This is a genomic window from Lentzea albidocapillata subsp. violacea (assembly GCF_900100275.1).
Lineage (GTDB): Bacteria > Actinomycetota > Actinomycetes > Mycobacteriales > Pseudonocardiaceae > Lentzea > Lentzea violacea.
The window spans coordinates 56,117-148,521 of sequence record NZ_FNET01000018.1; the positions used below are offsets into that span (position 1 = coordinate 56,117).

The 92,405-nt window shown below is 69.5% G+C and carries 85 protein-coding genes (1 of these 85 cut by a window edge); 45 read left to right on the plus strand and 40 right to left on the minus strand.

Translation table 11 applies throughout. The features are described 5' to 3' along the window. Positions 1-2,469 carry the 3' portion of a bifunctional RecB family nuclease/DEAD/DEAH box helicase gene (locus BLR21_RS31145; RefSeq protein ID WP_090011613.1) on the plus strand. Its footprint begins 402 nt before the window's first position, so 2,469 of the gene's 2,871 nt are visible here — the last part of the coding sequence; its start codon lies beyond the left edge, outside the window; the stop codon is at positions 2,467-2,469. Between the two features lie 22 nt (positions 2,470-2,491). Here the strand turns inward: BLR21_RS31145 and BLR21_RS31150 are convergent, their stop codons facing one another. Then, positions 2,492-3,241: a PIG-L family deacetylase gene (locus tag BLR21_RS31150; RefSeq protein ID WP_090011616.1), complete on the minus strand. Its 750-nt coding sequence runs from the start codon at positions 3,239-3,241 to the stop codon at positions 2,492-2,494. A 96-nt stretch (positions 3,242-3,337) separates the two neighbouring features. Further along, positions 3,338-5,131, minus strand: coding sequence for a S8 family peptidase (locus tag BLR21_RS31155; RefSeq protein WP_218131013.1), 1,794 nt, complete (start codon positions 5,129-5,131; stop codon positions 3,338-3,340). A 183-nt stretch (positions 5,132-5,314) separates the two neighbouring features. On the opposite strand from BLR21_RS31155, the gene BLR21_RS31160 reads away from it, so the two are divergent. After that, a complete protein-coding gene (locus tag BLR21_RS31160; RefSeq protein ID WP_176929879.1) occupies positions 5,315-6,241 on the plus strand; it encodes a LuxR C-terminal-related transcriptional regulator in 927 nt (308 codons plus the stop codon). 71 nt (positions 6,242-6,312) lie between these two features. Here the strand turns inward: BLR21_RS31160 and BLR21_RS31165 are convergent, their stop codons facing one another. Then, positions 6,313-8,190 (minus strand): S41 family peptidase, encoded by a 1,878-nt coding sequence (locus tag BLR21_RS31165; protein ID WP_090011620.1) that lies wholly within the window; start codon positions 8,188-8,190, stop codon positions 6,313-6,315. A 120-nt stretch (positions 8,191-8,310) separates the two neighbouring features. Here BLR21_RS31165 and BLR21_RS31170 point away from each other — a divergent pair, with 120 nt between their 5' ends. Next, positions 8,311-10,701 carry a hypothetical protein gene (locus BLR21_RS31170; RefSeq protein WP_090011622.1) on the plus strand — a complete coding sequence of 797 codons (2,391 nt, stop codon included), beginning with the start codon at positions 8,311-8,313 and terminating at the stop codon, positions 10,699-10,701. Positions 10,702-10,714: 13 nt separating this feature from the next. After that, the gene (locus tag BLR21_RS31175; protein ID WP_090011624.1) at positions 10,715-11,293 is read left to right on the plus strand and encodes a superoxide dismutase family protein; all 579 of its coding nucleotides are present in this window, start codon (positions 10,715-10,717) and stop codon (positions 11,291-11,293) included. Positions 11,294-11,355: 62 nt separating this feature from the next. Here the strand turns inward: BLR21_RS31175 and BLR21_RS31180 are convergent, their stop codons facing one another. Continuing rightward, the gene (locus BLR21_RS31180) at positions 11,356-12,429 is read right to left on the minus strand and encodes a helix-turn-helix domain-containing protein (protein ID WP_090011626.1); all 1,074 of its coding nucleotides are present in this window, start codon (positions 12,427-12,429) and stop codon (positions 11,356-11,358) included. Between the two features lie 141 nt (positions 12,430-12,570). Between BLR21_RS31180 and BLR21_RS31185 the strand changes: the two genes are divergently transcribed. The 6 genes from BLR21_RS31185 (at position 12,571) to BLR21_RS31210 (ending at position 21,474) form a co-directional block, all read left to right on the plus strand. Continuing rightward, positions 12,571-15,183, plus strand: coding sequence for a type 2 lanthipeptide synthetase LanM family protein (locus tag BLR21_RS31185; RefSeq protein WP_176929880.1), 2,613 nt, complete (start codon positions 12,571-12,573; stop codon positions 15,181-15,183). Beyond that, positions 15,180-15,386: a hypothetical protein gene (locus BLR21_RS31190; protein ID WP_090011630.1), complete on the plus strand. Its 207-nt coding sequence runs from the start codon at positions 15,180-15,182 to the stop codon at positions 15,384-15,386. The genes BLR21_RS31185 and BLR21_RS31190 overlap by 4 nt, the downstream gene beginning before the upstream one ends. 69 nt (positions 15,387-15,455) lie before the next feature. Continuing rightward, positions 15,456-18,332 (plus strand): LuxR family transcriptional regulator, encoded by a 2,877-nt coding sequence (locus BLR21_RS31195; RefSeq protein WP_090011632.1) that lies wholly within the window; start codon positions 15,456-15,458, stop codon positions 18,330-18,332. A gap of 114 nt (positions 18,333-18,446) precedes the next feature. Then, a complete protein-coding gene (locus tag BLR21_RS31200) occupies positions 18,447-19,436 on the plus strand; it encodes an efflux RND transporter periplasmic adaptor subunit (protein WP_090011636.1) in 990 nt (329 codons plus the stop codon). After that, on the plus strand, positions 19,436-20,146 hold the full coding sequence (locus BLR21_RS31205; protein ID WP_090011637.1) for an ABC transporter ATP-binding protein: 711 nt from the start codon (positions 19,436-19,438) through the stop codon (positions 20,144-20,146). The genes BLR21_RS31200 and BLR21_RS31205 overlap by 1 nt, the downstream gene beginning before the upstream one ends. Next, positions 20,146-21,474, plus strand: a complete 1,329-nt coding sequence (locus BLR21_RS31210) for an ABC transporter permease (protein ID WP_176929881.1) — start codon at positions 20,146-20,148, stop codon at positions 21,472-21,474. Before BLR21_RS31205 ends, BLR21_RS31210 begins: the two co-directional genes overlap by 1 nt. A 66-nt stretch (positions 21,475-21,540) precedes the next feature. Here BLR21_RS31210 and BLR21_RS31215 read toward each other — a convergent pair whose 3' ends face one another. After that, entirely contained in the window at positions 21,541-22,326 is a 786-nt protein-coding gene (locus tag BLR21_RS31215) for an aldo/keto reductase (protein WP_090011766.1), read from the minus strand. A 52-nt stretch (positions 22,327-22,378) separates the two neighbouring features. Beyond that, entirely contained in the window at positions 22,379-23,143 is a 765-nt protein-coding gene (locus tag BLR21_RS31220) for an SDR family NAD(P)-dependent oxidoreductase (protein WP_090011641.1), read from the minus strand. An 83-nt stretch (positions 23,144-23,226) separates the two neighbouring features. Between BLR21_RS31220 and BLR21_RS31225 the strand changes: the two genes are divergently transcribed. From BLR21_RS31225 to BLR21_RS31240, 4 genes are read left to right on the plus strand one after another with little or no spacing between them, the layout of a single operon-like run. Next, positions 23,227-23,664, plus strand: a complete 438-nt coding sequence (locus BLR21_RS31225) for a MarR family winged helix-turn-helix transcriptional regulator (RefSeq protein ID WP_090011642.1) — start codon at positions 23,227-23,229, stop codon at positions 23,662-23,664. A 22-nt stretch (positions 23,665-23,686) separates the two neighbouring features. Beyond that, complete coding sequence (locus BLR21_RS31230) at positions 23,687-24,778, plus strand: acyl-CoA dehydrogenase family protein (RefSeq protein ID WP_090011645.1); 1,092 nt, start codon at positions 23,687-23,689, stop codon at positions 24,776-24,778. A gap of 23 nt (positions 24,779-24,801) precedes the next feature. After that, the gene (locus tag BLR21_RS31235; protein WP_090011647.1) at positions 24,802-25,599 is read left to right on the plus strand and encodes a thymidylate synthase; all 798 of its coding nucleotides are present in this window, start codon (positions 24,802-24,804) and stop codon (positions 25,597-25,599) included. After that, on the plus strand, positions 25,596-26,051 hold the full coding sequence (locus BLR21_RS31240) for a dihydrofolate reductase (protein WP_090011649.1): 456 nt from the start codon (positions 25,596-25,598) through the stop codon (positions 26,049-26,051). Before BLR21_RS31235 ends, BLR21_RS31240 begins: the two co-directional genes overlap by 4 nt. Before the next feature lie 6 nt (positions 26,052-26,057). Here the strand turns inward: BLR21_RS31240 and BLR21_RS31245 are convergent, their stop codons facing one another. Further along, on the minus strand, positions 26,058-26,417 hold the full coding sequence (locus BLR21_RS31245) for an MmcQ/YjbR family DNA-binding protein (RefSeq protein WP_090011650.1): 360 nt from the start codon (positions 26,415-26,417) through the stop codon (positions 26,058-26,060). 9 nt (positions 26,418-26,426) lie between these two features. After that, positions 26,427-27,314 (minus strand): proteasome assembly chaperone family protein, encoded by an 888-nt coding sequence (locus tag BLR21_RS31250; RefSeq protein ID WP_036013892.1) that lies wholly within the window; start codon positions 27,312-27,314, stop codon positions 26,427-26,429. Positions 27,315-27,443: 129 nt separating this feature from the next. On the opposite strand from BLR21_RS31250, the gene BLR21_RS31255 reads away from it, so the two are divergent. From BLR21_RS31255 to BLR21_RS31265, 3 genes are all read left to right on the plus strand, one after another. Beyond that, complete coding sequence (locus tag BLR21_RS31255) at positions 27,444-28,055, plus strand: DUF4230 domain-containing protein (RefSeq protein ID WP_256335051.1); 612 nt, start codon at positions 27,444-27,446, stop codon at positions 28,053-28,055. 70 nt (positions 28,056-28,125) lie between these two features. Continuing rightward, complete coding sequence (locus BLR21_RS31260) at positions 28,126-29,730, plus strand: serine/threonine-protein kinase (RefSeq protein WP_090011652.1); 1,605 nt, start codon at positions 28,126-28,128, stop codon at positions 29,728-29,730. 109 nt (positions 29,731-29,839) lie between these two features. Then, complete coding sequence (locus BLR21_RS31265) at positions 29,840-30,439, plus strand: hypothetical protein (protein ID WP_143027940.1); 600 nt, start codon at positions 29,840-29,842, stop codon at positions 30,437-30,439. Positions 30,440-30,443: 4 nt separating this feature from the next. Here BLR21_RS31265 and BLR21_RS31270 read toward each other — a convergent pair whose 3' ends face one another. The 4 genes from BLR21_RS31270 to BLR21_RS31285 are packed head-to-tail and all read right to left on the minus strand — an operon-like array spanning position 30,444 to position 36,659. Further along, the gene (locus tag BLR21_RS31270; protein WP_143027941.1) at positions 30,444-32,456 is read right to left on the minus strand and encodes a transglutaminase TgpA family protein; all 2,013 of its coding nucleotides are present in this window, start codon (positions 32,454-32,456) and stop codon (positions 30,444-30,446) included. Further along, a complete protein-coding gene (locus tag BLR21_RS31275) occupies positions 32,453-33,547 on the minus strand; it encodes a DUF58 domain-containing protein (protein ID WP_256335052.1) in 1,095 nt (364 codons plus the stop codon). The genes BLR21_RS31270 and BLR21_RS31275 overlap by 4 nt, the downstream gene beginning before the upstream one ends. An 8-nt stretch (positions 33,548-33,555) precedes the next feature. Further along, positions 33,556-34,521 carry an AAA family ATPase gene (locus BLR21_RS31280; RefSeq protein ID WP_090011658.1) on the minus strand — a complete coding sequence of 322 codons (966 nt, stop codon included), beginning with the start codon at positions 34,519-34,521 and terminating at the stop codon, positions 33,556-33,558. Then, a complete protein-coding gene (locus BLR21_RS31285) occupies positions 34,518-36,659 on the minus strand; it encodes an NHL repeat-containing protein (protein WP_090011660.1) in 2,142 nt (713 codons plus the stop codon). The genes BLR21_RS31280 and BLR21_RS31285 overlap by 4 nt, the downstream gene beginning before the upstream one ends. Positions 36,660-36,846: 187 nt before the next feature. Between BLR21_RS31285 and BLR21_RS31290 the strand changes: the two genes are divergently transcribed. Then, a complete protein-coding gene (locus tag BLR21_RS31290; protein ID WP_090011662.1) occupies positions 36,847-37,491 on the plus strand; it encodes a hypothetical protein in 645 nt (214 codons plus the stop codon). 178 nt (positions 37,492-37,669) lie between these two features. Here BLR21_RS31290 and BLR21_RS31295 read toward each other — a convergent pair whose 3' ends face one another. Beyond that, positions 37,670-38,323: a fibronectin type III domain-containing protein gene (locus tag BLR21_RS31295; RefSeq protein ID WP_256335056.1), complete on the minus strand. Its 654-nt coding sequence runs from the start codon at positions 38,321-38,323 to the stop codon at positions 37,670-37,672. Between the two features lie 14 nt (positions 38,324-38,337). Next, positions 38,338-38,940, minus strand: a complete 603-nt coding sequence (locus tag BLR21_RS31300) for a hypothetical protein (RefSeq protein WP_090011665.1) — start codon at positions 38,938-38,940, stop codon at positions 38,338-38,340. Between the two features lie 80 nt (positions 38,941-39,020). On the opposite strand from BLR21_RS31300, the gene BLR21_RS31305 reads away from it, so the two are divergent. Further along, positions 39,021-39,908 carry a LysR family transcriptional regulator gene (locus BLR21_RS31305; protein WP_090011667.1) on the plus strand — a complete coding sequence of 296 codons (888 nt, stop codon included), beginning with the start codon at positions 39,021-39,023 and terminating at the stop codon, positions 39,906-39,908. On the opposite strand, the gene BLR21_RS31310 is transcribed toward BLR21_RS31305, so the two are convergent. Then, the gene (locus BLR21_RS31310; RefSeq protein WP_090011669.1) at positions 39,811-40,674 is read right to left on the minus strand and encodes an EamA family transporter; all 864 of its coding nucleotides are present in this window, start codon (positions 40,672-40,674) and stop codon (positions 39,811-39,813) included. The genes BLR21_RS31305 and BLR21_RS31310 overlap by 98 nt on opposite strands. Positions 40,675-40,767: 93 nt before the next feature. On the opposite strand from BLR21_RS31310, the gene BLR21_RS31315 reads away from it, so the two are divergent. Continuing rightward, entirely contained in the window at positions 40,768-41,676 is a 909-nt protein-coding gene (locus BLR21_RS31315; RefSeq protein WP_090011670.1) for an RluA family pseudouridine synthase, read from the plus strand. Here the strand turns inward: BLR21_RS31315 and BLR21_RS31320 are convergent. Then, positions 41,671-42,564 carry a phosphotransferase family protein gene (locus BLR21_RS31320; protein WP_090011672.1) on the minus strand — a complete coding sequence of 298 codons (894 nt, stop codon included), beginning with the start codon at positions 42,562-42,564 and terminating at the stop codon, positions 41,671-41,673. The two genes, BLR21_RS31315 and BLR21_RS31320, sit on opposite strands and share 6 nt — an antisense overlap. A 115-nt stretch (positions 42,565-42,679) precedes the next feature. Here BLR21_RS31320 and BLR21_RS31325 point away from each other — a divergent pair, with 115 nt between their 5' ends. Further along, positions 42,680-43,699, plus strand: coding sequence for an acyltransferase family protein (locus BLR21_RS31325; RefSeq protein ID WP_176929882.1), 1,020 nt, complete (start codon positions 42,680-42,682; stop codon positions 43,697-43,699). Here BLR21_RS31325 and BLR21_RS31330 read toward each other — a convergent pair. Together BLR21_RS31330 and BLR21_RS31335 are read right to left on the minus strand one after the other, a co-directional pair. Beyond that, positions 43,647-46,850: a GH92 family glycosyl hydrolase gene (locus BLR21_RS31330; RefSeq protein WP_256335057.1), complete on the minus strand. Its 3,204-nt coding sequence runs from the start codon at positions 46,848-46,850 to the stop codon at positions 43,647-43,649. The two genes, BLR21_RS31325 and BLR21_RS31330, sit on opposite strands and share 53 nt — an antisense overlap. Before the next feature lie 172 nt (positions 46,851-47,022). Next, positions 47,023-47,457 carry a hypothetical protein gene (locus tag BLR21_RS31335; protein ID WP_143027942.1) on the minus strand — a complete coding sequence of 145 codons (435 nt, stop codon included), beginning with the start codon at positions 47,455-47,457 and terminating at the stop codon, positions 47,023-47,025. Between the two features lie 58 nt (positions 47,458-47,515). Here BLR21_RS31335 and BLR21_RS31340 point away from each other — a divergent pair, with 58 nt between their 5' ends. The 3 genes from BLR21_RS31340 to BLR21_RS31350 all read left to right on the plus strand — a co-directional run bounded on the left by BLR21_RS31340 (position 47,516) and on the right by BLR21_RS31350 (position 49,696). Further along, a complete protein-coding gene (locus tag BLR21_RS31340) occupies positions 47,516-47,899 on the plus strand; it encodes a VOC family protein (protein WP_090011679.1) in 384 nt (127 codons plus the stop codon). 181 nt (positions 47,900-48,080) lie between these two features. Next, positions 48,081-49,154, plus strand: a complete 1,074-nt coding sequence (locus BLR21_RS31345) for a glycoside hydrolase family 19 protein (protein WP_420843925.1) — start codon at positions 48,081-48,083, stop codon at positions 49,152-49,154. 53 nt (positions 49,155-49,207) lie between these two features. Beyond that, the gene (locus BLR21_RS31350; RefSeq protein WP_090011681.1) at positions 49,208-49,696 is read left to right on the plus strand and encodes a DinB family protein; all 489 of its coding nucleotides are present in this window, start codon (positions 49,208-49,210) and stop codon (positions 49,694-49,696) included. Positions 49,697-49,699: 3 nt separating this feature from the next. Here BLR21_RS31350 and BLR21_RS31355 read toward each other — a convergent pair whose 3' ends face one another. Continuing rightward, entirely contained in the window at positions 49,700-49,945 is a 246-nt protein-coding gene (locus BLR21_RS31355) for a mycoredoxin (RefSeq protein ID WP_030472806.1), read from the minus strand. A 326-nt stretch (positions 49,946-50,271) separates the two neighbouring features. Between BLR21_RS31355 and BLR21_RS31360 the strand changes: the two genes are divergently transcribed. Together BLR21_RS31360 and BLR21_RS31365 are read left to right on the plus strand one after the other, a co-directional pair. Further along, positions 50,272-50,895, plus strand: a complete 624-nt coding sequence (locus BLR21_RS31360; RefSeq protein WP_090011683.1) for a DUF4360 domain-containing protein — start codon at positions 50,272-50,274, stop codon at positions 50,893-50,895. A gap of 60 nt (positions 50,896-50,955) precedes the next feature. After that, positions 50,956-51,597 (plus strand): DUF4360 domain-containing protein, encoded by a 642-nt coding sequence (locus BLR21_RS31365; protein WP_090011685.1) that lies wholly within the window; start codon positions 50,956-50,958, stop codon positions 51,595-51,597. A gap of 64 nt (positions 51,598-51,661) precedes the next feature. Here BLR21_RS31365 and ilvA read toward each other — a convergent pair whose 3' ends face one another. Beyond that, positions 51,662-52,897: a threonine ammonia-lyase IlvA gene (gene ilvA, locus BLR21_RS31370; protein ID WP_090011687.1), complete on the minus strand. Its 1,236-nt coding sequence runs from the start codon at positions 52,895-52,897 to the stop codon at positions 51,662-51,664. 68 nt (positions 52,898-52,965) lie between these two features. On the opposite strand from ilvA, the gene BLR21_RS31375 reads away from it, so the two are divergent. Then, positions 52,966-53,805: a lytic polysaccharide monooxygenase auxiliary activity family 9 protein gene (locus BLR21_RS31375; protein WP_143027943.1), complete on the plus strand. Its 840-nt coding sequence runs from the start codon at positions 52,966-52,968 to the stop codon at positions 53,803-53,805. 29 nt (positions 53,806-53,834) lie between these two features. Here BLR21_RS31375 and BLR21_RS31380 read toward each other — a convergent pair whose 3' ends face one another. Further along, positions 53,835-54,221 carry a hypothetical protein gene (locus BLR21_RS31380; RefSeq protein WP_090011692.1) on the minus strand — a complete coding sequence of 129 codons (387 nt, stop codon included), beginning with the start codon at positions 54,219-54,221 and terminating at the stop codon, positions 53,835-53,837. A gap of 142 nt (positions 54,222-54,363) precedes the next feature. Here BLR21_RS31380 and BLR21_RS31385 point away from each other — a divergent pair, with 142 nt between their 5' ends. From BLR21_RS31385 to BLR21_RS31405, 5 genes are read left to right on the plus strand one after another with little or no spacing between them, the layout of a single operon-like run. After that, positions 54,364-54,801 (plus strand): helix-turn-helix domain-containing protein, encoded by a 438-nt coding sequence (locus BLR21_RS31385; RefSeq protein ID WP_090011774.1) that lies wholly within the window; start codon positions 54,364-54,366, stop codon positions 54,799-54,801. A gap of 3 nt (positions 54,802-54,804) precedes the next feature. Continuing rightward, a complete protein-coding gene (locus tag BLR21_RS31390) occupies positions 54,805-55,317 on the plus strand; it encodes an ImmA/IrrE family metallo-endopeptidase (RefSeq protein WP_090011694.1) in 513 nt (170 codons plus the stop codon). Beyond that, on the plus strand, positions 55,318-56,421 hold the full coding sequence (locus tag BLR21_RS31395) for an MAB_1171c family putative transporter (RefSeq protein WP_090011696.1): 1,104 nt from the start codon (positions 55,318-55,320) through the stop codon (positions 56,419-56,421). A gap of 15 nt (positions 56,422-56,436) precedes the next feature. Next, positions 56,437-57,504: an ATP-dependent DNA ligase gene (locus tag BLR21_RS31400; RefSeq protein ID WP_090011698.1), complete on the plus strand. Its 1,068-nt coding sequence runs from the start codon at positions 56,437-56,439 to the stop codon at positions 57,502-57,504. Next, on the plus strand, positions 57,501-58,100 hold the full coding sequence (locus BLR21_RS31405) for a YigZ family protein (RefSeq protein ID WP_090011700.1): 600 nt from the start codon (positions 57,501-57,503) through the stop codon (positions 58,098-58,100). The genes BLR21_RS31400 and BLR21_RS31405 overlap by 4 nt, the downstream gene beginning before the upstream one ends. A 67-nt stretch (positions 58,101-58,167) precedes the next feature. Here BLR21_RS31405 and BLR21_RS31410 read toward each other — a convergent pair whose 3' ends face one another. Both BLR21_RS31410 and BLR21_RS31415 read right to left on the minus strand, forming a co-directional pair. Beyond that, positions 58,168-60,771 carry a glycoside hydrolase family 3 protein gene (locus BLR21_RS31410; protein WP_090011703.1) on the minus strand — a complete coding sequence of 868 codons (2,604 nt, stop codon included), beginning with the start codon at positions 60,769-60,771 and terminating at the stop codon, positions 58,168-58,170. A gap of 239 nt (positions 60,772-61,010) precedes the next feature. Then, complete coding sequence (locus BLR21_RS31415) at positions 61,011-62,657, minus strand: glutamate--tRNA ligase (RefSeq protein WP_090011705.1); 1,647 nt, start codon at positions 62,655-62,657, stop codon at positions 61,011-61,013. Positions 62,658-62,757: 100 nt separating this feature from the next. Here BLR21_RS31415 and BLR21_RS31420 point away from each other — a divergent pair, with 100 nt between their 5' ends. Next, a complete protein-coding gene (locus tag BLR21_RS31420; protein WP_090011707.1) occupies positions 62,758-63,378 on the plus strand; it encodes an L-threonylcarbamoyladenylate synthase in 621 nt (206 codons plus the stop codon). A gap of 3 nt (positions 63,379-63,381) precedes the next feature. On the opposite strand, the gene BLR21_RS31425 is transcribed toward BLR21_RS31420, so the two are convergent. Beyond that, positions 63,382-65,205, minus strand: a complete 1,824-nt coding sequence (locus BLR21_RS31425; protein ID WP_256335054.1) for a S8 family serine peptidase — start codon at positions 65,203-65,205, stop codon at positions 63,382-63,384. Positions 65,206-65,444: 239 nt separating this feature from the next. Here BLR21_RS31425 and BLR21_RS31430 point away from each other — a divergent pair, with 239 nt between their 5' ends. Then, on the plus strand, positions 65,445-66,401 hold the full coding sequence (locus tag BLR21_RS31430) for a hypothetical protein (RefSeq protein WP_143027944.1): 957 nt from the start codon (positions 65,445-65,447) through the stop codon (positions 66,399-66,401). Between the two features lie 329 nt (positions 66,402-66,730). Here BLR21_RS31430 and BLR21_RS31435 read toward each other — a convergent pair whose 3' ends face one another. After that, complete coding sequence (locus tag BLR21_RS31435; RefSeq protein WP_245816568.1) at positions 66,731-67,312, minus strand: NUDIX domain-containing protein; 582 nt, start codon at positions 67,310-67,312, stop codon at positions 66,731-66,733. Between the two features lie 121 nt (positions 67,313-67,433). Here BLR21_RS31435 and BLR21_RS31440 point away from each other — a divergent pair, with 121 nt between their 5' ends. Further along, entirely contained in the window at positions 67,434-68,537 is a 1,104-nt protein-coding gene (locus BLR21_RS31440; RefSeq protein WP_090011711.1) for a helix-turn-helix domain-containing protein, read from the plus strand. A gap of 7 nt (positions 68,538-68,544) precedes the next feature. Here the strand turns inward: BLR21_RS31440 and BLR21_RS31445 are convergent, their stop codons facing one another. The 3 genes from BLR21_RS31445 to BLR21_RS31455 form a co-directional block, all read right to left on the minus strand. Then, positions 68,545-69,534 (minus strand): DUF6346 domain-containing protein, encoded by a 990-nt coding sequence (locus BLR21_RS31445; protein ID WP_090011712.1) that lies wholly within the window; start codon positions 69,532-69,534, stop codon positions 68,545-68,547. Between the two features lie 49 nt (positions 69,535-69,583). After that, a complete protein-coding gene (locus BLR21_RS31450) occupies positions 69,584-70,480 on the minus strand; it encodes a ParB/RepB/Spo0J family partition protein (protein WP_090011714.1) in 897 nt (298 codons plus the stop codon). Between the two features lie 80 nt (positions 70,481-70,560). Continuing rightward, on the minus strand, positions 70,561-70,953 hold the full coding sequence (locus BLR21_RS31455) for a CoA-binding protein (RefSeq protein ID WP_090011717.1): 393 nt from the start codon (positions 70,951-70,953) through the stop codon (positions 70,561-70,563). Positions 70,954-71,069: 116 nt separating this feature from the next. On the opposite strand from BLR21_RS31455, the gene BLR21_RS31460 reads away from it, so the two are divergent. Then, the gene (locus tag BLR21_RS31460; RefSeq protein WP_090011718.1) at positions 71,070-71,492 is read left to right on the plus strand and encodes a YciI family protein; all 423 of its coding nucleotides are present in this window, start codon (positions 71,070-71,072) and stop codon (positions 71,490-71,492) included. A 51-nt stretch (positions 71,493-71,543) separates the two neighbouring features. On the opposite strand, the gene BLR21_RS31465 is transcribed toward BLR21_RS31460, so the two are convergent. After that, positions 71,544-72,257: a substrate-binding domain-containing protein gene (locus BLR21_RS31465; RefSeq protein WP_090011720.1), complete on the minus strand. Its 714-nt coding sequence runs from the start codon at positions 72,255-72,257 to the stop codon at positions 71,544-71,546. 56 nt (positions 72,258-72,313) lie between these two features. On the opposite strand from BLR21_RS31465, the gene BLR21_RS31470 reads away from it, so the two are divergent. The 3 genes from BLR21_RS31470 (at position 72,314) to BLR21_RS31480 (ending at position 74,609) form a co-directional block, all read left to right on the plus strand. Next, entirely contained in the window at positions 72,314-72,679 is a 366-nt protein-coding gene (locus BLR21_RS31470; protein ID WP_218131018.1) for a DUF5997 family protein, read from the plus strand. Between the two features lie 63 nt (positions 72,680-72,742). After that, positions 72,743-73,687 (plus strand): non-homologous end-joining DNA ligase, encoded by a 945-nt coding sequence (ligD, locus tag BLR21_RS31475; protein ID WP_090011723.1) that lies wholly within the window; start codon positions 72,743-72,745, stop codon positions 73,685-73,687. After that, the gene (locus tag BLR21_RS31480) at positions 73,677-74,609 is read left to right on the plus strand and encodes a DNA polymerase domain-containing protein (protein WP_090011725.1); all 933 of its coding nucleotides are present in this window, start codon (positions 73,677-73,679) and stop codon (positions 74,607-74,609) included. Before ligD ends, BLR21_RS31480 begins: the two co-directional genes overlap by 11 nt. Here BLR21_RS31480 and BLR21_RS44460 read toward each other — a convergent pair. From BLR21_RS44460 to BLR21_RS31515, 7 genes are all read right to left on the minus strand, one after another. Continuing rightward, a complete protein-coding gene (locus tag BLR21_RS44460) occupies positions 74,588-76,906 on the minus strand; it encodes an effector-associated constant component EACC1 (RefSeq protein WP_090011727.1) in 2,319 nt (772 codons plus the stop codon). The genes BLR21_RS31480 and BLR21_RS44460 overlap by 22 nt on opposite strands. A gap of 43 nt (positions 76,907-76,949) precedes the next feature. Next, positions 76,950-77,825: a hypothetical protein gene (locus BLR21_RS31490; protein WP_143027945.1), complete on the minus strand. Its 876-nt coding sequence runs from the start codon at positions 77,823-77,825 to the stop codon at positions 76,950-76,952. 73 nt (positions 77,826-77,898) lie between these two features. Beyond that, positions 77,899-79,593, minus strand: coding sequence for an ABC transporter family substrate-binding protein (locus BLR21_RS31495; RefSeq protein WP_256335055.1), 1,695 nt, complete (start codon positions 79,591-79,593; stop codon positions 77,899-77,901). Positions 79,594-79,679: 86 nt separating this feature from the next. Beyond that, a complete protein-coding gene (locus BLR21_RS31500; RefSeq protein WP_090011733.1) occupies positions 79,680-81,803 on the minus strand; it encodes an ABC transporter ATP-binding protein in 2,124 nt (707 codons plus the stop codon). Beyond that, positions 81,803-82,780 (minus strand): ABC transporter permease, encoded by a 978-nt coding sequence (locus BLR21_RS31505; RefSeq protein ID WP_218131014.1) that lies wholly within the window; start codon positions 82,778-82,780, stop codon positions 81,803-81,805. Before BLR21_RS31505 ends, BLR21_RS31500 begins: the two co-directional genes overlap by 1 nt. Before the next feature lie 16 nt (positions 82,781-82,796). Then, positions 82,797-83,774, minus strand: a complete 978-nt coding sequence (locus tag BLR21_RS31510; RefSeq protein WP_090011735.1) for an ABC transporter permease — start codon at positions 83,772-83,774, stop codon at positions 82,797-82,799. 488 nt (positions 83,775-84,262) lie between these two features. Further along, the gene (locus tag BLR21_RS31515; protein WP_143027946.1) at positions 84,263-85,285 is read right to left on the minus strand and encodes a hypothetical protein; all 1,023 of its coding nucleotides are present in this window, start codon (positions 85,283-85,285) and stop codon (positions 84,263-84,265) included. 99 nt (positions 85,286-85,384) lie between these two features. On the opposite strand from BLR21_RS31515, the gene BLR21_RS31520 reads away from it, so the two are divergent. After that, the gene (locus BLR21_RS31520; protein ID WP_090011739.1) at positions 85,385-86,035 is read left to right on the plus strand and encodes a response regulator transcription factor; all 651 of its coding nucleotides are present in this window, start codon (positions 85,385-85,387) and stop codon (positions 86,033-86,035) included. Then, a complete protein-coding gene (locus tag BLR21_RS31525; protein ID WP_090011741.1) occupies positions 86,032-87,300 on the plus strand; it encodes a sensor histidine kinase in 1,269 nt (422 codons plus the stop codon). The genes BLR21_RS31520 and BLR21_RS31525 overlap by 4 nt, the downstream gene beginning before the upstream one ends. Here the strand turns inward: BLR21_RS31525 and BLR21_RS31530 are convergent. Next, the gene (locus tag BLR21_RS31530) at positions 87,257-87,745 is read right to left on the minus strand and encodes an SgcJ/EcaC family oxidoreductase (RefSeq protein ID WP_090011781.1); all 489 of its coding nucleotides are present in this window, start codon (positions 87,743-87,745) and stop codon (positions 87,257-87,259) included. The two genes, BLR21_RS31525 and BLR21_RS31530, sit on opposite strands and share 44 nt — an antisense overlap. 122 nt (positions 87,746-87,867) lie before the next feature. Between BLR21_RS31530 and BLR21_RS31535 the strand changes: the two genes are divergently transcribed. Then, positions 87,868-88,245, plus strand: a complete 378-nt coding sequence (locus tag BLR21_RS31535) for a PH domain-containing protein (protein WP_090011743.1) — start codon at positions 87,868-87,870, stop codon at positions 88,243-88,245. Between the two features lie 312 nt (positions 88,246-88,557). Here the strand turns inward: BLR21_RS31535 and BLR21_RS31540 are convergent, their stop codons facing one another. After that, positions 88,558-88,995 carry a DoxX family membrane protein gene (locus BLR21_RS31540; protein WP_051769131.1) on the minus strand — a complete coding sequence of 146 codons (438 nt, stop codon included), beginning with the start codon at positions 88,993-88,995 and terminating at the stop codon, positions 88,558-88,560. Between the two features lie 107 nt (positions 88,996-89,102). Next, a complete protein-coding gene (locus tag BLR21_RS31545) occupies positions 89,103-89,762 on the minus strand; it encodes a winged helix-turn-helix transcriptional regulator (RefSeq protein WP_218131015.1) in 660 nt (219 codons plus the stop codon). A 94-nt stretch (positions 89,763-89,856) separates the two neighbouring features. Here BLR21_RS31545 and BLR21_RS31550 point away from each other — a divergent pair, with 94 nt between their 5' ends. From BLR21_RS31550 to BLR21_RS31560, 3 genes are all read left to right on the plus strand, one after another. Beyond that, entirely contained in the window at positions 89,857-91,002 is a 1,146-nt protein-coding gene (locus tag BLR21_RS31550; RefSeq protein WP_176929883.1) for an acyl-CoA dehydrogenase family protein, read from the plus strand. A 68-nt stretch (positions 91,003-91,070) separates the two neighbouring features. Next, a complete protein-coding gene (locus tag BLR21_RS31555; RefSeq protein WP_090011747.1) occupies positions 91,071-91,478 on the plus strand; it encodes a VOC family protein in 408 nt (135 codons plus the stop codon). Between the two features lie 62 nt (positions 91,479-91,540). Beyond that, positions 91,541-91,921 (plus strand): class I SAM-dependent methyltransferase, encoded by a 381-nt coding sequence (locus BLR21_RS31560; RefSeq protein WP_176929884.1) that lies wholly within the window; start codon positions 91,541-91,543, stop codon positions 91,919-91,921. A gap of 159 nt (positions 91,922-92,080) precedes the next feature. Here BLR21_RS31560 and BLR21_RS31565 read toward each other — a convergent pair. After that, a partial coding sequence (locus tag BLR21_RS31565; RefSeq protein ID WP_176929885.1) for a transposase occupies positions 92,081-92,405 on the minus strand: 325 nt, incomplete at its 5' end.

A 92,405-nucleotide genomic window follows, 5' to 3' on the forward strand; every position in this document is an offset into this window, starting at 1 on the left:
CCTGCACCGAAGCGGTCCTGGGGTGACGTGCGGGCGGCCTGCAACGGGTGCCGGTTCGCTCGTCACTGCGCTTCTGGTCGCGAGGAGGCCCGTGACCTGTCGCTCGTGGCCGGTCTTCGTGCTGACCAGCGGCGGAAGCTGGTTTCGGCCGGCATTGACACGATCGACGCGCTTGCCGCGACCGAAAACCGGCCCGCCACCCTCTCCCCCGCGTCGTTCACGGCGTTGACCGCGCAGGCCCGGCTGCAGGTGCAGCAGGAACGCACGGGGGTCATCACCTACGAGGTCGTGGCGCCGGAGGCGTTGGCGAACCTGCCGGAGCCGGCCGACGACGACGTGTTCCTGGAAGTGGACGGCGACACGTTCCGGACGCCGGGCTGGCACGGGACGTTCGAGGAGTTCGTCGACCGGACACCGGCCGGCACGGTGTACCACTTCATGCCGCACGACCTCGCTGGACGGGCCGCACGGACGGCGACCAAAGAGTCCGAAGTGGACGAACTGGTGCGGCGCTGTGTCGACCTGGGCGCGTTGACGCGGCGGGTGCTGCGAGTGTCCACACGGGAGTACACGCTGCCGGCGCTGAAGCCGTTGCTGGACGACGAGATTCCCACTCGCGGACTGCGGGATCTGTTGCACCGCGTCAAGGTCGAGCGGGAGATCGAGACCGCGCCGCCGCAGGAGCGCGACGAGACGGCGCTGGAGAAGGCGGCCGAGCGGGCGCGCCGGATGGCGGCGCTGACCGAGCCGTTGCTCGCCGAGGGGCACGCGTTGTTCGCGGCGACGGTCGGCTACCACCGGCGTGAGGCGAGTCCGGCGTGGGGCGACTACTTCCGGCAGGCCCTCGCGCCGATCTCCGACCTGGAGACGGATTCGAACTGCGCGGTGCCGATCACGCTCAAGGCCGAGGACTGGGTGCCTCCGGCCGGGCGGGTCCGGACGCACAAGCGGCAGGTGCACGCGCGGATCGACCCGGAACGTCCGCACCCGTTCGGTTCCGGCGAGCAGGTCCGGCTGCTCTACCCCGGCAACGTGACGCGCAACGCCGTGGTGGCGGACGACAATCCGTACGAGCTGGTGCTGACCGAGAGCAACTCGCAGGAACACTCCGACCTGCCGATCGCCGTGCTGCCGGGCAGTCCGGTGCCCGCGTCACCGAAGGACGAGGCCGTCGCGGAACTGGCCGAGCAGGCCGTCAGCCTGCTGCCGCTGCTCCCCCGCAACCCCGGCATCGACCTGTTGCTGCGCACGCCGCCCGCGCAACCGTTGCCACAGCACGACGACGTGGTGCAGGCCGTGATCAAGGCCGTCGACCAGCTCGACGGCGGGACGCTGGCGGTGCAGGGACCGCCCGGCGCCGGCAAGACGTACCTCGCGACCAAGCTCGTGCGGCACCTGATCGACCAGGGCAAGACGGTCGCGGTGACCTCGACGTCGCACAAGGCCGTGGAGAACGTGCTGTCGAGCGTCGACCCGGACATCCCGATGGCCAAGCGCCCCAAGGAGAAGAAGCCAGAAGAAGGCCTGCCCTGGGACCAGCCGAAGAGCAACGGCGCGCTGGCGCAGTGGCGCGAGGAACACCCGCAGGGGCACCTGGTCGGCGGCACGGCGTGGACGTTCTCCAACGCCGTGATCAAGGCGCGGCCGTTCGACGTGATGATCATCGACGAGGCCGGCCAGTTCGCCCTGGCCGACGCGGTGGCGGTGGCGACGGCGGCGCGCAACCTCGTGCTGCTGGGCGATCCGCAGCAACTGCCGCAGGTCGTGCAGGGCGTGCACCCGCCCGGTTCGGACGCTTCGGCGCTCGGCCACCTCCTCGGCGACGCGGACGTCATTCCCGCGCATCTGGGCTACTTCCTGGCCGAGACGCGGCGGATGCACCCGGCGGTCTGTCGTCCCGTGTCCGAACTTTCCTATGCCGGACTGCTCCATTCGCACGACACGGCCGCCCATCGGTCGATCTCCGGCATCGAGCCCGGGATCTACCTGCGCGAGGTCGACCACCGGCACAACATCACGTCGTCCGTGGAGGAAGCCGAGGCCGTGGTGGACACGGTGCGCGCGATCGTCGGTCGTACCTGGACGGACAACGGCACAACGCGCGAACTGACCGATGCGGACATTCTCGTGGTGGCGCCCTACAACCTGCAGGTACGGGTGATCCGGCGCCGGCTCGCCGACGCCGGGTTCACCGAGACCCGGGTGGGCACCGTGGACCGCTTCCAGGGCCAGGAAGCGCCGGCCGTCATCATGTCCATGACGTCCTCGTCCACCGTCGACCTCCCGCGTGGCCTGGACTTTCTTTTGTCACGCAACAGATTGAACGTGGCCCTGTCCCGTGCCCAGACGCTCGCCGTGATGATCTGCTCGCCACGGCTGCTGGACGCCGACGTGCGGGGCGTGGAGCAGATGCGGCTGGTAGCGGGCACGATCGGCCTGACCGAGAACATGCGGATCTATCCGTGGTGACACCACGGCGTTGTTCAGCCCCCTAGAGATCCAGCGCGGTCGCGGGTTCGTGGCCCTCGCGGATGAACCACTCGGTGCCGAACGCGTGCGCGAACGTGGGCTCGTCCAGCGACAGGAAGAACGACTGCTCGGGGATCTGCGAGGCGTGCGCGCGCATCGCCTGCCGCTTCACCTCCAGGTACTTCGAGACGTCGACGCCGACGTTGATCTCCGACTCCGGCACCGCGCCCTCACCGAGCGGCCCCGGATCCTCGATGCCGGCCATCCGGAACGCCTCGCGGAACTCCGACTCGCGCACCATCGCCTGGTAGACGGCCGGTGTGCCCGCGATCTCGGCGGCGCGCATGCCGACCCGGTGCGCCTGGATGTGGTCCGGGTGCCCGTAACCGCCGAAGCTGTCGTAGGTCAGGAACACCTTCGCGTCCTCCTCGACGAGGATCGCCGCGAGTTTCCGCGCCGCCTCCTCGACGTCCGCGGTCCAGAACGAACCGGGCTGGTCGTTGAGCTCGTCGCCCATCATCCCGGAGTCGCGGTACCCCAGGAACTCCACGCGCGCGACCCCCAGCAGGTCCGCCGCCGCGTGCGTCTCCACGACGCGGCGTTGCCAGAGTTCCTCGCCCTCCTCCAGGAAGTCCGGCACCTCCCCGGCCTCGCCGCGCGTCGCGACGACGAGCACGACCCGGTGGCCCTCCTCGAACGCTTTGCGCATCACGCCACCGGTCACGATGCACTCGTCGTCGGGATGGGCGTGGAAAGTCACCAGTGTGGCCATGTCCGCGACGTTACCCGTGAGGTGCCCGGCACGTGAAAGGGCGGCGCTCCCCCAGAGTCAGGCTGGGAGGCGCCGCCCCTCGGCGAACTCGTGGAGCTATCGCAGGGTCAGGTTCCAGGCGTTGATGTACCCGGTGTCACCGGAGTACACGTCCTGGACCCGCAGCTTCCACGTGCCCGCCGCGACCTCGGACGAGGCGTTGACCGTGTAGGTCGCCACCACGTTGTCGGCACTGTCCGAAGAGGACGAGTTCTTCAGCCGGTAGGCGGTGCCGTCCGGCGCGATCAGGTCGATCACCAGGTCACCGCGGTAGGTGTGGACGATGTCCACACCGACCTTGGTGGTGGAGGAGGCATTGCCCGTCACCGTGGAGGTGATGGACGAGGTCACCGTACTGCGGTCCGCGATGGCGACATCGGTCGTGTTCTCCAGGCCACCGGAGGGCGGCGGAGTCGTGTCGATGGCCGCCACGGTCTTGGCGGCGTCCGCGAGACCGGCGCCACAGCCACCCGAGCAGGTGCCGGGAAGCGGACGGGCGTTGGTCTTGATCAGGTCCTTGACCTGGGCCGGCGTGAGCGACGGCTTCTTCGCGACCAGCAGTGCCGCGAGGCCCGCGACGTGCGGGGCGGCCATCGACGTGCCCTGGTACGGCTTGTAGTTCTCGGCACCGGGAACGGTGGTGCCGGCGTTCAGCGTCGACCAGATGCCGTTCTGCGGCGTGGTGATGGTGCCAGGGGTGTCGGTGCCGCGACGGGTCTCGCCGCCGGGCGCCGCGATGTCGATGCGGGTGCCGTAGTTCGAGTAGAACGTCCGGTTGCCCTCACGGGACGACGCCGCGACGGTGACGACGCCGTTGCAGTTGGCCGGCGTGTAGTTCGCGACGTTGTCGTTCGAGTTGCCGGCCGCGACGACGACCGTGGTGCCGCGGTTGATGGCGCCGTTGATCGCGTTCTGGTACGTCGTGGAGCAGGAGGACTTGCCGCCCAGCGACATGTTGATGACCTTGGCGGGCGTCTGGTTCGCGGGCACGCCGGTCACCGTGCCGCCGGAAGCCCAGGTGATCGCGTCGGCGATGTCCGAGGTGGCGCCACCGCACTTGGCGAGCACGCGCAACGGCTGGATCTTGGCGTCGTAGGCGATGCCCGCGATGCCCTTGCCGTTGTTGGTGGACGCGGAGATCGTGCCGGCCACGTGCGTGCCGTGCCAGGACGAGCCCTGGTCCTGCGCGGGCACCGGGTTGCCGAACATGTCGGTGCCGCACTCGCCGCGCGCCACCCAGTCACCCTCGTCGGCCGGGTTGGAGTCGCGGCCGTTGTTGTCACGGGCACGCGCCGAGTCGGAGACGAAGTCGTACCCCGCGACGACCCGGTCCGCCAGGTCGCTGTGCGCGACGTAACCGGTGTCGATGACCGCGACGGTCACACCGGCGCCGGTGGTGCTGGACCACGCGCTGGGCACGTTCATGCCCGCGGTGGCCTCGAAGAGGTCCCACTGCCGGGAGTACTCGGTGTCGTTCGGGTCCGCGAACGGCTGCATCAGCAGGTCCGGCTCGACGAACGCGACGTCGGGGTCGTTCTTGAACGCCTGGATCGTGTTGTCGGCGTTCGTGGTCTTCGCGCCGAGGTCGACGACGACCGCGCCACTCGACATGCGGCGGTGCACGGACTTGCCCTTGCTACGGGCGTCGTCCGAGGCAGCGGAGTCGGACGAGGCTTCGGCGGTGCCGGGCTTGTAGCCGACGATCAGCCGCTCGAAGGGGCGGTTCACCTGGGTCGAGTCCGGCTGGGACTGGATCTGGGCGGGGGCTGCGGTCGCCGATGGGGCGACAACGCTGAGCACGGCGGCGGAAACTGCCGCGGCGCACACACTCGTGCGTCGCAATCCGTTCACGTGAGGTCCTTCCACGCAGGGCCTTCGCGTGCCGTTGAGGGCGTCAGTGTTCTGAACCGGCTGCGGAGGTGGGAGGACCGTAAGCCGGGTCACACCTGCGAAAACAGGTCTAGTCGAGGCTGTTTGACGACACTGGCGTGTTCACGACAGGGGTACTGCGCCGAATGGCGCACAATGGTGGCCGTGTTTGGACACCTGGGCGTCGCGCCGGAGCTAACGGCCGTTTACGAGCTGCTGGTAACGGGCGGAAGCCGCACCACAGCCGAGATCGGCGTCGCGGTCCCGGTGCTGGAGGAGATGCGGGAGCTGGGTCTGGTCCGGCACCTGCCCGGTGACGTGTGGCAGGCCGTGGCGCCGGACCTGGCCGTGGAAGCGCTGATCGCGGCCCGCGAGGAGGCCAACCGCCGGGCCCGCGCGGACATCGGCCCGTTGATGGAGCTGTACCTGCGCAACCGCGACGAGGAACTGGCGGACAACGCGTTCGTCGAGGTGGTGTCCGGTGTGGACGCTGTCCGCGAGCTGTGGCACGCCCTGCTGCGCGGCGCCCGCGGCGAGGTCTGCGTGCTCGACCAGCCGCCGTACGTGACGCCGCTGGGCCAGCACGTCGCGCTGGAGGACGAGACGCGGGAACGGGACGTGCAGTGGCGGGTCGTCTACGACCGTTCCGCCGTCGACATTCCCGGCCGGGTCACGGAGATCATCGACCAGGTCGCGGCCGGCGAACGCGCCCGCGTCACGCCGACGCTGCCGTTCAAGCTCGCGGTGATCGACCTGCACGCGGCGGTGCTCCCCGTCGTGAACGGCGACGTGGTCGACCAGGTGCTGCTGATCCGGCCGTCCGCGCTGCTGGACGTGCTGCGCTCGACGTTCGAGCTGTACTGGGAGAAGGGAATCCCGTTCAGCCCCGGCGGGATCTACGCGGCGGCCGCCGACGTGGACCCGAACCTGCTGGGGCTGCTCGCCGCCGGGCTGACCGACGAGTCGATCGCACGGCAGCTGGGGCTCGCGCCCCGCACGGTGCAGCGCCGGGTGCGGCAGCTGATGGACCGGTGCGGCGCGCAGACGCGGTTCCAGGCGGGCGTTCAGGCGATGCGGCGAGGCTGGTTGTAGCCCGTACACCCGCCGGCCAGAAGAGAGAACGGGCGCTTCCGGTCATGGAGTCACCGGAAGCGCCCGCTCGATCAACTGGCGACCTTGCGCGCGGCCACCAGTTGCCCGTCCGCGAAACCCTCGACGCGCACCTCACGCCCGGTCGCGGCCAGCGTCGCGGTGTGCGCGCCGTCGGTCACGTCCAGTGAGGTCGCCGGGCGGCCATCGACGTAGATGTCCACCCGGTCGAGGTTCACGGTGTCCAGTGAGACGGTCGTGCCCGCGACCGCCACTCCGAGCCGCCGCACCGGCTGCTCCTCCAACAGCTCTCCCGCCCGTGCGAGAAGATCCACGTTGCCCTGCAACAGGTCCGCGCGCGTGATCTTGTGCTGGTGCGTCGGGCGCACGCCCAGGTCCTCCACCGGCGTGCCGGCGAGCTTGCCGACGCGCAGCGTGCGGCGGATCGACACGCGCATGTTCGCCTTGTTGGGCAACGCCTTGTACGGCGACTCCGCGTCGACCGGCGCCGGGATCTTCAGCAGCGTCGACAGCAGCCCGTGCGTCCACACGTTCGCGCCGCCCGCGCCGGTGTTGTCGTCCACGCCGAGGATCGGGCCCAGCTCGTGGTCGGCCCAGCCCGCGGCGAAGATGTCGGTGGCCGAGTAGCAGCGCGCGTCGGTGATCAGCACGACCGGGCCGTGGTAGGTCTGGCCCACGGCGTTCGCGCCCTCGACCGGCGTGATCGTGTGCGAGCAGGAGAACGCCTGGCCCGTCTCGGTCGAGCTGTCGAGCGACGGGAACCACGGGCCGAGGTCGATCTGGCCGGTCGGGTTCTCGGCGTGGCGGCGGCAGATCCGCAGGTTCAGCGGCGTGCTCAGGAACTGCACGGGCTCCGGCGCGACGGGCCGCGGCGTCATCGTCTGCAGCAGGAACTCCGAGGCGAAGATGTGGCCGCCGCCGTTGTCGCGCACGTCGACGATGAGCCCGTTCTGCGGCAGCAGGGCCGCGAGCCGCACGAACTCGGTGAGGAACGCGTCCGGGTCGTCGACGCTGAACGTGAAGATCCGCAGGTGCCCGAACGTGCCGGACGGCGTGACGACGGGGCGGGCCCGGAACACGCCGGGCATCGTCGTCGGCACGTCCTGCGCACCCATCGCGACCGCCCCACCGGAGGCTTCGGCTTGCACGACTTTGGGCGCGTGCAACAGTTTCTTGGCGCGCGCCTTCTCGTCGGAGTCCAGGTCGACGCCCTGGGCGGCCGCCGCCGGCGACAGCGCGTCGACGTCCGTCATGGGCGGCAGATTCTCCGTGACCTGCCAGTCGACGCGGACCTCCCCAGCGGCACCGGTCTCGTCGCGGTAGCTCACGACCACCCAGTCCTCGTCGGGCGGGAGCTGGATCACCAAGGGGCGCAACGTGAGCGACTCGAGGCCGCGGGCGAGGTTCGCGGCGGTGTTGCTGCCGGCGAAGATCGCGCCGTTCAACGCGACCGCGCGGGCGATCGGCGTGCCGTTCCAGTGCGTCACCTCGGCGCCGGGCGTGAGGCCGGCGAAACCGGCGACCGTGCGGGCGACGAGGTACTGCTCGGTGCCGTCCTCGTCGAAGTAGCGCTCCAGCTGGAACGGCAGGAAGGCGATCTTGCCCGCGAACGGCGCCGGCAGCAGGTAGTTCGTGTGCAGGTCGCGCACCGAGTGGAAGGTGCTCGACAGCTCGCGGTGGAACTGCCACTCGGGCTCGGCCGTGGCGTCGGTCTGCCGTTCGAGTCTCGCTCTGAGCACCCTGAGTCTCTGCACGGGGTTCACCGCGTGCATCGCGACTTTGAGAGGCAGGTGCGCGTAGTTCTGCTCCAGCACGATCAGCGCCTGGTCGACGATGAGCTTGCGCTGCGCCAGGGTGAGCGTTCCCGCGGTCACGAGGAACTCGGCGAGTCCGACGGAATTTGCGACGTTCGGGTGAGCGGTTGTGGTCATGGTGAGGCCTCCTTGCTCAGTAGAGGCTTTCCAGGGCGACTGGATACACCTTTTTCACCCGTTCGGCCGCTAACTGGAGCAGTTTTCCTGACGACAACTGGAGTAAAGGGGAGGCCCGCGATGAGTCCACCCGTCCTGGAACTGCGCATCCACGGCGTCAACAACACACCCCCGGACGCGATGCTGGCACTTCCCGACCACGCCGTCGAACAGTTCCGCGGCGATCGGTTCGGCAGCTTCTGGCGCCCGCGACCGGACAAACTCGCCGAGCTGCCACCGGATCACCCCGGTCAGGTGCCCGCCGGGGTGCGGCGCGAGGCGTACTCGTGGGGCGGCATGGCGCGCAGCAGCCCCGGAGTGCCGGGCAGCGGGGTGCCGTCGGTGCTCGCGAACGCGCTGGGGCGCATCGGATGGGCGTTGCTGCTGCCGTTCGGGCTGGCGAACGTCGCGTACTGGTCCCGGAAACTGCCCGACGACTCGATCCCCTCGACGCGGCGGATGGTGTGGTGGAACGCCGGGCGCGGGGCGGCCTCCACGCGGCTGTTCGGGCTGGGACTGACAGTGTTGCTGGTGCTCGCGGTGTGCGAGGTGGCGATCGACGTCTACGCGATCCAGTGTTCGCTGCCGGGCACCACGTGCAGGCGGCTGCCGGACTTCCTGGACGTGCTGGGTGATCCCGCCCGCCACGTCCGGGTGCTGGCCGCGTCCGCCGTACCGGTGTTGCTGCTGCTCGGGTTGATGGCGCTGACCTCGTTGTCGCGCAGCAGATACGAGATGACGTCGATGCGTACGCCGCAACGGCGGGCGGGCGTGATGCTCAGCCGGGCGTCGATGTGGGAGGGCAGTCCGCGGATCCGCCGGCTCACCCGGCTGCACCTCTCGGCCGGGTGTTGCGTGGTGGTGCTGGCGACGAGCACGCAGTTGTGGCAGCACGTGTTCTTCCTCGTACTGACCGTGCTCGCCGCCGGAGTGCTGGCCGTGGTGATGGCGCGGGTGATGGTGACGGCCACCGACTGCCCGGACGTGCCGTCGACCGAGCAGGGCGGCCTGTGGTCGTGGCTGCTGATGATCTCGTCCGTGCTCGTGCTGGTGGTGCACGGGTTCGGGCTGTACGCGATCGCGCCGGTGTTCGACGGGCCGTTGTGGCTGACGTCGTGGGGGCCGCCGGTGGTGACCGTGGCGTTGCTCGGGTCCGTGATGGCGGCATGGTCGTGGCGGCGCAACGACGCCAAGGGGCCGTTGGTCCTGCTCGTGCTGTTCGTGGTGTGCATGGTCGGCACGTACTGGGTTTCGCTCGCCTGGGCCGGCGCCGTCGTGTTCGGCGGGGTGCTGGCGTGGCGGGCACGGCCGCGTGCCGGTGACGAGTGGCAGGCCTGGCGCGGCGCCGGACCCGGTGTGCTGCTGGGGTTGTCGCTCGTGTCGTCGGTGATGATGGCGGCCGTGCTGGTGCTGACGTTCCGGGGCTGGGTCGGCACCGGCCTGCGAGCACCGTCGTTCTACTCGTGGTTCAGCGCGGCCTTCGCCGTCGCACTGGTCCCGCTGGTGTTGCTGGTTCTGTCGCAGGCCTTCGTGCTGGTGTCCCGGTTGATCACGCCCGCGGTGCTGGACGGCGAGGGCGAGGTGCTCGTCGTGCGGGCGCGGCACGTGGTCGCGGTGACACACCGGGCCGAGAACGTGGCCGGGGTGCTGTCGGCGCTGGGCGTGCTCGCGTTGCTGCTGACCTGCTACCTGACGTTCGCCTCGCCGGGCTGGGGTCAGTCGTCCGCCGTCATGTGGATGGTGGGCAAGGGCGACTGGGTCACCGGGCTCGCCGGGGTCGCGGTGGTCGGGTCGTTCGTCGGCGCCGGGATGCTGACCAACCGGCGGCCGCTCGGGCTGCTGTGGGACCTGATGTGCTTCCTGCCGCGCACCGCCCACCCGTTCGCGCCGCCCTGCTACGCCGAGCGCGCGGTGCCGGAGATCGCCGACCGTTCGCGTGAGTTCCTGGACGAGTCGCCCGATCATCGCGTGGTGTTGTCCGCGCACAGTCTGGGTGCCGTGCTGGCCGTGGCGGCGTTGTACGCGTTGCCCGCCGGATACCTGCAACGCGTACAGCTGCTGACGTACGGCGTGCAGTTGCGGCCTTACTTCGGGCGGATCTTCCCGGAACTGCTGGGGCCTGCGGTGCTGGGCACGCCGCCCGTGCGCGCGGGCGCGTTGTTCTCGTGCGACCCGTGGCGCCGGAAGCCCGGCGAGGTGCCGGAACGCGGGCTGGCGTCGTTGCTGGGCCGCAACTGGATCAACCTGTGGCGCCGCACCGACTACCTGGGTTTCCCGGTGCACGGCTGGGAGGACAACGCCCTCGACCGGCGCGCGAACGAGACGAACGGGTCACCGGACACAGTGGAGACCCACGGCGACTACCACCTGTGCGTGGCCTACCGAGACGCGTTCACGGAGCTCGTCTCGCTCGATCTGAACCGGTCACCCGATCGTGGACGTGGAGGGGATGGGAACCTGGAACGCAGCTGACTCAGGGAGAAACATGCGCGCGACTGTGGCGACCCTCGCGGGTGCCGTACTGCTCATTGGAGGGCTGACCGCTTGCTCGAGCGAGGCTCCGCCCTCCGCACCGGCCGTCACGCCGGTGGCCGAGACCGAGGTGGCCGCCCCCGCGGCCTCCGGTGACCAGCCGAAGGGCATCACGTACGACGTCGCGCGGATCCCCGTGGGCGCCAAGCTCTCCACCGGCTCGTCCGTCGGGAATGGACAGACGACGGTGGAGCTGAAGGTCTCCGGGCTGCTGCCCGGCACCAAGTACGGCTCGCATGTGCACACCAAGCCGTGCGGCGCCAAGCCGGCCGACTCGGGCCCGCACTACCAGCACACGAAGGACCCGGTGTCGCCGAGCGTCGACCCGCAGTTCGCCAACGCGGAGAACGAGATCTGGCTGGACTTCACCACCGACGCGCAGGGCGGCGCGACCGCCAGGGCGACGGTGAGGTGGGAGTTCCGCAAGGGCGAGGCGAACTCGGTCGTCGTGCACGCCGCGCACACCAGTACCGAGCACGGCAAGGCGGGCACGGCCGGCGACCGCCTCGCGTGCCTGACCGCGGCTTTTTAGGCTCTGTCCTGTAGGTCCGTTCGATGAGAGTCACGGTCGAGAGACCCGGAGCCGGACAGGAGCTAGACCGGCCAGGTCAGGGCCACACCTCCGGCGAGGTGCGGCCCTGACACCGGTTCCAGCACCGCCGCGCGCACGAGGTTCAACACCTCGTATCGGGGTCCGGCGCGACGAACGAGCCCGCGCACGCACAGTTCCGTGACGTACGGGCTGTGCCCTGGGTCCTCGCCCTCGGCCATCCGCACCAGCAGCCCACGCCCGTCGTCGTCCAATGTGGACAGCGAGCGGCGCAGCGAGTCCCGCAGGTGTGCCGAGGTGGGGTCGAGCGGGTTGGACCGCAGCCGTTCCAGCAGGTGCTGCGGCGAGTAGACCATGAACCACCCGGCCGCGAACTCCAGCGCCGACGGCAGCCCGTCCAGTTCGTGGACGAGGCCCATCAGCGCGGCCTGGTTCGCCGGCTCCGGTTTGAACGCGGGCCGCACCCGGTGCACGTGTGTGAGCAGCAACCGCACCGCGTCGTCGTCGGCCAGCGGGCCCAGCGGGAACACGTGCTCGCCGGGCAGCCCGACCGGCGCCAGCGCCGTGACGACGACCCGCAGCCGCGGGTGCGCCTGCAGCAGGCGCGGGTCGGGGCGGCGGTCGGTGACGAGGACGGTGTCCTGGTCGTCGTTGATCGACGGGACAGTCTGGGACGGGTGCCACAGGACCGACCAGCCGTGCCGGAAGTGCAGAACGCCCGCGACCTCCAGGGCCAGCCGGGTCTTGCCGACGCCGCTGACCCCGGTCACGGTGACCAGCCTCGCGGGACCGGGTCCCTCCGACAACAACGCCGCCAGCGCCGCCGCTTCCGCCTCCCGCCCGACGATCAGCCCGGCGGGTCCGGCCGGCGCGGGCGGCGCCACCGCGGACCGGCCCGCGGCACGACCACCCGCCTGCTGCAGGTCCGCGCGGCTCTCCTCGTCGAGCCGCAGCCCGTCCGCGAGCAGGCGCACCGTCTCCGCCCGCGGTGAGCGGGTGCGGCCGCACTCCAGGTCGCGGATGGCCCGCACGCTCACCATCGCGAAGTCAGCCAGCTGTTGCTGGGTGAGGCCCGCGCCGATGCGGTGCGTGCGCAGCAGTTCTCCGAACTCCCTCATGCCCGTCCCCTCCTCGGACTCCGAGTGTCGGGGCGAACGGGCGGCGAAACATGGGTGACGGACCCCCATATTCACCTTCGCGCGTAAATCTGGGGGATTGCTCCCCATGTGCCGCCCGCCCGCGCGTGCGAGGTTGGCCGCGTGACCTCCGCGGCCGAGACCAGCACCGGTGAGAGCTGGACAGCGGCTTTCGCCCACGCCCTGCGCCCGCTGATCGACGCGTCCCGCACGGAGGTCGCGCCGCCGTTCGACGCGGCCTTCGCCGAGCAGCTGGGACGCCGGCTCGTGGCGATCGCGGCACGAACGCTCGTGCTGGAGCTGCACGAGGCGCGCGGCACGCTGACCAGCCCCACGAGCGCCGAGCGGTTCACCGAGTTCACGCGCACGCTGAACCTCTCGTCCGTCTTCAACCGCTACCCGGTGCTGGCCAGGTTGCTCGCGCAGGCCTGTGAGCAGGCGGTGTCCACGCACCACGAGCTGTCGTCGCGGTTCACCCGCGACCGGGCGAAGATCGTCCGGACGATCTTCGCGAACGAGGACCCCGGCGCGTTGATCTCGATCGAGATGGGGCAGGGCGACGCGCATCAGCAGGGCCGGACCGTCGCCGTCCTGACCTTCGAGTCGGGCCGGAGGCTCGTCTACCGGCCACGGCCGCTCGGGTTGCACGTGCGGTTCAGCGAGCAGCTCGCCTGGCTTTCCACCCGGACCGGAATCGAGTTCCGGGCGCCGAGGCTCCTCCCCCGCGACGGCTACGGGTGGATCGAGCACATCGCTCACGAACCGTGCGCGGACGTGGCCGGGGTCGCCGACTTCTACCAGCGGCTCGGCGCGTTGCTCGCGCTGCTCTACGCGGTCGACGGCACCGACATGCACTACGAGAACCTCATCGCGTGCGGCGACCAGCCGGTCCTGGTGGACGTCGAGACGCTGTTCCACCCCACGCTGACACCGCCCGACGCGGACCCGGCCACGCTCGCACTCGTGCGTTCCGTGCACCGCACGGCCCTGCTCCCCCACGTGCTGATGGGCGACAACGGGGTCGCGGACGTGTCCGGTGTCGGCGGCGACCACGGCGTGCTGTCGCCGTTGAACGCGGTCGACTGGGCCGACCCGGGCACCGACCGGATGCGGCTGGTCAGGCGTGCCAGGAAGTCGCCGGGGGCGGCGAACAGGCCGCTGCTCGGCGGCATCCCCGCCGAACCCGCCGACTACCAGGACTCGCTGCTGGCCGGGTTCCGCGCGGGCTACGACGCGATAGTGACGCATAGGAACGAGCTGCTGCAGCTCGTCCGCAAGTGCGTCAACGAGGAAGTGCGGTTCGTGGCGCGCGCGACGCGGCAGTACGCGCGGTTGCTGGACGAGTCGACGCACCCGTCCGTGCTGGCCGACGCGCTGGACCGCGACCTGGCGTTCGGTGTGCTCGTGGCGGACGATCCGCTGCTCGACCGGCTGGTGCCGTTCGAGGTGTCCGACCTGTGGCGCGGTGACGTGCCGCTGTTCACGTGCCGGCCAGGGTCGACCGACCTGTGGACCGCGTCCGGGCTCCGGCTGCCGGGGATGCTGCCGGAGCCCGGACTGCACGCCGTGACGCGCAAGATCCTGGGCATGAGCGAGGTCGACCGGCACGACCAGCAGTGGGTGATCACGGCGCTGCTGGCGTCGCGGCCCCGGCCGGTGTCGCACCACAGCGGCGTCGCCGTGCCCGGTCACGTCGCGCCGGTCGACCCGGATCCGGCCCGGCTGCTGGTCGCCGCGTGCGGCATCGCGGACCAGATCCTCGCGCACGCCGTCACCGGCGAGGACCGGGTCAACTGGCTCGGGCTCGAACTGATCGACGACCGGCACTGGTCGGTGCAGCCGCTCGGGGCCGGCCTGTCCAACGGCTACACGGGCGTCGCGCTGTTCCTCGCCGAACTGGGCGCGCTGACCGGTGCCGCGCGGTACGTCGACTTCGCGCGCGACGCGTTGCGGCCGTTGCCGGCGCTGCTGGAGATGTTCGCCGCGGAACCGGAGCTGGTCACGGCCGCCGGCGGCGGAATCCACGGTCTGGGCGGCATTTGTCACGGGCTCGCCCGCCTCACCCACCTGCTCGAACTCGACCCCGGGCTGCTCACCCAGGCCGTGCGGCTGATGCCCAGGGAAGATTCGTCGTTCACCGTCGTGGACGGCATGGCCGGCTCGCTGGCCGCGATGCTCTCCGTGGGCACGCCCGAAGCGCTCGCGCTCGCCGACCACTACGCCTCCACTCTGCGTGACGCCACCTGCCCCGCGAACGGGTTCGCTCGCGGCCGCGCGGGAATCGGATGGGCGCTGAGGCGTTACGCGGCAACGGTTCGTGACGAGTTATCCGATGTGACCGCACGGACGTTCCTGGACAGCGACATCGCCGACCCGGCCGACACCGGCTGGTGCACGGGTCTGGCCGGTGTCGCGCTCGCCCGTGACGACGAGCGGGCGGCCGGTCTGCTGGCGTCCGGAGAACCGTTGCGGGACATGAGTCTCTGCCACGGCGAACTGGGCGTCGTCGAGGCACTGGCCACTCACCACCCCGGCGCCGCGACCCGCCGCGTGGCGTTGTTGCTGGGAGCGCTGGAGGAACACGGCGCCCGGTGCGCCACGCCGGGCGGTGTTCCCTCCCCCGGGCTGCTCACGGGCCTGGCCGGCATCGGCCACGGCCTGCTGCGGCACGGGTTCGCCATCCCGTCAGTCCTGCTACTGCAAGCGTCACCCGACACAGAGGAGTCCACCCGATGAACGAGTCCCTGCACCGCACGGCCGACCAGCCCGAACCGGCCGAGCAGCCCGAACCGGCCGAGCACGCGATCGGGGAGATGGAGCTCGCGCCGAAGACCGCCGCGGGTGCACGCGCACGTGCCCTGATGGGCCTGACTCTGGCGACGAGCGCGTTCGTGGCGCTCACACCGGCCCTCTCGGACACCACGGTCAGCGTCGTGTAGGGACGCTTCTGCCACGAATAGGCCTGGCAGGCGATACGGAGAACTGCACGGGACCATTAGGGTCCAGACATGCAGACCCGAGCGCCCCACGTGGTCGGCCGTGATCGCGAGATCACGGCCGTCACGGGGGCACTCGCGCGCACCCGCGAGGCCCGCGGCGGCGCCGTCTTCGTCACCGGGGAGGCGGGGATCGGCAAGTCCAGGCTCGCCCGGTACGCGGCGGGCCAGGCGTACGACGAGGGCATGCGGGTGCTCAAAGGGCGCGGCACGACCATCGGCCCGATGGTGCCGTTTCGTCCGATCGCGGAAGCGCTCCTGGGCCTGTTCCGCGGCGAACCGCCGGACGACTCCGCGCTCGGGCCGTACAAGCCGGTGCTGGGCACGCTGATCCCCGAGTGGCACGACCACCGGTCGACGAAGGAGTCGGTCGTCGTGCTGGCCGAGGCGGTGCTGCGACTGCTCGCGTCCGTCGCGCGCAAGACCCCGTGCCTGCTCGTGCTCGAAGACCTGCACGAGGCGGACGCCGAGACACTCGCCGTCGTCGAGTACCTGGCGGACAACCTGGAGGACCAGCCGGTCCTGCTGCTGGCCACGATCCGCACCGAACCCGGCCACGCGCTGGAGCTCGTGCACCGGATGGTGCAACGCGGCTCCGGCAGGCTGGTGGAGCTGCACCGGCTCTCGCAGGACGAGGTCGGCCAGATGACGGCCGCCTGCCTGGACAGCGCGCTGGTCCCGGCGGAGCTCGTCGATCGCTTGTGGACGGACAGCGCCGGGAACCCGTTCGTCATCGAGGAACTGTTGCACGGCATGGTGAGCGGCGGTCTGCTCGTGGCCGGCGCGGAAGGCTGGCAGGTGCTGGGAGAGCTCAAACTTCCCGTGCCGGCGGCGTTCGTGCGCAGTGTCGCGCATCGCACGGACAGGCTGGGGCCGCAGGGCCGTGAGGTGCTGTCCATCGCGGCGGTGCTGGGCCACCGGTTCCCCCTTTCCGTGGTGCAGAAGGTCACCGGCATCGACGACCGGGAACTGCTCAGCCACCTGCACGCGGGAGTGGCCGCGCAACTCGTGACGCCGGACGAGCCCGCCCCGGACTGGTACGCGTTCCGCCACCCGCTCACGGCGGACGCGTTGCTGGCCCAGCTGACCCCGGCCGAACGCGTGGACCTGTCGTCGCGCACGGCCGACGCGGCCGAGGACCTGCATCCCGGCCTGCCCGGCGACTGGTGCCCGCTCGTCGCGAAACTGCGGTTCGACGCCGGATCCCGTACGCAGGCGGGACTTCTGTTCGCCGAGGCGGGCAGGCGGGCGTTGTCGGGCGGGGCGGCGGAGTCGGCGGTCACGCTGCTCGACCGCGCGCAAAGCCTGCTCACCGACGCCGCCGTGGCCCGTGCCGAGGTCCTCGACACGCTGCTGCCCGCACTGGCCGAGACGGGTGACTTCGAACGAGCCTTCGCCCTGGAGGTGAACGACCTCCACGGACTGGACTCCTCGCTGCGCGCGAAGCTCCACACGCGACTGTCCCGCGTCGCCTACCTCGCCGGCTGGTTCACCGAAGGCGTGGAACAGGTACGCATCGCGCGGACGTTGCTCGGCCCGGACGCACCGGACGAACTGGCCGCGCAGCTGGACGTCAACTCCGCGTACCTCACGCTGAACATCCCGAGCGCCGACCGGATCTCGTCCGCCGCGGGCCTCGCCCGGCAGGCGGCACTGGCGGCGGACCGGGCACGGCTGCCGGCGGTGGCGTGCGAGGCGTGGCAGCTGCTCGGGATCATCGCGCGCGAGCACGACATCGACGAGGCGAACGCCTGCTTCGGCAAGGCCCTCGCTCTCGCGGGCACACACCAGATGCCGATCCAGCACGTCTACGCGCTGGTCCGGCTGGCGGGCAACGAATGGCTGCAGCACGGCAGCACCGCGTCCCTGGGCCGCACACACGCCGAGGCGTGCCGGGCGGGCGCGATCACGGTGGCGCACAACGTGGACGCGATCCTGGCGCTGCAGTCGGTGCTGACCGGTGACCACGCCGCGGCCGCCGAGGAGATCGAGCGGTGCCTGCGCACCACGACGCGCCTGCGGTTCCACGCGCTCACCCGCTACCTGCTGATGACGAAGGCCGTGCTGGCCGGCCATCGGGGCAACCGCGCCGAGACCGAGAACGCCATCGGCGAGTTCGAGGCGGTCGCGAAGAACGGGGCGCAGGAGTACCCGCTGTGCTTCGGGCTCGCCCGCGCGTTCTGCGCGCTGCTGGAGGAGAACCACGCGCTGGCGATGACGGAGCTCGACCACGCGCTCGCCCTGGAATCGCAGAACCCCACGACGTTCCATCTCTCCGGCACGCACGGCATGCGAGTCCTGCTCGGCGTGCTCGACGGCCGGTTCGGCTGGCCCGACTACCGCGCGGTGACCGCGGTGTCCGCGTCGGGAATGCGGTGGAACCGGCAGTTCACCGAACTGGCGCACGCCGTTCTCCTCGGCCGCGACGACCGTTGCACCGAAGCCCTGGAAGCCTTCCAGCGCGCCCAGGAGGCCGCCGAACCGTATCCGCTGGCCCGTCACCTCGGCCGGCGGCTCGTCGCGCAGGAGGCGGCGGGGTGGGGCGATCCGGTGTCCTGGCTGCGTTCGGCCGAGGAGTACTTCCACCAGGCCACGATCCCGGCGGTGGCGTCGGCGTGCCGGGGGTTGCTGCGGCAGGCGGGGGCGCCGGTGCAGCAACGGCGCAGTGGCACCGACCAGGTGCCGCGGCAGCTGCGCGGGCACGGCGTGACGGTGCGTGAGTTCGAGGTGTTCGTGCTGCTGGCTGACCGGATGGGCAACAAAGCGATCGGCACGCGGCTGCACATCTCGCCGCGCACGGTGGAAAAGCACGTCGCCTCGCTCATCGCGAAGACCGGACAGCCCGACCGTGAAGCGCTTTCCGCCTACGCCGCGGCGCTCGGACGTTGACCTTTTGATCTGAGCCGAAACGTCGATGTGCATCGGCCGAAAGACTGATGCAACCTCAGGGGCCTATCAGGTGTCCTTATCGGTAGGTTGGTCGAAACGACATGGGGGACGTTCGTGCGCAAAATTGTTCTCGCGCCGTTGTGCGCGCTGATCACGGTAGCCGTGGCGGCGTGCAGTCCGTCAGGTCCGGAACAGACCAATCCGGAGCTGGCGCCGCGCGGCACACCGATGACCAAGGTCAAGCCCACCAGGCAGGACCTGACCACCAAGCTCAGCATCTCCGGCAAGGTCGAGATGAACCCGACGTTCGGGCTCGTCGCGCCGGTCGCGGGGCAGGTGCGGTACTTCGACGTCCCGGCGCCGAACGGCACGCCGACCAAGCCCATCCGGGTCGCGACGGTGTGGAAGGACCAGCAGCCGAACTACGTGGAGGCCCCGGCGGGCTCCACGTTCAGCGGCCGGCTCGTGGACGACAAGGCGTCGGTGACGGCGGGCATGCCGATCGCGTCCGCCAAGCACGTCGGCTACGCGATCGTCGGCGACATCGACGGCCAGCAGGCGTACAAGATCAACGGCGCGCTCACCGACGTCGTGGTGCAGATCAAGAACGGGCCCGGCCCGTTCCCGTGCGCCGTGCTCGGCACGATCGCCGCGCTGCCGCAGGGCACCGTCCCGGAGAAGCCGCCGGTCACGCCGGACACCAAGGACGAGAAGAAGGACCAGCCGCAGCAGCCGCAACAGCCCCAGCAGCAGCCGCAGCAGCCGAGTGCCTCCACCGGCCTGCGCATCGTGTGCACCGCGCCCGCGGACGTGCAGATGATCAACGGCGCCACCGCGTCGATCGAGGTCACCACGGGCAAGTCGGCGCAGGCGCTGGTCGTTCCGGTCGAGGCCGTGGCGGGTCAGCAGGGCAAGGGCAAGGTCGACGTCATCCAGCCCGACGGCTCGCGCCGCACCATCGACGTGGTGCTGGGCCTGACCGACGGCAAGGTCATCGAGGTCAAGTCCGGTCTCACCGGTGACGAGGAGCTCGCCGTGCCGGGCCCGAACCTGCCAGAGGGCCAGCAGCAGGGCGGCGACCAGACCAAGCCGACGGGACCGTGATGACGCAGTCCTTCGAACAACCCACGGTGCAGGTTCAGGCACCGCTGCTCCAGCTCAACGGCATCACGAAGGTCCTTAAGGGCCAGGGGGAACCGCGGACGATCCTGTCCGGTGTGGACTTCACCGTCCATCCTGGACAGAGCGTGGCGATCCTCGGCCGCTCCGGTTCCGGCAAGTCGACGCTGCTGTCGCTGATCGGCCTGTTCGACCGTGCCGACGAGGGCAAGTACTTCCTGCACGGCAACGACATCACGAAGCTCCCCGAACGCAGGGCGGCGGCGTTGCGCAGCGCGGAGTTCGGGTTCGTGTTCCAGCGCTTCTTCCTGCTCAAGCACCTCACCGCGGCGCAGAACGTGGCGATGGCGCTGGTGAACGGCCAGGGCTGGTCGGCGCGGCGCAAGCGCAAGCAGCAGGTGATGGAGGCGCTGGAGCAGGTCGGCATCGCGCACCTCGCGAAGTCCAAGCCCACCAGGCTTTCCGGCGGTGAGCAGCAGCGCGTGGCGATCGCCCGCGCACTCGTCCGCCAGCCGCGCATCATCCTCGCCGACGAGCCCACGGGCGCGCTCGACACCGAGACCGGCAACCTCGTCGTCGAGGTGCTGCTCAACACGACCAGGCAGGGCTGCGGCCTCGTGCTGGTCACGCACGACCATGATCACGCGAGCAAGATGGGCCGCGTGATGGAGCTGCGGGACGGGCGGTTCAACTGATGCTTTCCGGCAAGTTCCGGTCCGCCCTGGTCATCGGCGGACAGGGCATCCGCGCCCGCAAACTGCGCACGTTCCTCTCGATGGTCTCGCTGTTCCTCGGCGTCCTCGCCATCGTGGCCGTGCAGGCGGGGTCCGAGATCGCCGAACGCGCGATGCTCACCGACGTCGAGCTGCAGTCCGGCAAGGACGGCACGATCACGGGCTACGTCCCCGGCGAGAAGGGCGCGCCGGGCATCGTCGAGTCGACGCTGAAGGGGCGCACCGACGCGGTCGCGATGATCGGCTCCCGCGCGATCATCGGCGAGCCGGGCGTGCGGCCGATCAACGAGGGCGGCATGCCGTTCGAGTACGCGGGCAGGGGCGGCGACTACTCCGGTCCGATGGTGTACTGCGACGCCAACGGCACCTGCACCGAGCAGAAGAAGGAAGAGCGGAAGCCGGACGGCCAGGCGATCGAGGTCAACATGGTCGCGCTGACCGGCGACATCCGCCCGTTCAAGCCGTTCCGCCCGGTCTCCGGCAGCTGGCTTGACTTCGGCACCGCACCGTCGCTGGCGCCGCGCATCGTGCTGAACGAGGAGGCCGCCAAGGGCCTCAAGCAGTACCGCGTCCCCGGCGAGATGATGATCGACGGCGCCACCCACCACGTGTCACCGCAGATCATCGGCGTCGTGCAGGACGGCTCCATGCAACCGCGCGTCTACATGCGCCTCGACGAGCTGCGTACGTGGATGCCGGCGGCCGCCTCGACCACCGAGGTGGACAGGTTCCGTGGCGGCGGCACCCAGCTGGAGCTCTACCTGCAGCCGGGCACCGACGACCTGCAGCAGCTGCTCAAGGCCAAGCTCGTCGGCGCGGGCCTGTCGAAGGACCAGATGCACTTCCAGGCGGTGAACTCCAAGGAGCGCATGGAGTCCGAGTTGAAGATCATGCGGCTGATCTTCCTCGGCATGGCGTTCCTGGTGCTGCTGATCGGTGTCGCGGGCATCCTGAACGTCGGCCTCGCCACCGTCGGCGAGCGCGTCGAGGAGTTCGCGCTGCGCCGCGCGGTCGGCATGTCCCGGATGCTGCTCGCGGGCATCGTGCTCGCGGAGACGTTGCTGACCGGCCTGCTGACGGCCGCGCTGGCGATCGGCGCGGGTGCCGCCGGGTTGCAGGTGGCGCTGATGATGTTCGGCAGCAGGTTCCCGTCGTTGCAGGGCACCGCGTTCCCGTGGGAGGCGGGTGTCGCCGGCGTGATCGCGGGTCTTGTCGCCGGTGTGCTCGGCGGGCTGATCCCGGCCATCCGGGCGGCGCGGATCCCGATCGCCACAGTCATGCGAGCCTGAGGCGGCTCGTTGCCGACGAAGCCCCGGACCGCTGGATGCGGGCCGGGGCTTCGTATTTCCTGGGAACTAGTTGAGCTCGTCCGGGTTCGGGCCGATGCGGCCGCCGCGGTCCAGAGTGGACAGCAGCTCGATCTCGGCCTGCGGCAGCTCGAAGCCGAACACGTCGATGTTCTCCTGGATCCGGGACGGCGTCACGGACTTCGGGATCACGACGTTGCCGATCTGCAGGTGCCAGCGCAGCACGATCTGGGCTGCCGACTTGCCGTGCGCGAGTGCGATCTTCTGCACGACGGGGTACCTGAGCAGCTCGCCGCCCTGGCCGAGCGGGGACCAGGCCTCGGTCTGGATGCCGTGCTCGGCGTGGAACGCGCGCAGTTCGTCCTGCTGGAAGTACGGGTGCAGCTCGATCTGGTTGACCGCCGGCACGACGCCGGTCTCGTCGATCAGCCGCAACAGGTGCGCGGGCTGGAAGTTGGAGACGCCGATCGCGCGGACGCGGCCCTCCTTCTGCAGCTCGACGAACGCCTTCCACGTGTCGACGTAGTTGTCGCGGGCCGGGGTGGGCCAGTGGATCAGGTAGAGGTCGAGGACCTCGAGGCCGAGCTTGCGCAGCGACTCGTCGAACGCGCGCTTCGTCGCGTCGCGGCCGTGGTCGTCGTTCCAGAGCTTGGTGGTGACGAAGATGTCGGCACGGTCCACACCGGACTGGGCGATGGCCGCACCGGTGCCCGCCTCGTTGCCGTAGGCGGCGGCGGTGTCGATGCTGCGGTAGCCGGCCTTCAGCGCCTCCGCGACGGCCGGGGTGGCCTCCGCGTCGGGCACCTGCCAGACGCCGAAACCGAGCTGGGGCATGGTGACGCCGTTGCTGAGCTGCACGGTGTTCAAAGCAAAGTCCTTACTGTGATCAGGGAATCAACGTCGGAGCGGTGCCGCCGTCGACGCGCAACGCGGCCCCGGTCGTCGCGGACGACAGGTCCGACGCGACGTAGGTGATGAGGTTCGCGACCTCGTGGGGGCGGATCAGACGGCCCAGCAGCAACGTGGGGCGTTCGGTGCGGACGAACTCGGCCTCGCCGCCCTCGCCGACGCGCTCGCGGATGAACTCCTCGACGCCGGGCGTCAGTGTCGGGCCGGGCAGCACCGAGTTCACGGTGACGCCGGTGCCCTTGACCTCCTGGGCCATGCCGCGCGAGATCGCGAGCTGCGCGGTCTTCGTCATGCCGTAATGGACCATCTCGGTCGGCGTGAAGACGGACGACTCGCTGCTCACGAAGATCACCCGGCCCCAGCCGCGCTCGACCATGCGCGGCGTGTAGTGCCGGGCCAGCCGGACGCCGGACATGATGTTGGTGTCGAAGTAGCGCTGCCACTCGGCGTCGTCGATCTCGAAGACCGGCTTCGCGCCGTAGATCCCGAGGTTGTTGACCAGTACGTCCACGTCCGGCACCTGGCCGATCAGGTCGGCCGCGCCCTCGGCGGTCGCGAGGTCCGCCGAGACACCGCGCACGTCACCGTTGGCGCTGAGCCGGCCGGCCGCTTCGGCCACCCGCTCCTCGGTGCGGCCGGTGATGACGACGGTGGCACCCGCTTTGAGCAGGCCTTCCGCCGCGGCGAAGCCGATGCCCGCGGTGGAGCCCGTCACGAGTGCCGTGCGTCCCGACAGATCCATGTCTCTCCCCGGTAGACTTGCTGAAGACGATTACGAGCGTACGCAATAGTTGCACACGCTGTCTATTCGAGAAGGGTTGACCTATGTCACTGGACGACGACGCCGTCCAGGCGCGCGCGCAGGGCTGGCGCACGCTCGCGGCGCTGCACGCGCGCATCGAGGACCGTCTCGAGAGAGCACTGCAGAAGGCACACTCCCTCTCGGTCAGCGAGTACACCGTTCTGGACGTCCTCAACCGCCAGGACGGGTTCCACCTCCGGATGAACCAGCTCTCCAACGCCGTGGTGCTCAGCCAGTCGGCCACGACGCGCCTGGTCACGCGACTCGAGGACCGCGGCCTGCTCGCGCGCTACCTCTGCCCCACCGACCGGCGCGGCATCTACACCGAGGTCACCGAGAAGGGCCACGAGCTGCTCGCGCTCGCCCGCCCCACGCACGACGAGGTGCTCGCCAACTCTCTTGAGGAAGCTTCCGGCGCCCCCGAGCTCAAGCCACTCGTTGAGGCGCTCGCCAAGCTGTAGTCGCTGGAGCAAGATCGCGCGCATGGATCTCCACGCTCTGATCCGCGCCGAGGCGCCGTTGGCCGAGCAGCAGCGCGCCCTCACCGAACCGGTGCTGGCCGCGCTCGTCGACCACGGCGTGCACCGCCTGATCGCCCCGAAGCGCTACGGCGGCGCCGAACTCGGGCTGCCCGAGTGGAGCCGGGAGGTCCAGGAGCTGTCACGATCGGACGCCTCGACCGGCTGGACCGCGATGACGACCACGATCTCGTCCTCGCTGGCCTGGTACCTGCCGGTGGACGCCGCCGACGAGGTGTTCAGCGACCCGCGTGCGTTGATCGCGGGCACCGCGGCGCCGTTGGGCAAAGCCGTGGAGACCGACGGCGGTTACCGCGTCACCGGCCGTTGGGGCTGGGGCAGCGCCGTCACCCATGCGTCGTGGGTCATCGGCGGCACGCTCACGCCCGTGGGGCCGCGTCTGGCCGTGTACCCGCGTGAGGACGTGACGATCCACGACACGTGGCACGCCGCTGGCCTGCGTGCGTCCGGTTCGCACGAGTTCTCTCTCACGAACGCCTTCCTGCCGTACAGGCGTGCGGTGTGGCCGATCGGCATCAAGCCCGGCATCGAAGGCCCGATCACGGTGTTCCCGTACTTCAGCTTCCTGGCCGTGGGCGTCGCGTCCGTGTGCCTGGGCGTGGCCCGCCGCGCGATCGACGAGATCGAGGCGCTGGCCGTCGAGAAGACCCCGCAGTACGCGACGACCCGCCTCGCGGAGCAGACCGGCGTGCAGATCGAGCTCGCGCTGATGGAGGCCCGGCTGTCGTCCGCGACGGCGTTCCTGCACGACACGCTGAGCGTGGCCTGGGACCACGCGCTGAACGGTGAGCCCGCGCCGGATCCGGTGAAGGCACGGCTGCGGCTGGCCTGCTCGTTCGCGTCCGGCGAGGCCACCGACGTGACGCAGAAGGCGTTCGCGGCAGGCGGCGGCAGCTCGGTGTTCGAGTCGTCCGCCCTGCAACGCTGCCTGCGCGACGTGCACGTGGCCGCCCAGCACACGGTCGTGTCGCGGCGGATGCTGGAGACGTACTCGATGCTCAAGCTGGGGCTCGGCCCCGACATGACGAGGTTCTGACGGACGCGCGTTAGGGTGCTTCCATGCCCGACACGCAGTACGAAGACCTGCTCCGCCACGTCCTGAAAGAGGGCGTGCGCAAGGAGGACCGCACCGGCACCGGCACACGGTCCATCTTCGGCCACCAGCTGCGCTATCCGCTCACCGCGGGCTTTCCGCTGATCACGACCAAGCGCGTGCACTTCAAGTCCATCGCGTACGAGCTGCTGTGGTTCCTGCGCGGCGACAGCAACGTGAAGTGGCTGCAGGAGCACGGTGTGTCCATCTGGGACGAGTGGGCGTCTCCCGAAGGCGAGCTGGGCCCGGTCTACGGCGTGCAGTGGCGCTCGTGGCCCACCCCGGACGGCGGGCACATCGACCAGATCGCCGACGTTCTCCAGACGTTGAAGACGAACCCGGACTCGCGCCGGATCATCGTCTCCGCCTGGAACGTCGGCGAGATCGCGAACATGGCGCTGCCGCCGTGCCACGCGTTCTTCCAGTTCTACGTCGCGGACGGCAAGCTCTCCTGCCAGCTCTACCAGCGCAGCGCGGACCTGTTCCTCGGCGTGCCGTTCAACATCGCGTCCTACGCGCTGCTGACGCACATGATCGCGGCACAGACGGGCCTCGGCGTCGGCGACTTCGTCTGGACCGGCGGCGACTGCCACATCTACGACAACCACGTCGAGCAGGTCGAGCGGCAGCTCAGCCGCGAGGCACGCGAGTTCCCCACGCTGAAGATGGCGCCGGCGGCGTCCTTGTTCGACTACGCCTACGAGGACTTCACGATCGAGGGCTACGACCCGCATCCCGGCATCAAGGCTCCGGTGGCGGTGTGATCGGGCTGATCTGGGCGCAGTCCGCGAACGGCGTGATCGGCCGCGACAACGCCATCCCCTGGCGCATTCCCGAGGACATGAAGCACTTCCGCGAGATCACCGCGGGCTCGGCCGTCCTCATGGGACGCCGCACGTGGGAGTCGTTGCCGCCGCGCTTCCGCCCGCTCCCTGGCCGCCGCAACCTCGTGTTGTCGCGCACGCCCCAGGAGGGCGCGGAGACGTTCGGCAGCCTGGAGGAGGCCCTGGCGGACGTCGCCGGCGACCTGTGGGTGATGGGCGGGTCGGCGGTGTACGCGGCGACGCTGCCGTTCGCCGACCGGGTCGAGGTGACCGAGATCCGCGAGGAGTTCGAGGGCGACACGTTCGCCCCTGCCGTGGATCGTGAGCCGGTCAGCGTCGGCGAGTGGCTGGAGTCGAGCAGCGGCCTGCACTACCGGTTCGTCAGCTACTGAGGCCCGTCACCGGCGCCGCGCCCGAGCGTGCCACGCCTCGACGATCAACTCTTCCAGCTCCCCCACCTCGATGTGCTCCAGCCGCACCAGGATCGCCGGATACCCGTGGAAGTGCGGCGTCGTGAAGTAGACCGAGTGGTCCGAGGCCAGCAGCGCCTCCTTGGCCCCCAGGTCGGGCACGCGGGCCGCCAGGATGGGCCCGGACGGAGCCGCGGCACCCAGCGCCGACAGGTCGGTCCCCCGCAGCGGCCGTTCCCAGACGAACAGCTTGTCCTTGACCCTCCAGTCGACGACGCCCTCGCGCACCCGCTCCGTGACATCGGGCATGGAGGTGGCGATCCGGTGCACGTCGTCCCAGGTGGCCATCACAAGCTCCTACAGGTGGTCCGGCGGACGCTGCTGCTCGGCCAGGAACCGTTCGAACTCGGCGCCCAGTTCGTCCGCGCTGGGGAGGTCGGTGTTGCCGACAGTCTGGATGAACGCGTCGTACTGCCGCTCGAGCGCTTCCACGACCTGGGCCACCTCCTCGGACTCCGCGACCTGGCGGTGGATCTCGGCGTCGGCGGCCTGGGCTGCGTCGGCGAGGCCGCCGATGGGCAGTGCGAGGCCGGTGGCGCGGGCGAGGGCGTCGAGCAGGGTCACGGCGGCGGTCGGGTACTGCGACTGTGCCAGGTAGTGCGGCACCTGGGCGGCGAAGCCCATCGCGTCGTGGCCCGCCTGGCCGAGGCGGAACTCCAGCAGCCCGGAGACGTTGCCCGGCACCTGCACGCGGTTGAAGAACGGCTGGTACTCCGAGACCAGCTCGGGGCGCGTGGCGTGGCCGATGACGTTCAACGGCCGTGTGTGCGGCACGCCCATCGGGATGCCGTGGAAGCCCACGGTCAGACGCACGCCCCAGCGGTCGATGAGCGAGCGCACGGCCTGGATGAACGCCTCCCAGCTGCGGTCCGGTTCCGGGCCGGTGAGCAGCAGGAACGGGTGGCCCGCGCTGTCCCAGAGCAGGTGCACGACCAGTTCCGGGGCGGCGTAGTCCTCCCAGTGGTCGGTCGCGTAGGTCATCAGCGGGCGGCGCGAGCGGTAGTCGATCAGGCCGTCGACGTCGAAACGCGCGACGACGCGGCTCTCCAGCGTCTCCAGCAGGTGTTCGGAAAGCAGACGGCCCGCGGCGCCGGCGTCCATGAAGCCCTCGAAGTGGTGCAGCAGCACCGCACCTGTCAGGTCCGGCACCTCCGAGTCCACCTCGTACAGGTTCTCCGGGTCCACCGCACGCCTCCCGATCAATCGCTCTCGTCTCGTCCAAAGCCAACCATGTGGACACGGAACTGATTCCGCACGGGTCGATTAGCCCATACGGACCGTGTGCGCGCATCACCTCACGGGTACTCCAACGCGGTGGACAGGCGCTGGGTAACGCGTGGAACTCTGGTCGCGGCCGTCGTCATTCTCCTCGGTGCGGCGGTGTACGTCTTCGGCCAGTTCAGGCCCTTCGGTGACGAATCCATCGACCGCAGCCAGCCCGCCATGCTCGAATCGGTGCGGGACCTGAGCCAGTACCACGCCGCGGCCGGTGAGTTCCAGGTCGTGCTGGACATCGAGAACGACGTCAGGTGGGTACCCGCGGCGCTGGCGGGCGAACGCACGCTCTTCGTGGCGGCCGGGTCGGTCAACGCCTTCGTGGACCTGGGGACGCTGAAGGACGACGGCCTGGTGGTGTCGGCGGACGGGAAGACCGTCGAACTGAGGACACCGAAGGCGCAACTGGACAAACCGAACCTGCACCACGACCGTTCCTATGTCTTCAGCCAGGAACGCGGCCTGGTCAACGACCTGCAGGCGCTCGCGGGACCTCCTGACCTGCAACGGTTCTACGTCGCCGCCGAGGCCAAGCTGACGGAGGCCGCGAAACAGTCGGAGCTGCTCACCCGCGCCGAGGAGAACACGCGGGTGATGCTCACCGGAATGCTGCAGTCCTTGGGATTCCAGGTGAAAGTGATCACCGACTGAGTCGAACCCTCCGCGCCTTTCCCGGCGAACGTCCATCGGTGACCCCCTCGCTCCGGGATAGGATTCGTTGGTGGAAGACGATCTGATGGCCTGGGCGCCCGCGCAGAGCGCCGCGCAGGCGTCCGGGATCGCGTTGCCCGGTTTCAGCGCCTTCCGCGTGATCGCGCAGGGCGGCGAGGGCACGATCTACCGGGCCCGCCAGGACGGGCTGGGCAGGGACGTCGCGGTCAAGGTGCTGCAGGTGACGGACCCGGCCACGGTCGCGCGCTTCCGCCGCGAACTGGCGATCACCGTCGAACTGGGCCGCCAGCACCCGCACATCGTCACGGTGCTCGACACGGGCACGCTGCCGGACGGCCGCCCGTGCATCGTCATGGAGTTCTACGAACGAGGCTCGCTGCACGACCGTTTGCGCGCCATGGGCCCGCTGCCCGTGCCGGACGTGGTGGCGGCGGGCATCGCGGTGGCGGACGCGCTCGCGTTCGCGCACGGCCAGGGCATCCTGCACCGGGACGTGAAACCGCAGAACGTCCTGGTGCTCCCGACTTCGTACGTGCTGGCCGATTTCGGCATCGCGCGCGGCGCCGACGCGGGGCATTCCGCGTCACTGCAGATGGTCAGCTACCGGCATGCCGCCCCGCAGATGCTGGAGGGCGCCACGCCGTCGTTCGCCGACGACGTCTGGTCGCTCGGCTCGACGCTGTTCACGCTGCTGGAGGGCAAGCCGCCGTTCGCCTCGGACAACCCGGACGAGGACACGCTGCTGTCCTACGTCGGCCGTGTCAGCAACGGTGAACCCCGGCCGCTCACCCGGTTCGACGTGCCGGCGTGGCTGGCCGCCGTGATCGAACGCTGCCTGCGCAAGGACAGGGCGGAGCGTTTCGGTTCGGCCCTGGAGTTGCGCGACGCGCTGATGGCGGCGGACTCCGGCACCGTTCTGTCCACTGTGGACCCTGATGCGACGGCGATGCTGGGCGAACGCCCCGACTTCTACCCGGAGGGCCCGACCGAGGCGCCGGGTTTCGGCCCGCGCGGGTTCACGCCCGAACCGGAACCCGAACCGGAACCCGAGGCCGAGCGCGACGACTCGTGGCGGGGCAGGCTCGAAGACCTGACGTACCGGCAGCACGACCTCGTCCCGCCGCCGCCCCCGCGTCCTGTTCCGGTCGCGGTGCTACCGAGCGTGGAACTTCCTTCCGTCGAACCGATGACTGCGCCGGTCCGCAGGAGCAAACGGGGCGGCGTGCTCGCGGTGCTGGCCGTGGTCGCGGTGACGGGCGGGCTCGCCGCGGGCATCGTCCTCAACCGGGACGACGGCGGTCAGCAGGCCCAACCACCTGCGACGACAACAACACCGCCCGTGCCGACGTCGGACTCCGCCGACGCGGGACCGTCGCCGAACACCGACCCGAAGTTCGTCCCGGTCCTCAAGCGCGCCGAGTACCGGGGCAGGACGATCGAGCTGGAGTGGACCGATCCGAGCGCCGGCCAGGCCCAGTTCGTGGTGGTCGACGTGACCGGTGCCAAACCGTACGCGGTGATCACGGTGACCGGCGGCAGCACCAAGCACGTCATCGAGGACGGCGGTGGCGACCGGCGTTGCTTCCAGATCGCGGCGCTCGGCTACAACGGCGAACGCGGCAGCTCCGCAAAGGTCTGTGCCAACAAGAACTAGAGGTGCGGCCCGGAACGGTGCCGGGCGAATTCGCGGTCAGACGGGTGCATCGTGGTGTCGCCCCCACGTCCGCGTACTGGTTGCGACACCGCGAGGTGCGCTGCTGGGCGTGAACTCGCTCGCCAACGGGCCGGGTCGCACCACTACGTTGTTGTTGCGGGCACACGAACTGGCGTACGGTCCCCCGGTGCAGAGCGCTCGTTATGCCGGCCCACCGATGTTCGCTCGTGGACGAAAGCGCCGGACACTCGTGGTGTGGGCGGCCGTTCCGCTCGCCGTCGGCATCGGGATCGGGATGCTGATCGGCGGCAACCTGCGGTCCCAGTCCCAGCAGAACACCGGTGACACCACCCCCTCGCCCGCTGTGCCCGATCAGCTCGAGTACACGGACATGCCGTGCGACCCGGGCTCGTCCGTCCTCGTGCTGCACTCGCTGGAGGGCGCGATGCCGGACTCGGAGGTCAGGGTGTTGCTGGACTACGAGACGATGTGGGTGCGGCACCGTGAAAGCGCGAACCCCGCGCTGCGTGGCCAAACCGCGCTGCTGAGCAGACGCGACGACGTCTGCCCGGTCATCGTTCCCGAGGACTCGCGGTTCACGCAGTTCATCTGGCTCGGACCGTTCCCGTCGGACACCGCGCCCGCGCTGTGCGAGGCGCTGTTCAAGGTCACCGGGAAGAACTGCATCCCCGCACAGGTGGTCCGTTGATCCGTCAGCGCCGGAACAACGGCCGCGGGTCGATCGTCCAGACGACCTTGCGCCACCAGGAAGCCTTGCGCCGCACCGCTTTCTTCACCTGCCGGGCCAGCCGCCAGCTGTTCTCGTGCTGGACCGGCTCCGGTGCGAACGCGGCCTGGTCGACCAGGACCGCCAAGCGTGCGCCCGCCTCACCCCATTCGCCCGCGACGTCCGGCACGGTGCGGCTCGGCAACGGCTGCAAACCGGCGAGCTGCAACGAGTCGAGCACCTCGTGCCACGCTCCCACCGGGCCGGCCGCGCGCAGCCTGACGCGGCGCGAGGTCCGTGCCACGAACAGCCCGGCGAGCACCAGCACCGGTGTGAAAGCCCAGTACGGGAAGCCCTTCGGAGTCTGCGGCGCGGCGGCCCGGTCGTCGCGCACCGCGGTCGGCTGCACCAGCGGCGGCACCGACGCCAGCGTGGTCGGCGCCGGCTTCGCGGTGGTCGACGCGAGCCGGTTCAGCACCTCGCGTTTCGAGGCGGCGCTCGGCCCGCTTCCGTTGCCGGACACGGGATCGAACGCGACCCAGCCCCACCCGCTGAAGTACACCTCGGGCCACGCGGTGGCGTCCGCCGCCCGCACGATCCGCTCGCCGTTCTGCTCGGGCACCGGCTGGAACCCGACCACGACCCGCGTCGGCAACCCGACCGAACGCGCGAGCACCGCGTAGGCCGACGCGAACTGCTCCGCCGTCCCCGCTCCCGCACCGGACTCGCCCGCCGCGCCGAACAGGAACGTCTCCAGCCGCGCGTAGGACGAGCCGACCGGCGCCTCGGCGTCCGGCCTGCGGCCCAGCCGCACGACCTGTTCCAGCGCCACGGCCTTCTCGTACGGCGTGCGCGCGTTCTGCGTCGCCTGCCGCGCGTACTCGGCCAGCGTGAACGGCAACCACGGCAGGGCCGTGTACTTCGTTGCGGCGGCAGGGACCTGGGCCTCGGCGAGATCCGTGTCGGCGGGCGTCTCGACGACCCCGCGCACCGTGTAGCTCAGCCCGGCCTTCAGCCCGTCGGCCACGACCAGCGACCCGGTGTCGGGATCGACCATGGCGTCGCTCAGCGACACCGCCTGCGGCTTCCCGACGCCCGGCAGCCACTCCCCCTGCAGTCCGGTGATCCGCAGGTCGACGCTGGCGTCCTGGAACTTGCCGCCGATCGGCAGGTCCGGCGGTTCGACCACGCCGAGAGGCCCGTACGTCGAGGCCGCCTCCCACGACGCGCCCGAGTACCGGCTCAGCGTCACCAGCCGCACCGGCACCTCGGGCCCGCGCATCCGGAACAGCTCCGTCTCCCCCTGTGCCGCCCACGCGGCGAGCTGCGGCAACGGGTTCGAGATGGCGATGTTGGTGACCGGTGGCGTGACGAGCTTGCGCGGCTCGAAACCGTTGGCGGGCAACACGAAAGCGAGCAGGGTGAGTGCGGCCAGGGCCGTGGCGAGCACCGCGGGGGGCACCACGGGCCCGCGCCGGTCGATGATCAGCCAGCCCAGCGCCAGCACCACGACCAGCGTCAGCGCGACGAGGCCGTACCGATCCGCACGGCCGGTGGTGAGCAGCGCCGCCGACACGTACAGGGTGGCCGCACCGAGCGCCGGCACGAACAACGCCGTGCCGCGCTTGGTCACCGACAGCACCATGCCGGTGGACACGCCGATGATCAGCAGCAGGCCGGGCACGAGCAGTTCGGGTGTCGCAGGCGCGGGACGGGCCGCCGTGAGCAGCCTTGGCACGGTGTCGAGCAGCACCCACGTGGGGTCGCGGTCCGGGGACGCGCCGCGCGCCAGGAAGAAGCCTCCCGTCAACGCGAGCGTCATGACCGCGAGGGCGGCGAGTCCGGCCGGGACGATCCGCTTCAGCGGCAGGGCCGCGAATCCGGCGAGCGCGGCGAGTCCGAAGTAGAGGGTGGCGCCGTCCCAGGCCTGCGAGAGCTGGAGCGCGCCGACGAGGAGGACTGCGGTGACCCAGCCGTACTTGAGCAGGGAGTTGCTCATCGCGCCACCACCGCGTTCCACGAGTCGACCAGGTCCTCCGCCCGCGCCCCGCTGACCACCAGCACCGACCCGGCAGCCCCGACCGGCCGCTTCTCGTCCACCACCAGCACGACGCCGAACGCCGCCCGTCCCGCCTCCAGCACCAGCGCGGGCACCGAGGTCCCGCTGATCACGGCCACCACGTCGAGATCGCGCACCGGCACGGTCGGCCGGCCGTCGACCTCCCGCAGTGCGAGGTCGGCCAGCGCGGACAGGATCGGCGCCGAGTCCTGCTGCTCCTCGATGTCGGTGCCGCCCGACGACGTCAGCAGCCGCACCGGATGTCCTTGTTCCAGGGCCGACGTGATGAGCGACGCCGCCATCTCGACGGCCTCCTCGAAGCGTTGTTCCTCCGCGTACGAGGACGCGTTGTCGTCCAGCAGCACGGCCAGGTGCGGCCGGGCCGGGTCGGCGTCCTCGCGGATCATGAGCGTGCCGGTGCGCGCGGACGTCGCCCAGTGCAGGCGCCTCAGGTCGTCGCCGGGCACGTACTCCCGCAGCCCCACCAGGTCGGTGCCGCCGCGCTCGACGCGTTCGTCGGCGCCGACCTGGCCCCGGCGGGCACCGGAGGGCAGGCCCCGGACCGGCAGCACGCGCGGGATCACCCGCACCTGGACGACCTCGCCCAGCACGGTGCGCGCCTGCGCCAGACCGGCCAGACCCTTGCGCCGCAACGTCAACGGCCCGACGTCGAACACGCCTCGGCGTTCGGTCGGGATCGCGTAGTCGACGGCCTCGACCGCGCCGGGTGCCAGCAACGGCACGTCGACGTCCATCGGCAAGCCCGCCACCATGTCGACGGCGTCCAGCGCCACCGGCCAGCGACCGGTGGACGACAGCTCCAGCCTGCCGCCGCACCGCGCCAGCCGCGGCACCGTGCGCGGACGGACCGTGCGGGACACCGACAGCGGCGACGCGACCAGCACGGAGACGATCGAGGCGACGACCAGTGCGGTCAGCGCCAGGCCGAACGCCGCCATGCCCGCGTACCGCCACCACAGGCCGACACCGAGCATCAGCAGGCCCAGCACAGCGGTTCCGGTGCCGCGCACGGTGAGTCTCATTGTGTCGCGGGCTTGGGCACGGCCACGCGCGAGAGCACGTCGGCCAGCACCTCGGACGTCGTGACGCCCGACAGGACGCTCTCGCGCGTCAGCACCAGCCGGTGTGCGAGCACCGGGTCCGCGATGTCCTGAACGTCCTGCGGCACCACGAAATGCCGCCCCTTCGACGCCGCGTACACCTGTGCGCAGCGCACGAGCGTCCGCAGGCCACGCGTCGAGGTGCCGAGCCGCAGCCGTTCGTCCGTGCGGGTGCCCGTGCCCAGCGCCGAGATGTACTGCAGGATCGGGTCGGCGACGTGCAGCAGCTGCAGCCGTCCGCTGAACGCGCTGATCTCGCGCGGCGACGACACCGTGCGCACGTCGGCGATCCGGCCCGCACCACTGCCGGGACGCAACACGTCCAGCTCGTCCTCCACCGACGGGTAGCCGATGGAGGTGCGCAGCATGAAGCGGTCGAGCTGAGCCTCGGGCAGCCGGTACGTGCCGTCGAGGTCGATCGGGTTCTGCGTGGCCACCACGAGGAACGGGTCGGGCACCGTGTGCCCGACACCGTCGATCGTGACGGTCCGCTCCTCCATGACCTCCAGCAGGGCGGACTGCGTCTTGGCCGCCGCGCGGTTGATCTCGTCGGCCAGCACGATGTTCGCGAACACGGGACCGGGCCGGAACCGGATCTGGCCCGTCTGCGGGTCGTAGACCGAGGTACCCGTGACGTCGGACGGCAGCAGGTCCGGCGTGAACTGCACACGCCGCGACACCCCGCCCAGCGCGCCCGCGACGGCACGCGCCAGCGTCGTCTTCCCCGTGCCGGGCACGTCTTCGAGCAGCACGTGACCACCCGCGAACATGGCCACCAGCACGAGGTCGACCACGTCGCGCTTGCCGCGCACGGCGCTCTCGACCGCGTCCGCGAGCCGGGTGTGCAGGTCGCGGAAGGCCGAGACCTCACCGGTGTCGATCACTTTTCCTCTTCTCCACGACGAACACCGATGCGCAGCAGGAACGCGCACGCCAGCAGGCCCAGCCCACCCGCGCCCATCGGCGCGGTCTCCACTCCGGCCGGTGCCATCCGCGGGATGCAGCCCGGTTTGCCGCCGCACTCGTCGAACGTGTACAGCACGTTGCGGGCCGCCGAGTCGACCTGCCCGGCGCCGGTCGCGGCGTAGGCGCGGACGACGATCGAGTTGCTGCCCTCCTCCACGTCGATCTGCGTCGTGGTGGCGTTGCACGGAATCCCGACCGCGTAGCCCTGCGTCCGGTTCACGACCTCACAGCGGCCGTTGTGGCTCGCCCAGTCCGCCGGTGGCGACATGCTGACCGTGCGCCTCGGCATCGTCCGGCCGCCAGAGACCCCGGTGATCACCACGGCACCCGCGGTCGGCAGCGAAGGCGGCGGCGGAGGAGGCGGTGGCGGCGGGGTGGTGGTCGTGACCGGGGGCGGCGGCGGAGGCGGCGGGGTGGTCGTAGTCGGCGGCGGAGTGTTGGGCGGAGGGGTGTTCGGCGGCGGAGTGACCGTGAACGCGGCCATGCCCGCGGCACCGGCCGCCGACGCCGTCGACGCGCGCACCGTCACGTCGAGCCTGCCACTCGAGCAGAAGGTGGAACCCGCGCACGGCACCGACAGCTCAGCCGAGGTGGAGGCCGACTGCGCCGACACCGAGCCGCCGCTGAACGAACCGGAGCCGGCGACGGTGTAGCCCACGATCGGATCGGTCGACACGGCCGCGGTCCAGCTCACCGTCACGACGAGAGCCGACGCGGTGCGCGACTTCTGCCGCACCGTCACCCCGGCGGGCGCGGCCGGAGCCGTGCCGCCGGCGGAGGGCGGCGGGGAGGGAGTCGTCGGCGGTGGTGAGACCTCGGTCGTCGGCCCGTTGCCGTTGCCGTTGTTGCGCGGCGGCCGCTGTGGCTCGTTCGGGTTCGGCGGCGGGGGCGGCGGCACGGACGGCGGCGGCGAGCGGTCCGGGTCCTTCACCGGGAGCTCGGGGCTGCGGATCGTCAGCGAGCGCGTCGCACCGTCCGCGTCGACCAGCACACCCGTGGACGAGCCCGGCACGTTCACGAACAACCGGCCGTCGTCGAACACGAGCTCGGGGTCGGCGCCACCGGACGTGCGGACGTCGTCGCCACCGCGGCTGCCACCCCGGTCGAGGATGATGACCTTGCCGGATCCCTTGCAGGGCACGTAGACCTTGTCGCGGAACACGGCGGGGCGCCCCGGCTTCGGGCAGCCCATCGCGCCGACGTCGACGCGCAGGACGTCGCGGCCGACGACCAGCACGACGACCGAGGACGACGGCACCGACGCGGGCACCAGGTCGATCGGCGAGGACTGCGCGGCGATCACCTCGGCGTCGGAGCGGTCGGTCGACGAGGCGACGTCCTCCCCCGTGCCGTCGCGCACGACGACACCGCCGTCGAGACCGATGAGCGTGACGCCCTGGTCGTGCGGCACGAGAACGGTACGGGGCCCGGCACCGGTGACCTGGCGCTGCGAGCGCTCCTCGAACCGTTCCTCGTCGTCCGACCAGTCGAGTGACCGCAACGTGCCGCCGTGGTCGACCAGCCACAGCACGCCGCGCTCGTCCACGACGGCGTCGGCGAGCGGCTGGCCCGCCTGCCAGGTCTGCCCGACGTCGGCCAGGGTCAGCGGGTCGGCGGTGTGCACGGTGCCGGTCGCGCGGTCGACGACGAACACCATCCCGTTCGACACCAGCACCTTGCTCGTCGCACCGGGCGGCGCCTGGCGGCGGCCGGAGGCGAGCAGGGTGGCCAGGTCGATGACGGTGATCTCGCCGGTGCGCCGGTTCAGGACGATCAGCCGCCCGTCCTCCTGCGCGATCTCCAGCTGCGAGTCGGGACCGCTGATCTGCAACCTCGTCTGCGGCTTGCCCGAACCAGGGTTGATCTGCACGACCTCACCGCGCTGGTCGTCGCCGAGCCAGGTGAGCCCGTCCGACACCGCGACCGACGTGCGGGAGATGCCCTGCCCGAGCGCGGCGCCCGCGAGCACCAGAACACCCAGCAGCGCGGCGACGAAGCTCGCCGATTCCCGCCCTCCACCGGAGATAATGCGTCTGATCCGGTGCCACCAAGACATAACGCGCCCTCCCTCGCCCGCCGGGGATGCTAACCCCCGGCTCTGACAACTTCGGGCGGCGCATGGTTCCCGGTTCGCCCGGTCAGCCGGGTGGCAGACATCAGGAAGCGTAATGACGGGGTCTGACAGTTCTGAAAACCGAATGGCGCTCCCCCGAACCGACCAACGCGTAAGGCAGAGTGGACGCATGGAGATCCCCGGCATGGGACTTGCCAGGCAGGCGCTCGACACCGCCCTCGGCACGACGGTGGCCGTCGCGGCCGTTCCGGCCCGCGTGCTGAGCCTGCTCGGCGAGGTCGAACAGCTCGTCCGCAAGGTCAACGGCACGATCGACTCCGTCGACGGCATCGTCGCGCGGGCCGGCGAGCTGGTGGACCGCACGGCCGATGTCGTGGCGGACGCGGAGAAGGCCGTCGACGAGGTCCGCGCGATCACGGCGAGCGCGAGTGACGTCGCCGGACGGGCCGGGCTGGTCGTCACGACGGCCGGCCACACCGCGCACACGGTCAACGAGCTGATCGCCATGTACGAGCCGCTCGCCAAGCAGGCCCAGCCGCTCGCGAAGCGGTTCGTGGACGAGCTCTCCCCGCACGAGGTCGAGGCCGCGATCAAGCTGGTCGACGAGCTGCCGGTGCTGACCGAGCACCTGATCAGCGACATCCTGCCGATCCTCGCGACCCTGGACAGGGTGGGTCCCGAGGTGCACCAGCTGCTCGAGGTCACGAGCGACATGCGCCAGGCGATCCTCGGCATCCCCGGCTTCGCGTTCATGCGCCGCCGCGGCGAGAAAAAAGACGGGGAGGACGGTGTGAAGGCGGTCGATGGCGGGTAGTCCGCCCGAATGACCGCTGACTCGCGCGACGATCAACTGACCTGGTGGCTGCTGACCAGCGTGTTCGGCCTGCTCGCCGCGATCAACGGCGCCCTGGCCGTCACGGAGAGAACGACCTGGCCCTACGCGCTCGCGGCGTTACTTCTCGCCGCGAGCGCGTGGAGTGCCAGACAGGCGCTCAGACCTTCCCCGTCGTCTGGTGTGTCAGGTTCGACGGCGACCCGAACCGGAACGCCCGCACCCGGTAGGTCGCGGTCTTCTCGTCTGGAAGTGTGATCACCCCGTACGAGGTGGTGTCCGGATCGAGCTGCACGGCGACGCGGTAGTCCGCCGCACCCGCGGGCCTGACCTCGATCAGGTAGCCGTCCTCGTCCGACGCCCGGTCCTGCCAGGTGAACAGGATCCCGTTGGCGTGTTTCACCTCCGCCTTCAGCTCCACCGCCGCCGCCTCGGGTGAGGCCACCGGCGCCTTGCCCCCGCCGGCCTTGACCGGCGCGGTCCAGTCCGGCCCCTCGATCTCCGGCACCTCGTCGCCAGGGGGCAGCGTGACGTCCACAGTGGCCGAGGCAGGCCCGGTGTACGGCCGGACCCGGTAGTAGAACTCGGTTTCCGGGATCAGGTCCGGATGCTCGTAGGTGTTCTTCGCCGGTGTGGCGAACTCCAGGATCGTGTACTCGCCGTCCCGGGTGTTCGCGTACTCGACGACCTGTCCGGCCGACCCCGCCTCCGGACGCCAGTGCAGCGTCACGTCGATCGGCGAGGTCAGCTCGGACGTCAGCACGGGGTCCTGCTGTTCCTGGCCACAGGCAGCCAGAAACAGCAGGAGCACCACTGCCAAGCGACAGCTCACTTGCGCCAGAACCGGATGTTGCTCCAGGTGACCGTGGCAGGGCCTTGGCCGCTGGCGGTCCGGTATGCGCCGAACTTGTCGTAGAAGCTCGTACCCGAGCTCGCGTAGGTGTGCGCACGCGAGCCGTTGATGTACGTGCGGTGTTCCGTGGCCGTGTTGTGCACGGTGTTCACGCGCACGGTCGCCCCCACGGTCGCGCCGGTGGCGATGGTGGTGCCCCCGTGCACGGCGTAGAGCCGGCCGCCGCGTTCCACGGCAAGCATCCAGAACGGCCCCGCCGTGGGGCCCTGCCGGAACGTCTGCTTGAGACTGATGCGGGTGCCGCCGAGACTCGTGATCCGGAAGCTCCCCTCGAACTGGCGCGTGCCGCCGGTGTAAGTGGCGTAACGCCGCTCGGCACGCTGGTCACCGCTCGCGGTGGAGCAGGTGAGTCGGAACGTCAGGTTGCTGACGTCGCCACAGCCGCGTTCCTGAACGGTGAACGACGGCGAGTAGCTGGTCCACGGACCCGTCTCGACCTGAGCCTGTGCCGGTGAGACCGACACGAGCAGACCGGTCGCCAGCGCGATCCCCGCGACGTTGCGGAGTCGTTTGGACATACCGATACCTCCTCAAAGCGTGCTGAGGACAGCACGATTTCTCAGGGGGCGGTATCGGGAGCGTAGCCGATAATGATCGGATGTTCGACCTCCATCGGCTGCGACTGCTGCGAGAGCTCTCCCAGCGGGGGACGCTCGCCGCCGTCGCGCAGGCGCTGAACTACAGCCCGCCGTCGGTGTCGCAGCAGCTCTCACTGCTGGAGACCGAGGTCGGGGTGCCCCTGCTGGAGCCGGTCGGGCGGCGGGTGAAGCTCACCCCGCAGGCCGAGATCCTGGTGCGGCACACCGAAGAGGTACTTGCCCGGCTGGACCAGGCCGAGTCGGAGGTCGCCGCGTCGCTGCACGAGATCACCGGCACGCTGCGGGTCGCGACGTTCCAGACGGCGGCGCTGGCGTTGATCCCGGCGACGCTGGCCCGGATGAGGGACGAGCACCCGTCACTGCGCATCGAGTTCCAGGTGCTCGACCCGGCGGAAGCGCTTTCCGCGTTGCACGCCAGGGACTTCGACCTCGTGTTCGTGGAGGAGTGGCCGGACCAGCCGGAGGCCAGGTTCACCGGGCTGGAGTACCGGGAGCTGTGCCGGGACCCGATCCGGCTGGCCGTCCCGCGTGGACTGCCGGTCGAGGAGATCGGCTCGTACCCGTGGATCATGGAGACCGCCGGTTTCCCGCAGCGGATCTTCAACGTGAACTGGTGCCGCCACAACGGCTTCGAGCCGGACGTGCGCTTCTCCTCGACCGACGTGCTGGTGAAGCTGCGGTTCGTGGAACGGGGTCTCGCGGTCGCGTTGCTGCCGGACCTCATCTGGTACGACCGCGAGATCACCGTCGACGTGCACGAACTGCCGATGCCGATGTCCCGGCTGCTGTTCACTGCGGCACGGGCAGGACGAGGTCAGCATCCCGCTGTGCGGGCGTTCCGCGAGGCGCTGGCGCTTTCCGTAGCGCCGCTCCGACCCCAGCCGTGATCACCAGCGCCATGCCGCCCAACGAGATCACGCTCAGGTGCTGGCCGAGCAGCAGCGCCCCGGCGAGCGCCGCCGCGGCGGGTTCGAGCGCGAGCACCACGCCGAACGTGCTGGCCTCCAGCGTCCTGAGCGCCTTGATCTCCAGCGCGTACGGGATCGCGGACGCCAGCAGCGCCACCAGCGTGCCCAGCAGCAGGATCTTCGGTTCGAACAACGTGGCGCCGGCCGCCGACAGCCCGTACGGCAGGGTGAGCGCGGCCGCGATCAGGCTGGCCCCCGCGAGGCCGCCGATGCCGAGCCCCGCGGTCGCGACCTTGCGACCGGCCAGCACGTAACAGGCCCAGAACGCGGCCGCGAACAACGCGAGCGCCACCCCGACGAGGTCCAGGTGCGCGCCGGTGTACTCGCGGACGCCGAGCACGACGATGCCTGCGAGCGCCAGCCCGACCCACACGAAGTCCCTGGGCCGCCTGCTCAGGACCGCCGCGAGCCCGAGCGGCCCGAGGAACTCGATCGTCACCGCCACGCCGAGCGGGATCCGGTCGAGCGCGAGGTAGAACGTGCCGTTCATGCCGGCCAGGGTCAGCCCGAGGACGATCGTCTCCTGCCGGATCTTCGGCCTGGCGATCACGGCCAGCATCAGGGCCGCGATGCCGAGCCGCAGCGCCGTGGCACCCGGCGCGCCGATCTGGCCGAAGAGCTGGCTCGCGAACGCCGCGCCGAACTGCAGTGAGATGACCGAGCCGAGGACCAGGAAGACCGCCATGCGCTCAGTCTCGGTTCCGAGATCTATTCAGTACAGCGAACGTCTGCGAGCGATATCGTTCGGTTTTTCCGAACATTTAGACTGGCCGGTGCGATGAGACGCAAACCCTCCTCCCCTCTCCCCCAGCGCAACGGCCTGGACGCGGCCCGGCTGAAGCTGCCCTCCGAGGGCGCCTGGCCGTCGTTGCGCGAGCACCTCGTGGAACGCCTGCCGCGGGTGGCCGCCGAGCGCATCGACGAGATGCTGGCCGAGGAACGGATCTGGGGTGTCGCCGGCCCGCTGGGCGTCGACACGCCGTTCGTGCCGGACTCCTACATCTGGTTCCACCGCGACCTGCCGGTGGAGGTGCCGGTGCCGTTCGAGGTCGGCGTGGTCCACCAGGACGACGACATCGTGGTCGCCGACAAGCCGCACTTCCTCGCGACGATCCCGCGCGGCGCGCACATCATGCAGACCGCGCTCGTGAAACTCCGCGAGTCGCTGGGCCTGCCGGACCTCTCGCCCGCGCACCGGCTGGACCGCGTCACGGCCGGGCTGGTGCTGTTCGTGGTGCGCCGCGAGCTGCGCGGCAAGTACCAGACGATGTTCCGCGACCGGTTGGTGCGCAAGGAGTACGAGGCGATCGCGCCGTACGACCCGGCGCTGGAACTCCCGCGCGTGGTGCGTTCCCGGATCATCAAGGAACGGGGCATCATCACCGCGTTCGAGGTCGACGGCGAGCCCAACGCGGAGACGCAGGTGTCTCTTGTGGAGCGTCGCGGGGCGCTGGGCCGCTACCACCTCAAGCCGTTGACCGGCCGCACCCACCAGCTGCGCCTGCACATGTCCGGGCTCGGCGTGCCGATCGTGAACGACGACTTCTACCCGGTGCTGCGGGACCGTCCGCTCGACGACTTCTCCTCGCCGCTGCAGCTGCTCGCCCACACGCTGTCCTTCGTGGACCCGGTGTCGGGCATCGACCGGTCGTTCACCTCGGGGTTGAAGCTGTCCGCCTGGTCATGAGACGTGCGTGCGCCGGGTCGCGATCGGCTGCGGCTCCCACACCTGGTTCATCCGGTCGAGCAGCCGCCGCGCCAGCGCGCTCATCTCCGGGTGGGTCTCGGTGAACGCCGCCACCACGCGCGCCCGGAACATCAGCCGGCCGCGCGCCGTCGTGCTGTACCAGAACCAGTCCTCGTCGACGACCCTGGCGAGGTGGTCGGTGCCGTCCCGCTCGGCGCGCTGCACCAGCGCGTCGCCGTTCACGAACCACCGCACGCACGCGTCCTCGAGCCCGGCGGTGAAGCCGCGTTCCTCGAAGTAGGCCTGTTCCGCCGCCTCGCGCAGTTCGCGGGGCGTCTCGGAAACCGTGGCACAGGTGGGGAATCCCATGCGGAGGTAGACGACCTCGGTCAGCCCGTCACCGAGCGCCGCGCCTTCGAAGTCGACGAACCGCGCGCCCCGCGGCGAGTACATGTCGTTGCCGGGACACGGATCGCCGTGCACCAGGTCGAACTTCCCGGTGTCCGCGAACGCGAGTTCGTCCTCCGCGCCGCCGATCTCCACCTCCATCGCGCGCACGAACCGCAGGAACGGAACAGGGTCCGGCACCTGCTGACGCGGCAGCAGTCCGGCGTGCTGCGGCCCGGTGGCCATGTGCAGACGGGCGAGGCCGCAGGCGTAGTCGACCACCCAGTCCTCCTCGAACGGGTCGGAGCGCAGCCGTTCGAGCACCATGGTCCGTTTCTCGTGGTCGACGTCGAGGACGCGCGGCACGACGCCGGTGTGCTCGGCCAGCCTCAGCGCGGTGACCTCACGGTCGAACGCCACCTGATCGCCGACCACCTGCTTGATGATCCGGTCGCCGTCCGCCCACACCCGAGACCGGTCACCGCTCTGAAGACGTTCCACAGGTCAACTATTCCACAGCCGCGGAGAATTCTGTAACAATGGCGTTTACGCGCGCGAGTCCACGATCGTGCAGAACCAGGGAACGGGACTGGAGCGATTACCGTCGCTGACCGGCTTGCGATTCGTCGCCGCGTTCGTCGTGTTCGGATTCCACCTCGACGCGGCCGGTCTCTGGCCGTATCCGGACGTGCCGTTCCGGCAGGGCGCCACCGGCGTCAGCTTCTTCTTCATCCTGTCCGGGTTCGTGCTCACCTGGTCCGCGAAACCGGACACCGGACCGGTCACCGTCTGGCGGCGCCGGGCAGCGAAGATCTTCCCCAACCACCTCGCGACCTGGGTCATCGTGCTGGTCGCGGGCGCCGCGGTGACCCCGGCGGCCGCCCTGGCGAACCTGTCGCTCACGCAGGCCTGGTTCCCCGGCGAAAGCGTCTACTTCGGCCTGAACACACCCGCCTGGTCATTGTCGTGCGAATTGGCGTTCTACCTCGCATTCCCACTTCTGATCAAGTGGCGGATGAGGCGGCCATGGGTCATCGCGGGCACAGCGGTGATCGCGATTCTGACGGTTCCGGTCGTCGCACTGTCAATGCCAGGCGCGATCGAATACTGGTTCGTCTTCGTCTTCCCGCCGGTGCGCGCGCTGGAGTTCATATTGGGAATGGCAATGGCCCGAGTGGTCCAGCAAAGGAAATGGATCGGAGTAGGACTCTGGCCCGCGAGTGCGCTGTTCGTGGTCGCGTACGTCGGCTCGTGGTACCTGCCGGCGTCGTTCCCGTACGTCGCGGGCACCGTCATCCCGCTGGCGCTGCTGATCCCGGCCGCCGCGGTCGCCGACCTCACCGGCAGGTGGTCGCCGTGGCGCTCGAAGTGGATGGTGTGGCTGGGCACCGTGTCGTTCGCGTTCTACATGGTCCACCAGATCGTCATCCGGGTGAGCGAGAAGCTCCTCGACGTGCACGCGTACCCGCTGCTCTCGGCGCTCGGCATGTTCGTGGTGTCGATGCTCGGGGCGTGGCTGCTGTACCGGCTGGTCGAGGTGCCCGCGGAACGGTTCGTCCGCGGGACACCCCGACCGGCTCGGATCAGGCGAGCGTCAACGCGTACAGCTCCACCCGCGGATCATCGGGCAGCGTGACCGAACGGACCGTCTTCGCGGCGTCGAGCCGCAGCGACTGACCGAACAACCGGACCGGTGGTCCGTCGACGCCCTGGCCCGCCTTGATCCGGTGCGGCATCTCCAGCACCGCCGGGCCACCGCCCGCCCAGTCCGGCACCGACGCCGCGACCTCGGCCGAGGTGCCGTCGGTGTACCAGACGGTGAAGGCGGCGGACACCGGTCCGTTGTGCGACGCCCCCACGACGTGCAGCCACGAGAACTGGCCGGTGGGCAGCAGGAGGCCCTGCCCGCGTGCCTCCACGAAGTTCGGCGCCGTGCCGGTGGGGTCAGGCGCCTGGTAGGTGATGCCGCCCCATGTCACGGGCCCGGCCGGCGGCAGCAGTGCCGCGTCGTAGCTCCAGCCGCCGCCGTCGAAGTTGCCCGAGGCGGAGTCGGCGACCGTGGCCGTGCCGTCGTGGTTCAGCTCCGGTGTCACGTCCACCGAACACGACGAGAACGCGCACAGGGCCGCCGGTTTGACCTCGACGACGGCCTTCACCGTCACCGACTCGACCTGCACCGAGACCTCGTATGAGCCCGCGGCCACACCGGCGGGCACCGACAGCGCCAACGGCACCGTCTTCTGCACCGGCAGGTGCCGCGACACGATCACGAACGGCTTGGCACCGCTCACCTTCCAGCCTGCCGGAGCGGTCACGACGGGCCGCACCGACGTCGCGCCCGGCGACTGCGCCAGCACGTCGAGCTGCAACGTGAGCGACTGCGCCGAATCCGACGTCGGCACCACGATCTCGGAGTTGCGCAACGACGCCGACAACGCCCGACGCGAGTCCTCGTTGCCGTCGTTCAGCGACGGCGGCTGGTCCCCGCGCCCGGTGCCCCACGACGAGGGCTTCGCCGAGACCTCGTGGGTCAGCTTCCCGCCGCGCTGCAACGAGGTCCAGGACAGCCAGGTCTTGCGGACGTCACGGCCGCCGAACGACACGCTCCGGACGTACCGGTTGGTGTCGGACACCCCTCGCGCCGAGACGGTCAGGGTCCCGCCCTGCGAGCCGTACTGTCCGATTCGGACGGTCGCGGACTCGAACTGCGGCGAGGACAGAGCGAGGAAGTCCGCGCCGTTGAACGTCGGGTAGATGCCCAGCGACGAGAAGACGTACCAGGCCGACATCGTGCCGAGGTCGTCGTTGCCGGTCATGCCGTCCGGACCGGTCGTGAACAACGTCATCGCCGCCCGCACGACCGTCGCGGTCTTCGACGGCGTGCCCGACCACAGGTACATGTAGGGCGCGAGCAGGTCGGGTTCGTTGTTCGGGTTGTAGGTCGGCTTGCCGTAGTAGTCGTACGGCTCGGTGATCCAGTCGTGCCGCGCGGTGCCGGCCGGGTCGACCAGCAGCTTGTCGTAGGCGAAGAACGAGTCGAGCCGCTTCTCCGTCTCGCGGCGGCCGCCCATCAGCGACACGAGCCCGGCGGGATCCTGCGGCACCAGCCACTGGTACTGGTACGCGCCGCCCTCGTGGAACTGGTGCGACGCGTCGACCGGGTTATACGGCGTCAGCCACGTGCCGGCGGCGGTGCGCGGCCGGAACTGACCGATCGACGAGTCCCACAGGTTGCGGTACCACTGGCCCCGATCGGCGAACATGCGCGCGTCGGCCCTCTTGCCGAGACCCTTGGCCATCAACGCAAGTGACGCGTCGGCCGCCGAGTACTCCAGCGTCGCGGACGCCGGGTGCACGCAGTCGTTGTCGCCGCCCTTGTGCGCGCAGTCCTTGCCCAGCTCCAGGCCGGACGGGAGGTAGCCGCGTTCGGAGTAGTAGGTGACACCGGAGCGTCCGTTGTAGGGCGACTCCGCCGGAGGCAACGACGTGGCGTTGGCGCGCAGCAGCTTGTACGTCTCCTCCTCGTACCCCTTCAGCAGGCCCTTCGACCAGGCCTCGACGAGGAACGGCGTCACCGGGTCGCCGGTCATGATGTTGGTCTCGGACGACGCCAACGCCCAGCGGGGCAACCATCCGCCGTCCCGCCCACTGGCCACGACGGACAGTGCGACGTCACGGGCGACCTTCGGTTCCAGGATCTGCAGCAACTGGTTCTGCGGCCGGTACGTGTCCCACAACGAGAAGTTCTGGTACGGCGTGTAACCCGAGGCCGTGCGCACCTTCCCGTCGAAGCCCATGTACCTGCCGTCGACGTCACCGGCGAGGTTCGGGTGCAGCACCGAGTGGTAGAGCGCGGTGTAGAACGCGACCTGCCGGTCCCGTGGCCCGCCGGACACCCGCACGGCGTCCAGCTGCTTCCTCCACACCTCCTTGGCGGCCGCCACCGTGGCGTCGAAGTCGTGCGAGGGAGCCTCCGCCGCGAGGTTCTTCCGCGCGCCCTCGATGCCGGTGTAGGACAGGCCGAGCTTCAGCACGACGTCACGGTCGGCAGTCGCGTCGAACGTGACCCAGGCACCGTTCCCGCCAGTGCCGGCGGCGTCCCGGACGCCGGGCGTGGGAACGCTCCCGCGCCACGCGCCGAAGGAGGCGAACGGACGGTCGAACGTGGCCGTGAAGTACACGGTGTGCTCGTCCTTGCCCGCGCAGAACCGGCCGTTGCGCACCCGGCCCTCGATGGTTCTGTCACCGACGACGTGGATCTCCGAGTCCAGCACCGTCTGGTTCGACCGTCCGGTGTTGAACAGGACGTTCGCCGCGCCGGAGGACGGGAACGTGTAGCGCTGCCAGCCGGTCCGCTGCGTGGCCGTGAGCTCGGCGTTCACTCCGTAGCGCGGCAGCCCGACGCGGTAGTAGCCGGGCTGCGCGGCTTCGTCCGAATGGCTGAAGTCCGACTTGTAGGCGTTGATGTCAACGTTGTCAACGGACCCGACCGTCGGCATCACCGGCAGCTCGCCCATGACGCCGCAGCCCACGCCCGACAGGTGTGTCTGCGAGAAGCCGTAGATGGAGGTGGCCTTGTAGTCGTATCCGCCCTGACCTCCCGTGTCAGGGCTGACCTGCACCATTCCGAACGGCACCGAGGCGCCGGGGAAGGTGTTGCCGAAGTTCTGCGTACCCACGAAGGGGTTCACCAACGACGAAGGGTCCTCGTCGACCTGTGCCGCGTGCGCGGGGACTGCTAGACCCAGTAACAGCCCGGCTACAACCAGTGTCCGCATGGAAGGCAGTATTGCTCGATCATCGCCGCCCCGACACCCATCGGAGGCGGCGATGTGCGCTTTGGCCGCAGTGTTGCTGATTCCTGTCGCGTTTTGTCAACCTGCCCGGTGCCGTACTCGGCCGGTTCTGCATGGCGTTGCACGCGAACTCCATGCAGAACCGGCCGAGCGACCTGGTCGTTCAGCAGCGCTTGCTGGAGAACGCGGTGAAGTTGTCGTCCTGCTGGACACTGATCATGCCGTAGGCGGCGGTGCACTTGGACAGGGTGGCGGCCGGCTTGCCCCACAGCTCGACGGGGGCGAACTGGCTGCTGTTCCCGCCCTTGTAGGAGTCCGGCGTGCTGTCGCCGGCGCTGCCGTAGACGGCGATCGCGGTCTGCGTGCCCCAGTAACGACCGGTGGCGCGGAAGCTCTCCCAGACGTAGACGTAGGAGTAGTTCGAGCCGCACCCGGCGAACTGCTTCACGGACGCGATGTTGTTGCCACGCCACTTGACGTACCCGGTCGACCCGATCTGCGCGGCACTCGCGCAACCGGGCGGCGTCTCGGCGTTGGCCACGCCGGGGAACACGAAACCGAGCAGCACGAACGCGATGCCGATGATTACCCTCTTCATGCGGGTGATCATGGTCGTGCGCGCTGACAACTCGCTGACACGCGAGTAAGCAGGAAACATGCCCGTACAGCTCAACCACACCATCGTCCACGTCAGCGACCAGAACCACTCCGCCCGCTTCCTCACCGAACTGCTCGGCCTGCCCGATCCGGTGCGCTACGGCCCGTTCCTCGTGGTCGAGGTCGCGAACGGCGTCTCGCTCGACTACCTGACCGCGCAGGGCCCGATCACCGAGCAGCACTACGCGTTCCTGGTGACCGAGGAGGAGTTCGACCAGATCTTCGGCCGCATCCAGGAACGCGGCCTCGACTACTGGGCCGATCCGTTCCACTCCCAGCCGCAGCAGATCAACCGCAACGACGGCGGCCGCGGCGTCTACTGGAACGATCCGGACGGCCACGCGCTGGAGATCATCACCCGCCCGTACGGGTCCGGCGCCTGACGAACCATCTCTTGTGCTCGGAGTACCTGCCTGCCACCGTGAGAGCGGTAACACAACGTAGGCGCGCAGTGCTCCACTACCAGGAAAAAGGTCTAGACCCTTGACTGGTCTGGACCACTGGTGCCAATCTCAGCGTTGTTCACATTCGTGATTCCTCCGGGCGCAAAGACTCCAGGAGTGGGTGACCTTGCTGAGAAAACGCATCTTGGCGTCTATCGCGGCGGGCGTGATGGCGGCGACCATGGCCGTCATCGCACCGACCGCGTCCTCACAGGCGGAAGTGTCCGCACAGGCCTGCACCTTCACGAACTGGGTGCAGGGCCAGTGGTACACGACCGGCTCGATCGTGAAGTTCGAGAACAGCTACTACATCGCGGAGCACGACAACCCGGGCTACAGCCCGACGGTCTCCACCTGGTACTGGGAGCCGACGAGCTGTGACGGAGGTGGCGGAGGTGGCGGCGGCGGCACCTGCGCCAGCGCCACGGACTGGGTGGCGGGCCGCGCGTACGTGACCGGCAACATCGTGCGGTACAACGGCTCCTACTACATCGCCGAGCACGACAACCCCGGTTACGACCCGACGATCTCGACCTGGTTCTGGGAACCGCACAGCTGTGATGGCGGTGGTGGTGGTGGTGGCGGCAGCTTCGTCGTCAGCGAAGCCCAGTTCAACCAGATGTTCCCGCGCCGCGACAGCTTCTACACCTACAGCGGTCTTCTAGAGGCCATGAGCGCGTTCCCCGCCTTCGCGAAGACCGGCGGCGACACGGTGTCGAGGCAGGAAGCGGCGGCGTTCCTCGCGAACGTCTCGCACGAGACCGGTGGCCTCGTGTACAAGGAGGAGATCGACCAGAGCGGCGACTACTGCGACGAGACCCGGCCGTACGGCTGTCCCGCCGGCAACAGGTACTTCGGCCGCGGCCCGATCCAGCTGTCGTGGAACTTCAACTACAAGGCGGCCGGCGACTACATCGGCATGGACCTGCTGCGATTCCCGGACGAGGTCGCGAGGCAGGCTCCGATCGCGTGGAAGACGGGCCTCTGGTACTGGAACACGCAGTCCGGCCCCGGCTCGATGACCGGACACGCGGCCATGACCAACGGCTCCGGTTTCGGCCACTCGATCCGCAGCATCAACGGTTCGCTGGAATGCGACGGCCGCAATCCGGCGCAGGTCCAGAGCCGCGTCTCGAAGTACCAGGAGTTCGCCGGGATCCTCGGCGTGCCGACGGGTGCGAACCTCTACTGCTAGTGGTTCGCCTCACTAGGACTCGAGCGGTCCTAGTTCGGTCATAGCTTCACTGCATGACCATGGAACTCAACGATCTGCTGCACGAACTGAACGACCAGCGCAGGACGTTCCGCGTCACCATGCGGGGTCTCACCGCCGCCGAAGCGGTGAAGCGCACGACGGTCAGCAAGCTCACGCTGGGTGGGTTGCTCAAGCACCTCACCTGGTGTGAGCGCGGCTGGACCCACATCCTGACCGAGCAGCCCCTGCCCCCACCGGGCATGCTGGACTTCGACCAGTACACCTGGACGGGCAACGACTTCGGGGAACTGCTCTCGTCGTACGACGAGGCGGTGCGCGCGACCGATGAGGCCGTACGCACCGCCTCGCTCGACAAGCTCGTGCCGCTGCCTTCCGCGCCCTGGGACCAGGACCCGCAGCCCATGTCGATCCGGCGGATCGTGCTGCACCTGATCCGGGAGACCGCGCAGCACGCGGGCCACGCGGACATCCTCCGCGAGACGCTCGACGGTCAGTCGACCACGGCGTCCCTTTACGAGTAGCCGCTAAGCCGCCAGCTGTTCCTTTACCTGGGCCAGCGACGGGTTGGTGAGCGCGGAGCCGTTCGGGAAGTGGACGGTGGGCACCGTGCGGTTGCCGCCGTTCACGCTCATCACGAAGTCGGCCGCGCCCGGCGTCTCCTCGATGTTGATCTCGACGTACTCGATGCCTTCGCGGTCGAGCGAGCTCTTCAGGATCCGGCAGTAGCCGCACCACGAGGTCGAGTAGACGGTCAGCTGGTCGGGAGCCATCAGGCGCACTCCTCATCGGGTTCGGACGAAGTCGTCAGTATCAACGCCGGGCGAGGGGCGCTTCTTCCCGGGCCGGGGAGAGGCGCCCCTCACTCGTCCGGAGCAGCCGGCGGCGATCGTCAGACAATCGTCAGGTCAATTCGGCACACCGTGGGTGAGCATAGTTCGCGCACGGCCGAAGATTTCGCCCGTGCAATTGGTCGTGCATTCGTAAATTCGCTCCCGCCGAATGTAGTCACCCATTCGGCGGCCCGTCACCACACAGGGTTTCCGATATCGTCTGAATTCCGCCGCCGCTACCGCAGTCATGTTCAGAAAGGTTTGCCATGCTGAAAACGGTGGCGGCTGCCGCCCTCGCGCTGTCCGCGGTCATGACCGCGCCGGCCGCGAACGCAGCATCCGACGTTCCTGATTTCGTGACGATCGACGTCGTCACCGTGAACGGTTCCGGCTGTCCCGCCGGCACCGCGGCCGTCGCCGCCGGGGACGACCGCACGGCGTTCACGGTGACATACAGCCAGTACCTCGCCCAGGCCGGACAGGGCTCAGGCCCCACGGACTTCCGCAAGAACTGCCAGCTCAACATCAGAGTGAGCTACCCGCAGGGGTTCACGTTCGGCATCGCCCAGGCGGACTACCGCGGATTCGCCAACCTGCAGCAGGGCGCCACGGGCATGGAGAAGGGGAGCTACTACTTCCAGGGCATGTCGCAGGGTACGAGCCGCACCCACACGTTCGCCGGCCCGAAGAGCGACAACTGGCAGGCCACCGACCGCGCGACGGTCGCCGAAATCATCTACGCCCCGTGCGGGGAAGTCCGGCACCTGAACATCAACACCGAACTGCGCGTGCACGCGGGAACCGCGTCGAAGGCGAACAGCTTCATGACGATGGATTCCACGGACAGCAGTGTGAGCACGAAGTACCAGTTCTCCTGGAAGCGCTGCTGACGCAGGCACCGACTGCCGCCGCCCGTTCGTTTTGTTGAACTCCAGACGGAAAGGTGCCCCATGCTCAACACACTGGCCGCGGCCGCGTTCGCGATGTCGACGATCATCATTCCGCCCGGCGGCGCCCCCGGCGACACCCCGCCGCCGGACCACATCACCATCGACGTCGTGACCATCAACGGCTCTGGCTGCCGGGCGGGAACGGCCGCCGTCGCCGTCAGCCCGGACAACAAGGCGTTCACCGTCACCTACAGCGAGTTCATGGCGCAGGTCGGGCCCCAGGCCCTGCCCACCGACTTCCGCAAGAACTGTCAGCTGAACCTGCGCGTCAACGTGCCGTCCGGCTTCACCTACGGCATCGCGTCCACCGACTACCGCGGCTTCGCGCACCTCGAACGCGGCGCCACGGCCCTGGAGAAGGCCAACTACTACTTCCAGGGCATGTCGCAGACCGCGTACAAGCAGCACAACTACAAGGGCCCGTTCAGCGACGACTGGCAGGCGACGGACACGACCGACGTGGCCGCCATCGTCTACCACCCGTGCGGCGAGAAGCGGAACTTCAACATCAACACGGAGCTGCGGGTCATGGCGGGCACGTCCGACAAGACGCTCACCAGCTTCATCACGATGGACTCGACCGACGGGTCCATCGAGACGACCTACCACTTTGCCTGGAAGGTCTGTCCGCCAAAGCCGTAACCGTCACATCAGGCCATACAACCAGTGCCGGGCATTCCGCGAACGGGGTGCCCGGCACGCCTGATCAGATCAGGAAGCGGTACGCCGTCGACCCCGGCTCCACGTGCTGGATCTTGAGCGGGGACTCCTTCATCCGCCCCCACAGCAGGTCGTAGTCCTCGCGCCGCCCCAGCTCGATGCACACCAGCGCGGCCCCGGTCTCCCGGTTGTCCCGCTTCATGTACTCGAACTGCACGATGTCGTCGTCCCTGCCCAGCACGTCGTCGAGGAACCGCCGCAGCGCACCGGGCTCCTGCGGGAACTCGACCAGGAACCAGTGCTTCAGGCCGCGGTGGATCATCGAACGCTCGACGATCTCGGCGTAGCGCGACACGTCGTTGTTGCCGCCCGACAGCAGGCACACGACCGTCGAGTCCGGCGCGACGGAGATCTCCTCCAGCAGGGCGGCCGAGGCCAGGGCGCCCGCGGGCTCGGCGATGATGCCGTCGATCTGGTACAGCTCCAGCATCTCCGTGCAGACCGCGCCCTCGGACACGGTGAGCAGTTCCGCGCCGCTGTCGCGCACCATCGGGAACGTCACGTCGCCGGCACGGCGGACCGCGGCGCCGTCGACGAACGAGTCGACCTCGGGCAGCGTCACCGGGCCGCCCGCCTGGATGGCGGCGATCATGCTCGCGGCACCGGCGGGCTCGACGCCGATGATGCGGGTGCGCGGGAAGCGTTCCTTGAACCACGTGCCGACGCCGGAGAGCAGGCCGCCGCCGCCGATGGGCACCACGACCACGTCGGGGGCGCCGCCGAGCTGTTGGACGATCTCCAGGCCGACGGTGCCCTGGCCCGCGACCGTGCGGGGGTCGTCGAAGGCCGGGACCAGGGTCGCGCCCGTGTGCTGCGCGTACTCCTTGGCGAGCGCGGCCGCGTCGTCGTAGGTGTCGCCGTCCACGACCAGCTGCACCATGCCCTGGCCGAGGGCGTGGATGCGTTCGCGCTTCTGGCGCGGGGTGGTCCGCGGGACGTGCACGCGGCCCTCGATGCCCAGGCGGCGGCAGGCGTAGGCCATGCCCTGGCCGTGGTTGCCGGCCGACGCGCAGACCGCGCCACCGAACGCGAACTCGGTCTGGCACAGCAGGTTGAACGCGCCGCGCAGCTTGTACGAGCGGCCTACCTGCAGGTCCTCGCGTTTGAACCACACGCGCGCGCCGGTCTTCTCGGACAACCGCTGGTTGACCTCCAGCGGCGTCGTGCGTGCGACACCGCCGAGCCGGGCTGCGGCCGCGGACACCTCATCAGCGAAGGACATGTCAATACATCTTCCGTGAACGACTTGGGTCTGGCACGCGTACCCCTAGAAGGACAGGGGAGGTACCTGTGTTTCGCCTTTTGGGCGTGCTGTCGCTGCTCATGATGCTCTCTGTGGTTCCCGCGCACGCCCATGGCGCGCCGACCGACCCCGCGAGCAGGGCTTTCCTGTGTTCGCCAGGTCAACCCACAGCATCATCCCCGCCCTGCCGCAGCGCCATCGCGGCGGGGCTGCCGTCCAGGGAGTGGGACAACATCCGGCTCCCGAACGTGCGCGGCCAGGACGCGCAGCGAGTTCCGGACGGCAGGCTGTGCAGCGCCGGGCTCGCGAGATACGGCGGGCTGGACCTGCCGTCCGCAGACTGGCCGGCGACGAAGCTGAAGAGCACGGACTTCACGTACCGGGCCACGATCCCGCACCAGGGCTCGTTCCGGTTCTACGTGACGCGCGACGGCTACACGCCGAACCAGCCCCTGCGGTGGGCGGACCTCGACCAGTTCCTGAACGTGCCCTCTCCCCCGCTCGTCAACGGCTCCTACGAGTTCAAGGTGCAGCTGCCGAAGAACCGCGCCGGACGCCACCTGATCTACACGGTCTGGCAGAACACGGACACGCCCGACACCTATTACTCGTGCACGGACGTGGAGATCGCGAAGCCCGCGGCCCAGCCCGCACCCGCCGCCGCACCACCGGTGAAGGCGGCGCCGCCCGCCCGGACCAGTTCCCCGGCGCCGTCCGTCAAGCCGTCCGCGCAGACGTCGAGCGTCCCACGGCCCGTTCCCCTCGCGTCGAGTGCCGAACAACCTCCTTCCAGCGCAACGAGGTTCGGCATGTCGGCGGTGGTGGCCGCACTGGGCGGTCTCGCCGTGCTCGGCGGGTTCCTGTTGTGGCGCAAAAGAATTCTGTGAACTCCCGCGGCGCTGAGCTCCAAGATCGGCTAGGACCGTGAGTGGTTCTGGTCGTCGCGGCGGCCGGAACCACTCACGACCACCCGTTTCCCCGGCCTCGGTTCGGCCGGGGGCGCCGCCCCGAGGAACCCGTACATGTCGTTGAGCTGGTGCAGGGCCTGCACCGCGTCCCGCCACACCGGGCACGGCCACGCGCGGTGCCGCCCGTACCAGGCGCGGCACGACTTGCACCGATTCCGCTCGTTCGGCTCGTGCATCCGCAGCAGCCCCCGCCACCAGGGCAGGGCGTCGCGAAGCTGCTCGCGCAGTTCGAAGACCTCGTGAGGGGCGTCGGTCCGGGCGAGCTGGTCCATGGTCTTGTAGACGACGTCGATCACCGAGCGGTGGAACGACCCCTGTCGTTCAGCAAGCGCCATCTCCCAGATCCTCCGAAGTTGAGACAGGCACCGTCGGAGTCTATGTTGGCCAATGGAGGGCTTTCAACTGGTGAAAATCCACTCACCCAGATAGCCCTTTCCATGGGTGGAGACGTTCACTGCGCGCGACGGGGAGGCGGCAATGGCGGGGGAACGGTCCCTGGCTGACAAGCTCAACCACCTCTTCGCCCGGCATACCGCCAGGTCAGGCCAGGAGTACAGCAACGAGCAGGTCGCGGCGGCCATCGCCGGCACCGGCGTGACCATCTCCCAGAGCTACATCTGGCAGCTGCGCAAGGCCAAGAAGGACAACCCGACGTTCAAGCATCTGCAGGCACTGGCAGGCTTCTTCGGTGTGCCCGTGAGCTACTTCTTCGACGACGAGGTCACCGACCGGGTCGACGAGCAGCTCAAGTCGTTGCAGGACGAGCAGAGCAGGCTCAACGAGATCGCTTCGGGCAGCGACGCGCAGCTCATGGCGATGCGCGCGGGGGAACTGTCTCCGGACCGCCGCCGCCTGGTCATGGAGCTGCTCGACGTGGTCTACCGACAGGAACAGGCCGAGCGCGGCGAAGGATGACTCGTGGCCGAACGAGATTTGCGCAAGCGGTGCCGCCGCCTGCTGAACGAGCTGGACATCCAGCCGCCGCTCGACGTCGAGGAGCTCTGCCGCCGTGTCGGTGACCAGCGCGGCAAGCCGATCCGGCTGATCGCGCACCCGATCCCGGTGCCCGGCCCGTACGGGGTGTGGATCGCCACCTCCAAGGCCGACTACATCCTGTACCAGCAGGAGACGTCGAAGGCGCACCAGAACCACATCATCCTGCACGAGCTCGGCCACCTGCTGGCCGGTCACACGAGCGACGAGCAGGACGACGACCTGCTCGCGGGCCTCTACCCCGACCTCGAACCGGACGCCGTGCGGCGGGCGTTGCGGCGCACCTCCTACGACTCCGACCACGAGCGCGAGGCCGAGACGGTCGCGACGATCATCCTGGAGTGGGCGTCGGTGCTGGACAAGGTGGCGCCGCGGGCGTCGGAGGGCCCGGCGCGCCGCATGTCGGCGTCGCTCGCGGACCGCCTGGGGTGGTTGTAGGTGGAGTACCTCAAGGAAACGCAGGGCATCGTCGCGTTCTCGGCGCTGGCCGTGGTGCTCTACCTGCTGGCGCGCAGGCCTGCCGACCCGCGTCTGCGCAGCGTCACCGTCCTGGTGGCGGGCTGGGCGATCGGGTACCCGTTCGGACGCGCGGCGGCCGCCGGCCGGTGGTTCCTCGGTCTCGACCCGATGGTCTGCCAGCTGATCCAGCACTCGATGCTGCAGATCGGCGTGTACGGCCTGATCTGCTTCTTCATCTTCTCCGCGCTCGACGACGCCGGTGCGCGGCGGCAGGCGCTGCTCCAGCTCGCGCCGCTCGTGCTGTGCGTCAGCGCCATGACGTGGGCGGTGCTCGCGATCCCGGACGACCTGCGGGTGGCGGCGGCGCGCGTGCCGAACTCGCTGGGCGGCGGCCCGACCGGCGTCCTCGCGATCACGGTGTTCTACGCGCTGGCCAACGGTTATCTGCTCTACGGCTTCGCGACGATGTTCGTGTGGGCCCGCCGGTACGCCCGCGGCGCCGAGCCCCGGTTGCGCCACGGCCTGCTGATCACCTCGACCGGGCTCGCGCTGCTGGTGCCCGCCGACGCGATCTTCGTGTCCTCCAACGTCTCGCGCTACTTCGGCGAGCCGCTCCCCCGCTGGCTGCTGACCACCGCCGTGTGGTTCCTGCTGCCGGGCGTGCTCCTGTGCGTCGTCGGCGTGATCTACCCGATCGCCGCGATGCGGTTCGCGGCGACGAGGTTGTGGCTGCGGCACCTGCGCGCGTACCACCGGCTCGCTCCACTGTGGACGTTGCTGCACCAGTCGTTCCCGGAGGACGCCCTGCACCGAGTGCCTTCGAGGCGGTTCTCGCTCAGAGGCGTGCACCGGCGCTACTACCGGCGCGTGATCGAGTGCCGGGACGGGCTGGTGCGGATCAGCCCGTACGTCGCGGAGACCCCCGGCGAGCTGCCGTTGTCCGAACGGCTGCGGGCGGGACTCGAGACGCGCAGGGCGGGGGCCGTGACGATGCGGCGGCCGATCGCGCTCGCGATCCCCGAGGACGACGGCATCGACGCCGACGTGCGCGAACTCGAAAAGCTCGCGGTGGCTCTCCGCTGAGCTTATGGTCCCCATGTGGACCTGCCCGTGATGCCGCCGGTGAAGCCGATGCTCGCGAAGTCCGTCCCTTCGCTGCCACGCGGGGACGGGCTCGCCTACGAGCCCAAGTGGGACGGCTTCCGCTGCATCGTGTTCCGCGACGGCGACGAGGTGGAGCTGGGTTCGCGCAACGACAAGCCGCTGACCCGGTACTTCCCCGAGGTCGTCGAGCTGCTTCGGCAAGCCCTGCCGCCGCGGTGCGTGGTGGACGGCGAGATCATCCTGGTCACTCCCGACGGGCTGAGCTTCGACACGCTCCAGTTGCGGCTGCACCCGGCGGCGTCGCGAGTCCGCAAGCTCTCGGTCGAGACGCCGGCGAGCTTCGTCGCGTTCGACCTGCTGGCCTGCGGTGACTCGGACGTCACCGGGCTCTCGCTGGCCGAGCGCAGGAAGATGCTGGAGGAGGTCGTCACCGAGGTCCCCGGCGTCTACCTGACACCGTCCACAGCGGACCCCGACGTGGCGCAGGACTGGTTCACGCGGTTCGAGGGCGCGGGCTTCGACGGCGTGATGGTCAAAGCCCTGGACGGCGTCTACGAGCCGGACAAGCGCGTGATGTTCAAGGTCAAGCACGAACGCACGGCCGACTGCGTGGTCGCGGGCTACCGGTGGCACAAGGACGGCGAGACGGTCGGGTCGCTGGTGCTCGGGCTCTACCAGGACGGCGAACTGCACAACGTCGGCGTGGCCAGCAGCTTCACGGCGGCCCGGCGGCGCGAACTGGTCGAGGAACTGAAGCCGTTGCTGAACCCGGCCGACCATCCGTGGAGTGCGTGGGCGACGTACGAGGGTCCTGGCATGAACAGCCGGTGGAACCCGGAGAAGCAGCTTCAGGTCGTGCTGCTCGAACCGACACGCGTGGCCGAGGTGCGGTACGAGCACGTGCAGGGTGGACGGTTCCGGCACACAGCTCGTCTGGTGCGGTTCCGCGCGGACAAGACGCCTCTGGAGTGCACGTACGAGCAACTCGAGGAAGTACCGCCCGCCGAGCTGGACGCCCTGTTCGGTGAGGCCGAACAGCGCAGGCGCACAATCGAGCCGTGAAGGTGATCAAGCGGGACGGCACGCACGAGATCGAGATCCAGCGGTCGCGGTTCCTGTGCCACGTCGCCCGCGTCACCTCCGACGCCGAGGCGTCCGAGTTCTTCGCGCGGATCCGCAAGGAGCACTGGCAGGCCACGCACAACTGCACCGCGTTCCGGACTCGCGACACCCAGCGCTCGTCCGACGACGGCGAACCCGCTGGTACGGCCGGTGTGCCGATGCTGGAGGTGCTGACGCGCCGGGATCTCGTCGACACGGCCGTGGTCGTCACCCGCTACTACGGCGGCATCAAGCTCGGCGCCGGTGGCCTGGTCCGGGCGTACGGACGGGCCGTGTCGGAGGCCATCGACGCGCTCGGCACCCTCACCCGTGAACGGCACGAGAGCGTGCTTCTGGCCGTGGACCACGATCAGGCCGGAAAGCTGGAGAATGCGCTGCGCGCGGCCGGGTACCACGTCGCGGACACCGAATACGGTCGTGACGTCACCTTCACCGTGCTCACGAAGGACCCGGAGGCGTTCGAGGTCTGGCTCGCCGCACAGACCGGCGGTGCCGTGACCGCGATCAGGGGCGAGCCGGTGGACCTCGACAGCTAGCCGGCGGCGCGCTTCAGGCTGCTGGACAGCCTGAAGCGCGCCGCGTCACCCGTTACGTGCAGGACAGTTACGTGCAGGGAAGGGCGTCCGGATCAGCGCCCGCCTTGGGCACCCACCGGATGTTCGCGAACGAGGCCTGGAACGCGCCGTCGGTGTAGACGAGGAACGGCGTGTTGACGGTCTCCAGGTCCAGTCCCTTGTCGGAGAAGCAGGAGACCGGGATCTTGACGGTCGACTTCTGTCCGATCGGGAGGTTGCGGAACGCCTGCGTGGCATCGATTTCTGCCATGCACGGGTACTGGCAGTGCGAGCTGATGACCGTGCGGTTGGCCGGGGCCTGATGCACGATCACGTCGAACTGGATGGCCGCGTTGGCATTGCCGTAGCCGCGGAGGTCGCTGACCGCCGGGCTCTGCAGGTACACCTGGCCGGGACCGGTGCCGGTCCACGTCGTCTTGAGCGCGTCCTGCTGGACGTTGACGTCGGACTGCACGACGTTGAGCTCGGCGTGCGAGGCCTGGCCGTCGGGGCCGATCACGGTGCCGCCCCAGTTCTCCGCCGAACCGATCATCGACTGGTACGGCGCGATGTCCGTGCGGTTGAAGATCTCCAGGTCCTCGGTCGCGGTGCCACCGCCACCACCGGAGCACAGGGCGCCGGGGCTGGTCTCGTCGAGCTTGCCGACGCGGCCGGTCTCCCAGTCGCGCAGGCCGTAGCCGAGCTTGAACAGCGGCTTCTTGGCGGGCTCACCGGGCAGCGCCGGGCAGGCCTCGCCGGGCCACGAGTAGGACAGCTTGCCGCTGAACCCGTTGTGTCGGCCCCTGATCAGCAGGTCGGCGATGCCACCGCCCTCGGAGCCCGGCAGCCAGGCGGCCACGAACGCGTCGGAGCGGTTGATCTCCTTGTTCATGTACAGCACGCGGCCACCGACGTAGACGGTGATGACCGGCTTGCCCTTGCCGGAGACCTTGTCCAGCACGGCGAGGTCCTGCGGGTGCAGGCGAGCGGCCTCGAACGAGCGCTTGCCGAGGTCGCCCACGCCCTCCGCGTACGGGGTCTCCCCGATCACGGCGATGACGGCGTCGAACTGCGCCGGGTCGACGCCGTCCGCGGTCTCGGCGAACGTGACGTTCGCGGCGCCCAGGGTGTCCTGGATGCCCTTGAGGATGCTGGTGGCGTTGGGGAAGTCGGCGTTGGTGTTGCCGGTGCCCTGCCAGGACAGCGTCCAGCCACCGGTCTGGTTGCCGATGTTGTCGGCGCTCTTGCCGACCACGAGAACCTTGCTGCGCTTGGACAACGGCAGCACGCGCCTGTCGTTCTTCAGCAGCACGGCGGACTCGCGCACGGCCTCGCGGGCGAGTTCCTTGTGCTGCAACGCCTCCGCCTCACCCGCGTGCTCACGCAGCGAGGGCTTCTCGGCCTCGAAGACACCGGCGCGCAGCTTGACGCGCAGGATGCGGGTCACCGCGTCGTCGATGCGGGCCATCGGGATCTCACCGGCCTCGACCTGGGCGATCGTGTTGGTGATGAGCGCCTTCCAGTCGTGCGGGACCATGAGGATGTCCAGGCCGGCGTTGATCGCCGCCGCACAGCTGGAGTTCGTGCAGCCCGGCACCTGGCCGTGGCCGTTCCAGTCGCCGACGAGCAGGCCGTCGAAGCCCATCTTCCCCTTGAGGATGCCGGTCTGCACGTACTTGGAGCCGTGCACCTTGCCCTCGGTGATGACGTCGTTCGTCCAGCTGTTGAACGAGATCATCACCGTCTGGGCACCCGCGGCGAGAGCACCGTAGTAGCCCTGGCCGTGAATGTTGATCATGTCCTTCTCGGACGAGGCGTTGACGCCCTGGTCCTTGCCGCCGGTCGTGCCGCCGTCACCGATGAAGTGCTTGGCGGTGGCGATGACGCCGTCCTCGCCGATGCGCTTCTTCGCGTTGTCCTGCAGGCCCTTGACGGCCTCGTAGCCGTAGGCGCGCGTGATCCGCGGGTCCTCGGAGAAGCCCTCGTACGTGCGGCCCCACCGGTCGTCCTGCACGACCGCGAGCGTGGGCGCGAACGCCCAGTCCTGGCCGGTCGCACGAATCTGCTCGGCCGTGGCCTCGTTGATGTCGCGGACAAGACACGGGTCGTGCGCCGCACCGAGACCGATGTTGTGCGGGAAGACCGTCGCGCCGTAGACGTTGTTGTTGCCGTGCACCGCGTCGATGCCCCAGATGACGGGGATCTTGGTGCGCGACTGCTTCGAGGCCTCGAAGTAGGTGTCGGCGAGCGCGAGCCACTCCTGCGGCGTCGCGTTCTTCTTGGCGCCGGGCCAGCTACCGCCACCGTTGAGGACCGAGCCGAACCCGTAGGTGGTGACGTCCGCAGCCGTGATCGCGGCGATCTCGGGCTGCGTCATCTGGCCGACCTTCTCGGCCAGCGTCATGTCCTTGAGGATCGCCTTGATGCGCGCCTCGTCCTTGCGGTGGCCCTTGAGCTGGCTCTCGACCTTCGGCCAGTCCTTGAGCTCGGGCAGGGACCTCTCGATGCGGGCACAGCCGTGCTCAGTCCTGGGCTGGCCGATGACCGGCTGCTTCGGCGGCCAGTGCTGCGCGTCCTGCGCGACCGCCGCCGATGTCGTGCCGGCGGCGAGCGTCAGCCCCAGCACTGCGGCGAGAGTGCTTCTCCAATGCATGCCGCGATCCTCAACGGCGTGTTACGTCCACGTCAATGGGAACGCTCTCACGACTTTGTTCCGGAAACTTTCAGGACGAAGTTCCCATCCGGGACCGATGGGTTCGCGCAGTCGTGCGGCAGTGGGCCGGTCGGGTGACGACCGTGCGCGACACTGTGGATTCTTGGGGTTGTCTGTTCGAACAGGACAGCGAAAGGCCCTCGGCTCCGACCGGAACCGAGGGCCTTCGAGCAGGTACGTCAGCCGGCGAGCGCGCGCACCCGGCGCAGCACCTCGTCGGCACCCAGCGTCCGGGCGACGGCGTGCAGGTCCGGGCTCGCCTTCGACCCCGTCAGCGCCACGCGGATCAGCTGCGCTGCCTCACGGATCGAGCCGGGGTACGCGTCCGGGTTCTTCTTGAGCTCCTTGGGGTTCGGCGCGAAACCGTGCTTCGCGGCGAGCTCGCGGATCTGGCCGAACCACTCCTGGCCGTCCTCCAGGTCCGCGTAGCCGTCCGCGAAGTCCGCGGCGAACGCGGAGATCAGCTCGGGCGACAGGCCGCCGAGGCGCTCGTCGGTGCGGTCGGACACGAGCGGGAACAGCGACGGGAAGAAGAAGCCGTAGGCGGTGCGGAAGTCCGCCCACTTGCGGAGGTCCTTGCGCGGGTTCGCGACCTCCGGGCCGCGCTCGACGCGCAAAGCCGCCAGAGCCGCGTCACGCTCCGAGGCCAGCACCGTGACCAGCTCGGGGTCGTAGGTCTCGGCCCACTCCGACACGAGGGAGATGATCTCCTCACCGGAGAGCGTGGCCACGTAGTCGGCGCAGATGTCGTCGAGCTTCACCAGGTCGACCAGGGGGCCCGCGACGCCGCACTCGGCGAGCGAGATGGGCGCCTCCAGGGCCTCGGCCAGCGGCAGCTCGGCCAGGCGGGCGTTGACCAGACCGCGCAGGTAGTACTGGACGGCCGGGGCCGGGAAGCCCGCCTCGATGAAGAACTCGACGGACGCCTCGGGATCCTTGCGCTTCGAGAGCTTGCGCCGGGAGCCGCCCTGCTGCTTCATCAGCGGCGCGATGTGGGCGTACTCGACGCGGTCGAAGCCCAGGGCGTCGAACAGCTGCAGGTGCGTCGGGACGGACGAGATCCACTCCTCGCCGCGGATCACCAGGTTCACCCGCATCAGGTGGTCGTCGACGGCGTGCGCGAAGTGATACGTGGGCAGGCGCGGCGACTGGTCGGACGCCTTGAGGATCACCACGTCGTTGCGGTTGGCGTCGTGCTCGAGCTCGCCGCGGATGGCGTCCACGAACTTCGTCCGCTCCCCCGCCTTGCCCGGCGAACGGAAGCGCACGACGTACGGGCGGCCGGCCTCCAACGCCTCGGCGACCTCGGCAGCGGTCTTGTCGCGCCAGATCGCCCAGCGGCCGTAGTAACCGGTCGGCAGCTTCGTGGCCTGCTGACGAGCGGTGATGTCCGCGAGCTCTTCCTTCGTCGCGAAGCACAGGTACGCGTGACCGGAGCGCACCAGCTCACGCACGTACGTCAGGTAGACCTGCTCGCGCTGCGACTGGTGGTACGGCCCGTACGAGCCCACGGCGTCGGCCTCGTCGGGCTCGATGCCGAAGTACTTGAACGCCTTGTTGAACTGCTCGACGGCGCCGGGGACCTCACGCGCCTGGTCGGTGTCCTCGACGCGCACGATGTACGAACCACCGGAGTGGGACGCCAGGTCGCGGTCGATCATGCCGACGTACAGGCCGCCGATGTGCAGGAACCCGGTCGGCGACGGCCCCAGGCGGGTGACCTTCGCGCCTTCGCCCAGCCCGCGGGGCGGGTACTGCTCCTCCCAGTGGGACGGCTCGGGCAGGTCCGGGGGGAACAGGGCGTCGACGACGGCACGGTCGAGCATCGCTAGGGGTCTCCAAACCAGGGAAAGAAGTACGCCCAGGTTATCAACGTGCGCGAGCCGAAATGCCGGGCCCCGGATCATCCGCCTAAGCTGACCGGCCATGGCCAAGTACCTCGACGTCCACCCGGTCAACCCGCAGAAGCGCGCCATCGACCAGGCGGTGCGGATCCTGCAGGAGGACGGCCTGATCGCGTACCCGACCGACTCCTGCTACGCGCTCGGCTGCCGGCTGGGCAACAAGGACGGCATCGACCGCATCCGGGAGATCCGCAAGCTCGACGACAAGCACCACTTCACGCTGATGTGCGAGAACTTCGCCCAGCTCGGCCAGTTCGTCGTCGTCGACAACGCGGTGTTCCGCGCGGTCAAGGCCTCCACGCCGGGCAGCTACACGTTCATCCTGCCCGCGACGAAGGAGGTGCCGCGCCGCATGATGCACGCGAAGAAGAAGACGGTGGGCGCGCGCATCCCGGACCACGTCGTGACGCAGGCGCTGCTCGAAGCGATGGGCGAGCCGCTGCTCACCAGCACCCTGCTGCTGCCCGACGAGGCCGAGCCGCTCGTGCAGGGCTGGGAGATCAAGGAACGCCTCGACCACGCGGTGGACGCGGTGCTCGACTCCGGGGAGTGCGGCACCACGCCCACCACGGTGGTGGACTTCTCGAGCGGCGAGGCCGAGATCATCCGCTACGGCGCGGGCGACCCGGCCAGGTTCGAATAGCTGCTACGACACGACCAGGGCGTAGTCGGCGTCCGTGGCGGTCGTCTCCCGGTGACCGTCCACGTTGACCGAGGTCGCGATCACCTCGACCGTCCAGTTGCCCGCGGCGGGCGTCTGGACGAGGACGTTCTCCACGGTGTCGACGGTGTTCGCGACGCCGCCCGCCGTGGACCAGTTGCCGGCCAGCAGGCCGTTGTTGCCCCAGTAGACGGTGCCGTTGGGGGCGGTGACCTTCAGCGTCAGGTCGTTGACGGTCGCCTTGGCCGCGGTCGGCGAACCGGCCGGGTCGGTGTAGGCCAGCGTCGCGCGCAGCGGCGTCTGGCCGTTGGACGCCACGGTGTACTTGCGCGACTGACCGGTCGTCAGCAGATCGGTCTCGTTCACCAGGACCGGCAGCTTCCAGCCGCCCGCCTTGGCGCGGTCGTAGAGGTTGCGGACCGACGCCGTGCCCCAGCCCTGGTGCGTGCGGGTCTGGTCGTGCGTGGTGCCGGAGAACGTGTGCTGGTTGGCGGTGTTGATGAGCAGCGCCTTCGCGGTGGCGGCGTGCGGGCGGGACGCGAACACGTCGCGCTTCTTGCCGGGGGCGCCGTCGAACACGCCGTCGGACCACATCTGGAACAGCAGACCGGCGTTGCCGCAGGTGATCGGCGTGGCGCCGGACGTGCCGCCGAACGACGCCGTGTACGCGGTGTCGCTGGTGGACGTCGTGGTGTCGATGCGGTCGTAGAAGTTCGACAGCTCCGGCTTGATGCGGCCGTCGGCGGCGGGGCCGATCGACGCTCCGCCGTTCCACCTGTCGTCGGTGCGCGAGGCGGTGTTGTAGTGGTAGTGGCCGCCGACCGACAGCACGTTCTTCGACCACGCCTGCGGGCGCGAGCTTCTGGTGCCCGCGTTGCTCTGCGACTGGCAGATCAGGATGTCGTGGTCGAACACGATCCGGTCCAGCGCCTGCGAGATGGAGTTGTACGACGTGGTGAGCGAGCTGCCCCAGCTGTTGCTCTGGAACACGGCCCGGTACTGGCCCGCCGGGTCGACGAGCCGCCTGGTGTGCGCGTACCGGTCACCGGAGTTGTAGACGGCGAAGATGCCCTGCGCCTCGGGCAGCAGGCCGCGCCGCGCGGGCGAGACACCGGACGCGAAGATCTGCCCGTACGTCGCGGTGCCGTGCGAGGTGCTCGACGAGTTGGCGGTGTGCATCACCGGCGGCCGGGCGCGGAACTCCTGGTGCGTGGTGCGCAGGCCGCCGTCCATCACCTCGCCGCGCACGCCCTGGCCGCGGTAGCCGCCCGCGGCCTCGATGTGGTTGGCACCGGACGACTCGCGCGAGATCGCCATGTCGGTCTCCGGCGCGGACACCGGGTCGATCGCGATCACGGCGGGCAGCTTCGCGAGCTGCGCGGCTTGCCCGGCGTCCAAGGTGGCCATGATGTGCTCACGGCTCTCGGAGATGACGTTCACCTTGCCGCCCAAGGACTTCACCCTGGCGGCGACGGTCCTCTGGTCGGCCGCGTTCTGCTCGACCAGCGTGATCAGGTAGTCGGACGAGCCGCCCAGCGCCATGATCTGCGGCTGGGCCTGGAACGGCTGCACCTCCCGCACGTAGCTCAGCCGCGCGACGCGCGCGGTGTTCGTCATGCGGGCGACGTAGGTGCCGTCCTGGACGAACGCGCCGAGCCGCACGCCGAGCCCCTTGAGCTGGTGGCGCTGGCCGTCGGACAGGGTGGTGCGGAACTGCAGCAGGTAGGCGCCCTCAGCCGGGGCAGCGACCGCAGGAACGCCGCTGATCAGCGAGAACACCGTGGCAACGCTCAATATTGTGCGCAGCACGAAAACAACCTCCATCGGCAGGGTTGGCGGCGACCGGAGGGAGTCACCGCCCGTGACCAGCACGTTACCGGTGATGGCCAGGCCGGGACATCAGTCGTTCGGCGGTGATCATCTTGCGGGACGGTGTAGCACAATCCCTTCCTCTGCCGATGTTCGCGTCACCCGGATGATGCATCCGGAGTAACGTCCGATCAGGTAAGCCCGACATGCCCGGCAAAGCATTTCCGCGCGGAGGACGGATGTCTGTCGCACCTGAGCAGCTGATGGAAGAACTGCGCACCTTGTGCCGAGGGCGCGGTGTGCAGACTCCCGGTATCGACTTGCACGTCGGACCGGCGCTGCGCCAGGTCTGCGGCGTCGTCGAGACGGATGGCGCGGAAGCGGTGCGGACGAAACTGCGCGACTGGGTCGCGCACGCGGCGCGCGCTTTCCCGGTGGAGGTCCGCAACGCCGTTCTGGCGCCGCTCGGACTGCACGACGACGCGCAGTTCCGGTTCCTCAACGAACGCATCGAGTGGCTCGCGAGGCAACAGGACCGCGGTGCGCGAACGGTGCGCAGGAGGATGGACGCCGGACTGCAGCGCCTGGTGGAGGTGGCGCTGCAGCCGGCCCCTTCGACGACGCACGTGGCGCCGTCGGAACTGTGGCACGTCAAGGAGTTCGACGCGCTGCTGAAGCTGGACGGTCCGACGCCCGCGTGCACGGAACGCCGGACCGTGGTGGCCGACACCGACGGTGTCAACGAGATCGCGTGGTCGATCACGATCCCCTCCCCCACGCCCGAAGGTGCTCCAGGAGACCTGGACGTGGAGGTGTTGCACGGGGTCGAGCTCATCGGCCACGAACGTCCGTCCCCGCGGCGCTTCCTGATGAAGCTGCGGTTGCCCCGACCCCTCAACGCAGGACAAACGCACCAGTTCGCGCTCGAAGTGCGCGTGCCGCGCGGACAGCCGATGCGTCCGACCTACGTGTTCTGGCCGGAGCGGATGTGCGAGTCGTTCCGGTTGCGGGTGCGGTTCGACCGGGACGACCTGCCGGAGTCGGTGTGGCGCGTCGAGGAAGCCCTGGCGCGCGACACCGATGACCTGACGCCTTGGCCGCAGTCGTTGCCGCTGGACGAGATCGGTGAGATCGACGTGCAGTTCCCACACCCTCGTCAGGGCCGCGGCTACGGCGTGCAGTGGACGCCACGCTGATAGCCGGAGCCGTTCAGATCATCTCGATGCAGAAGTGCGGTTCCACGGCTGACACCTCCCTTTGATGGTCAGGGAGAACCGCAGTCCGAAACGAAGTCAGATCACCGTCGCGATGAAGACGCTGCCGGCCATGAATCCCACGAAAAGGCAGATCGTGGCAACCTTCACAACGGTGGCGAGTGAGCAGATCATTCTCATCGAAGAATTCACCTTCTCATTCTGACTGGCTTTCGGGCTGATGTTCTCGCCGATGCACCAAGAATGGCTTTTCGCCAGTCGAATGAGAACGGGTTTCCTGTTTCACACTGAATGAGGAAACTCTCGGGGCGTTATTTCTGGGTCGTGCGGCGCAGCGCCATCACGAGCAGGGCGTGCGAACTGCCTGCGTGCGGGAGCATGCCCTGGCGGACGAGGTCGAGTGCGTGGCAGAACGGCATGGTCCGCACGCGCAGGTCCGCCTCACCGGGTTCGAGCGCCGGCTCGCCCTGGGTGAGCTCGGTGGCCAGGAAGATGTGGTCGACGTGGTTGCTCAGGCTGTCGGCGCCGTGGATCTGGCCGAGCCGCTCCCAGCTCGCCGCCCGCAGCCCGGTCTCCTCCGCGAGCTCACGACGGGCCGCGGCCAGCGGATCGGAGTCCGTCTCGTCGACGGCGCCGCCGGGCAGCCGCCACTCCGTGCCGCCGTGGGTATAGATCCACTGGCGGGTGAGCACGACCTCGTCGTCGTCCTGGATCGCGAGGACCGTCACCGATCCAGGCGCCACGACGTGGGTGTAGGTGCCATGGCCACCGTCGGGTCTGACGACGCTGTCGGCGCGCACCTCGAACCACGGCGACCGGTGGACCACGTTGGTCGCCAAGCGCTGCCAGACCATCACCACACCAGCCGCCTCGTCGGACCGCGTCATCACCATGACTCACATGGAACCATCGCCGACCGCTTGAGATAGCCCCAGTTGATCGTCAATCACAGGCCAATTAATGGACATTCCGCATTCGGGTGTTTGACGACGTACACACTTCCGGGGGGAGGGGGTGAAGCCGTTGTCGCCCACGTTCGCCCAGGAGGTTCGCCGCCTGCGCAACGAGCGCGGGCTCTCGCTCAGCCAGATGACCGGCCTCGTACCGTACAGCAAGGGACACCTCAGCAAGATCGAGAACGGCCAGGTCCAGCCGAACCCCGAAATGGCCAGGCTCTTCGACAACGTCCTGCAGGCCGACGGTCACCTGATCGAACTGGCCGACGCCCCGGCGCGCCCGATCCCGAGCGACCACACGACGTTGCTCACCTTCGACTCGATGTTCGACCACCACCGCGCCCTCGGGCACCGGCTGAGCCCGGAGGTGGTGCTGTCGAGCCTGCGTCCCCAGGTCGACGCCCTGAGTTCCATGGCCCGCTCCGCCGACGACCCCAGCCTGGGACGCGGCCTGTGGCTGCTGGCCGCCCGGTACGCCGAGTACGCGGGCTGGATGGAGCAGGAACGCGGCGACGACGCCTCGGCGGCCGAGCTCACCCGGCGCGCCGTCCAGTACGCCGCGAAGGGCGGCGACCCGGACCTGGAGGCCTACGCGTACGTCCGAGCCTCGGAGTTCGCGCTCTACCGCGGCGACGCCCACGCCACCGTCGCCTTCGCCCGCAAGGCAGGCAAGTCCCGCTCGACCGCCGTGCAGGCCGTGGCCGCCCAGCGCGAGGCCCAGGGGTACGCCCTGGCCGGAGCCGCCGACCGCTGCCAGGCCGCACTCGACCGCGCCGACGAACTCCAGCGCGCCGTGAGCGATTCCCGTTACGGCACAACAAGTCTGATCGACCAGGTCGCCATCGCACGGGCCTGGTCGTTCCACGACCTCGGCCGGCACGCGGAGGCGGCGGCCATTCTCGACGACCAGATGCCGCTGATCGCCCCCACGGCCCTGCGCGCCCGGACCCGTTTCGGCCTGCGCAGGGCACTGGCCCACGCCGCGGCGGGCGACGTCGACCACGCCTGCGCACTGGTCGAGGGGCTGCTCGACGACATCCGCCAGGTGCAGTCCGCGACCGTCCACATTGACCTGACGGCGTTCAGCAAGCTGTTGTCGCGCTTACGTCCTGCGGCGGGCCGTGAGGTGGCGGGGGAGATCGGCGAGATCCTCTTCGCCTGAGCCGCACTCAGGCGTCCGCGCGGTCGCGGCTGTACGTGGCCTCGGCGAAGTGGCGCAGCGCGTGGTGCAGCCGGGTGCCGCCCTCGTCGCCGAACCGCCCGATCCGCCGCGTCCGGCCGATCCGAGGCGTGACCACGAGAACGTTGTGCCGGGTCAGTCGCAGTTCCTGGACTTCCGCCCAGTCGAACCGGCGGCCGCGGAACGACAGGCCGTCCGGGGAGACGGTCACCCACGGGCCGAACACGAAGCGCCGCACGAAGTTCGCGGCGAGCAGCACGATGACGCTCCAGCCCACCAGCGACAGGATCCGGTGGTCGCCGAAGCCCTCGAACGCCCACGGTGTGCCGCGGACAGCGGCGATCGTCGCGAACATCAACAGCACCAGCTGGACTTTCCAGTTCAGCCACGACCTGCGACTGTCGACCACGGTGATGTCGCGGGTCGGTTCGTCGAGCTTGATCGCCTCGAGATCCTCGCCTAGGTCCCGCGCGAGCGGCCGTGCGACGCGGAACACGAGGTACAGCCACGCCGCTGCGAACGGCAGCGCCAGCCACGCCCAGCCTTCCAGCGGCTGGCCGGCGGCACGGACGTGGTGCGAACGGCGTCCGGTGCCCTCGCGCTCGAGCGCGACCTTCTGGCCGATGTCCGCGGGGCCGAGGAAGTTGACGATCTCCTCGCCCGCCGGCTCGGTCGCTCCGTCGTAGTGGAGGTCGGCGGCGCATTGGTGCCAGAAGCCGAAACCATGGGTGCTGACCGGGCCGTGGCGGTGGCAGATCCGTGCCACCGCGTAGGTCTGGCCCGGCGCGATCGCCGGGTCGGGGCCGTGGACGCCGTTGAACTGACTGATGATCGTGGCGCCGATCAGCCAGCCCAGCACCGGCAGGAACAGAACGGCGAAGGCCAGTTTCCCTGCCTTCGCCCGCAACTGTGGATTCACCCGCACCTGCCTCGCCGTCGGCTCGTGCCGCTCGGGCGTCTTCTGGTACCTGTCCGGCATAGCCACATCACGCGACCAGAGGCTAGCGGAACGGGTTGAGCCGTACGGCCTAAACCGCGGTCCGCTGCCCTTCCCGCTCCAACGCCTCGGCCATCTCCACCCAGGCCTCAGCGCAACCACGAGCCATGTCCGCCACCAGTTCCCGGCAGTGCGACGGCACCCCGGACACGACGGTGGCCCACTCGCCGGAGGACACCGCGTGCGTCTCCAGCCAGCGCAGCACCAGCCGCCCGTGCTCGTTGAACCGCAACGAGGGATCGCGCCGCAGGATCGGCAGGGTGGCGTCGGGATCGCGCACCTCGTTGCGCCCGGCGGGAAGCGCCGCGTCCGCGCGTTCGGCGGCCCGCATCCGTTCCGGCACGGGATCCAGGCCGGCACTCAGCCGGCGGCGGACGTCCCGGACGGTGCCCGGTGACACCCCGGCGGCGCGGGCGATGTCGCGTAGTGAGGCGTCGGGGCGCTCCTGGGCCATCCGGCCGGCGAGCCGGCGGCCGGCGGCGGAGTTGACCGGCCGTAGCTTTCCGTCCCTGCCTATCCGTACCGGGGCCTGACCGCCCACTGCGCGCCGCAGCACGCCGACGGACTTGGCGGCGAGGCCCGTGGACGCGGCGATCGCCCGGTCCGACCACTGCGGGTGCGAGCGCAGCAACCTCCTGGCCGCCGCCTCGCGGTCGGCGGTCGACAGCGTCGCGAGGTTCAGCGACACCGCCAGTCCGAAGAGGTCCTCGGCGGGTCCGTCGACGTACTCGACCTCGACGGAACGGCAGCCGCGCAGCACGGCGGCCTTCAGGCGGTGCGTGCCGTCGACGACCTTCATCGTCGAGCGGTGCACCACGATCGGTGGCAGGTGAGCGCCGGAAGACGCCAGTGAACGAACGAAGTCATCGCTGAGGCCACGAAGCCGTGGCGAGTCCGCGGGCCGCAGCGCGGTGATGTCGACGAGCATGCTGAATCAAGCCCCCCAGGCTGAATCTCCCCAGAACCCCCAGGTGTCCGGAGACGACACCGAGCAGGTTAGCTACTTGTTCAACGGGAGCGCCACTCAATCGCGGGACAGACGTCCATCACCATGTGCAGCCCGGCCTCCCGCGTGCGCGCGTACGCCGCGTCGTCGACCACGCCGAGCTGGAACCAGACCGCCTTCGCCCCGATCGCGACGGCCTCGTCCGCGAACTGGCCGGCGTCCTCCGAGCGGCGGAACACGTCCACGACGTCGACCGGGAACGGGACGTCCGCCAGCGTCGGGTAGCCCTGCTCGCCGTGCACGGTCTCGGCGGACGGGTGCACCGGCACGATCTTCTTCCCGCGTTGCTGCAGGAAGCGGGCCACGCCGTGGGCCGCGCGGGACGGGTTGTCCGAGAGGCCGACGATGGCCCAGACCTGGCAGTTCTCGAGGATCCAGTCGACGTCTTCGCGCATGCGTCCACCCTAATCGTGTGACCCCGGTCACAATTGCCGGAAGCCGGTCGAAACGCCAGGGTCCCCGATCGACGCCTGGGTACAAACGCACCTGACACCAGCCAGAGGAGATCACAATGCGGTTCATGGTCATCGTCAAGGCGAACGAGGACACCGAGAACTTCGTCATGCCCACCAGCGAGGAACTGGCCGCGATGGGTGACTACAACGAGGAGCTCGTCAAGGCCGGGGTGATGCTCGCGGGCGACGGTCTCTACCCGAGTGCCAAGGGCGCGCGGGTCGCGTTCGACGGCAAGGGCGGCACGACGGTCACCGACGGTCCGTTCGCCGAGACCAAGGAGCTGATCGCCGGCTTCTGGATCTGGGAGCTGCCGTCGCTGCAGGACGCCGTGGAGTGGTTGAAGAAGGCGCCGTTCCAGACCGGTGAGGTCGAGATCCGGCAGGTCCACGGCCCCGAGGCGTTCGAGAACATCGTCACGCCGGAGATCCAGGCGCAGGAGGACCGCCTGCGCGAGCAGATCGCCGCGCAGGGCCAGTGAGCACGGGCGGGGCCGGGCGGCGACCGCCCGGCCCCGCGACCGCGTTCCGGATCAGCGGCCGCGCCGGGGTTTCGCGCGCTTCGCGGGCTGCTTCTTCTGCTGCGGCGCCGGACCCCGCCGCTGCTTCGGCGCCTGTTTGGGAGCCTGCTTCGGGGCGGGTTCGGCCGCGGGGCCGCGGGTGCTGTTGGCCGTGCGGCCGCGCACGATGCCGATCATGTGCTCGATCAGCTCGGGGTTCTCGTCGCGGATCGGGAACGACAGCGCGACGCGGGACTGCGGCGCGTCGGACAGCGCCACGTGCTTCAGGTCTTTGCGGTGATGCAGGCGGGCGAGCGACTGCGGCACGACCAGCACGCCGACGCCCGCCGCCACGACCGCGATGGCGTCCGCGGTGGTCCCGGGACGTTCGACGGGCGGCTGACCGGGCACCTCGTCCCAGCCCAGGGTGTCGTCGAGCGGTTGCCACAGAACGTGTTCCGCCAGGTCCTCGAGGGACAGTTCGTCCGCCGCGGCGAACTCGTGGTCCTTCGGGAACACGACGACGGTGGTCTCGGTGTAGAGCGGGATCGCGTGCAGGTCCTCGCGGTCGCCCGGCAGCCTGAGCAGCGCGGCGTCGGCCTCGCCGGCACGCACTCTGGCAGCTGCTTCGGCGGCGGGCACCTGCACGAGGGTCAGCTCGGTCTCCGGCAGGCGTTCCTGCCAGACCCGTGCCCACTTGCCCGGCGTCACGCCTGGGACGTACGCGAGCGTGAACGATCCGGTCACGCGCTGAGGCTACCGGACGCAACGGTTACTCTTTGCGCATGAAGTCGCAGCAGACCATGAAGCCCGCCACCGCCGCCAAGAAGCTCGGCGTGTACCTCGAGGCGACGCCCGAGGAGTTCCAGGCGGGCGTGGTGTCGCGCGACGAGCTGAACGAGCTGCAGGCCAACCCGCCGCAGTGGCTCGCAGACCTGCGCAGCAACGGCCCGCACCCCAAGCAGCTCATCGCGCAGAAACTCGGCATCTCGGCCAGCGGCCTGGTGCGCGCCGGCATCACCGAGGCGCTGACCACCGAGCAGATCAACGCGCTCAAGGAGGAGAACCCCGACTGGCTGGTGCGCGAGCGCGCCACCTACAAGGAGTTCAAGGCCGAAGAGGCGCGTCTGGCGGAGAAGGCGCGCCTCGAAGAAGCAGAAGCGGAGTAGCCGCTCAGCCCGGCCGCGCGCAACGCCGCGTGAGGGGGCCGACGAACGGTTAGGTTGGTGGGCATGGGCAAGTCCCCGGCTGTGGAGCTCGAGGTGGAGGACCGCGTCGTGCGGATCTCCAACCCCGACCGCGTCTACTTTCCCGCGCGCGGCGAGACGAAGCTGGACCTCGCGCACTACTACCTGTCCGTCGGCGACGGAATCGTCCGCGCGCTGCGGGAACGGCCGTGCATGCTGCACCGCTTCCCCGAGGGCGTCACGGGCGAGAAGGTGCACCAGAAAAGGCTTCCGAACGGCGCGCCGCCGTGGATCCGGACGGTCCGGGTGCACTTCCCGCGCTACCACCGCCACGCGGACGAACTGTGCGTCACGCACGTCGCGGACGTGATCTGGGCGGTGCAGATGTCCACTGTGGAGTTCCATCCGTGGAACTCGCGCGCGGCCGACACCGAGAAGCCCGACGAGTGGCGCATCGATCTCGACCCCGGCCCCACGTGCTCGTTCGACCGCGTGCGACGGGTGGCGCTGGTCGTGCAGGAGGTGCTGGCCGAACTGGGCGCGACGGGGTTCCCGAAGACCTCGGGCTCGAAGGGCCTGCACATCTACGTGCGGATCAAGCCGGACCACGGGTTCCAGGACGTGCGCAAGGCCGCGCTGGCGTTCGCGCACGAGGTCGAACGACGCGCGCCGGACGACGTCGAGACCACGTGGTGGCGCAAGGACCGGGACCCGTCGCTGGTCTTCGTGGACTACAACCAGAACACGCGCGACCGCACGATCGCCAGCGCCTACTCGGTGCGCGGCTATCCGGAGGCGACGGTGTCCACGCCGATCCGGTGGGACGAGGTCCCGGACGTCGACCCGCACGACTTCACCATCGCCACCGTGCCGAAGCGCTACGCCGAACTGGGCGACCTGCACGCCGGGATCGACGACTCGGCCTGGTCGATCGAACCGCTGCTGGAGTGGGCCGCCCGAGACGAACTCGAGGTTCCCGATGAGCAGTAGCCCGCTGAAGTTCTCGTCGCTCGACCAGCCGTTGTTCGGCGGCCTGCTCAAGGGTGACCTGGTGGAGTACCTGGACTTCGTGGCCGACCGGTTCGTGCCGGTGCTCGCGGGGCGGCAGCTGTCGGTGTGGCGGATCCTGCGCGGCCAGGACCCGTTCATGCAGAAGAACGTCCCCAAGTACACGCCGGACTACGTCAGGACCGTCGAGGTCTGGGCGGAGGCGTCGCACCGCGCGATCAGGTACGCGATCTGCGACGACAAGCAGACGCTGATGTGGTTCGCGAACCAGCGCGCGGTCGAGTACCACGTGCCGCTGTACCTCGGTGAGCACTTCGGCGAGGACCACCACCAGACCCACATGGTGCTCGACATCGACCCGCCGGAGGGCGCCGGGTTCGACGTCGTGGTCGGGTCGGCGCTGCTGATCCGCGAGGCGCTCGCCCAGGCCGGTCTCGAAGGCGCGGTCAAGACCAGCGGCGCCAAGGGCGTGCACATCTTCGTGCCGCTGGAGGAACACTCCCCCGACGACGTGGCCGCGGCGACGCGCGCGGTGGCCGTGCGGGCGGAGAAGCTCGACCCCTCGCTGGCGACCACCGCCTACATCCGGGCCGAACGCGCCGGGAAGGTGTTCCTGGACTCGACGCGCGCCTGGGGTGCCACGGTCGTCGCCGCCTACAGCCCCCGGTTGCGCGACGGCCTGCCGATCTCGTTCCCCGTGCCGTGGGAGTCGCTGGCGGACGTCACGCCGGCCGACTTCACGATCAGGACCCGGTTCGACGGCGACCCGTGGACCGAGCTGATGCCGAAGCCGCAACGCCTGCCCGCCGACCTGGTCGCCGAGGGACACACGATCCCGGTCGCCCGCGTGGTCGCGATGCACGAGGGCAAGCGGCGGAAGGCTCAGCGGGAGCGCGAGAAGTAGGCGACCACGGCTGCCGCGAGTGGCAGCGCCACGTGGGCGACGCTGGTGAACGTCGGCTCGTCCGCGGCCACGTAGTCGTTGGCGCGCACCAGGAGTCCGGCCGCGACGACCACCACCGCCGCGAACCTGGCGGTGCCGGTGGTCAGGACGACGATCAGCGGGACGACGATCAGCCCGGCCAGGCTCGCGTAGGTGACTTGGAGCGGGACTTCGGCGGTCAGCATGACGACCGCGTCCAGCAACAGCAGCGCGGGCGCGATCGTGCTGAGCCACCGCCCGTCCCGCCAGGTCCGGTACGCCGCGAGGCAGGTGAGTGCGGCCGCGGTGGCGATCAGGGTCAGGTCCTCGCCGTCGTCGCCGACCGGCGTCAGGTCGTGCGCCGCAGAGGCGACGACGTAGACGCCCAGCGCTCCCAGACCGCCGCCCGCGACCGCCAGCCACCACGGGGTCGTCATGCAGGCGACGGCCAGGACGGTCGCCGCCAGCGCGTACGGCACCCAGGTGAAGGAGTCGTAGCCGCTGAGCAGGCCTGTCGTGCCGGCCAGCAGGCCCAGTGCGGCGCCCGGCGCCCAGGGATGGTCTCGGCAGGTGAGCACGAACAGCGCCGCGGCCAGCGCCCACGGCCAGACCGCGGCGAACACGAAGGTGTAGTGGCTGGAGTCGGTGAGGCGGTTGAGGATGCCGCCGGGGATCGCCATCAGGCTCATGACCAGGAGTGCGAGGGCGAGGCCTGAGGCGAGGCGGGGCAGCACGGCGACCAGCTCCGGTGATCGTCGAGGAGCGGCCGGTTCCGGCGGCGTCACGGGCTTCGCGGCCAGCGGTCTCGGTTCCGGAGGCTTCGGCTGAGCGGCCTCGGGTTCCGAGGGCTTGGGCTGGGTCTTCGGTTCCGGGGCTTTCTGTTCCGGGAGCTTTTGTCGCGGGAACCTCTGTTCCGGCTGCTTCGCGTCCGACGGCGTCGGCTTGATCAGCGAGGTCGGCGCCGGCGCCGCCTTCTCCCCCAGCGCCTCGCGGGCCGCCGACGCCACCATGCGGCTGTCGTCCTCCGTCAGCCTCCGCAACGCCATCCGCGCCGCCAGCACCCGCCCCTCGTGCGCGACGGACAGCATCCGGCGCAGCTCGGGGACCGCGCCTGCCCGCACACCCGGCAGCGAGTGGTCGATCGCCTCCTGCAGTTCCGCCGGCAGCGCGGCGGGCACCGAGACAGGGCGGGCGCGGCGCGCTATGCGCAGGTCGCCGCGCACGTCGAGCATCCACTTGCCGGGCGTCTGGTGCGGGGTCACGCGGCGGACCCGGTCGTAGACGTACTCGTAGAGCTCGTCCAGGCCCACGTGGCCGTCCTGGTCGCGGTCGGCGTCGCCCGATTCCAGGCCCTGCACCAGGGCCGAGGTGAAGACCGACGGTTCGCCCTCGGACGAGTCGGCCACGGCCGCGCCCTCGAAGGCGTACTCCATGGCCGACGACGCGGTGATGACGGCCCGGCCGCTGCCGCCGAACTGTTCCTCCAGGCCTACGGAGCCGCCCGCGCGGGCGACCATGCCCCGGCCGAACGCGCCGGAGTAGCAGCAGTCCAGCAGCAGCACGATGCGGCGGGAACGGGAGCGGTTCATGCGGCGGGCCACGAAGTCGGCGGACACGGCGGTGCCGGCCAGGCGGGAGAGCTTGGTGCCGGACGTGGCGAAGTGGAGTTCGCCGGCCTCGTCCTTCACGCCGTGGCCGGAGAAGTGCAGGACCAGAAGGTCGTCCGGTTCGCGGTCGGCGAAGAAGTCCTCGACGGCCTCGTTCACCTCGGCGGCCGGGGAGTTGATCAGCGTCCGCACGTGGAAGGCGCCGATGCGCGGGTCCGCGAGCACCTCGCCCAGGCGGGCGGCGTCGTGGGCCGGGGCGCGCAGAGACGACAACCCGGGGTCGGCGAACTCGTGGCTCGCGATGATCAGCGCGTAGCGGTGGAGGTGGCGGCCGAGCCACGCGGAACGCTCCGCCAGCTCGGCTTCCGACGGGTCGCCGGTCAGCTCCAGGAAGTCGCCGCCCGCCTCGACGGTCACCGAACGCTCGCGGCGCTGGCCGAGCCACGACGACACCGCGTTGATCAGCGCGGCCAGCACGGTCGACTGGGAGACGGTGGTCAGCAGGGTGCCGAGCTCGTTCAGGTCGACGGATTTGGCGCCCTCGGGGGCCTCGCCGGGAACACCGGAGACGGCGACCAGCTCGCCGAGCTCCGTCCGCAGGAACGCGGTGAGCTGCTCGATGCGCTCGTCGTCGGCACCGTCCTCGTGCACGCGCAGTGTGACGTCGGTCATAGCGGCCTCCTACTGGAGGAGGTCGCTCACCGGGCACGAAGCATTACGACGGGTCGGAACCCCGCAACGCCGCCCACCACAGGCCCAGCACCGCGGCGATCACGGTGGCCGTGATCCAGCCGGTGAACCCGCTGCCGTCCAGGTACGCCCAGAACAGGCCGACGACCGGCGCGGGCACCATGAACACCGCGTCGACCCGCAGTTGCGCGGTCAGGCCACGCGGCGCGCGCGTGTCCGGGTCGGGTCGCACGGGGTTGTCGAGCCGGCGGCCGCGCGGGTGCTTGGTCACCGGGCGGCCGGACGGGTAGACGGTCACGCCGTCGACGACGGCGACCCTGCCGCCGCGCAGTTCGACGTCCGACGGCGACGGCAGCGTCACGAGCACCGGGTCGTAGTAGACGGGCAGCCAGCGCTCGACCGGCCCCTCGATCTCCAGCCACGACCGCACCATCAGACCGGACTGCAACCGGATCCGCCGCACGGACACCGTGGTCCCAGGCGCACGCGCCGGACGCACCGCCAGCAGCACTCGCACGGCACCGGCGAGGACCACCAGCAGCGCCACCGCGACGGAGAACGTCACGCCGCCCAGCGCCCGGTCGGTCTCCAGGAACAGGTCCGAACCGGGAATCACGGCACGTGACGGGTCGGCGGGGTCGAACGCCACCTGCGTCTGCCTCCCGACGACGTGCGCACCGTTCTCGTAGGCGACGCGAGCGGTGCCGGACGGCCAGCGCACCTCGACCGCACCGTCCGAAAAGGACACGACCTCGCCCGTGTCACGCGACGTCAGCGACGCCAGCACCGCACGATCGTCCGAATAGGACAGCCAGGAGAACAACGCCACCACGAAGCACACGACCAGCACGACCGCCGTGGTGAACAACCCGTAGCGCAGCGCACGAACCCGGGAACGCAACAAAGCAAGCTCCAGACAGAAAGAAACGGCCCGGCGGGAGGACCCGCCGGGCCGTCACACAGCTAACTGCACATCACTCGGTGAAGCCCATGTTGATGTAGTCGTACGGACGGTTCGCGTAGGCGACGGCACCGAAGTTGGCGACGTTGCTCTTCACCGCGACCGCTCCGGGAGACTGGTAGAGCGGCAGCTGGTGGCCGAGCTCCCAGATCTTCTTGTCGGCCTCGTTGGCCAGCTCGAGACGCTTGGCGTCGTCGAGCTCACCGTTCGCCTGCTCGAGCAGCTTGTTGACCTCTTCGGAGCCGATGCGACCGTAGTTCTGGTTGGTGCTGGCCGGGTCGAGCGTGTAGATGCCCTTGCTGTCCGAGATCGGCGTGGCCGAGGACAGCCAGCGGAAGCCGGTCATGTCGAAGTTGCCGACGTTGACGTACTGCTTGAAGAAGTCGGTCGACGTCACGGCCTGGATGTCGACCTTGGCGCCGACCTCCTTGAGCTGCGACTGCACGAGCTTCGCGATCTGGTCGGAGATCGGGTTCGGCGTCGGGATGACGTAGCGAACCACCAGCTCCTTGCCGTCCTTCTTGCGGAACTCGCCCTCGAGCTTCCAGCCCAGCTCGTCGAGCTGCTTCTTCGCCGCTTCCTTGTCGAACGACGCGACGGCCGAGTTGTCCTTGTAGCCAGCGGAACCCAGCAGGAAGAAGTGGTTACCGGTGACCTGCGCCTCGCCCTTCAGCATCTGACCCAGCAGAGCCGTGCTGATGACCTTGGTGTCGATACCGCGCGTCAGCGCGACGCGGAGCTTCGGGTCCTTGAGGATCGACGAGTCCGCACCGTTGAACGTGATGTGCGAGTAGTCCGGCGTGATCGCCTGGCGGATCGTCACACCCTGCATCGACTTGGCACGCGTGAAGTTGTCGATGCTGGAACCGATGTCGAAGTAGTCGATCTGGCCGTTGGCGAGCGCGTCCGCGAGCGCGGGGCGGTCGACCTGACGGAAGGTGATCTTCTCCAGCTTCGGCTTCGTACCCCACCACGCGGCGTCCCGGACGACCGTGACGGTCTTGCCCGTGCGGTCGATCGTGCCGATCTTGAACGGACCGCCGGTGACCTTCGGGGCTTCGGCCCAGCCCTTGTTGAACTCCTCGGCCGTGGCGTGCGCCGACTTCGGGTAGAGCGGCGAGAACAGCGCGCCCTTCCACTCGGCGAACTTCTTCTTGAACGTCACCTTGACGTCCTGGTCGGTCGCGCCCTTCTCGACCTTCTCGATGTCCTCGTAGCCGGTCGTGCCGGCGACCTCGAAGGTCTTGTCGGTGCCGTTGAGGGCCTTCCACATGCCCTCGAAGTCCTGCCAGGACAGCGCGGTGCCATCCGACCACTTGGCCTTCGCGTTGAGCTTGTACTCGACGACCTGCGGGTCGGTCGAGGCGAGCTTCGCGTCCTCCAGGTAGTCCTTGTTGACCTCGATCGTCGAGTCGGCCTTCTGCTTGAACAGGTTCGGCATCATCGTGTCGATCATGCGACGGCCGTCGGCGACGGTGCCGTCGAGCTGGTAGTAGTTCCAGTTGTCCGGCAACTGGTCGACCGGCCAGCGGAACTCGCCGCCGTCCTTGACCTTGGACGGGTCCTGCGGGTTGATGTCCGCCTGGCCGATCGTGTTGTCCGCGCCCTTGAGCCCGGAGTTGGCGTTGTTGCTGGGCCCCCCACACGCGGTAAGCGTGAGGGCGACGACGGCCAGCGCGGTCACACCCACCTTGGTACGTCGACTCACTGTCGTGAACCTCCCTCGTGCCCGGACACCAGTTGCCGGGGACACTGTTCCTTCGTGCTCGCAGGTCTGCTGAGGCGACGGATGCATCAGAGAACCTGACGGATCTGGGCGAAGTGGCAGGCGGCCTCGTGGTCCGCGGCCTGCGTTTCGCGCGGTGGTTCCACTTCGATGCACTGACGCTGCTGCTCGGGCGGCAGCGACGCGTGCAGGAAGCAGCGGGTCCGGAAGCGGCAGCCGGACGGCGGGTTCGCCGGGCTCGGCAGGTCGCCGGTGAGGAGGATCCTCTCCCGCTGACGCTCCTTGACGGGATCGGGGATCGGGATCGCCGACAGCAGTGCCTGCGTGTACGGGTGGCGCGGCGCCTCGAACACCGAGTCCACCTCACCGATCTCGATGATCTTCCCGAGGTACATGACGGCCACCCGGTCCGCGATGTGGCGCACCACCGACAGGTCGTGTGCCACGAACAGGTAGGCCAGGCCCAGCTTGGACTTGAGCTCCTCCAGCAGGTTGATGACACCCGCCTGGATGGAGACGTCCAGCGCCGACACCGGCTCGTCGAGCACGACGAGCTTCGGTTCGAGCGCGAGCGCCCGCGCGATGCCGATGCGCTGGCGCTGGCCGCCGGAGAACTCACCGGGGTAGCGCGACAGCTGCTCCGGACGCAGGCCGACGAGCCTCATCAGCTCCGGCACCCGCCGGTTGATCTCGTCCTTGGAGTAGCCGTGGACCTGCATCGGCTCGGCGATGCAGTCGTTGATCGTGAGGCGCGGGTCGAGCGACGCCATCGGGTCCTGGAAGACCACCGACATGTCGCGGCGGATCGCGAAGCGGCGCTTGCCGTCCACTTCGGACGACTTCGTGCCGAGCACGGAGATCTCGCCGCCCATGGGCTTCTGGAGGTTGAGGATCTCCATCAGCGTCGTGGTCTTGCCGCAGCCCGACTCGCCGACGAGACCCAGGGTCTCACCCTCGCGGATGTCGAACGAGATGCCCGCGACCGCGTGCACGGTGCCGACGCGGCGCTTGAACACCACGCCCTTGTTGATCGGGTATTCCTTGACGAGATTGTCGAGGCCCAGCACGATCTCGCGCTGCTCGCGCGGGATCCTCGCGACCTCGGGCTCGGCGGCCACCTCGGCACCGAAGATCTCGACGGCGGCCTCGGCGCCCTCGGCGTCGGTCGCGGCGATCTCGTTGGTGCGGATGCACGCGGCGGCGTGCTCGACGGAACCGTCGACGTCCATCAGCGGCGGCTCCGCCGTGTGGCAGGCGTCGACGACCATGGGGCAGCGCGGCGCGAACGGGCAGCCGTCGGGCAGGTCCGTGAGCGACGGCGGCTGGCCCTTGATCGGCACGAGCGCCTGCTTCTCGCCGACGTCGAGACGCGGGATCGAGCCGAGCAGGCCGAGCGTGTACGGCATGCGCGGCTGCTGGTAGATCTCGTCGACGTTGCCCTTTTCGACGGCGCGGCCCGCGTACATGACCATCAGCCGGTCCGCGAACCCGGCCACGACGCCGAGGTCGTGGGTGATGATCACGATGCCCGCGCCGGTGACCTCCTGCGCGGTCTCGAGCAGCTGCAGCACCTGTGCCTGCACCGTCACGTCGAGCGCGGTGGTCGGCTCGTCGGCGATGATCAGGTCGGGGTCGTTGGCGATCGCCATCGCGATCACCGCGCGCTGCCGCATGCCGCCGGAGAACTCGTGCGGGAACGCCTTGGCGCGCTCGACGGCGTTCGGGATGCCGACGAGGTCGAGCAGTTCGACCGCCCGCTTGGCGGCCGCCTGCTTGGACACCTTGCGGTGCACCAGGATCGCCTCGGCGATCTGGTCGCCGACGGTGAAGACCGGCGTCAGCGCGGACAGCGGGTCCTGGAACACCATCGAGATGCGGCGGCCGCGGATCCGCGACAGCTCCGCGTCGTTCTGGCCGATGAGCTCACGGCCCTGGAACTTGATGGAACCGGTGATGCGGGCCGAGGACGGCAGCAGGCCCATGACGGCGAGCGACGACACGGACTTGCCCGAGCCGGACTCGCCGACGATGCCGAGCACCTCGCCGGGCGCGACGTGGTAGCTCAGGCCGCGCACGGCGCGAACGCGACCGGACTCGCTCGGGAAGGACACGTGCAGGTCCTCGACCTGCAGAACCGGGCCGTCGACGACCGCGTCCGCCGGTGCGTCGAACTGGAGCTCCGAGGTGGTCATCAGGCGGCCTTCTCCTTGGTGTCCTTCTTCTCCTTGCGGCGCACGCGCGTGGAGGTGGGGTCGAGCGCGTCACGGAGCCCGTCGCCGACCCAGTTCACCGCCAGCACGAACACGACGAGGAACCCCGCCGGGAACAGGAACAGCCAGGGGAAGGTCGTCGCGGACTCGGCGTTGCCGCCGATCAGGGTGCCGAGCGAGACGTCGGGCGACTGGACGCCGAACCCGAAGTAGCTCAGGCCGGTCTCGGCGAGCACGGCGGAACCGACGTTGATCGTCGCGTCGATGATGAGCAGTGACGCCATGTTCGGCACGATGTGCTTGGCGATGATCTTGCGAGCGGGCTGGCCCATGAACTTGGCCGCCTTCACGAACTCGCGTTCCTTCAGCGTCAGCGTCATGCCGCGCACGATGCGGGCGGTGATCATCCATTGGAACGCCGCGAGCATCAGCACCAGCAGGAACCACGACTTGCCGCGGAACCACGGGCTCAGGATCGCGATGATCAGGAACGACGGCAGCACCAGCAGCAGGTCGACGACCCACATGAGCGCCTTGTCGGCGACACCGAGGAAGTAGCCGGCGGCCGCGCCGACGATCGCGGCCATGGTGGTCGAGATCAGCGCCACGAGCAGGCCGATGATCAGCGACTTCTGCAGTCCGCGCATCGTCAGCGCGAACATGTCGGTACCGATCTTGTCGGTGCCGAAGATGTGCTCGGAGTAGGGCGGCTCCAGGAACGCGGTGTAGTCCTGGGTGTCGTAGCTCCACTTCGACAGCAGGGGGCCCACGAACGCCATCAGGTACATCCCGAGGATGACCACCAGGCCGACCAGCGCCAGCTTGTTGCGCATGAAGCGGATCAGCACCAGCCGGCCACGCGTCATCGCCTTGCCCGGTTCGGGCGCCGCGTCGACTGGGCCACCGGAGGCCGCGCCGGTGGTTCCGGCGGCGTCCCCCTCGTTGAGGATCACGGTCACGTCGTCGTCACCTTGCCTAGTTCACGCGGATTCGGGGGTCGAGCGCGGCGTACAGCACGTCGGCGAGCCAGCCGGAGAACAGCACGCACACCGCGACGAAGAGCGTCACCGTGGCGGTGATGTTCGTGTCCTGCGCCGAGATGCCGGTGACGAGCCAGTCACCCATGCCGAACCAGCCGAAGATCCGCTCGGTGAACGTGCCACCGACGACGAGCAGGCCGAAACCGAACGCGAACAGGGTCGCCATCGGGATCAGCGCGGTGCGCAGGCCGTGCTTGAACAGCGCCTTGCGGCGGGTCAGCCCCTTGGCCTGGGCGGTGCGCAGGAAGTCGCTGCCGAGCACGTCGAGCATCGACGAACGCTGGTAGCGGCTGTAGTAGGCGATCTGGCCGAGCGCGATCGCGAGCGTCGGCACGACCAGGTGCTGCAGCCGGTCGCCCAGGTGCTCGAACCAGTTGCCCTGGAATCCGGGTGTCGTCTCACCGACGAAGATCAGCACGTTGGTGCCGATCGAGTCGTTGATCCCCTGCGCGCCCATCTTGAGCAGCGTGCCCAGCACGAACACCGGCGTGGACAGCAGTATGAAGCTGAAGAGGGTCGCGAAGTAGTCGCTGAACTTGTACTGCCGGATCGCGCTCACGACACCGAGCAGCACACCGAACAGGATGCCGATCGTGATACCGAGCAGGAACAGCCTCAAACTCACGCCGATGCGCCTGCCGAGTTCGTCCGTGATCGGGCGATCGGCGATCGTGCGGCCGAAGTCGCCCTGCACCACCCCGCCCATCCACGTGACGAACCGCTGCGGGATCGGCTGGTCGAGGTGCAGGTCTCGTTTCTTCGCCTCGATCGATGCCGCCGGCGGCGGTGGGTTGCGTTGTTGCAGCACCCCGATCGGGTCAAAGGTGGCGGAGGCCAACGTGAACGCGAGGAACGTCGCCACTAGGGCGAGCACCACGTAGTTGACCAACCGCCGCAACAGAAATCCGGCCACCCGTGTTCAGTCCTCTCCCCGGTGGTTGCGACATCGGCACACTGGATTGCAGTGGACGAGTTGCAAGAGATTAACCGCCGATCCGGCGGACCGCTGCCCACCCCCGCCAATACGCGGAGGCCCCACTGACCGGGCCATAGTCACCCATGCCTGGAGGAAAGGTCGGCCGAACTGCCACATCAACAGTTGACGCTCGCCAATTGTGTGCCGAAGCGTGACCATTGTGCGGCCGGATCGCCGTATTCACCGTGAAGTCCTGTCTCACCACGGATGGATCTGACGCATCCGGGTGAATGCAATCACCGGAAGACGTGGGACAAGCAGCGCAATGTGATCCTAAACCGGGCATCACTCTCTGAAGCACCTCGTACGTGCACCGTTACTGCATCGATGCGGACCAGGCCGGACGCCCGTCCAGCTCACCGGAGGCTGGGCCGAACGGGGTGAACCGCGTCACAGCACGACGGGACCAGATGGCTTAGGCGAACCTAACCAAGGCGCCAGAGACGGCCGCCCGCGATCACGAAAACCTGGTCGCCCACCTTCTCCACCGCCACCACCCTGCCGGACGGTCCCGCCGCCGGGCGTTCGTCCTTTTCCGACACCAGCTGCACGCCGCCATGGTCGACGAACAACGTCGGAACGCCGTCGACGGAGACGGGCGCGGCGAGCGTGTCGTCGTCACCGACCGGGACGTCCGGGGTCGTGAGCTTCTTCCAGTCCGGGCCCGACCACCAGGCGAGCCTGCCCTTGCTACGGCCCACGACGTGGCAGGTGCCGTCCCAGCAGCGGGCGGCCAGCGCGGCGTCGCCGTCCGGGAGGGTCGCGGTGGTCCAGGCGGTGCCGTCGAACCGCCAGACCGCGGCGCTCACCACCCCTTTCGCGATCTGCCAGCCCACCACGAGCGCGCCGTCGCCGTCCGGGGTGACGGCCAGCGGGAACCGCAGGAGTTCCGGCGAGCTTTCGAGGACGGTGCCGGCGGAGGGCTGACGAGTCCAGGTGTCGGCGGCGTAGGTCCAGGCGGCGATGTCGAGGCCCGCCTTGGCGCTCTGCCAGGTGCCGATGATCAGCGGCCCCTGCGCGGTCTGCACCGGGCCGATCAACTCGCCCGCGCCGTAGCCGCCGAACGTGCTGAAGGCCTGCGGTTTCTCGTTGATGGCACGGGCATCACCGGTCCAGGCACTCCAGCGGACGTTGCCGTGCGCGCCACCTCGTTCGCCGCCGACGCCGGTGATCGTGGTGCCGTCGGAGGTGAGGCCGTACCAGTGCGCTTCCTTGCCGTACGGGGTCGCCGGGGTCAGCCTGGAGTTGGACAGCGTGCCGTCTTTGGTCCGTGTGACGAGCTCGGGGTGGTCGGACGGGCGGGTGCCGATGACCAGCATGTCCCCGTGCGTCGCCAACGCTTCCGGCGTGGCTGTCAGGTCGACGGCGGTGAAGCCGACGGTGTTGTCCGCACCGCCTGAAGAGCAGCCGGCGAGGACCAGCAAAACCGCGAGCGTCAGCCTGCGCATGCGGGCCAGTATGACCACATGCGGCCCGAACACGACCAGGTCTTGCACTTCTCCGGCTGCGAAAACGCGCTGCCCCGATCAGTGGAATGATCTCCGCCCATGCGGGTGCTGCTGGTGGAGGACGACGAGCCGATCGCGGAATCGCTCACGCGCGGACTGTCCCGCTACGGGTTCGAAGTCCGATGGGTGCGCACGGGCGCGGAGGCGCTGACGGCCGGGGACTTCGCGGTGGTCCTCGTCGACCTCGGGCTGCCCGACATGGACGGCCTCGACGTCTGCCGTGAGCTGCGGGCACGCGGGGACGTGCCGATCATCGTCATCAGCGCGCGGTCCGACGAGGTCGACCGGGTGGTGGGGCTGGAGATCGGCGCCGACGACTACGTCACCAAGCCGTTCGGGGTGCGGGAGGTCGTCGCACGGATGCGGGCGGTCCTCAGACGTGCGCAGCCTGCCCTGCGCGAACCGGAGACGCACGGGCGGGTGCGGATCGATCGGCGCGGGCGGCGGGTGCACCTCGACGGCGGTGAGGTCGAGCTGACGCCGAAGGAGTTCGACCTGCTGGCGTTCCTGGCCGAGGAGCCGGGCGCGGTGTTCACCCGCGAGCAGATCATGGAGGCGGTGTGGGACGAGAACTGGTTCGGCCCCACCAAGACGCTCGACGTGCATGTCGGCGTGTTGCGCCGCAAGCTCGGTGACGCGGCCTCGCTGGAGACCGTGCGGGGCGTGGGTTTCCGGCTGGTGCTCACGTGATCCGCCAGCTCGCCTGGAGCTACGTGCTCCTGGTGGCGGTGGCGATCGCGGCGTTCACGGTGCCGGTGGCGTTCACGCTCAACCAGCAGCTCTACGACGACGCCGTGAACACCGCCCGGCGCGAGGCCGACACCGCCGCGTTGCTGCTCGCGTCCGGCGACACGAGGTCGTTGAACGCCTTGGCGGACGCCTACGAACGCCAGACTCCCGGCCAGATCGACGTCGTCGAACCCCAGCCGGAGTCGAAGGTCTGGGACTCCGAGGGACTGAAGCTCACGGTTCCGGCGACCACACCGGACGGCACGGTCGTCGGCGCGATCCGGCTGTCCTATCCGGACGATCGGATCACGCAGAGGCTCTGGCAGATCTGGGGATTCCGCACCGCGCTCGCCGTGGGCGTGCTGATCCTGGCGGCGTTCCTGGGGCTGTGGCTGGCGAAGCGGGTCACCCGGCCGTTGCGCGAGCTCAACGTGATGGCGGGCAGGCTGCGCGACGGCGACCTGACCGCGCGGGCCGAGGAGACGGGGCCGCCCGAGACCCGCACGCTCGCCCGCACCCTCAACACCGCCACCGAGACGATCGGCACGCTGGTCGGCTCGCAGCGCGCGTTCATCGGCGACGCCTCGCACCAGCTCCGCACGCCGCTGACCGCCCTGAGGCTGTCGCTGGACAACGTGGCGGACGGCGTCGACGACCCGCTGGTCCGCGAGGACGTCGAGATGGCGACGGCCGAGGTCGTGCGGATGTCCAGGCTGGTCAACGGTCTGCTGGCGCTGGCCCGCGCCGAGGCCGACGTCCCCCACCCCGAACCGGTGCAGGTGCTCGACGTCGTCACGGAACGGTTCACCGCGTGGCGCGCCGCCGCGGACGAACGCTCGATCTCCCTGGTCAGCGAGGGCTTCGACATCCGCGTCCTCGCCACGCCGGGACACCTCGAGCAGGTGCTGGACAACGTGCTGTCCAACGCGCTGGAGGTGTCCCCGGACGGCGCCGCGATCCTCGTCCGCACCACCCGGCCGGGCCTGCTGGAGGTCATCGACGCCGGCCCCGGCCTGCCGGAGGCCGACCGGGCGCGGGCGTTCGACAGGTTCTGGCGTGGCCTGGGCCTCACCGGCAAGGGCGGGTCGGGCCTCGGCCTCGCCATCGTGAAGCAACTCGTCACCGACGACGGTGGCGCGGTGTCGCTGGAGGAGGCCTCCAGCGGCGGGTTGTGCGTGCGGATCAGGCTTGCTCCGGCATCGCCGACGAGTGGTGGTTCACGATGAGCCACTTCCCGTCGACCTTCTCGTAGACGAACGTGTACCGCGCGTCGACGGTCGACGGTGCGCCGTCCTTGGTGAGCGCGAACCGGTAGGTGCCCGCGTCGATCGCGTCGTCGTCGTCCAGGACGGCGACGTGCGAGTCGAGGATGGTGCCGCTCGGCTTGTTCTGCAGGAAGTGCTCGAAGTAGTCGACGATCTCGGCCCGCGTGGACCGCACCTGGTTCGACACCGTAGGCAGCAGAACCGCGTTCGGAGCGTAGCGGTCGGCCACCTTCTGGGGGTCGCCCGTTGCGAGGGACGCGTTCCAGTCGGCGAACAACGCCCTGATCTGTTCGGTCGTCGGCCGCTCGGCCGGACCCGTGACCGTTTGCGCTGGGGCGCTGGAACATCCCACGAGCAGGGCGGTCGCCCCGGCCAGTCCGGCGGCTCCGATGAAGTGCTTGCGCATTGTGTCGTTCTCCCCGATCGAGTGGCTGTTGAGATCCACTTTCGAGGAAGGACCGGAAACGTCCGGACAGCAGCAGTCCAGTACCGGGACAAGGTTTCGGAAAGCCTGGTAAACGTGGACGTATGGGACTTCTCAGCGGAATGATGGGGAACGCGTCGAAGCTCGACCCGCGGGACGCCGCGAAGGAGTTCGGGCGGCTGCTCGCGCACGGTGAGCAGATCCACGCGGCATACCAGCTGGTGCGCGATTCGTTCCTGTTCACCGACCGGAGGCTGATCCTGGTCGACAAGCAGGGCATGACGGGCAAGAAGGTCGAGTACCACTCGGTGCCCTACAAGGCGATCACGCAGTTCTCAGTCGAGACGGCCGGTCATTTCGACCTGGACGCCGAGCTGAAGATCTGGGTCTCCGGCGGCGAGGCGCCGATCTCCAAGCAGTTCGGCAAGGGTGTCGACGTCTACGAGGTGCAGGCGCTGCTGGCGGCTTTCGTGTCCCGGTAGCACCGCCTGCGAGCCGATCGCCACGGCGAGCTCGGCCAGCGCCACGAGCAGCGCGGTGACGACGTGGCCGGTGTCGAGCAGGAGGTTCGCCGCGGTCAGCGCCACGGGCACCACCCGGCCGCGGACCAGCACTCGCAGGACGGCGGTGGCGCAGCGGGTGGTGGACATTTCCGTTCCCTTCCAACGTTTCCGGCTCTCACAGAAACGTCGAACGGCACCCTCCGAAATCGACAGCGCACGCCGGGAATCGTTGTCCGGCAACAAAAAATCCCCCGCAGGCGCAGGGCCTGCGAGGGATGTCGGCGGTGCGGTCTAGCGGGCCTGCAGCATCGGGCGGAACTTGTCGCGGTACGCCCAGGCGAGGCCGATCTCGGCGACGGTCACGAACAGCCCCATCGCGAAGCCGCTCGTGTCCAGGAACACGTGGTACAGAAAGATGTTCACGACCATCGGGGCCAGCAACGCCAGCGCCAGCGGCACGAACCGGCCGGTGAGCAGCAGGACGCCCGCGAGGACCTGGACGCCGGACGCCAGGTGCAGCATGTAGCCGGTCGCGGAGAGCGCCAGGGTGAACGCCACCCCGGCGGGTGCCATCGTGCTGGGATCCGGTGCGGGCATGAAGTTCAGCCACCCGTTCAACCCGGTCGCGGTGAACAGCAGGCCGACGAGCACGCGGGTCACGAGCGTGGTGTGGCGGGCGGCAGCCGACTTGCGGGTGACGCGGGCGGGGGCGGCGATCGTGGCGGTCATGTCGAGTTCCTCCTGGGCTGTCGTGTCCTTCCACTGATGCGTCGAACGGGCAGCACCCCGGATCGACACGACGGCCCAGAAATCTTCGAGAAACTTGTTTGCGCTGGTCAGACTCGTGCCGCGCGCACGTGCTCCGCGACCGGGCTGAGCTTGAGCCACTCCGGCAGACCGCGCACCACCCAGCGCGTGCCGGTCAGCTCGATGGCGCCCGCGCGCACCGCGTCGAGCAGGTCGACCTCGCCCTCCCACATCCGGAAGAGCGTGGCGATGTCGGACGCCAGCACCGCGTCGACCTCCAGGCCAGGGTCGGTGTAGCAGATCGAGGCGTCACCGGGTTCGACGACGAGCCAGAACGTGCGGCGGCGGTCGTTGATGCGGACCTCGATGTTCGCGCGCTTGTCCAGCGTGCCGGTGTCGATGCGGCCGTGCATCCACCACATCAGCACCTCGGGGTCGAGCTCGTCGGCGCGGGGATCGCCGAACGCGTAGCGGGCACCCCAGTCGGCGAGGCCGAACACCAAGGGGCGCAACGCCTGCCCGGCCGGCGTGAGCAGGTAGCCGTCACCGGTGCGCTGCACCAGACCGGCGTTCGCGAGCTGCCGCAGCCGCCGCGACAGCAGAGCGCGCGACAGTCCCGGCAGGCCGCGGGCGAGCTCGTTGAAGCGCGAGGCACCGATGAGCATGTCCCGCACGATCAGCAACGTCCACCGGTCACCCAGCACCTCGACGGCGCGAACGATCGGGCAGTACTGCGCATACGTCCTCACAGGGGAAGTCTCCGTCGCGGCGGGGGTTTCGTTACCGCCGTCCGGTTCACTTTCAGAACTACCCGCGGGCATTCGGCGTTCTTACGTTTGTCGCATGACAACACTTGACGCACCACGGGTGACCAGCACGTTCCCCACCGTGACCAGAGACGGCGACGACAAGTTCGCGGAGATGGCCGCACGCATCGGCGCCATCGCGGCCGCCAACGCGACCGAGCACGATCGCGACGCCACGTTCGTGAGCGAGGCGTACGAGGCCATGCGCGAGGAGGGTTACCTGGCGTTGGCCGTACCCGAGGAACTGGGCGGGCTCGGCGCCACGATGCGCCAGGTCTGTTACGCGCAGGCCGAGCTCGCCCGGCACGACGGCGCCACCGCGCTGGCCGTCACCATGCACCTGTACCTGACGCTGATGCAGGCCTACCGGCGCCGCAAGGGCGCACCGGACGCGGAGGGCGTGCTGCGGCGCGTGGCCGCGGAAGGCCTGGTCATCGCGACCAGCGGCGGCTCGGACTGGCTGTGGCCCACGACGACGGCGACGCCCGTGGACGGCGGCTTCCTGGTGAACGGGCGCAAGACGTTCTGCAGCCAGTCGCCGCGCGCGAATGTCGTGGCCACGTCCGCCGTCCTCGGCGAGGAGGTGCTGCACTTCAGCGCCCCGTTGAACGCCGGCGGCGTGCGCATCGAGGAAACGTGGGACACGCTCGGCATGCGCGGCACGGCCAGCCACGACGTGGTGCTGGAGGACGTGTTCATCCCGGCCGAGAAGATCGCCGCCCGCCGCCCCTACGGCGAGTTCGGCGCACCCCTGTTCGCCGCCGTCGTCCACTTCGCGCCGGTGTGCGGGGCGACGTACTTCGGCATCGCGGCGGGCGCGCGGGACGTGGCCGTGCGGTCGACGTCGAAGAGCACGACCCGGCAGATCGGCCTGATGGACTACAAGCTGCGCACCGCGTGGTGGTCGCTGATGGGCTCGATCGACGAGCTCGGCGAGGACTACACGGCCGACGCCGAGTCGACCACCACGGTGATGCTGGCCAAGCGCCAGGCCGTCGTGGAGGCGATCGAGGTCGTGAACGTCGCGATGGAGGTCCTGGGTGGACGGTCGTTCTTCCGGCGTTCACCGCTGGAGCGCGCCTACCGCGACGTGCGCGCCGGAACGTTCCACCCGCTCACGCCCGAAGCCACACTCATGTACGCAGGCAAGGTCGCTCAGGGTGACTCAGGAATCACCGAATAAGTTCGAGTTGTAGGCACGCCAAGGGTTTGCAAGGATTCGTATCCATCTTCGGAGAAGGAGCGATTCCGGTGGCAACTCGCCTCAACCCGTACATCAGCTTCGACGGTCAGGCCCGCCAGGCGATGGAGTTCTACCACTCGGTCTTCGGCGGAGAGCTGAAGATGAACACCTTCGGTGAGTTCGGCATGCAGGACACGCCGCAGGCCGACCAGATCATGCACGCGCAGCTGGAGACCGACCTCGGCTACACGATCATGGCCTCCGACACGCCGCCCGGCATGGAGTACAAGCCGGGTTCCAGCATCACGGTGTCGCTGTCGGGCGACGAAGAGGTGCTGCGCGACTACTTCAACGCCCTCGCCGAGGGTGGCAAGGTCGGTACGCCGCTGGAGAAGCAGATGTGGGGCGACGAGTACGGCGACCTCGTCGACAAGTTCGGTGTGAACTGGATGGTCAACCTGGGCGGTCTGGGCTGACGGACGTTTCGGCGGGGCTGCGGGAGTAGCCCCGCCCGCCGCGCTGACGCATGATGTGGACCATGAGCGAGCGTCTGCGGGGTGTGGTCGGCCAACTCGCGATCCGGCCTGGTGACCGGGTGCTGGAGATCGGCTGCGGCCAGGGCGTGGCCGCCACGATGGTGTGCCAGCTGCTGTCCACCGGCACACTCACCGCGATCGACCGCTCCACCAAGATGATCGAGGCCGCGACCCGCCGCAACGCCGCGTACGTGGCGTCGGGCAGGGCCGAGTTCCTCATCGCGTCACTGGAGGACATGAACCTCGGCGACCGGCGGTTCGACCTGGTGTTCGCGGTGCGGGTCGGGCTGTTCCATCGCGATCCCGACCGCGCGCACGCGTTGCTGGAGCCGTGGCTGGCACCAGGTGCGCGGGTGTTGTCGTTCTTCGACGTGCCTGTCTAGTGGTGTGGCCCGGAAGGTTGCCGGGGGAATTCGCGGTCAGACGGGTGCATCGTGGTGTCGCCCCCACGTCCTCGTACTGGTGGTACGGGGGCGTGGGGGCGACGCCACGAGGCGCCCTGCTGAGCGTGGATTACCTCGCCAACGTTCCGGGTCGCGCCACTAGTGTGCTGCGCCGGAAATTCGCCTGCAAAAGCGTGCGAGTGATTCGAGGATCTCTTCGGCGGTCTTGGTCCAGAGGAACGGCCGGGGATGGGTGTTCCAGTCGGTGATCCAGGCCCGGACGTCCTTCTCGAGTGCTTGCACGCTCTTGTGGGCGCCGCGTTTGATCTTCTGCTCGGCCAGGAACCCGAACCAGCGTTCGACCTGGTTGATCCACGAGGATCCGGTCGGGGTGAAGTGCATGTGGAACCGCGGATGCTTCGCCAGCCAGGCCTTGATCGCCGCGGTCTTGTGCGTGCCGTAGTTGTCGCAGACCAGATGCACG

Bases quoted from the DNA above. Each gene is read 5' to 3' on its own strand.
- BLR21_RS31150 (WP_090011616.1), bottom strand. From the start codon at position 3,241: ATGGCCACACTGGTGACTTTCCACGCCCATCCCGACGACGAGTGCATC.
- BLR21_RS31165 (WP_090011620.1), bottom strand. From the start codon at position 8,190: ATGACCACAACCGCTCACCCGAACGTCGCAAATTCCGTCGGACTCGCC.
- BLR21_RS31170 (WP_090011622.1), top strand. From the start codon at position 8,311: ATGAGTCCACCCGTCCTGGAACTGCGCATCCACGGCGTCAACAACACA.
- BLR21_RS31175 (WP_090011624.1), top strand. From the start codon at position 10,715: ATGCGCGCGACTGTGGCGACCCTCGCGGGTGCCGTACTGCTCATTGGA.
- BLR21_RS31180 (WP_090011626.1), bottom strand. From the start codon at position 12,429: ATGAGGGAGTTCGGAGAACTGCTGCGCACGCACCGCATCGGCGCGGGC.
- BLR21_RS31190 (WP_090011630.1), top strand. From the start codon at position 15,180: ATGAACGAGTCCCTGCACCGCACGGCCGACCAGCCCGAACCGGCCGAG.
- BLR21_RS31195 (WP_090011632.1), top strand. From the start codon at position 15,456: ATGCAGACCCGAGCGCCCCACGTGGTCGGCCGTGATCGCGAGATCACG.
- BLR21_RS31205 (WP_090011637.1), top strand. From the start codon at position 19,436: ATGACGCAGTCCTTCGAACAACCCACGGTGCAGGTTCAGGCACCGCTG.
- BLR21_RS31210 (WP_176929881.1), top strand. From the start codon at position 20,146: ATGCTTTCCGGCAAGTTCCGGTCCGCCCTGGTCATCGGCGGACAGGGC.
- BLR21_RS31215 (WP_090011766.1), bottom strand. From the start codon at position 22,326: ATGCCCCAGCTCGGTTTCGGCGTCTGGCAGGTGCCCGACGCGGAGGCC.
- BLR21_RS31220 (WP_090011641.1), bottom strand. From the start codon at position 23,143: ATGGATCTGTCGGGACGCACGGCACTCGTGACGGGCTCCACCGCGGGC.
- BLR21_RS31225 (WP_090011642.1), top strand. From the start codon at position 23,227: ATGTCACTGGACGACGACGCCGTCCAGGCGCGCGCGCAGGGCTGGCGC.
- BLR21_RS31230 (WP_090011645.1), top strand. From the start codon at position 23,687: ATGGATCTCCACGCTCTGATCCGCGCCGAGGCGCCGTTGGCCGAGCAG.
- BLR21_RS31235 (WP_090011647.1), top strand. From the start codon at position 24,802: ATGCCCGACACGCAGTACGAAGACCTGCTCCGCCACGTCCTGAAAGAG.
- BLR21_RS31245 (WP_090011650.1), bottom strand. From the start codon at position 26,417: ATGGCCACCTGGGACGACGTGCACCGGATCGCCACCTCCATGCCCGAT.
- BLR21_RS31270 (WP_143027941.1), bottom strand. From the start codon at position 32,456: ATGAGCAACTCCCTGCTCAAGTACGGCTGGGTCACCGCAGTCCTCCTC.
- BLR21_RS31285 (WP_090011660.1), bottom strand. From the start codon at position 36,659: ATGTCTTGGTGGCACCGGATCAGACGCATTATCTCCGGTGGAGGGCGG.
- BLR21_RS31290 (WP_090011662.1), top strand. From the start codon at position 36,847: ATGGAGATCCCCGGCATGGGACTTGCCAGGCAGGCGCTCGACACCGCC.
- BLR21_RS31300 (WP_090011665.1), bottom strand. From the start codon at position 38,940: ATGTCCAAACGACTCCGCAACGTCGCGGGGATCGCGCTGGCGACCGGT.
- BLR21_RS31305 (WP_090011667.1), top strand. From the start codon at position 39,021: ATGTTCGACCTCCATCGGCTGCGACTGCTGCGAGAGCTCTCCCAGCGG.
- BLR21_RS31310 (WP_090011669.1), bottom strand. From the start codon at position 40,674: ATGGCGGTCTTCCTGGTCCTCGGCTCGGTCATCTCACTGCAGTTCGGC.
- BLR21_RS31315 (WP_090011670.1), top strand. From the start codon at position 40,768: ATGAGACGCAAACCCTCCTCCCCTCTCCCCCAGCGCAACGGCCTGGAC.
- BLR21_RS31335 (WP_143027942.1), bottom strand. From the start codon at position 47,457: ATGAAGAGGGTAATCATCGGCATCGCGTTCGTGCTGCTCGGTTTCGTG.
- BLR21_RS31340 (WP_090011679.1), top strand. From the start codon at position 47,516: ATGCCCGTACAGCTCAACCACACCATCGTCCACGTCAGCGACCAGAAC.
- BLR21_RS31350 (WP_090011681.1), top strand. From the start codon at position 49,208: ATGACCATGGAACTCAACGATCTGCTGCACGAACTGAACGACCAGCGC.
- BLR21_RS31355 (WP_030472806.1), bottom strand. From the start codon at position 49,945: ATGGCTCCCGACCAGCTGACCGTCTACTCGACCTCGTGGTGCGGCTAC.
- BLR21_RS31360 (WP_090011683.1), top strand. From the start codon at position 50,272: ATGCTGAAAACGGTGGCGGCTGCCGCCCTCGCGCTGTCCGCGGTCATG.
- BLR21_RS31365 (WP_090011685.1), top strand. From the start codon at position 50,956: ATGCTCAACACACTGGCCGCGGCCGCGTTCGCGATGTCGACGATCATC.
- ilvA (WP_090011687.1), bottom strand. From the start codon at position 52,897: ATGTCCTTCGCTGATGAGGTGTCCGCGGCCGCAGCCCGGCTCGGCGGT.
- BLR21_RS31380 (WP_090011692.1), bottom strand. From the start codon at position 54,221: ATGGCGCTTGCTGAACGACAGGGGTCGTTCCACCGCTCGGTGATCGAC.
- BLR21_RS31385 (WP_090011774.1), top strand. From the start codon at position 54,364: ATGGCGGGGGAACGGTCCCTGGCTGACAAGCTCAACCACCTCTTCGCC.
- BLR21_RS31410 (WP_090011703.1), bottom strand. From the start codon at position 60,771: ATGCATTGGAGAAGCACTCTCGCCGCAGTGCTGGGGCTGACGCTCGCC.
- BLR21_RS31415 (WP_090011705.1), bottom strand. From the start codon at position 62,657: ATGCTCGACCGTGCCGTCGTCGACGCCCTGTTCCCCCCGGACCTGCCC.
- BLR21_RS31420 (WP_090011707.1), top strand. From the start codon at position 62,758: ATGGCCAAGTACCTCGACGTCCACCCGGTCAACCCGCAGAAGCGCGCC.
- BLR21_RS31430 (WP_143027944.1), top strand. From the start codon at position 65,445: ATGTCTGTCGCACCTGAGCAGCTGATGGAAGAACTGCGCACCTTGTGC.
- BLR21_RS31435 (WP_245816568.1), bottom strand. From the start codon at position 67,312: ATGGTGATGACGCGGTCCGACGAGGCGGCTGGTGTGGTGATGGTCTGG.
- BLR21_RS31445 (WP_090011712.1), bottom strand. From the start codon at position 69,534: ATGCCGGACAGGTACCAGAAGACGCCCGAGCGGCACGAGCCGACGGCG.
- BLR21_RS31450 (WP_090011714.1), bottom strand. From the start codon at position 70,480: ATGCTCGTCGACATCACCGCGCTGCGGCCCGCGGACTCGCCACGGCTT.
- BLR21_RS31455 (WP_090011717.1), bottom strand. From the start codon at position 70,953: ATGCGCGAAGACGTCGACTGGATCCTCGAGAACTGCCAGGTCTGGGCC.
- BLR21_RS31460 (WP_090011718.1), top strand. From the start codon at position 71,070: ATGCGGTTCATGGTCATCGTCAAGGCGAACGAGGACACCGAGAACTTC.
- BLR21_RS31470 (WP_218131018.1), top strand. From the start codon at position 72,314: ATGAAGCCCGCCACCGCCGCCAAGAAGCTCGGCGTGTACCTCGAGGCG.
- ligD (WP_090011723.1), top strand. From the start codon at position 72,743: ATGGGCAAGTCCCCGGCTGTGGAGCTCGAGGTGGAGGACCGCGTCGTG.
- BLR21_RS31480 (WP_090011725.1), top strand. From the start codon at position 73,677: ATGAGCAGTAGCCCGCTGAAGTTCTCGTCGCTCGACCAGCCGTTGTTC.
- BLR21_RS44460 (WP_090011727.1), bottom strand. From the start codon at position 76,906: ATGACCGACGTCACACTGCGCGTGCACGAGGACGGTGCCGACGACGAG.
- BLR21_RS31500 (WP_090011733.1), bottom strand. From the start codon at position 81,803: ATGACCACCTCGGAGCTCCAGTTCGACGCACCGGCGGACGCGGTCGTC.
- BLR21_RS31515 (WP_143027946.1), bottom strand. From the start codon at position 85,285: ATGCGCAGGCTGACGCTCGCGGTTTTGCTGGTCCTCGCCGGCTGCTCT.
- BLR21_RS31520 (WP_090011739.1), top strand. From the start codon at position 85,385: ATGCGGGTGCTGCTGGTGGAGGACGACGAGCCGATCGCGGAATCGCTC.
- BLR21_RS31530 (WP_090011781.1), bottom strand. From the start codon at position 87,745: ATGCGCAAGCACTTCATCGGAGCCGCCGGACTGGCCGGGGCGACCGCC.
- BLR21_RS31535 (WP_090011743.1), top strand. From the start codon at position 87,868: ATGGGACTTCTCAGCGGAATGATGGGGAACGCGTCGAAGCTCGACCCG.
- BLR21_RS31540 (WP_051769131.1), bottom strand. From the start codon at position 88,995: ATGACCGCCACGATCGCCGCCCCCGCCCGCGTCACCCGCAAGTCGGCT.
- BLR21_RS31550 (WP_176929883.1), top strand. From the start codon at position 89,857: ATGACAACACTTGACGCACCACGGGTGACCAGCACGTTCCCCACCGTG.
- BLR21_RS31560 (WP_176929884.1), top strand. From the start codon at position 91,541: ATGAGCGAGCGTCTGCGGGGTGTGGTCGGCCAACTCGCGATCCGGCCT.